Source organism: Bacillus sp. EB106-04-02-XG92, assembly GCF_058791995.1.
Genome location: NZ_JBYTEA010000006.1, coordinates 173,015 through 265,082, shown reverse-complemented (window position 1 = coordinate 265,082; position 92,068 = coordinate 173,015). Strand labels below are relative to the sequence as shown.

Sequence of the window (92,068 nt, the reverse complement as noted above, 5' to 3'; positions counted from 1 at the left end):
TCCTTAGCCTTTGCTACTTCTTGTACTTTCACTTCTTCTTTAGGCTTTACTACTTCTTGTACTTTCACTTCTTCTTTAGGCTTTGTTACTTTTTGTGTTTTAGCTTCTTCCTTAGGCTTTGTTACCTTTTGTGTTTTAGCTTCTTCCTTAGGCTTTGTTACCTTTTGTGTTTTAGCTTCTTCCTTAGGCTTTGTTACCTTTTGTGTTTTAGCTTCTTCCTTAGCTTTAACCATTTTTTGTACTTTCGCTACTTGCTTCGTTTTCTCTTCAGCTTTTTTTTCAACTGGTGCTGTACTTGATAGGAAAGAAACATTTACATAAGCTGTTTTTCCTTTATATTCAAATTGTAACCAACCGTCTTTTACTTGATGCGTTGATTCAATTACATCATTTGTTTTTAATCTGCCAAGTATTTCTGATTCTGTACTTGCATCAGAACGGACATTTAACAAGTTCGCTGTTACATAGTACACATCTTTTGTAAACTCCGCACTTACAAATACTTCTTTACCATTTAAATCAATTTTGGACCATCCTTCTTCCGTATGTATAACCTTTAACTTTTCTCCTTCTTTTACTTTTTTGACAACTTTTGATTCAGTAGTCGGTTTTTCACGTACGTTGAGTACATCCGCTGTTACGATTGTTTCTGCAGTAGCAACTGTGGTAAAAGCCCCCATCCCAAAAACTGTTGCTGTAGCTGCGCCAATTATTTTTTTCATATTAGCCTCCATTACATTTTTTTGACTTCTATTATATCAAATGCTTCCATAAAATCAGGTATTTTCACAGAATATCAAAACTTTTGTAACAATATATTAATATTACTTAATATATTGTTGTTAAAAATATCCTTTTTCTTCAAGAATATCAAATTTATACATTTTCGTTCAATACATAAATAATCACCTCATCATATATAAAATGAGGTGAGCAAAAGGCTATTTGTTTAAGAATTTCTACAGTTATCTTTCTTGATTATCATAATATGTTTTATCTGCATATTTTTTATCATTTCCTTTTAAATACGCTAAGATTATTTTTGGATTTTTAACTAAAGTCCAATCTCCATATGTATCAAATCTTCTGCACGAAGTTATCATTCCATTTTTTATTGTACCGAACTTCTTATTTTGTTGTTTTCCCCATTCTTTTAAACGTTTTGCAAAATCTGCATCTTCTGCCATAAGCATATTTTCATTAAATCCATTAATCGCCATAAAATCTTTTCTATAGCACCAAAAAATCCCGACAGATATAGCACCATACTTAAAAAATAATGGAATTATTATTAACAATGCGGAAACAAATATTCCTAAAGATATTCTTTCAAACTTACCGGTTACCCCACCGCCAATATATTTACCTGAAACTAAATATTTGTCTACGTTAGACAAAAAAGACTCTGTCATTTGCGTATCAGCATCTATAGTAATGATTATTTCTCCAGTAGCTATCGCGGCTCCTGCATTTCGGATTTTTGATAAATTTTTATCGTCATTTTTTAATGTAATACAGTTATACCCCTTTGCTATTTCTTCTGTTTTATCTGTACAACGATTTAAAACCACTATGACTTCAGTTTGATTTTTATATGCTTCCGCTGCCTTTGAAATGGAATCTAAACATTTTCCAATGTACTTTTCTTCATTATGCGCAGGGATTATAATAGAAAATTTTATATCTTTCTTTAAATCGTTTCTTGAAGATTCATTCGTTTCTTTCATAACACACCCCTTTTTATAAAGTGAAACTTTAATCAGTGGGGGTTTTCTTCATCCCCTCACTGATTATTAGTTGAACCAATCGGACTTTTATGGGCAGCCCGCCCCCCACCTAACTTCTTTGCTTTCGCTGAATTTTGAGGTGGGGGTCTTACTGCCCATTAAAGCGGGATAAAATGAAATTTCGCTCTATATAACATATATTAATATTTATGAGGTTGTATTATAAAACTTTAAAATATACTAATACTAGTTTGATTAAAGTTACCTAGAATCCTACTACCAAAACAAAGTGAAACAATACTTTTTATGCTACACGGTTATCGCGATTCCTGCCACAAACAAACTTACAATCGCTAAAAATTTTGTGCCGACTATAGCCCCTCTTAAATGAAACTTATAATCTTTATATTCCTTCATGCCTTCTGTACTAGGAATAACAACAAATCTTGGGGTAATCCAGCAAAAGATTAGCCAATCCAGTATAAACAAATCTACTACATTAAAAATCATTAAAATACCAAAAGTATGTAAATAGGCATCAATATATAATAATTTTTCATGTTTATGTAATATATATGTAGAAACGAAAGGAGTACCGAAAAAAATAGTGTTATATGCCATGTTAAAATAAATTGTTTGCTTTTTTTCATGAATCGATTTTGGAAACACTACCTTTTGAATATCTTTCGGATACTCAGTTAGCGAAAGACGCGGATTATAATATAAAGATCCTAAAATCATTACGGATAATACAATAGACATAATGACACCAACGTACATCATTTGCTCAAATGGATTCATATGATACAATCACCTTTTTCTTTAATTACTTATGTTTCTCCTTTACTTAATTACACATTGTATGCTCATAAATAACCAAAAATTAATACCACCTTCAACACCCAATCAAAATTCTTGCAATGCAAAAACAATTTTTATAAAGTGAAAACCTAATTAGTTAAGTTAGGATTGGTGAAAACTATGAAAATAGAACATATTGCAATATGGGTAAATGATTTAGAATTAATGCGTTCTTTCTATACAAAGTACTTTAATGGTAAATCGAACTCTTTATATCATAATGAAGTGAAACAATTTGAATCTTATTTTATTACGTTCGAATCTGGAGCAAGACTTGAAATTATGCGTAAAAAAGGTATAGAAAAAGAGCCTAACCCCAACATAACTGGCTATGCTCATATGGCTTTCTCTGTCGGTAGTGAAGAACGTGTAAATGAATTAACTACAACATTAAAAAATGATGGTTATCCTTTATTGAATGGACCACGTTTTACTGGAGATGGCTATTACGAAAGTGTGATAAGCGATCCTGAAGGTAATCAAATTGAAATTACGATTTAATTTATCTTTTTTTCCTCCAAACTAATGAAAATTAGTTTGGAGGAATATATTACATTAAGGAATGGCAAATTATTTTCGTAAATGGTGTTCATGATGATTATGAGTGTTGGCAAGCTGGTGTTCAATGTGAGGATTGGCTTGTTGTTACTGCACCTTGTAATGATATCTTCACTTGCATTCCCGATGGATTTAATAAAAAATAGCTAATGGCATATTCCCATTAGCTATTTTTTATTTTGAAGAAATATTAACAAAGCGTCTCTTTCCCAAGATTCCAACTAAACCATCTCCCATGCCCTTCTGTTTCCCCAACCGTTTCACGATATTCGTTTCCGTTAATATAATAATCAATATGAAGGTCCCGGTCCCACATGTTGTTATATAGGTGGAATACATCACGTTTTGCGCCGATTTCTTGTATTTGTTTTTCTAGCTTATATTTTACTTGTTCAGGTATTTGATTTGCGACGTGTGTATGGAAAATACAGATTACAGCATCTTCACTTATTTGCTCAATAATAGATGGCAATAGCTCCACACCGTCTCCTTCTATTAATTGGACAGATTCATTTTTTACTAAAGATGCTGCTTGGTCAAACATTTCAAGTCTTTCTTTATGTTCTGGCCAAATGAGTGAACGTAACCATAAATAATCTTCATCACTATGTAAATCATTCACATGTAAGTCTAGTCCGATTCTTTCTACGACAGATGGACTTTCTTTTAGAAAATGAGGCACATTCTCCCCTCTTATTTCAGAAGTTACATGCACATTTGAATTTATATTTCCGTATGTTTCATCTGTTCCGTACGAATAGCTATATTGGTCCCAGAATAGTTGTAATCCAGAACTTGTCCCAATTTCAATTAACACTAACGGCTTCTTCACTTTACTAAATATGTAACAGAAACTTGGGTATAAGTACGCACATCGCCTTACTTCATTCGTTTGAACAAGTTTCGTTTGTAACAAAGTAATGATTTCTTTTCGGTACGTTTTACAGAATTCTTTAAAATGATAAAAAGCTTTTTCTAAATCCGTATTAGCATTTTCAACTAAGCTACTATAATACGTTTTTACATGATGTTCTTTCCCTGTTAGTAATAAATAATGTACGGCTCCTAATAGTAAGTTTGGGACTGGTTGGCCTGCTTGAGCGTAGGAAGATAGTGTAAGTACTTCCTCATCTTCAGCAATTTGTATTGATAAGTATTCATATAAGTCACTTGACCCTTTACATTCCTTTATTGAAAAATTTCGAAATAAGTTTGCGATTTGTTCTTGTGTACGCATTGGTATCTCTCCTTTTTAATGTCACAGAATAATCTTACTATTCAAAGAACGAAAATTCCATAAAAAGGTATCCATTCTACCCACTTTCGTATACGTAAGCTTTTTCGGGATAATTTCAAACTGTAATTTTTTTCTATTTATCACCTTAAAAGAGCTTGTTAAATAAGATTTTTGGCGAATAAAACGTTAAATAGTTTAAAATTATCAGATAACACTAGATATTTTAGTCTATTAATTATTATAATAGAGTATGAGATGGTTATATAATTGAGACAAAAAAGGTAAATACCTAGGTGGGGCCTAGGCGGTGTTTTCATTTTACGGCTTAGATATAAAAACACCTACTCTTTTTTGCCAATATAGGGGATGGAGAGATTATCATGAGCAACATGCAGCAAAAAACAGACGTTATCTTAATTGGTGCAGGAATTATGAGTGCAACGTTAGGCTCATTACTAAAAGAATTAGCACCTGAATGGGAAATTAAAGTTTTTGAAAAACTCGCAAGTGCCGGGGAAGAAAGCTCTAACGAATGGAATAATGCAGGTACAGGGCATTCTGCGCTATGCGAACTGAACTATACTTCCGAAAAATCTGACGGATCTATAGATATTAGTAAGGCTGTAAAAGTGAATGAGCAATTCCAGCTTTCAAGACAATTTTGGGCATATCTTGTAAAAAGCAAATTAATTCGTAATCCACAAGATTTTATTATGCCTCTACCTCATATGAGTTTAGTACAAGGTGAAAAAAATGTTGAGTTTCTAAAAAACCGTTTTGAAGCGCTTTCAAAAAATCCACTGTTTCAAGGTATGGAATTTTCTGATGCTCCTGAAACATTAAAAAAATGGCTTCCACTCATTATGGAAGGACGTACACCTAACGAACCAATGGCTGCAACGAAGATTGACTCTGGAACAGATGTTAACTTCGGTGCATTAACTCGTATGTTGTTTGATTACTTACAAACGAAAAATGTTGAACTAAACTACAAACATAGTGTCGAAAATATTAAACGTACGAAGAATGGTTTGTGGGAAGTAAAAGTACACGATATGAATAGTGGTAAAATCGAACATCATACTGCAAAATTCGTCTTTATCGGCGGCGGTGGTGGTAGTCTACCTCTACTACAAAAGACTGGCATCCCTGAATCAAAACATATTGGTGGATTCCCGGTAAGTGGACTATTTATGGTATGTAAAAATCAAAAAGTTATCGAGCAACATCATGCGAAAGTATACGGTAAAGCTAAAGTTGGCGCTCCGCCAATGTCTGTACCTCACCTTGATACGAGATATATAGACAATAAAAAAGCTTTACTATTTGGACCGTTCGCAGGGTTCTCTCCTAAGTTCTTAAAAACTGGCTCAAATCTTGACTTAATCGGTTCTGTAAAACCGAATAACGTCTTAACGATGTTAGCTGCTGGTGTAAAAGAAATGGGATTAACAAAATACTTAATTCAGCAAGTTATGTTATCACATGAAAAACGTATGGAAGAATTACGCGAATTCATTCCGAACGCGAAAAGTGAAGATTGGGATATTGTAGTTGCTGGGCAACGTGTGCAAGTAATTAAAGACACTGATGCTGGCGGTAAAGGTACACTTCAATTCGGTACCGAAGTTGTTAGTGCGGCTGACGGATCAATCGCTGCATTACTTGGCGCATCACCAGGTGCTTCTACTGCCGTTCACGTCATGCTTGAAGTATTAGAAAAATGTTTCCCAAGCCGCATGGTAGAGTGGGAAGGAAAAATAAAAGAAATGATCCCTTCTTACGGCATTTCACTAACAGAAAACCCAAGATTATTCCAAGATCTTCACACTTCTACAGGTCGTACGCTTGGATTAAATGAAAAAGAAACAGTTCATAACTAAAGAAAAAACGTCCGATATATTCGGGCGTTTTTTCTTTACTAGAAATTATATTTATCAATATTCTCTTTCGTAAATACAACCCGCTCTGGCAATACGATGATCCCGTTTCCTTCTGCCTCATAATCATAACCTTGGATGGAGTTTGGCTCTACTTTCACTTTTCCGATTCCTTTTACTTCAAAACTATCCCCTACTTTTAACTTCTTCCCTTTTACTACTATTTCATTTGCTACATACGTTGCGAGTGCACCTTGTTGTTTTACATCCCATAATCCAAATTGTTGTACTGTTCCTCGTTTTACGTAATCACGCATAACGTTTGGTGTAGAGAAGCCAGTTACAACAACTTTTTTATCCATTTTCAAGTTTTCAGCTGCTTGTGCCATCGCTGGTAGTGCCGTTGCATCCGGGCAAATGACTGCATTAATATCTGGATACGTTTTTAATATGTTCTCCCCTACTGATAACGATTTTTGCGCATTATTTTCGCCGTATTGCGTCGTTACAATTTCCCAGTTCGGATATTTCTTTTTAATAATTTCTTTCGCTTTCGTTACCCATTGGTTTTGATCCGTTACTGTTGGACTAGAATAAAAGAATGCTACTTTTCCTTTATCTCCAATTTGTTTGGAAGTCGTTTCAATTAATAAATTAGCAAGTTGATCTGGTGTTCCTTGGCTTATATAAAATGAACGGTCTTTCGGATTGACATCAGAGTCCCATGTTAACACCGTCATCCCTTTTTTCTTAGCACGTTGCAATGATTGTGATAGACCATCTACTGACGTAGAAGAGACCATAAGTGCATCATAGTTTTGATTAATAAAGTTGTTTATATATTTCACTTGACCAGATACGCTTGCTTCAGACGGTCCGTCGTATTTCACTTGTACGCCTAGTTTATCTCCCATCTCTTTTGCTCCTTCACCACCCGATGTAAAGAAGCCAACTCCAGTTAATTTCGGAATGAATGCAAATTTCACATCATCTGCCTTCTTCTTATCTGCCGTTTGACTAGAGCAAGCGATTAAACCGATTAAACAAATGCATACAATGAATACAATCCCTAGTTTTCTCTTCATGACATTTCCTCCTTATGCAAGTTCTTTCTTTTCCACGGTGTGAATTGACGTAATTTCAAATGTCTCATAATAACTGAAAGAATAAGAATAATACCAATAACTACGTTAGATTGTTCATTTGTTAAACCCGTCATTTGTAAGCCATACTGCATGACTCCAATAAAAATACTCGCCAGTACAGTACCGATAATACTTCCTTTTCCCCCTGTAATAAGTGTCCCGCCTAATACGACTGCTGTAATGATTGGTAAAATCGTTTCACTTCCCATATCAGCACGTGCGGAACCGAAATATGCAGTTAAGAAAGTGCCCCCTAGTCCACCTCCTAACCCGGAAAGTATGTAAGCGATGATGACTACTTTTTTCGTTTTGATCCCAGTGTATTTTGCTGCATTTTCATTCGCACCTGTTAATTTTACGTGGCGCCCATAAATAGTACGGTGAAACAATACAGTGTATAAAATCGTTAATATAATCAGTAGCCATAATAAATTCGGCATCCCTATAAAACTACCGTTTGCCAGTTGTACAAATGCGTCAGGTAAACCACTTATCCCTTCATATCCAGAAGCACCTGCCCCTCCTGAAATGACAAGTGCAATTCCGCTGTATAAAAACATCATTCCGAGTGTGACGACAAGTGGCTCTACATCTGTCATTTTTATAATGATTCCATTTAAAGCTCCCGCTAAACAACTGATTATAAGAGCTATTATGACCGCTAGCAAAATAGGTATTCCATTCATCCAAAGCACACCGATTAAGATAGAAGTTAGCCCCATTATGGAACCGACCGATACGTCAATTCCTCCTGTTACAATAACGAAAGTCATTGGTATCGCCGCGATTGCGATAAAGAGGAAATCGTTTGTACTAAAAAGGAGATTACTAACATTTAAGAAATCACTATTTATAAAACTAAAGAGAATGAATTCTAAAAGAAGTAATACGATTAGAACACCTTCCCATCTGTATACATACTTCATAGATTCATCCTCCTTTCTGTCTTCCACTTTTTCATAACACTATCTAATATGACGATTAGTAATAATAAGAAACCTGAAATAGCATTATTCCAAAATGCTGGTATTTTTAAAAAGACGAGTGAACTGCTTATCGCCTCTAAAAATATCGCTCCTAATGCAGCTCCAACTATAGAACCCGTTCCTCCTTTTAAATGAACTCCTCCTAGTACAGCAGCTGCGATAACCTGTAGTTCTATCCCGGTGCCTGTTTGATTTGGAACGAATCCGATATTCATAACAAATATGCAACCAGCGAGCGCAGCGCTTATGCCTGAAATCATAAACGCATATATCTTCACTGTATTAACAGGTATACCAATGAGTCTCGCGCCATCTTCATTATCACCTACCGCATAAAAGTATCTTCCGAATGGCACTTTACTTAAAAAAAAGTATAGTAGTAGTAATATAATAAGAACAACCCATACAATTATCGGCAAACCAAGTATGACGATCGATGACAGTTGCTTAAAATCGTTTGGTATATCTTCAATCCACTTTCCGCCTGTGAAAATTAACATCGCACCTCTAATGACCCCTAACATACCTAATGTCATAATAATAGCTGGTACCCGAAACTTCGCAACGCCAATCCCATTTGCGAAACCGATAATAGCTCCAAGTATGACAGCAACAGTAATAGACAAGAATGCACTAACCCCATCCGTTAACAACATTCCGCAAACAGCTGCGCTTAATCCCATAATTGAACCGACTGATACGTCTATATTTTTCGTAAATAAGACAAACGATTGGCCAATTGCTAGCACGACTAAAATAACGCTTGATTTTATCATTAAAGATAACGAGTTAAGCTGAACGAAACTTGGATTTATCATTCCGACAATGGCAATGTAAATGAGTAATAATAGTATGATAGACGTTTCATGCATTTTTAACATGCGTTTCATTCCGTTACACCTCCGTATGCAAGACGTGTAACTTCATCTACAGTCATATTTTGTTTCTCTAAATGAGAAACAAATTGTCCATTTCGCATTACATATACACGGTTTACTAATTGAACGATTTCTTCAACATCAGAAGAGATTAATAATATTGCGAGTCCTTCCCTTTTCATTTTTTCTATCGTCTCATATACTTCAAGCCTTGCTTTCGCATCAATTCCGCGAGTCGGTTCATCAAGAATAATAATTTTAGGATTACATGCGAGATACTTTGCAAGCACGACCTTCTGCTGATTACCTCCCGATAAACATGCCAGTTCTTCATTCATATTCTGCACAACAATTCGGAATTGTTCTATAAACGAATTAACTAAAGCGCTTTCTTTTTCTTGATTTATAAAAAAGCGATTATTTTGCTGTAAACTTGCTGCAGTCATATTTTCTTTAACTGATGCAATTGAGAAAATCCCATTTCTTGCTCTATCCTCTGGCACATAAACTAATCCCTCGCTAAGTCTTTTATGCAAAGAGCATGAATCAATTGATTTTCCTTCTAATAAAATAGAACCTGATTTTATAGACTTCAATCCAAATATGGCTTCTGCTAATTCCGTTCTGCCTGATCCAACAATGCCAGCAATACCTACAATCTCCCCAGCATGTACAGTAAATGATATATTTTCGAATGCGTGACTCGTTATTTCAGTTACTTCTAATATTTTTTTCGTTACCTTTGTCTCGTGCACTACTTCTCTTTTCTCTTCTTGTTTATACCCTTTCGGTAATAACCCCTCCATTAGCATGTCATATGTATAGTTACATACATCTCCTTGGCTTACAATCATTCCATCACGTAATATCGCTACTTTGTTCGCAATTTCAAAGATTTCTGGAAAGCGATGCGTAATATATATCATTCCAATTCCTTTTTCTTGTAAACTTTTCATCAGCACAAAAAGACTCTTTATTTCGTGAGTTGTTAATGTCGATGTTGGCTCATCTAAAATAAGAATCTCGGCTTCCCGTATTGATCCTCTAACGATTTCTACTAATTGTTGCTGCGCAATGGATAGTGATCCTCCTAGTTCTTTAAGGTCAATATCCCATCCTAAACTGTCAATCAAATGCTGAATCTTTACTTTTAATTCCTTTTTCTTTCCTTTTAGTCCGATACATATATTTTCTTCAATGGTCATATGCGGAAAAATGAGTGGTTCTTGTGGTATTAAGTAAATCCCTTCTCCATGTGCTTCTTTCGGATTTGCAAACTGTTTCCTCATTCCTTTTACATACATTTCTCCACTATCATACGAATATAACCCCGTTAATATTTTCATTAGTGTTGATTTTCCAGCACCATTTCCTCCAACTAAAGCGAATATATCACCACGCTCTACTTGTAAGTTCACATCTTTTAGCACAAGTTGATTTGAAAATGCCTTACTCATTTTCTTTACTTGTAATAAAGGTACGTTCTCCACATGATGTCACCTGCCTTCATCCAGAACATTTTTTGAGAAAATGATTATTTGTTCTACTTGTTTTGTAGCATTGTATATTCCTTTTTTCATATCTAGAACACTTTTTTCACCAGACAATTAATCGTTTCAACTGGAATAAACAAAATATACGGCACATATGTTTAAGCAGTGGTCAATTGTTGAAAGGGATGACGAGTATGACACAGCTGAACTTTGAACAGAATTTATTAACTAAAGTAGCTTGGTACTATTATAAAGATCAATTAACACAACAGGAGATCGCTTCACTTCTTCATATTTCAAGAAATAAAGTCGTCCGATTATTAGAAAAGGCGCGCAGTGAAGGTATCGTTACATTTCACGTAAAAGGGACTGGTTTACACTGTTTAAGTATTGAGCGTGACCTAATGAAAAAATTCCACTTAAAAGATGCTTTCATTATCCCTACTCCAATAGACAACTATCACGCTTCTCTCGGAAAAGCTGCTGCACAATATTTAGAAACTCAGCTCCAGCAAGGTGATTTACTCGGCATTGGGTGGGGTGAAACGATTAGCAAAATGCTAGAAAACATTCACTTTGAAAGTTCAATTAATCTTTCAATCGTAACGCTAACAGGCGGAGTAAATCACTATCTCCCGAGAAAGCAAAACTATTTACACTGTATGCAAGGTGATCTTCACATTATCCCTACGCCGTTTCTAGCATCTACAACCGAAATGGCACAAAGTATTCTATCAGAACCGAGTGTAAAAGATATGCTTCATGTCGCTTCACTTGCACATACGGCAGTTGTCGGTATTGGAGGATTATCTCAAGACGCTACAATTGTAAAGGAAGAAAAGTTAACACTACGTGAGATGACATATATTCGTAGTCAAAACGGAGCTGGTGATATTTTAGGGCAGTTTTACAATACGAATGGTGATTTATTAAATCTCCCACATCATAATCGACTAATTGGTACGCCGCTCACGATTCTGCGCAAAATGAAACATGTCGTTGGTGTTGCTGGAGGTATAGAAAAGATAGATGCAATTTATGGTGCCTTAAAAGGAAAGTTCATTCATACATTAATTACTGATGAGGAAACGGCCCTCTCCTTATTACGAAAGGATGGTGATTGTTAATGTCTCATTTATTAGCTTTTGATGCTGGTACAGGAAGCGTTCGAGCTGTTCTTTTTGATTTATTAGGTAATCAAATTGCGGTTAGTCAAAAAGAATGGGTTCATAACACGGATCCTCGTTACCCAGGTTCTATGAATTTTGATGTAATAGAAAACTGGAAGCTAGTACAACAGTGCACGAAAGAAGTTTTACAAAGAAGTAATGTCACGCCCTCTTCTATTCTAGCTATTAGCGCTACTAGTATGCGAGAAGGTTTTGTTTTATATGATAAAGGTGGGCAAGAGATATGGGCTTGCGCGAATGTTGATGGACGTGCATCTGCTGAAGTTAGTGAGCTAAAAGAAATACGGTCACATCTTGAAGAAGATTTATATACTAGATCTGGTCAAACTTTTTCATTAGGTGCTTTACCTCGCCTACTTTGGATTAAAAAACATGAACCAGACGTCTATAGCAATATTCATTCTTTTACGATGTTAAACGATTGGATTTTATATAAACTAAGCGGCGTATTACAAATCGATCCTTCAAACGGATGTACATCCGGTATTTTTGACCTGCAAAATAGAGTATGGGATAACGATGTCGCTATCGAGTGCGGTTTGACGTTGCCATTTTCACCAATAGTAAATGAAGCTGGTACAGTAATTGGTACCGTCACAAAAGAATGTGCAGCATTAACTGGATTATGTGAAGGAATTCCTGTCGTCGCCGGGGGCGGAGATGCTCAAATGGCCTCACTCGGAACAGGAGTAGTTAGGCCTAATCAAACATTAATATGCGGAGGTAGTTTTTGGCAGCAAGAAGTAAATGTTACTGAGCCAATAACAGATCCACAGGCTTCCATTCGAGTAAATTGTCACGTCGTACCTAACCTTTGGCAATATGAAACGATTGCCTTTTTTCCAGGGCTTGTTATGCGCTGGTTTCGAGACGCTTTTTGCCACGAGGAAAAGAAACTTGCTGACAAGCTCGGTGTAGATGCTTATGCCTTATTAGAAGAACAAGCGAAAGACGTACCTGTCGGCTCACATGGTATTATCCCTACTTTTTCAAACGTAATGAACTACATTTCTTGGCGTCATGCCGCACCGTCTTTTTTAAATTTAAGTTTAGATGCAGACAAATGCGGAAAAAAAGAACTGTTCCGTGCTATTGAGGAAAATGCTGCCTTCGTTACACTTGGCAATTTAAAATTAATAGAAAATCTCACAGGAACATTCCCCTCTGAAGTAATTTTTGCTGGCGGTGCTGCTAAAGGAAAACTATGGCCACAAATTTTATCGGACGTACTTGGTATTCCTGTGAAAGTACCTGTTGTAAAAGAAGCCGCTGCTTTAGGAACTGCGATTGCTGCTGGAGTTGGCGCAGGCATATATTCATCTATGGAAGAAACTGCTGAACAGTTTGTACAGTGGGAGCACACATTCGAGCCAATTACTGAAAATCATGAACTATATAAAGAATTCTATGAAACATGGAAAACTGTGTATGACTGTCAACTCTCTTTAGCTGATAAAGGGCTCACCTCACATATGTGGATTGCGCCTGGTGCACTGTAACACATTACATAAAGGAGTGAAAAGTATGTTAAAAGCGAATGAAAATGATTTCTCCTATCGCTTCGGTGATAACGGACCGAAATATTTAATACAAGGTCCGAATATTGATCTTGGCCTTGTTGTCATTCAGCCTGGGCAAGAGTTTCAAAATCACTACCATACGACGTGCGAGGAAGTCTTTTATGCATTAGAAGGTGAAATTGATTTCTATGTGAATAACGAAAGAGTTCCGATTAAACAAGGCGATGTATTGCAAGTCCGCCCTCATGAATCTCACTATCTTATTAACCATTCTGACAAACCTTTTAAAGCAGTTTTTATTAAGTCACCACATTTACCAAATAAAGATACGGTACAAGCGGAAAATCCAACATTAACGAAGGAGTGATTTCTAATGACTTGGGGATTTAAAAATCGATTAAATACAATTTTACCTGATGGAAGAGCGGTTATGTTAGCGATAGATCACGGCTACTTTTTAGGACCAATTCACGGGCTAGAACAGCCACTTGAAACAGTTAAAAACTTACTTCCTTACACAGATTCCCTCTTTTTAACTCGAGGTGTACTTAGCTCCTGTATTCCTGAAAACTGCAGCACACCGATGGTTATGCGTGTATCAGGCGGAGCTACTGTTGTCGGTAAAGATTTAGCGAATGAAACAATTGTTACACCTGTAAAAGAAGCAGTAAAACAAAACGCAATTGGCGTCGGTGTTTCTGTTTTCGTCGGATCAGACTATGAAACACAAACCGTATCAAATCTCGCAAATGTAGTTTCAGAAGCTCACGATTACGGCTTGCCAGTACTCGGTATTACTGCTGTTGCGAAAGAATTGCAAAAACGTGAAGCACGCTTTCTAGCACTCGCTTCCCGCGTATGCGTTGAAATGGGAGCTGACATTATTAAAACGTATTACTGCGAAGGATTCGAAAAAATAACGAGTACTTGCCCTGCCCCAGTCGTAATCGCTGGTGGTCCAAAACTAGATTCAATTGAAGACGCATTAAACATTACGTACAATGCACTGCAAGAAGGTGCAATTGGCGTAGACATGGGCCGAAACATATGGCAATCTGAACATCCTGCTGCGATGATTCAAGCGATTCATGGTATCGTGAAGAATGGGTTGAATGTAAAAGAGGCACTCCAATTATATGAAGATGTAAAAAATTAAAACAAACGAACAAACTATTGCGCCCATATGTTAGATTACTGAGTAATCTAACATATGGGCTTTCTTTTACATTTTTCATTGTTTTGAATTTAATCTATAGATCGCGCACATTCCAAACAATCTCACCGCGTTCACCAAACGTACTGTGATGTCGCTTAAATCCTATCTTTTCTAATACACGGAAAGATGCAGTATTCCAAGCACCTACAGTAGACCAAAGTCTATGACGACCCGTAGCAATCGCTGCCTCAAGCACTGCTGATGCTGCCTCTGTCGCATAACCATTACGATGAACACTTTGGAACAATTCATATGCAATCTCTGGCTCTTCAAGCGTGGAACGACCGATGATTAAACCACAATATCCGACGAAATCCCCTTCTTCTCGCCTACGTATTGTAAGAAGAGAAATACCATTTTCAGTTGCTTTCTTGCGCATTTCGATAAGAGAGCTACGAACAGATTCGATGGTTGGCATGTCCACACCACGTTCACCAATTAATTGTCTCAGCCAGATTGCATCAGATTCCTCCCACATATTCAGATCGAGTCGTTCCGTTTTTAACTGGAACGCCATATCTTTAAAAACAGCTGTCATAGCGGTAACCTCCTATTTATATCACTGTACTACTTATAATAGTTTCGTACTTTACCATATGGGAAACCTGCTTGATTCATACATTATTATTTTATGCATAAGCAATTCCTCCGCTAAATAGCCCTTGTTATCAAACTTCATTTTAAGTCTATAACATTTGATTTACACTTAATATTTAAAAATGTATTGCCCTTTCTTTTTTGCTAAAATAAAGAAAAGGAGGAATGATTATGCAACGAATGAATTTTGAACGACCTACTGATTATTACGATGAAAGATTATATACTATCGATGAAAAAATTTGTGCCCTATTAAAAGAACGGAAAGAACTTTCAGGTGGTGATCCAGGTTTTCCACATGATGAAGCTATTTATAAATGGGCAAAGCAATACGGATTTTATCCAGACTACTTAAATTCACTATTCTCTTCTATGATGGACGAAGGTGAATTTAAACCTCGCGTAGAACCAACTACATTCAAAAAACATATACCTGTTTTTAAATCTTATGAACATAATGGTATCATGTATACCGTAACTTTTATTCGGCAGTATGCAAATGCTAGTGTAGTTTATTTATATAGCGATTGGGATTCTACGAATGACGCTTTTAATGAAAATAAGCCTCATAGTTTCTTCCAATTATCAATAGATGATACATATGACTGCTGGTCAGAAGGTGGTGGCGGCACTGATGGACATTTTAGTCATCATTTCGTTATATCTCCTGCCCTTCTTGATAATTTGTCTGGAATAAGCTTACGATTTAAAGAACTCAATATGCCGTTTAGAAAAGATCAAGCTGTACTTGAGTTTGAAATTCAATTGGATTAAAAAGAGCGTAATCTAGCTGGAAATTAGACTAGATTACGCTCTTTTAGTTGCTAGTTATGCAGTTAACCTTCTACTTACTTATTCAACAATTGTCAGTTCATATACAATTGCGTCTTTACTGCTTTTTGTTTTATCTTGAATCGTAACAATATCTCCAGCTTTTATTTTCGAAGCGTTCACTATTTTTACCATCTCTGGTGGAACAACCCCTCCATCGTTCTCTTTATTTAGCGGTAACCACTTTACTGATTTATTAGTTGCTTCTAAAATTTTATATTTAATTGTACCATCATACTTTATTTCACCAACAAGATCTTTTACTAATGTAGGTGTATATTTACCCTCTTCTTTTTCTAAAGAAATATGATCACCTATATCTGGGATACCGTTTCTTACAGTTGCCTCCCATTTTGTTGGATTTAAATCATTTAAACTTACCTTCACACTGTCTTCTTTATTTGAATTAGCATCTTTTAGAAATATTTCATTATACTTCTTATCAATAATGATATATTCTTTCTGCTCTACTATTTTTGCACTACTTTCACGTTTTACTTCTTCATTGTTAGATACTTCTTCTTTCACACTATTATTACTACATGCTAATAATAATGTCGTCGCTAAAGTTGCCATTAGTAATATTTTTTTCACTTCATTTACCTCCATTTATAACGAAACAATAAAACATATATTACATCCATATTTTACTATACATCAAAAAAAGAGGATATTTGTTTATTACTAAACAAATATCCTCTACCTTTACATATATTACGACTGTTGATAAGCCGCTTTCGATGATTTCACATAATAAACTGCGTGATCCACGTTAATGATATGATCTGGTTTCGGCTTACCACGACTCGCTCTATGACCTGCTAAATGTTCTTCACTTGTTTCCCAGTTTTTCCATGCTTCTTCAGATTCCCAGCGAATCATAACGACAACTTCTTCATCGCCGCGTCTTACTTTTTTCACAAGAACACTTAAGTCAATGAAGCCTTCAAATTTTTCAATAATACCTTCGCCAGTGAAACGTTCTACAACTATATTTGATGTACCTTCTTTTACTGTAAATGTTTTCGTTTCGATAAACATATATCCCACTCCCTCTTTATAATACGAATACTACTATTCTTCTATTATAGTTGATTATGATAATTATTTTCAATTATAAAGTTTTAATTATTTGCATTATGCTGTTTTCTCTTCAACTGCCTCATCTAAAAATTTGAAATACGGAAGTAATAATCCTATTAAAGAAGTAACACATATAATCGCACCGATGATAAAGTAAAGTGATCTTACTCCCCACATTTCACTTAGTATGCCTCCTAAAAACACACCTAACGGCATAGCGGATCGTATGAAAAATAAACGCACTGAAAATACTTGTCCTATCATATTGTTTGGTACTGTTTGTTGGCATATTGTTATGTTATGTATATTGAAAAAGGCAATGCAAATGCCTGCAACAACTTCAATGAACACTGCAATTACTATACTATGATTGAACGCTAGAGAAATGTATGTAAGTCCTCCTATAAACAATCCACCAAGCATAAGTATACGCCGGCTTTTATATGTTACTTTTCCGACTAGTATAGATCCAACTACATATCCAAGCGGGAATCCGGCCATAAAATAACCAAACTCTGCATATCCTGCTGACAGCTCATCTTTTATATAGGGAAGATTTGTAACTAGCGTAACCCCAACTCCAAATTGCACGAAAGTAAGAAAGACACCGAGCCAAACGATAACTGGTTTTGTGAAAAAATATGCAAAACCGTGAAGAAACTGTTCTAGCCACGTTTTCCGAATGGATTGTGTTGTTCTCTTTTCTTTTATATAAAGTAAAAAAGCGCCACTAACAAATAGACAAATACATACGAAAGTTAGTGTAAGTTCTACTCCAATCAAATGAATGACTACTCCGCCTAATACAGGCCCAAGAAACATCATAAGACGAGCCATGCCATCAATATACGCATTTGCGTTTTGAAGCTGTTCTTTACTTACAATGCTCGGTGTAATTGCTTGACTTGCAGGTGTATACAGCGGCGTAATAAGTCCGATTATAATTTGTACGACATACACATGCCAAACTTCTATATTACTTGTAAGTATCATGACGAACGGCAATAAGAAAACGGAAGCTCGCACCCATTGCGAAAATATCATAATCCACTTCCTGCTCCATTTATCAATAAATGGGCCACTTATAAGTTGCAGTATGAGTGATGGGATAAAGTATAGTAACCACATACTACTTAACGCTGTTTTTGACCCTGTTAATTCGTAAACAAGAATTGAATTACATAACGTTCCGAAAGCCCCGCCCAATTCTGAAATCGCGCTACCTATCCACATGAAAAAGAACGAACGATTTTTCAATACATTTTTCAATTTCATACACCAACTTTTCTCTTAAATTCCTCCCTTTATGTAAATTCTAGTTGCATATTATCTATTTAAAAACGCATCTAATTCTTTCGCTAATGACTGTACTGCTTTCTTTCTTAATACATATTTCCCGTCATGTATATCAACTAACTTCGCTGCACGTAACAATTTCAAATGATGGTGTACAGTCGATTTACCGAGTTGCAGTCTTTCTGTAATTTCCTGCAAAGTTCGTTCTTTTTCAAACAACATTTTTACAATGCGTAATCTTGCTTCATCCCCAAGTGCTTTATGTTTTTGAACTAAAAAATAATTCGGTTCATATAGATCTTCAGGGTGGATGCTTTCGTTTGCAACTGGGTAATGAAATACTTTCGTATCTTCAATATCTGCCTCAATATTCCACGGTCTGTACGTCATTTGCGGGATAAGAATTACGTTATGAACACTTGGTTCTGGCATATAGTTCACACCACCAGTCGCCCACTCGACAAACTCTTCCGGTTTCATCTTTTTATTCATTTCATTTTTCGCTTCATAATCTCTTTGTAATATAGAAAGTATTTGCTCTTCCTCTTTCTGAATAACACTCTCATACCAACCTGTCATAACGGCTACTAAATGGTCCTTTAGTTTTTGCACATCGATATTACATATAAAACGAATATACCCGGAGAAAAACTGATGATCTTGTGTCAGCTCCTCTAGTTCATGTATTGCAGTAACGTCTCCACTTGCTGCTAAATGTCTTTTCTTTTCATATTTCTCGCCTAAAAACGGTAGGCATATGTATTTCAAATATTCTTCTGAAAGCGAATCGATTTTAGCATGAAACTGTGATAAGTCATGAAAATCCTCTTTATACAACAACTGAAGTAACGCTTTCCACGTATTATGTTCCTCTACAAACTGTAAGTGCTCTCTCATTTCTTCTGTTAATGATTCCTTAATTTCTTCCCATTCATTTTGACTCTTTTCAAGAGTATCGATTAACCTTTTATGAGTAATTGCTGCAATGCCAAGTGCACATTCGAAAAGTATCGAATATTTTACTTGAACGTTATAAGTTTCCCTCTTTCTACTCGTTATGTGATAGACCTCCATTTTTATCCCTCCTTGTTTGCTATATATTGAATTCTATTTTTATCGAATTTCACCTTCTATATTTTTAGAATAAAGAACATTTTAGTTGAAACACATTCATTCTAACTTAAGAAGAATAGGAGCTTTTTTATATACAAATAATAAGCCTCAAGGAGTTGTTGAGATGCATTTTATACTAAATATGTTAGGGATTTTCGTTGTCATATTAATCGTTTTCCTCTGTTCGCCTAATAAAAAACAAATAAAATGGAGACCCATCGTAATTCTAATCATATTGGAGCTCTTTATTACATGGTTTATGTTAGGCACGAAGCTCGGTAGTATTATCATTAATAAAATTGCGTCATTTTTCAGTTGGCTACTTTCATGTGCAAATGAAGGAATTCGGTTTGCATTTCCTTCCGCTATGGAAAATCAAACAATTGATTTCTTCTTTAGCGCATTACTTCCAATCATTTTCGTTATCACGTTCTTTGATATTCTTTCTTACTTTGGAATCTTAACTTGGATTATTGATAAAGTAGGTGCAGTTATTTCAAAAATTTCTCGTTTACCAAAGTTAGAAAGTTTCTTTTCGATTCAAATGATGTTTTTAGGAAACACTGAAGCACTTGCCGTTGTTCGTGATCAACTATCTGTTTTAAAAGAAAATCGTTTATTAACTTTTGGAATTATGAGTATGAGTAGTGTCAGCGGATCCATTCTTGGCGCTTATTTATCAATGGTACCAGCCACATATATTTTCAGCGCAATCCCTTTAAACTGTATTAATGCATTAATTTTAGCCAATGTATTAAATCCTGTGGAAGTTACGAAAGAAGATGATGTCGTATATACACCTTCAAAACATGAGAAAAAAGATTTCTTTTCTACTATTTCAAACAGTATGTTAGTCGGTATGAATATGGTTATCGTTATTTTAGCTATGGTAATTGGTTATGTAGCATTAACTGCATGTTTAAACGGTATTTTAAGCTTTTTCGTAACAGGTTTAACAATTCAAAAAATCTTCTCCATTATCTTTAGTCCCTTTGCTTTTTTACTCGGTTTATCGGGCAGCGATGCGATGTATGTAGCTGAATTAATGGGGATTAAAATAACAACGAATGAATTTGTTGCAATGATGGATTTAAAATCGAATCTAAAATCGTTACAACCACATACGATTGCGGTTGCAACGACATTTCTAGCTTCTTTTGCTAACTTTAGTACAGTGGGTATGATTTACGGAACTTACAATTCATTATTTGGCGGAGAAAAATCAGCCATAATCGGTAAAAATGTTTGGAAGCTTCTTGTTAGTGGAATGGCAGTTTCCTTATTAAGCGCTATGCTTGTTGGGCTATTTGTATGGTAAACACTCTTTAAAATAAAAGACACTCAATCAAATTGAGTGTCTTTTATTATTATTTTCGAATTTGTCCATTTCCACGAATCACATATTTTGTAGAAGTTAATGCCGGTAGTCCCATTGGTCCCCTTACATGTAACTTTTGTGTACTGATGCCAATTTCAGCGCCGAATCCGAATTCAGATCCATCAGTAAATCGAGTTGATGCATTATGATACAGTGCAGCCGCATCTACAGCTGTGAAGAATGTGCTGACGTTTTCCTCGTTTTCTGAAATAATCGCTTCGGAATGCATAGAACCATACGTATTTATGTGATAAATCGCTTCTTCTATAGAAGAAACTACTTTCACTGCCAGCGTGAGTGATAAAAATTCTGTTTCCCAATCTTCTTCTGAAGCAAGTACAATTGAAGAATCAATTGCCAATGCTCTCTTATCACCACGTAGCTCCACATCTTTTTCCTTCAAAGTAGAAAACAGTTCGCTACCAAATTGCTGCGCCCACTTCTCATGAAGTATAATCGTTTCAATGGCATTACATACAGATGGCCGCTGCGTTTTTGCATTTATAATAATATCAATTGCCATTTGTTTATCCGCTGTTTCATCAATGAAAATATGACAATTTCCCGCACCTGTTTCAAGTACTGGAACAGACGCTTCTCTTACTACAGTATCAATTAATTGTTTACCACCTCTTGGAATTAGAACGTCTAGGTAATCATTCATTGTAAATAACTGCTTTGCGCTATCACGCGTTGTATCTTCTATAAGCTGTACACTTTCTGGAGGCAAGCTTGTTTCTTTGAGCGCCTCGTGAATAACAGCAACGATAGCTTTGTTAGAATGGATAGCAGAAGAACTACCACGTAATATAACTGCGTTTCCTGTTTTCAAACAAATTGTAGCAGCATCTACTGTTACATTTGGTCTTGCCTCATAGATCATCCCAACAACACCAAGTGGTACACGCATCTCCTGAATAGATAGTCCATTTGGCCGTTCCCATTCACTTACACATTCTTGGGCAGGATCACGTAATTCGATTAATTGCTTAATCCCCTCTGTCATATCAACAATTCGTTGTTCAGTTAGCATAAGTCGATCAAGGAGTGAATCAGAAAATCCTTTTGCCTTACCTTCCTCGATATCTCGTTTGTTTTCCTCTAAAATATAAGCTGTTTCTACTATTAGCCTTTCAGCAATTGCAGCAAGTGCTTCGTTTTTTTGACTTGTAGATTTAAGCACAAGATCCATAGCAACTTCTTTCGCCCTTTTCCCCTTTGCCAACACTTCATTCATTTTTATTTCCTCCTTTTTAACATCACTATTCTTAAAGTGAAACCCAATAATCTCTATGAATGACTTCATAATTATGCCTATCGCCTCTTGCTTGAATTTCTCCGCTTTGCATACCTTTTATCTCTCTTAATTCCTCTGCGCTATATGTGCATTGTCCTTTTCCGATTACGCGTCCTTGCTTTGTCATTACTTCTACGACATCGCCAACTTTGAAAAATCCTGACACATTTGTAACGCCAGCAGGAAGAAGACTCTTACCATGCTGAATAATAGCTGAAGCTGCTCCAGCATCTACTTCAATTTGTCCGCTAACGAGTGAATGCAACGCAATCCATTGCTTGTTCATCTTCATTTCTTTTTGAGGAGCATTTCCGACATATGTTCCATCACCTTTGCCCTTCAAAACATCTACAAATTTCTCTTGTCCACGCCCTGTTCCGATAAATACACTCACCCCAAGAGAAAGTGCCGTCTTCGCAGCATCAATTTTTGATTTCATACCGCCAGTCCCAAGTTTGGAACCAGCATCTCCTGCAAGAGAAGCAATCTCTTCTGTAACTTCAGGGAGGAAATAATATTTTTTCGCATCCGCATTTTTCTGAGGATTTTTATCATATAGACCGTTCACATCTGTAAAAATCATAAGCATATCTGCCGAAACAAGTCCGCTTACTAAAGCTGATAGCATATCATTATCACCGAACGTTAGCTCTTCTAAAGAGATGGAATCATTTTCATTAATGATTGGAAGAGCAGAACGGTTTAGTAACTCTCCTAAAGTAGCGTAAGCGTTACTATATTGTTCTTTTCTAGAAAAGTCACTTCTCGTCAGCAATAGTTGCGCAGTAACGATGCCATATTTACGAAACTCCTCCGTATACGCCTGCATTAACAAACTTTGTCCGACAGCCGCAGCAGCCTGTTTTCCTTTAATTGTCACAGGTCTACTAGGATACCCTAAAGCTGAATAACCTGCAGCGACGGCCCCAGATGTAATTAACAAAACTTCATGCCCTTCCTCTTTCAATCGAGCCAATGCGGCAACGTGATCTGAAAGTTGTTCTTTAGAAATGCCTCCGTGACTATCTGCCAAGGAACTGCTACCAATCTTTACAACAATTCGTTGTTTTTTCACTTTTGTATCCCCCAAGTCTAAAATCAAAGTTTTTTATAAATTACACTTTTATTCATTCGGCTTGCAGCGATTTCCATTCTTATCAGTGCTGCACCTAGCCTATTAAAGAGCAAAATAAAAATGACCGCTTCGCCCTTAATAAAATAAAAAGGACGAAACGGTCATTGTTCCGCGGTACCACCTTAATTGATATACATAGATATCCACTTGGCGCCTATAACGCAGGCGAACGCCTAAACTTTCATTTAAGACTCAGGGATAGGTTCGATATATTCTATACGAGGAATCTTTCAGCCGGTGAATTCCACTCTCTTTCGCAAGAAGACATATGTACTATTTCCCTTCAACGATTTTCGGTTTAATTTTTTTATATTATGCGATATAGTTCGATTTGGTGTCAAGAGTTATTTTTAAAAATAAATAGAGCGGAAAGTAACTTGTATGAAATTACCCCCCTACTGAATGAAAATACAAATCGATATAAGGTTAACTCATGTACATAAATATAATCTCTTAAATTATAGTGTATATATTTACAAAATGTCGAATATAATTCATTTTTATCTTTTACTGTTGCAAAAAGGAATATATTCTCTTAGAATGTTTCTTTATATTGCATGGAGATGTTATTGTTATTTTAAGATAACAATTTCGAGATAATATAATTTATTATAAAAGGAGCAAAATTAAATTATTATGGATAAACAAATTGGATTCATCGGATGCGGAAATATGGGAATGGCTATCATTGGCGGAATGCTAAACAAAAAGGTAGTGTCTGCAAATCATGTTATTTGTTCGGATTTAAACACTACGAATTTAAAACATGCTAACGAAAAATATGGGCTAACTACAACTACTGATAATACTGAGGTAGCTAAAAATGCTGATATTTTAATTTTATCAATTAAACCAGACCTATACGCAGCGATCATTAACGAAATAAAAGAAGTCATCAAAAACGAAGTTATCGTCGTAACAATCGCTGCCGGCAAAAGCATTAAAAGTACTGAAGAAGCTTTTGATAAAAAATTAAAAGTTGTAAGAGTAATGCCTAATACACCTGCTCTTGTTGGAGAAGGAATGTCTGCATTATGCCCTAATGAAATGGTGACAGAGAAAGATTTAGAAGATGTGCTAAACATTTTCAATAGCTTTGGTCAAGCAGAGATTGTAAGCGAAAAATTAATGGATGTTGTTACATCTGTAAGCGGTTCTTCACCAGCATACGTATATATGATTATAGAGGCGATGGCAGATGCAGCTGTACTTGATGGTATGCCTAGAAATCAGGCATATAAATTCGCAGCTCAAGCTGTATTAGGCTCTGCCAAAATGGTACTAGAAACAGGAATACATCCAGGTGAATTGAAAGATATGGTTTGTTCTCCTGGCGGAACAACGATAGAGGCTGTAGCAACATTAGAGGAAAAAGGCTTACGCACAGCCATCATTTCAGCTATGCAGCGCTGTACACAAAAGTCTATTGAACTGTCTAGTCAAACAAAAAAATAAAACGAGAAAAGAAATCACGTTAGCTATGAATTTAATTGAAAAATGGTGCATTACATACTCTCCCACTTTCACAAAATAATAAACGGACAAACTCATAAACACTTGAGTTTGTCCGTTCTTTTGGTTATACTGAGATAATTTTATTTATATCTTCTTTTGGAATTCTAGTTTTAACTCTTCTTTATTCCCTACTACGCTTGTGTAATTTTATTAGAAACTAATAATTTTTCAATGCATTTCGGCAACATATCTAATAGCGTTTCAAATGCGTAATTTACATCTAGACGTTCTGTCCATTGATGGGCATCTTTTCCTACCGGCCCCATATTTAATACTGGAACGTCAAACTCTTCTAGTTCCTGAAGAGGGATCGAGTAACCTTTATCCCATAATGGCATATTGTCTACAAGTGAACTCATTGAATGTAGTGGATTCTGTAAGCCCACATAGCTCAAATCTGAAATTCCTCCAAAATAGTTTTGGTTTTCAAATGTAATGTTATGATTGTAATGTGCATACTTTTCCATTTCTGCAACTACTTCTTTAATTAATGGATCGTTGCGTGAACTTACAGCTGGATAATATGGTGGAGCGAAGAAAAGTACAATCATCGGCGCCTTTTCTTTACATAAAATAGCTAGTTTATCTACTAAATCAATTGTTACCGCACGATCATCTTTCTCTTCTCTATTTTTTATTATATTAGATTGAATATCAGCTATTTTCGCTTGACCATGTTGTTCAATTGCATAAGCGATAAGCTCTTCGTACGTTAATACATTCACTTTCATATTAGGCGGTATAAACGGATTATATTTAGAAAAACGATATGCTTGCTTTTCATATTTCTCTTCTATTTTCTCTGCTACTTTCGTTACTTTTTGACGTAACAATGAAACGACATCTGTCATTGATTTTTCTAGTAAAAACAAATTAAATAATGTAACGGCACGATGCGGAATTTGGACAGAATAATCCTCCTTTAAGTCCCGTTGAAGTAAGTTAGTTGGCGGAGGACTCGCTTCCCCTTCTACAATATCACAAAGGTCCGTATTCAACTCTAATTCTGCTGTGATTAATGACGCCATATAACTACCATTTAAGCCCGCAAAAGGTTCACCTACATGTGTTTCTTTACCATAGCAAAGAAATCCAGGTAACACTTTACCAATAGAACCAGTGTAAATATACTTATTTTGGTCACCAGGATGTCTTGCAAACATAGGCTCTGAATTTAGCACTGTTTTATAATTTAAATCATGTTCTCTTGCTAATTCTAGTAATCTTGGAACAGCAGCCCTCATCCCCACCGAATTTACTTCTTCATCTGGAACTGCCAATAAAAGAACATTTCCATCAAATCTTCCTTCACAGGCCTGCTCAATCATTGCCATTTGTAACGTGAGGCCGCATTTCATGTCCATTGTTCCTCTACCAAATAGCCAATCTCCTTGTTCTATATCTTCACGTACATGGCCTGGTAGTTCATCTTTATGAGAATAAAACATAGACGTTAACTTTTTAGGATTGAATGCATCCTCTTTCCATACTCCGTAATCTTGTACATCTACAACATCAAAGTGACTAACTAGAATTACGGTATTTTTTGTACAATCGCTTTTCTTTACGAGCGCTGTAACAAAATATCGTCCGTCCCCCGTCGGATTTTTTTGCAAATGATCTGGGTTTTCTTTGAAGTACTGTAAATCAGATAATTGTTCCTCAACAAAGTCTGGCAATATTACTTCAGCTTCTGTACCTGTAATACTAGGAATTTCAACAAGACTGCTTAATAATTGAATCAATTGTTCTTTTGATTGCCACTTTGACATATAAATCCCCCTATTTTTCCGCATTATGAAAATGAATTCCATTATATGAATAAAAAATGACGACAGTTATCAAAATTATAGTTCTGATGTACTGCCGATTTTTATTGATATTTCATGAGCTGCTTGTTTTACCTTACTAATAAGAAAAGATAGTCGATCATCATTAATACGATGACTAATTAATCCAACACTTAATGCTCCTACTACTTTATGATTAAATCCGATAATTGGTGCAGCTACTGAAGCTGTCCCTTCTGTTTTTTCACCATAACTTACCGCATATCCTTCATTTCTTATATCCTTTATTTGCTCTAAAAGAATGCGCTTTTGTTCTGGTAAAGAAGAAAGCAAATGTTCTACAATATGTTCCATTTCATTCGTTTTCATATTGGCAAGCATTGTTTTATTTGCAGCACCAATTGAAAGTGGAATTTGCTCCCCTAAGTTATCGATAACTCGAATTTTTAAAGGGCTATCAATTCTTTCAATGATAATAGAATGTGTTCCATTTGGAATATTCAAATACACACTTTCTTCCACTTCATAGGCTAATCGCTTCATCACTTCTCTTGCCACAGATCTGTAGTCTACTTTCTCCAATTGACGTAATCCTATTTCCATCCACATAGGCCCAATTTTGTATTGTTTCGTTTCTGAAATTTGTGTAACTAACCCATGCTCGATTAGAGAATTAAGTAATCTATGTACTGTACTAACTGGGAGATGTGTTCTGTCCGCTATATCAGAAATAGCCCAATACTCTTTTTCATTAGTAGAATTTAATAATTTTATAATACTTATCGCTCGATCAATGGACTGTACCATAACTCACCTCAACTTGACTTGTAATATGTTAATACGCTCAATTACCTATCAATTTAACAAATATTCAAAATGAAATCAATCAGTTTATTTAATTTTCTAAAAATAAAAAAACATACCGCGATAATAATTTGAAAGCGTAAACAAAAAAATATTGACTTTTCTTTTTAATTATCTGAAAATTATAACAAGATTTCACATCACGGAATACATTCCACAATACGGAAAAACATCAAACTTTATTCTATCAACTACGAAAGTGAGGAAAACAATGACGCAAGTAAACAATACAAACAATGAATTAAAACGTACGATGAAAAGTAGACACTTATTCATGATTGCACTCGGTGGTGTGATTGGAACGGGGTTATTTAACGGATCTGGCTTTATTATAAGTCAAGCTGGGCCTGGTGGATCCGTACTTGCCTTTATTGCTGGTGGGTTATTAATGTATTTCGTTATGCTATGTCTTGGTGAGCTTGCTGTAGCCATGCCTGTTTCAGGTTCGTTCCAAGAATATGCTACTAAGTTCATCAATCCTGCAACTGGATTTACAATTGGATGGTTATATTGGTTAAGCTGGGCGAATACGACCGGTCTTGAATTTACAACTGCCGGCATTACAATGCAGCGCTGGTTTCCTGATATTCCTGTTTGGGTTTGGTGTTTAATATTTGGCATTACAATCTTCACTATTAACGCATTATCTGCTCGTAGTTATGCAGAAACAGAATTTTGGTTTTCAAGTATAAAAGTATCTGCCATTATAGCTTTTATTATCCTTGGCGGCGCCGCTATGTTCGGTTTTATTGATTTAAAAGGCGATGAACCAGCCCCATTATTATCAAATTTCGTAAATCATGGCGGTTTATTCCCAAATGGACTTGCAGCTATTCTATTAACAATGGTTACAGTCAATTATTCCTTCCAAGGTACAGAACTTGTCGGAATTGCAGCAGGTGAAAGTGAAGATCCAGCAAAAACTTTACCTCGTTCTATTAGAAATATTATATGGCGCACAATGTTTTTCTTCGTCTTAGCAATCTTTGTTCTCGTTGCTTTAATTCCTTGGAAAGAAGCAGGATTAACAAAAAGTCCGTTCGTTGCTGTATTTGATAATATCGGTATTCCATATGCAGCGGATATTATGAACTTTGTTATTCTTACAGCTGTTCTTTCTGTTGCAAACTCTGGACTGTACGCTGCAACTCGCATGCTTTGGTCATTATCAAAAAATGAAATGGCTCCAGCCTTTTTAAAGAAATTGTCATCGCGCGGAATCCCTTTAAACGCTTTAATTATGACGATCGCTATTTCTGCTTTTTCCCTTTTGACAAGCGTTGTAGCTGCTGAAACAGTTTACTTATGGTTAATTTCCATTTCTGGCGTCATAACAATTATTGTTTGGATGTCAATTTGTGTCTCTCAATTCTTTTTCCGTAAACATTATTTAGCAGACGGTGGAAGATTAGAAGACTTAAAATTTAAAACTCCACTTTATCCACTTGTACCAATTCTTGGTTTTGGATTGTATGGCATTATATTAATTAGTCTTATCTTTATCCCTGAACAACGACTTGGAATCTATTGCACTGTACCATTTATTATCTTTTGTTACACATACTATCACTTTAAAGTTAAGAAAAGAATTTCTACTAACAGTCAAAATGAAACTAAAATTAGCGAAACTATGTAATACTATACTTATATATAAAAGACCGTACATAGCTTTTACCTTATGTGCAGTCTTTTATCATTCTAATTCGCTTTAAAATTATATAATGGCTTAATAATGTGCTTTATATCTATTGTTTCTTTCGTATTTTCGATAATTTCATTCATTGGCTTATATACCATTGGTGCCTCATCAATTGTGCTTTCTACTACCGATGTAGTCCACACCTCTGTCATCGTATTTTGGAAGTCCTCTAGACTCAATGATTCTTTAGCCTTCTTACGACTCATAATACGTCCTGCCCCGTGCGGACCAGAAAAGTTCCAGTCTGGATTACCTTTACCAAATGCAATAATTGAACCATCTCTCATGTTAATTGGAATAATGACTCGTTCATCTTTCTGAGCTGAAATAGCACCTTTTCTTAGAATCATATTTTCCATGTCAATATAGTTATGTATTGTAGTAAATTGATCTGTAATTTTCCAGTCCATTTTCGTAACAATTTCATCAATCATTGCTTTACGATTTAACGCAGCGTACTTTTGGGCAATATTCATATCATTCATATAATCTTTGAATCCTTGCCCTTCTAAATAAGCTAGTTCTTTACGAATATTAGGCTTCTGAATTCCACGTAAAGTTTCTTGTATTTCCTTTGCTCTCCCCTCTTCAGTTAATCTCTTAATAATCTCATCTTTCATTGATGTAACATCAATTAGTTGTTCATATGCGAAGTTTTGGTAATACTCTGCTATTTGTTTACCTAAATTACGCGAACCACTATGAATGACAATATATACATTGCCTTTATCATCTTCATTTAATTCAATAAAATGATTTCCACCTCCAAGAGTACCAATACTTTTTTGAGCGCGTTGTAATGTAAATGGAGCTCTCACACCATCAAAATCAATCATTTTTGAGAATCGATGTTCTTTATCTCGTATACGAAAACCACTTGGAACGAATTTACGAATTGTTTCGTCTAAGCAATCAAAATTAATTTCTTCTTTTTTCTTATCAATTACAACAACTTCCATTCCACACCCAATATCTACCCCTACAAGATTAGGAACAATTTTATCTTGTATTGTCATTGTTGTCCCAATCGTACAACCTGCTCCTGCATGTGTATCTGGCATAATACGAATTTGGCTATCCTTTACGAATTCTTGGTTACAAAGATCAATAATCTGCCCTGTCGCAGTCTCATCAACGTTATTCGTAAATACTTTCGCTTCATTGTATTTTCCTTGTAATTTTAACATCTTTCATGTCCCCTTTCTTTTGAAAGAATTATTTTATTACGTTGTTTCTGTTCTTATCATTACTCTCATCTACCTTCTGCTTTCCATTATATATGCACGATATCCTTCACAATAATAAAAAATTATGATAATTCATCTTATTTACATAATATAATTATCGTCTCTTTATGTTTATACCTACACATGAGATATTAGTTATATATAACAAAAACTCCCCTTACATCGAAAATGATTCAGGGGAGTTTTATAGCCGATGAAATTATAGTTCAGATTTCACCCGGACAGAAACATTATTTTTAATTATATTTTTGACATCTTTAAAGCTAACAAAATTGTTACTTTTCTCATCCCAAAGACGGAAACGAAGTGAACGCAAACTTGTAGCAAGTGTAATCGTCGGTACATTTTTTAACGGAAGCGTATTATTGTGTGCCTCTTCTAATTTATAGTTAGGTACTCTTGGACTTAAATGGTGAACATGATGAAATCCAATATTACCAGTTAGGAATTGCAAGATTTTTGGAAGTTTATAAAATGAACTTCCTTCCACAGCCGCTTTCACATATTCCCAATCTTTATCTTCTTCAAAGTAAGAATCCTCAAATGTGTGCTGTACGTAAAACAGCCAAATCCCTACTGAACCTGCAATTAAGAATATCGTACCATGTACTAATAGAAACGATTGCCATCCAATTGCCCAGCAAAGTATAGCTACTACAGCAACGATAATAATATTCGTCAAATACGTATTCATACGTTCTTTCTGTCTAGCACCTTTTCGGTTAAATCTATTTTTAAGCAAGAAAACATAAATCGGGCCTAATCCAAACATAACGAATGGATTGCGATATAAACGATAAGCTAAACGAAGTCTAAATGGAGCAGCTACATATTCATCCACTGTAAGCGTCCAAATATCTCCTGTACCTCGCTTATCCAAATTACCACTTGTAGCGTGATGGATAGCATGCTCATGTCCCCATTGATCAAATGGGAATAACGTTAACACACCCATACATGTCCCTACTATTCTATTGGCAGGTCGACTTTTAAAGAATGAATAATGGGTACAATCATGAAAAATTATGAAAATTCGCGTCATAAAACCAGCAGCTAACAGAGATGGAACTAATGCTAACAAATAAGAAACAGACAAACTTTTATAAGCAAGGTACCATAAAATAATAAATGGCACGACTGTGTTAATAAGTTGCCACACACTTTTTTTAATCGTTGATTTTTCATACGGAGCAACTTGTTTTTTTAAATTTTTAGTATTTTCTAATGTCATTTTTCTAATTCCTTTCCTTTTTGTTGCTAATTCACATTATAGCACACTATTAGTATCAGGTGTTAAAAGTAGATATAATAAATATTATATATTATAAAAATCTCTTTTTTCTTACTCATTACTTACAAATTACTTACGTCTAAGATAGTTTTTATATAGACAAGTTTGATCCAAACAAAAAAATTGTCAACTACTTACCCTAACTAAGGTAAGTGGTTGGCAATTTTTTAACGAGAATGTTTTCTAATTAGATGAATTGCTTTTTCTGGCACATAAAATTTTCCATTACTTTCCACTACAACGCTTCCTAATTCATACTCTTTACCATTGATACGAATAATATTTTTATTAACAAACAATTTAGCTTCTACGTTTTTTCGCTTTACTACAAGCACTGGATTTGCTACATCCGTATTATCTATTGTCACTGTTGCACCTTTTCGTTTAAAAGCTGATTCACTCTCTACAAATAACTTGTTTGTTACTTCTTCTAAGTTAAAACCCATTGCTTTCGCCATCGTCTTCGCAATGTCTGTGTTTTGGAGTAAACCGTATGGCTTTTGAGGACCGTAAGAATATAAAAATACATCCTCACCTGTATGGCCACCTGTTGTGAAGCCTATGTTTGCACGGTTAGCTAGTAATGTAGTAAGTATTGGACCCATATCCGATTTCTTTTGTGCACCTTTTAATTTTTCCTTTTCAACTTCAGATAAGTTATTTAAACCGTAAAGTGCAGCAACTTCTACTATATTTGATAAATCATTATTTATTTTTTGGGTTACCCCTTCAAGCGTCATTTTCGCTTTTTTTAATGGATCAATATATGTAGAAATCGGCGTAGTATTATAACCTTTTGTCGTATTCATATTCCCGATAGAAATACCGCTATTGCCATGGTCAGTTAAAGCTATGAGTAATGTGTTCCCATCATTTTTTGCAAATTGTAATGCTTTTGCTACCGCTTCATCAAATGCTAATACATCGCTAATCATCCCAATTGGATCATTCACATGTGCAGCCCAATCTGGCTTACTTCCTTCCACAAATAAAAAGAATCCATCTTTATCTTTTGATAGTGTTTGAATTGCTTTTTCCGTCATTTGAGAAAGTGTCGGTTGCTCCGGATTTGTTGCTTCACGATCCATATCAAATGCTAAAGCATTATGTGAAAAAGAGCCCCAAATTTTCTTAGATTTAGCGTTCAATAATGCATCTTTCGTTTCAACAAAGTCGTATCCTTTTTCTTGAATCACCTTTACTAAATCTTCACCATCTTTTCTTTTTAAAGGTAGCAGTGCCGCTTTTCCCCCGCCTAATACGACATCTATATGTTGATACACTTGTTGCTCCGCAATTACGTCAAAGCGCTTACGGTTTACATGGTGAGCAGAGAACCCGGCCGGAGTAGCATGCTGAATTTCAGCTGTAGCAACAATTCCAGCGGCGCGACCAGTACGTTTGGCACCTTCTAAAACATTGGCAACTGGCCTTAACTTGTCCTCTTCTTTTATTGGTTTTACGTCGGGCGAACTTACTATAGAAGGTAATACACCTACATATCCTGAATTCGATTTATGCCCCGTCGCTAGTGCTGTAGCTGCTGGGGCTGAGTCTGTTATAGCTGATTCCGCTGAATATGTACGAACTCCTCCTGTTACCATTTCATCTAATGCCAGTGGTTTCCCTTTATACAAGCGAGCCAATGTAGTTGCTGAAGAACTCGTTCCGTCCATAACCATTATGATGACATTTTTCGGTTGCCTTTCTACTTTTTTCACTTTTGCTTCCACTGCATGATCATTCATCACACTTTCAGTACATACCATACTTATTGTGATTGTTCCTAATAACAACAATCTCTTCATCTTTAAAGCTAATTCCGACATTATTGCGCCTCCATTTTTTTCACATTCATTTACATACAAAGATCTGATTTCCCATTACTTTTCACAACCTACATATGTTTTATTTGTTCCCAATTCTTATAAAGCTAACAACGTAACTTTCTCATTCATTACATGTCGTTATAGTTCATCTATCTTAATAAAGAATATTTTTCATTATTAACTTGTTTAACAATAAATCCCCAACTGAAATGAATAAAAATTTATTGTTAAACAATAAATTTCATGGTAAATTAATAAGATATTAAATAAATGAGGTGCTTTTTATGAAACAAGGATCAACACTCTTCCTAAAGACAGCTGTGATTCTAATGGGTATCCCTGTTCTTGCTATATGCATTTTTTTAGTCCCTAAAATAGGAAATTTCGCTGCAGAACTATATCCTGATATTGCATATATTAAATATCTTGTATTTATCAACTTATACGCAACAGCAATACCTTATTATTTTGCGTTGTACCAAACATTTCAGCTTTTAAACTATATTGATAAGAACAACGCATTCTCAGAGTTATCTGTTAAAGCTTTAAAAAATATTAAGTACAGTGCTCTAGCAATTAGTGTATTATATGTATTAGGTTTGCCACTTTTCTATCTTGTGGCAGAGAGAGATGACGCCCCTGGCATTATTATTATTGGAATGATTATGATTTTTGCTTCAATGGTAATCGCGGTCTTTGCTGCCGTTCTCCAAAGACTATTAAAAGATGCGATAGATATAAAATCAGAAAATGATTTAACGGTCTGAGGTGAATAATATGGCAATTATTATTAATATTGATGTAATGTTAGCGAAAAGAAAAATGAGCGTAACAGAGCTTTCGGAGAAGGTTGGAATTACAATGGCTAACCTTTCTATTTTGAAAAACGGAAAAGCAAAAGCAGTTCGTTTTTCAACTTTAGAAGCCATTTGTAAAGCATTAGAATGCCAACCTGGGGATATTTTAGAATATCAACCTGAAGATACTGAATAAAAAGAGTCCTTCATACAAGAAGGACTCTTTTTATTGCATATTACGGCGCAAAACTAATTTGACCAGTAAACAATAGGATAATTGCGATAATCCAAAATATAAAAAATGATAAGGACAATATTAATGAAAGAATAGCAATTCCCTTCTTCTCGTTTTTTTTCGTCATCGTAATGATAGAAAGTATGATTCCTGCAACTGTCAAGGCGACTGTAATATAATCTCCCACTATATTACCTGCATTCGCTATCCTTGTCGGCGTTATAAAAACGAATAGAAAACATAAAGTACCGATGAGTAAAGATATATAACTTATCATACTGTACTTCTTTTTAAGTACTATCTCACTTTTCATACTAACCCACCCCTTCTCTATAGCTATGAGTTCATATTAGCATAAATAACCATAATTTGGTTATAAAAACAGGTGCAACGGAAATTTCCACTGCACCTGTTTTTATTTAATAAATAAACCTGCTATTTCTTCTTTGTCATTATAAGTTATAATATATGTCCGTTGTTCCTTACTATATTTCGCTACAAGTATAACAGTATATAAACCATCTTTTTCTTCAATCGATTTTTTCTCAATTTTTTCGAACGTACCGGCTTTCTCAATTACAGGTGTAAGATCTTTCATTTTTTCTTCTGGTAATCCAGCTTTCATTTTACTATCAAATTTTTCATGCACATCTTTATACTTTGCCTCATTTAATAATGATACAATTTCTTCCGCCTTCGAAATAAATTTTTTAGACGTACTTTCATCTACTTTATTACCGGTACAGGCTGCGAGTGCGAACGCCGCGATAGCACTTACAATAATTAATAACATTCTTCTCATTGTCATACACCCTTTCTTTTTAAAATGAAACTATAACTAAAAACGAGTAAAGCACAAATTGCTAATGAAACTTCTGACATAATGATCCCGCTTTTCCCTTTTACATATAGCGATATAATGCTCGCTAACGCATTTGCAGTCCCGTGGATGAGAATTGCATATATAACATAACGAAATTTCTTTTGGACGACAGCTTGCAATATTATGAAGGAAAGCCCAATATGCAATACCATTGCGAAGATGCGCTCAATACCGGCGAAATAGTAACTGTCACCATTTTGAATGGCTGTTTGTGACAATAATAGAGATATTACCGGAATGCCAACTATTAACACTGCTTCAATACCACCATGCCCTGCTCCAAATAAAAAACCAGACTGCCAATCTCGTTGTTTCATAAAATAACGCATTGCGATAAAACGGGCTACCTCTTCAAAAATTCCAGCTGACAAACTAAGCAAAAGAACAAATAGTACAGGCTGCATAACAGAAAACATTTGAAAATCTGTGCTAGTTCCATTTACATAATTTAGTATTGGTATGCGAATCAATATTTGTGATACAACAAAAGCCAATACACCTAACATATATGGAATATAGCGTTTCTTCCAGACAGCATATAAAAGTGCTACAAGTGGTAAACCAAAGCTAATCATTGTTGTAAAAATAAGACCATTCATCTCGCTTCACCTCTTACTTGAAGTGTATAAAAACGAGTGTAGAAAGTATGTAGTTATTTCTTATTCGGTTTCCTTTTCATCATAGATGGTCATTTCATCTCCTTTAGTATGAATGTTTGCGTGAAATAAGGACTTACATAAGTTGTTTCTAACGTCGCATTATTTGTTTTATTTATAATCCGTTTTAATGAAAATAGCCCGTACCCTCTAGCTCCTTTTTTACTTGTATGGTTTTTCTCATAAATTTTTTGTAAATCAATCACTTCACTCTTTGAACTATTACGTACGATAAAATATTGTCGTGAATCCATTTTAAAAAATGCGATTTGCAATATCTTTTCCTCACTATGCACTGCTTCTTCAATTGCATTGTCTACTAAAACTGAAATGATGCGAATAAATGAAATAATCGGTATCGAAACACTTTCAATGTTTTCAGGTATATCAAGCATTACTTTTATTTGTTGTTGCTGGGCAGTGCCAACTTTCGCCCTTAATACACTTCTCACTTCAGGAATATGTATGCGAGATAATTTCGCAATATCAAGTTCATGATCATTTATTGTTTTTAACGTAGGAGCTATAACATCATAATACACTTGCTCAATTTCTTTCACATTTTTTGTACGTATTCCCTCTTCTAACGATAATAATACATTCATATAATCATGACGGAAACTAGCAAGCTCATCGTGCATATCCTCTAATTTTTCCACATAATCTAATAACTCTTTATCCAAACGTTTTTCATGCTCTTCTCGTAACTTTTCTTTCGATAAGTGTGAGCTTATTAGCACAATGATTAGTAATAATAAAAATATAATAATCGCTGAAATATAACTTGCTTCACTGTATTGTTGATTTAATTGTGCTAATAGCGCAGAAGATGGTTGAGTTAAGATTAGTTCAATAATAAATCCGGCAATTAATAATATATAAGTTACATAGTATAGCGGACTACCTACTATATATTGAGCAATTTTTTGGATTCTTTTACGGACTACAAAAATGCCAATAAAAGTAAGTGTCGATACAGTAAGATGAATCACGCTTCCTGTCCATAAATATAAATTGAATGGCGTTAACATAAAGATTTTCATTCCTAAATCAAAAAGCAACATTTTTACTAACGTTATAATCACCATGCTCACTAGTGCAAAATATACATTATGCTTAAGTTTTAGTTCATTTTGCATTAGTCCTAAACTTATTAAAAATAACACAATCGTACTATTCAATTCTGGATATCTCGTTACTGTTACGACAATCGCAAGTAAAATAATGAATACCGCACTTAAAGCTATTAACATTCTATATGACAACCTGTTGTACCGGATTAATTGAAGATACAAAAACGTATGGCTTATACTAGTAAGCAGTATTGCAAATAAATCATAAATGTACATTATATTTCACCCTTTAATATGTTACGTACTTTACTCACTAAACGACGTGATACTGGAATGCGTTTCCCGCTTTTTAAAACTAGCATTTTTTGATTCGCATCATAAGAAGACATTTGCTTCGTATTCACGATATATGATTGATGACATCGAAATAAACGTTCATCTATTAATTCAATTTCTTTTAAAGTTCCATAAAAATAAACAATTCGATCTAACGTCACTAATGCTAAGCGGTGTGGTTCATCGGTCATAACATATTCAACTTCATGAAAAGGAACCCGTACAGTCGCATTACTATTTTCAACGATAAAATCATCAGATGGAATGATATGCTTATTACGCGCTTCATATTGGAGTAAACATTGTTCAAAAATGTTACGCCTCTCCTCATATGGCAACCCTTTATCAATAAAAGTTAAAGCCGATACCATGTATTGATAAGAAATAGGTGCAAATTCAGAATGCGTCGTTACAAACACAATAATTCCTTGCGTATCATACTTTCGTATTTCTTGCGCAACTTGTAAACCTTTACGCTCTTCCCTTTTAATCTCTATATCTAAAAAATAGATTGGGACATACTTCGCCTTAGGAATGTTAGTAATGATGTTTTCACTTTTACTACTCACCTCTATAAAATCAAAAGGCAACATATATTTCTCACAAATCTCTTCAACTAGCCGCTTCATTTGCTGCGCCTGTATGACATCATCTTCTAAAATGAAAATACTCATGTGATCACTCGCTTTATTGAAATCTTTTCATCTATAAATTTATCTATAACTATATAATTCAAATTGTTACACTAATCTCCTTCCCAAGAATTAAAATAATTAATTTGCTATTACATAGAGAAACCTCAACTATTCAAGCACAAAGTTGAGGTTTTCTTCAAATTATTCTATAACTAAATCCGCCCGCTCCTTCGGTAATTCCTTTTCTAAGTAATAATCCTCTGCTTTCCAATACCTATTCTCAAACTTTGAAAGGTTTTTCTGCGTTTCCTCACTCTCGCGCAGAAACCGTATCTCTCTTGGACAATCCAAGTACACCATATAATGAAAGAAATCTCTCCATTCTTTTCGTTGTAAAAAAACACCTTCAATTACAATAACACCTACTATGGGAATCTGTACTTTTTTCATTTCGCATGAGTCTGTCACATCATGATAGAACGGTAACTTCAGTTTTGTTTCAGTTTGTAACTTTTGAAAAAACTTCTGCCGAAGCCACTCAATATCCCATTGTAAATAATAATACTCATACCATTCTTCATATCCAGTATCATATCGTTTATTACGCTCTACTATATGATCATCAATATGAAAAACATGAAACGGAATACTTTCTTGTTTCATATTTTCCTTTAAGTTTGTTACAAACGTTGTTTTTCCTGATCGACTTAAACCATCTATACCTAGAATGAACCTGTTTCCTTTATGTTTCTTCATTATATTTATAAGCTCATTTGTACTCATTATTTCTTCCACTCTTCTTTTAATAACGAGTATAAAATCGTATCATGAGCAACTCCATTTTGAATCATATGTTTTCTAAGTAATCCTTCTTCTTGAAAACCTGCTTTACTTAATAATTTTTGAGAAGCTTTATTCTCTACGTATACAACAGCAGCAATTCTTATAAGTTGCAACGTTTCAAATCCGTAATCTAAAATCGATTGTAACGCTTCCGTTGCATACCCTTGTCCCCAATATGTATCATCTAATTCATAACCGATTTCAGCTCGCTTATGATGTTTGTTTATTAAATGAAATCCGCACGTTCCGATTAATTGGCCCGTGCCCTTTTTCTCAATTCCCCAGCGAAATACACTTCCCTCTTCATAACGATTTTTAAACGTTTGAATCGTTGTTTTCGCTTGTTCAATATTTTCGAAAGAATCCATTCCAAAATAACGTATAACAGATTCTTTTGAAAAATAACGGAACATCGTTTCTGCATCTAACAGTGTTAGTTCTCTTAATACTAAACGTTCTGTTTCTAGTTTCGGAAACCCCATCGCTTTTTCTCCTTCTATTCTAATGTACTGCAAATTTCAATATAATTCCCATCTGGATCAGCAATGTATGCAATTGTTTGTCCCCACGGCTTTACAATTGGTTCAACTAAAACCGTAATACCTTTTTTTCTAAATTGCTCAATCGTTTCTTGTACATTTTCGACAACGAATCCCAATTCAAAATGGGAAGATTGTAACTCACCTTCTGTAAGTGGTAGTCCCGTTAATTCTTTTACATCTTGCCGCGTATTCATCGCTAATATGGTAGTACCCGTATTAAATTCAATATATGTACCATGCTCTGCTTTTATCGGTAACTGTAATACATCTTTATAGAATCTTAGACATTCCTCAAACTTTTCTACGTATAAAATGATGTACTTCATCTTCAAATCCATTATTAATCCCCCTTTATATCCATCCCTAAAATTTCGACAAAAGTCTCATAAAAACCTTGTTCCTTATAGTAACGAGCACAAAAAAATGAGGCCGATTTCTCGGCCCCCCAGCTTATTGGCATAAAACAGGAGATTTGGTTTGGACATAACCAGTTCGTACCCTTATTATATTTTATTTTTTCTGAATTTTAAATACATTAAATACCTATTTATATTGAGAAAGTTTTTTCGGTTGCATAAAATTCAAGAGTTTAAGAAATGCTACAAATGGAGGTGTATACATATGGAACCAATGCTATGTCCAAGCTGTAAAACGAACCGTACTCGCTTTAATATTCTGGAGCAACAAGTAAAACCAGTCAAGTTAAATCCACAAACTGGTCAAGTAGAAGAAGAATACACAAATGAAAATATGAATGCTTTTCATATGGCCTATCAAGGACCAACATACAGAGTCCAATGCGCTGTATGCGGACTCGTTGAAAACCCGGAACAATTTATTAAACCTGCGCAAAATCAGTCTTTCTAATAAAAAAAGTTGCTTGTGTTTCAAGCAACTTTTTTAATCTCATTCTACATTTACTTTAGACTCTCTGTAATATTACTTTTCCTTTCAATATAAATAAGCGAACAAGTACAAGTAAATCTATAAGCATATGTATAATTATAGACGGATAAATTGATCCAGTTGCAACATATACTCTTCCTAACATGAAACCTAAAATCGTTGTCCCCACTATACCTTTCCAACCTTGATAAAAATGCGCTAAACCAAAAATGATTGACGAGATAACTAGTACCCATATTATCGATAGCGCCGGGAAAATCTGTGATAAGTAATTCATCATGAAAGAACGAAATAATAGCTCTTCTGTTACACCTGCTGTAATGCAAATAAAAATCCATAGTATTGTTTCTCGATAATTATTAGGGAGCATTTCTGAAGCATCACTCATTTGTCTTTCTGTATACCTTTGAAAAAGTTTATTTTTCTTTAAAATAATCAACGGCACTATTAACCCAATACATACACCTATCCACCATGATATGTTCATATCTTCAAAATACTTACTCACCATATAATTAGCAGATGGTAGTTTAAGTCCATACTCCTCAAATGGGATATTGATTGAGTATGATGTTATTAACATAATGAGGGTTAACGCCCACAGTAAACTCATTGTTCTTATATAAAAAGAAACTCTTGCATTTTTATTTGTTTGTATATCCTCTTTCAACTTATTGTACAACCGTTTGCCAAGAACCCCTTCACCTAAGGTCAAATATATAAATAACATAGTCAAAATAATCATGTTAATTCCCCTTTCTATATTTTTACAGGATTTCTTTTTTTAACTTTTTTATCTTCCAAAATAACCTTACAAATATATACACATACATACAACCTAAAAATCCAATTACACCTTTTATCAAAATTGGAATCCTAACTTCCGAAGAACTTAGTAAACTAGGAGTCATACATAGCATTGCAAATGAAAAAACAAATACAAGAAATTTAAATAAGTCTTTAAACTTTTCAATTTTAGTCTCTTTTTCTGAATATATATCTGGCAACTCATTATCATCAGCTACGTCCTTGCAAAAGTAGTGCCATTTGGTGAAACTAGTTACATGTTTCCAACCACACATTTCATATAATTCAATATATTCTTTTTGTTTTTCCTTTGAATCTCTATAATCCATTCTAAAATCAGCTTTATAGATTATATCTTTCGGCTCAGTTTTCTTAAACGTATACATCATATTATAATTTTGTAGCGCCCATCCTTTTTGATGCATTTTCCGTAAAAAAACTTCTTCTTTTTCTAAACTCCATGCCGCGAAAAATTTCAATACCTTCTTTGTCTTCATCTTCTATTCACTCCCCTAATATACTATTTCCATTCCTCACAGATCTCTGCAACCTGTTATACTCTAGCTCTAATACTTCTCTACCAAGTGACGTTAACTCATAGCACTTCTTTCTATCTGTAGAGGCCACTTCAACTATTAACTTCTCTTTTAGTAACTTCGTCGTATTCCCGTATAAAGTACCTGGACCGAGTTTTACTTCCCCATTTGTCATCTCTTCTACCATTTGCATAATTCCATATCCGTGCATTGGTCTCACTAATGACAACAGTATGTAATATGTCGCTTCTGTTAACGGAATGTATTTTTGCGCTTTCACATTCATTATAACTACCTCCGATACATCGTTTAGTGATATATCGAATAGCGATATATCGTATATCGATATTATATATTCACATTCCAAGATATGCAAGTATAATTTAATAATCTGATAGCCACTTCTTTGAACTGAAAATTATATCAATTTTCTGAATAATTTGTTAAAATATAGAAATATCCGTTTACATTTTGAAAGGAATGATACATATGATAAATAAATTGAAAGAAAACATAGGATCAGTTTTTGTCGGTAAAGAAAATGTTATAGATTTATTACTCGTTTCATTGCTTGCTGATGGACATGTACTGCTTGAGGATGTGCCTGGTACGGGGAAAACGTTACTTGCGAAAACACTTTCTAAAAGTATAGGTGGTAATTTTTCTCGCGTCCAATTTACACCGGATGTACTTCCGAGTGATGTAACAGGTATTGAATATTTTAATCCGAAAACGAGCGAATTCGAGTTAAGACTTGGACCAGTCATGACCAACATTTTGCTTGCGGATGAAATTAACCGTGCTATGCCTAGAACACAGTCTAGTTTATTAGAATCGATGGAAGAACGACAAGTAACGCTTGAAAAGCAATCTACTTCTCTTCCGAAACCGTTCTTTGTTATTGCGACGCAAAATCCAATTGAATCACAAGGAACGTTTCCTCTACCAGATGCACAGCTTGATCGTTTTTTAATGACCATTTCAATTGGTTATCCTGATCCCGAAGATGAGTTAAAAATGATGCGTCGTTTCCGCAACGATACGCCGTTAGAAAGCGTCAAATCTGTTATTTCTTTAGAAGACATTTTAGAAGCACAGAAGCGTGTAAAAGAAATTTTCGTATCTGAACCGTTAGAACATTACATTATTAAACTTGCTCATGCTACAAGAAATCATAATTACATCGCTAACGGTGTAAGTCCTCGTGCCACACTTGCCTTAGTGCGCGCAGTACAGGCATTAGCATTTTTACGAGGGAGAGAATATTGTACGCCAGAAGATATACAATTTTTAATTCCCTCTATTTGGAATCACCGTATCGTCTTATCAATGGAAGGTGCATTACGTACGACAAAAAATGAAATTATGCAAAGGATTTTAAAAGAAGTGGATGTTCCAGTGGAGATTGAACAAACATGAATGGACAGCGCGTTGTAACTGTACCTTTATTTTTTCAACTTCATATTATTCAACTATCTGTTCCAGGCGCTATACTATTTACATTTTTCATGCCACAACGAATCATTATGTTTTTCTTTTTCTTCTACTATTTATTTGCGATTTTTATTTATAAATATGTCGCTTATATAGAGAAGAAGTTTCAAGTGATAAACGAGAAACAAACAACTCGGCTTTTTCCTGATGAATCTGGACAGTTTTTCATTCATTTAAAAAACGGAGCAAATATACCACTCGTTAACGGCGTTTGTTATTTTCATTTAAATCCGTCCTTACTACCACAAAAAGATCAAGGGATTGAACAAATATCGAAAACGTTATTTTCTTTCCCGTTTTCACAACCTGCATATTCAGCGCAAAAATGGGATTTAACATTAACCGCAACGAAACGTGGTGTGTTTCAAATTGAACAGTTCGAATGTATCTTGAAAGATCCTTTTCACCTTTTAACTGTACATTTACCCATTTTTGATAAATTACGGACTGAAATTATTGTGTACCCTTCTCCTAAAGAAGTAGCAGGTTTGCAAGAACTTCAGCAACTTTTAAACGGATCTTATCGAACGAATTTTTCTTTTTACAATGATGAAACATCTATTATTGGAGTTAAACGATATGAACGTGAGTCTTTCCGTTCTATCCATTGGAAAGCATCTGCTAAAATGCAGGAATTACAGGCGAAGCAATATGAACCTGTTAAAAATTATAGTTGGACAATTTGTCTTTCATTAGCTGCTGATCGCGGATTTGGTTGGAAAGATAATATAGAAGACCTTATTTCATTTGCTACATACATTTGTCAATACGCAACGAAGCATCAAATACCGTTTGAATTATTTATTAGTGTATTAGCAGAAGGTGGTCCTCTGCATTTACCATTAAACGAAGGGCAAACACATTACGCAAAAGCTTTAGAGGAGTTGGCACGTATATCAGACGATAGCACATTAATTCCGAAACAAGGATTTCTCCATTATACAAATAGAAAAGGAGAACGATCCTCTACAATGATTTACATTGGCTTGCAAAAGAATGACCTCTCTCTTCTATCGCAGCCTACGTTTCTTATCAATAACGAAGGGATGGTGGAAAAGCTTGAAGACTTGGCTCTATCACGTTAATAACTTTATTCTGCTGCTCCTCCTTTCGTTATTAACGGAAAGAGATGAACTTGTTGCTATTACTATATTTTTAGCAACGGGATATATGGGAGTATTGCTTATCTATAAACTAATGAAGAAAAAAACAACAGGTTTTGTCATACTGTTATTTACTCAAATAATCGGTTGTTCTATCTTTCTCCCTTTCTCTCTATTTAGCACAATTATGTTACCGCTTTTCTTCTTTATCGTACATGTAGTCGGGCCTGGATATCCAGTTCAAAAATCGTTAGGCGGCATAGTTTGGTTTGGTATTTCAGCTATATTTTATGGGCCCTTTCCGCCATTGTGGAAACTGTTACTTTTAGTTTTACACATTATGATTACTTTTTGGTTAACTGGGGTAAATCGTAATCAACAGTTATTACGTTTCGCTTCTATTATTACAATTGTTGTAATAAGTACCATACTTGTTCTAGTTTTCCCTTTTATTCGTCTTATTTTTAGTTTTATGACAGAAGTAGTCGCATTAGGGGTCGGTTACGTAATAAATCCATTTCTCATAGCAGCTGAATTGAAAGATACTGAAGGAGTTTGGGCAAGTAAAGGGCATCTCTTAAAACCACAAATTACAGATGGGAAAACACCTCCTGATTTTGATCCAACTCTTATAAATAGCATGACCGTAATAGCTTGTGCTTCTATCGCTATTTACGTCGTTTGGAAAATAATAAAAAGACGAAAACAATTCAGTTTACCAAATATGCCTGTCTTCGAATCTACTATCATCACTGATAAAGAAGGAATGAGCCAAAAACGTTTGAAACGAAATAAACCACCACATAACGAAATTCGAAAAGGGATTTTTAAACTAGAGAGTAAATTAATTCCTCCTTTAAATAGAAACCGAGGAGAAACTGTTCAAGCATGGTTAGAAAGAATAAATCGTGAAGAAGATGTAAATATTGAGAGTCATATTATTATAGATGCTTATAATGCAGTGCGTTATTCAAATGAGGAAAATAGTGTACAGTTACATGAATTTAAGGAAGAAATCCATAAACTCTATGCATATCAGAAGAATTTGAAGAAAAGAAAGAAATAACCCAATAAAAAGACTCCTATTTTTATAGGAGTCTTTTTATACTTCTACGTTAATTTTTAAATTGAAGCGTTTTTCCCTGCTTCAATTTCTAATGACTCTTCATGCCACCAAAGTGTTTCTTCAGGGTCTTCTTTCGCAATTTGATGTGCTTCTTTTTTCGTTTCTACTGTAGGATATGAACCTTTTAGTGCACGTCCTGAAGTTGTAACGAATAAAACACTAAATACGACTAATCCAATAACACTTACACCCGCTAAATAAAATGCTGGTGCCAGCGGGTTACCGGTTGCATGAACTAAGTATGAACATACGAGCGGTGTTGTTCCACCGAATATAGATACAGAAATATTAAATGAGATCGAAAGTGCTCGATAACGTACATCGGTGAAAAATAGTGATGGTAATAATGAAGGTAATGTTCCTTCATACACACTTAAGAAGAAACCTAATACGAAAATACCTGCAAATATAGCTGCAATATGCCCGTTACCTATTAGTAAAAATGCTGGAATTGCAAATACAGTTAAACCGAGTAAACCAATTTGCACGACGCGTTTATTACCAATTTTATCACTTAATTTACCGAAATATAGTGCTAGTGGAATCATAAGTGCCATCGTAATAGAAATAATTAATAAGCCAGTTGTTTCTTTGACTTTAAGTACTTGAGTTAGATAAGAAGGAATATACGAAAGAATCATATAATTCGTAATATTAAAGAAGGCGACAATTACTGTGCTTAATAAGAAGTCTTTTTTGTGATATTTCATAATATCCATAAATGAAAATTGTTCATTGTCTTCAGATTCCTCTTGTGCTTTTTCCATCTCTTCAAAGATAGGAGATTCATCTAAATGACGGCGTAAATATAAACCGACCAAGCCAATTGGTGCAGCTATTAAGAAAGGAATACGCCAGCCCCAGCTGAGCATTTGTTCATCTGTTAACAATAACGTCAAAATGGTAACAATTACCGATGCAGCAATGTAACCTGAGAGTGTTCCAATTTCAAGACCACTACCGAGTATACCACGCTTTTTATCTGGAGAAGATTCTGCGATATAAACCATTGCACCTGAATATTCGCCGCCTGTAGAGAAGCCTTGAATCATTCGGGCAACTAAAAGTAGTATCGGTGCCCATACACCAATTTGTTCATAGGTTGGTAGTAATGCGATGAATAATGTAGAAAGTGCCATTAAAATAATAGTAGTACTTAACACGATTTTTCGGCCGTACTTATCTCCTATTCTACCAAAGAATACACCTCCGATTGGTCGAACGAGAAAGGCTGCCGCAAATGTACCGAATGTGAGTACAAGTTGCAATCCACTATTATCAACACCTGAGAAGAATAATTGACTTAAGATAACCGCTAAATACGCGTATAATCCGAAGTCAAACCACTCCATTGCATTCCCTATACCAGTAGCAACTACTGCTTTCCTGGCTTGTTTAGGATTGACAATATTAACGTCTTGAGGTTCAAAATTTAAATCATTATTTTGTTGCATATAATTAAACAGCTCCTTTTTTAATTTAACTTCTTTAAGCACACCTTCTCTTATTGAATAAAATTAATTCGAAGCACTTAAGGAAAAGCAACGTCTCCTTATCTGTTATTATTATTTCACATAATTAATTATTTGTCCAATTAAATGCTCTTTTTGTATAAATTTACACCCTATTTAACTTTTCACAAAATGAAGTTTAGGCTATATAATATATACCTTTACACTACAAATGAACCTTTCATTTTTTTATATGTATAACGTTTCTATAATTGCTTCCTCTAACCTAGAAATCAGTAACTTTTACTTAAGATTTGCATATATTTAAAAAGTGAACTCATTAGCTCGAATTCTGTTTTATTACATTCAACTATAATATTATTATAGTTTTAAAGGAGGCTCTTTTATGTTGGAAATAATAATTTTACTTACCACTGTTTCTTTTCTCTTAATTATTTCTGTATTTTTCATTACCTTAAAACAATATAAAGAAATTAAAAATATAAAGACTATATTAACTACAAAAAAAGAAAATGAGGAAGCTCCATCCGAAAACTCCATCCCTCTACAATTAGACCTTGGTGTTCTCAATAATTTACTCGCTTCTGGAATAAATAAAAACTCCAATTCAAGTAATGAAAATTGTGAATCTGATAAAAACAAATGATTGTTATGCTTATACCAAAAAGAAAATATATCTCCTATTTTATCTAATCTTATTAACAACTACCTCTGATTAAAAAGGAGACTGCTTATGTGTAAAAATTCAATTTCTATTATTATCCCCATACAACATAAAATAAAAAATTTACCTAGAATTTTGGAAGCATGTGAACAACTACAGCCTTTAGAAATTATCCTTACTATTAACGGATATACCCAGGATTCAATTGGGAGTGCAGATTCCTACAATTGTGAAATTATTACACTAGAAGAACCGATAGAATCTACTAATTGTTATGTAATTGGTGCAAAAAAAGCAAAGGGGCAGTATCTCTTATTTTTAAATGAAATTTACATGGTTCCCCCCTCCTTACTTATACAATTTCTTCAACCATTACTAAATGGATCTGCTGACGTCGTATTAAATGATTTAGACGATTTTTTTTATCAAAAACAACAGCCAAATATAGCAATGATTTGGCAACAAGTTACGAATCATTTTTTTCATCGCCCAGATTTAAATATTAACTCCTTATTATTTCCTCCCTACGCAATGACAAAAGAAGCGCTTGACGTAATTACTCCAGATAGTTTATCAAATCCAATATTGGCCCAAATGAAAATTATTGAACATAAATTTCGGATTTGCGATCAATTAAACATTTCTATCCCTCAAGTTCCCTCTTTTCCTTCAACTCAACTCATTCATTATCATCTTGCAGCCATTGCAAATTGGCTCAATATAGAGCAAAATCCAAGAGGAAACTATACCGATAATAATCGAAAGCGGCATATTATTTTAGGGCTTCAAAACGGGGAACAAAAATCCATTCCAAAAATAATTACAGGTAAAGAGTTTTATTCGAATACTTATGGAGATAAACAATTATCAGTTATCATCCCTGTTCAAAATGAAGAAAAAACGATAGAATCTGTCATTTTTGAGGTGCAGAAATTAAAACCTTTTGAAATTATCGTTATTGTTAATGGATCAACAGATAAAACAGAGGAATTGGCGAAGGATTGCGATGCAACAGTTATTAGTTACGAAGAAGCACTTGGAAATGATACGGGACGTGCTGTTGGTGCCTATTTTGCCAAAGGTGACATATTATTATTTATAGATGGAGATTTCTTAATTTCTAGTTGTGATTTATTACCATTTGTACAATCTATTCAAAATGGCACGGACTTAGCTTTAAATAAACTAGATTACTACTATATGTATCGTCTTCCCTATTCTATCGTCACCGCATGTAAATATGCTATCAACTTAGCATGTAATCGGAAAGATTTAGGTATGGGATCCACAATTGCTGTCCCTCATGCTTTTAGTCGAAAATGCCTTCATACAATTGGGTTTGAATCACTTCTTTCACCAACCTTAAGTCAAGTGAAAACAGTTTTAGCAGGCTTTCATGTACAAAATGTCCATTCTGTCGACGTTGATAAATTGAATCGTGTTCGACCTGAAAAACACTTCTCTGAGGAAGGTTCCCTTTCATTAGCAACACAACAAATCATTGGTGATCATATAGAAGCAATTTCTTACCTAATCGAACAAAAAGAGTACTTTTAATTATACATCCTGCCTACTAAATAATATATTATCTCATTTTTAATATATAGCAGAATAAAAAAGATGGTTTGTAACCATCTTTTTTATTTTTACATCAGCTCAAAAGAAAAGTAGAAGGCAGGCTTTTCATTTCTTAAGAAGTTTGAAAAGAGAGGCTTGTTAATGAAGATTCAACACTTAAATCATCATTTAGTGCAATTGAGAAACATGCAACTAATGGTAAAGTAATAACAATTGATCCACTAGGATTAATTACAATTGTAGGACTTGTCCCACATTCGCCCCCACAATCTACTACTGCATCAATTCCACTACCAGGGGTAATTGTAATTTTAAGACACACATCTAAACAAACATTATTCGTAATACATGCCATAACTCTCCCTCCTTTCCTTTAACAATATATGCAGTTAATTAAATTCGGACACGACTCTCGTACTAAATTTTATAAATTAGATGTTATTTTACTATTCTTGTCCCTAACATTAATTTATATAGAAATAAAAATATCGGTACTTCTTTATTTACTCTTCACCTTATATACTTAAAATAAAGTGAAATAAAAAAAGTAAAAACCTCTTCATGTATTTGAAGAAGTTTTCACTTACACTCTATCCGTTGCTATTTCACCCTTATTAGTAAAGTAGCTTCCAAATTAAAATAAATCTTTAAAATCCCTATTCTTCAGTAAATAAGAAAGCCCTTCTACATGATCGCCGGTAATTCTCAATACAGCTGGTGGATGTCCTACTGTTGCAAAGTGCTCATTTGGACGAATACGATTTGGTTTCATTACATCTACAAAATGGACACATTCGACTTTGTACCCTTCTAATATTGCCTTTACTTGCGCAACACACGCTGTGTGAAGAGTGTCCCACCCGATTCCCTCTACACATTTTCTACTAATAGCATGGGGAACAGCAATTGTAGATCCTACCCCTAAATCTTTACGGTTACAAGCAATATTCAGCATATATTTATATAAATTTACAATATATAGAGGAAATCTAAGATTTAAATTTAAATCGTTTAAAACCATATCAACACCATCCGCAACAGCCTGCGTTAACGGATGAAGATCTTTTGCTGGAATAGCAAAATCAGCATCAATAAAGAGAAGTATATCCCCTGTGGCTTCTTGTGCACCAATTGCCCGTCCTACATCATGCCCTAATGTTTCTTCATAAACAATTACGGTTGCTCCTAATTGCTTAGCGATTACTTCTGTCTGATCTGTTGATCCGTTAATGACAACAATTATTTCTTTCGGTTCAACTTTTCTCGCTTCAAGAATAACTTCTTTAATCGTCCCTTCTTCATTTTGTGCCGGTATAACAATTGATAACTGTTTTCCATTATAAATTGATGAATTCATCCCCCACCCTTTATGGAAATGCAAATAATTCTTTTGTTTTTTTAGTTGCTCTATAATGCCTCTTTTTCTTCCTCCATCTGTATAGTTCCCTCTATCATCTTTTCGTTGTAACCAACTTTCCAAAGCTTTTACATTCTCTTTAATCTCACATACTTCTAATTTAGTTAATTCATTTTTATAGAAAGAGGTTTTGTTTGCGGGTATATTATTCAAGGAGGTGTTAGTGATGGCTGACGAGGATTGTAGTCGCCACCCTTTCTCAATAAGAGTTATTTGAGAAAGAACGGGATTTTGTAAAGTGTCATATCCAATGTCTTCAATTGCTTTTGTAGTAATAGCATATGGCATAGATAACATCGAATCATATTTTAAATCCATACGTCCCAATACATCGTTTACTATTTTTCTATACACCATAGCAATACTTGGCCATTCCACTCTCATCTTTTCAAAACATACAGAGTCTTTGTTATTCAAAATTACATCCTGTTCCTTTTTCAGTATCGGTTCTATAAATCGCTCTAATTCTACCGAAAAAATAACATCTTCCCCATCTAAAAATAAGACTACATCTCTATTGGCGATTTTTGCCCCATGAACTGGTGCTTTCCATTTATTTTTTTCTTCAATCACAACAACGTTACTCTCAACAAATGTAGGTATGGATTGTATCGCACTCATTCTATCATCAGCTACAATGATAATTTCTAATGGTTTTATATGCTGCAATTTGTTTAAAATTTGATTCAATTTCGATTTTTCTTCTCCTAAAACTATAACGACTGACAGCCCCACTTCTTTTTGTTTTTCTTTTACAGTCTGATTAGGCTTTACTTTTTTTATATATTCAATTGTCTCACTCTTACCTACAGCTGCATGCCCTGCTTTTTTATCGAAATATAAATCTATTACAATTTGATTTACTTCCGTATCTTTATCCAGTTGTTCTAATTCAGAAATGAATGGTAGTAAATGATTTTGTACATCAAATTCACATGCGAAATTTTGCAAAAAATAAATATTCGGTACATATTTAATGTGATTAAAAAATTTCACAACATTAATTCTTTCGCCAAATTTCTCCTCAACTTCTTCTCTTGATAAACCTGGATAAGACAAATCGAAAACTAGATTTATTGGTACAGGTATCCATTTTAATAAATTTGTTTGAGGATTATTAATTAAAACTGTGGAGCCCTTAACGAATCCAGCTAAAATTAAAGACATAAACCCTCCCCCGGAACTGCCATAAAACAACACGTTTTTTGAATCAATTTTTAACTTTGCAAATAATATTTCTAGAATATTAGCTATATCTTGCAAGTAAAATCTATCTAACTCCCCCTGTCCCCAACCTAAAGATAATTTCCCAAGATATAATGTAGGATCATTATAATATATAACAGTATCTTCAAATTCATCCATCCATGAATGTCGATGAAAAATAGGCGGACCAATTGGCTGTTCTTGAAATCCACCTGCTCCGGATCCAAAAACAATAGTGTTAGAAGCACCGGGCTTTATACGAATTAAAAATTCATACGTTACTTTACCCCAATCAACCTTGAGTATAAATGGTTCTGTAGTTTGAAAGTCCATTTGCCATAATTCTTCATATGAAATGTTAATTTTTTCGTACTGGTCTAACAGTTTAATCACCCTTTCCATCTATTTCCAGATGTTCTATTAAGTAAGAGAGAGCTTCAACGTGATCACCAATTATTCTTAATACTGCTGGAGGATGTCCATTGTGACTCACATTCTCCATTAAACGAATTCTATTCGGTTTTACAACATCAACGTAATGTACACATTCTACTCTATACCCTTGTAATATAGCTTTTACTTGTGCAAGACTAGGGCATAGTAAACTTTCCCAGCCTATTGCATCTAAACATGATCTACTCATAGCATGTGGAATTGCTACTAATGAGCCATTGCTTAATTCTGGACGATTATATGCTAAATTAAGCATATATTTTACGATGTCTACAACATAAAACGGAGGATGTAACATCGGATTCAAATCATTTAATGCTATGTCAACGCCAGCTGAAACTGCTTTTGTAAAGTGATGCAAATTACTTCCTGAAACACTAAAATCACCATCAATAAATAAGAGAATATCTCCTGTAGCTTCAAACGCTCCAATAGCACGTCCAACATTATGACCAAGCCGTTCGTTATATTTAATAATAGTAGCACCAAGTCTTTTAGCGATATTGGCCGTTTGATCTGTCGAACCATTTACAACGACAATTATTTCTAGCGGTTCTATTTTTCTTGCTTCAAGTATTACTTGTTCTATAGTTTCTTCTTCATTTTGCACTGGTATAATAACAGAAAGTTGCTTTCCGTTATAAATTGATGAATGCATACCCCAACCTCGATGATACGAAGGATACTGCTTACTTTCACCTAATTTTTGAATAATATCTCTTCTTTTTCCTGCATCAGTAAACCCTACTCTTTTTCCCTTTTTCTCTATCCATTTAGAAATACCGATTAAATATTTTTCCACTTTCTCTTTTTCATTTTCTAATAATTCTTTTTTAAATAAATATCCTTCTTCTTCTAACGTTTCATCTTCAGATAACGTTTTTATTGCATATTGATCGTTAATCCGCCAGCCTTGATCAACTATGTTCATATGGGCTAAAACGATATCTTTTATATAATCAAAGCCGATATTTACCACTACTTCTTTCGTAAGTGCATATGGTAATGAAAGTATTGAATTGCTTTTTAAATCTGGTCGAGATAAAATTTCATTTAACATTTTTCTCCAAACAATATCCATATTTGGACATTTACCAACTTCAATAAATTTATCTATTTTGTTTAATACTACATCAGCTTGATTTGTAACGACTGGCTCAATAAAATTCTTCATTTCATTTGAAGATATTGAAAAATTACTATTGACAAATAACAATACCTCTCCTTTTGCTGCCTTTACAGAAGCTTCATACCCTTCATAATACGTACTATATTTATCCATCAAAACAATATGGCATTTATGTTTCTTTGCTATTTCATACAAATTACTTCTATCGTTAGGAACGAAAATTATAATTTCAAGAGGATTTAACTTCCATATAGATTGAATTGACTCTTCTAATATTTGCTCTCTTTCACTATACAAAATAATAACCGTTAACGATTTCATTACACGCCCCCTTTACACATCATGTGACATAAAATATTAAGTATTACCATTTCCTATGAATTTGCTACTTTATTAACATATTCAAAAGTGAATTATACTGTGTAAAAACAACCGTCTATTTTTGAAAATATAAGTTCTGCACTTACCTCCTTCCTCTTATCATTGTTTGTTACAACTCTTACCATTTAAAAACAAAAAAGCCCTAATTTCTTTAGGACTCTTTTAAACTAATTTATCAATATTATTAATTTTATATACTACCTTTTTCCATGTTATACCGCGATCTTTTGTAGTAAATATTTCTTTTTTATTACACGCCCAACCTTTACGCCGATTAAAAAAATGCAAACAAAATACATTTTTTAATACTGGATTACTTGATACTTTTATCCATTTTGCTCCTTTTTTTATTATTTGATATACACCTCCATTTTCGCTATTTATAACCCAGCCATAATAGGAACTAAAAAATGAAACAGCCACTTTACTAGTATTTATTGTTTTATTTGAAATATGCCACGAATTTCCTTTATCAAATGAGTAATTCATTAAAAATATATCATCATTCATTTTAGTTGGTATTACTAATAAGTTATTTTTATAGATTGCTTTATAAGCCATAGTAGTCCCATTATTAATTCCTTTAAGACTTGGAATATCTTTTATAGGATGCCAACTTTCCCCACCATTTATTGTTTTAAATACCACCGATGTTTCATAATGTTTTTGTAATGAAATAAACCCAATTAGATCGTTTATAAATGTTATCCCTGAAATACTATCACTAATACTTATATTCTTTATTACTTTCCAAGCTTTCCCTTTCGTTTTCAAATAGTATAAATTATGTTCAAATTTATTTGATGCAAGCTTTCTAGATAATACAATCCATATACTGTCCATATTCGTAGCATGCAATTGCACTTGAACATCAGTCGATTTCTCCCAATCTTCTTCAACCGGTAAAATAAACTCACTCCATCTTTCTCCTCTATTAACTGTATAAAATATAGCTGGCAATAAATCCTCATTCGTTTTTGTTAAACCATACGCCCAAGAGCTTCGAGCATCTATTGGATATGCAAATAATACAATTGAATTTAGAGGATTAACAACATCCCATTCTACTCCTCCGTTTCGAGTATATAAGATGGCCTGCTTTTTATTTGTATATTGAATACCAGCCCAACCATATTTATCCGTTCTCATTTGTAAAGAAGTAAATTGAATATCATTATTTTCCAATATATCACCTCATTCTTATTATATATATATTCGTATGCTATTATTTTCAAAACGTTCTATCACTCGTTGTTAGTACCACTCGTTTTATCTACTATCTTTATTTACTTACTTTTTCTTTTTTTCACCACTCTATTATCATTCAATATTATAAAATGTCTTCTATTTTCCGTTATCATTTAACAACGATTGTATTTTATAAAATTCTAAAATAAAAAGCGCACCCCCATTGTAAAAATATTACTAACAATTAGGGTGCACTTTATATAAAATATAGCTTAAAATTTTTAAGCACTTACTACAGCAGCAACTTTATCCATACAAGAAATAAATTGATTAATAAATGCATCAATTTCTTCTTTCGTAATTATATATGGAGGAAGTAAACGAATGATGTTCCCTTGTGTAACATCAACTAACATCCCTTTCTCCATTAGCTCCACCTGTAATTTCTTCACATTTTCATTTGTATCATTTAAACTAATTCCAAACATCATGCCAGCATGACGTACTTCCTCAATATAATAACAATTTTCTTTCTGGATTTCTTGCAATTTATCATTTAAATATAGTGACATTTCATACGATTCTTGCATTAAACCATCGTCAATCAATGTGTTTAATACCGTTAACCCTAAAGCCGTTCCCATTGATGAATGAGCAAATGTTGTGCCGTGATCTCCAGGTGCAAATACATCACATAACTTTTCACCTACAATAATTCCGCCAAGCGGAATCCCGCCTCCTGCTCCCTTACCAATTTGAATAATATCTGGTGTAATATTGAAATTTTGATAGGCAAATAGTTTACCAGTTCTCCCCATACCACTTTGTACTTCATCAACGATAAGTAGTACATTATATTTCTCACATAAGTGTTGAACACCATGTAAATATTCACTTGATAATGGGTATATCCCCCCGCTACCTAATACAGGCTCTAACATAATCGCAATTGGATTTTCATGAATAATTGTTTCTTCTAATTGCTCTATATTCTCACGCTCTACTTCATATACTGGAATCGATGTTTTAGGGAATTTTTGATATACACTTTCTTGTCTCGTAAAATGAAGTGCTCCTAACGTACGTCCGTGGAAACTATTTTTCAGCACTACGATTCCTTCACGTTCCTCATGCGTATTAGCTCTATATTTATCAATTAATTTTAACGTTGTTTCTGTCGCTTCCGTACCAGAGTTTGTAAAAAATACTTTTCCGTTTTTTAAAGAGCACTCTACTAATTTCTTTGCATATTCAATCGCAACTGGGTTTAAAAAATGAAACGGCAGATGCAATGATTTTGAAACTTGCTCCATTGTCGTTTGCACGATTTTCGGGTGATTGTATCCTAATACGTTCACTCCGACACCAGAAAATAAATCTACATACTCTTTACCATCCACATCATAAAGTTTGCACCCTTCTCCTCTTTCTATTGCTACCTTCGTACGACAATACGTAGGCATCATGTATTCTTTATCTAATTGAAACCAATCCGACATTTTAAATTCCTCCTAGTTATTTCCCCTATTTATTTATGTTTATTCTCTATAAATTCATTTTTCAGATTAAAATTTTAATAGTAATTTTCTTCACGATATTCATTTTCCCATAATTTCTTCTATTTCAACAGGTCCACTACATGCACGTTTTTTTCATCTAGCGGTCTGCTACTCCTCTGCATGTCATACATAATCAAGGGTATAAAATCATATTTAGTAACAATGGATAAAAAATATTTGGAGGCAATATCGATGAATGAAAACTATGATAAACAGGGGCAATCTTTGCTAGGGAAAGGCTTTAATGCAAATGAAGAACGTAATGAACAAGCTACACTTCACTCTCAAACAGTTGGTTCACGTGGACCTGTTCTAGAGCAAGATAGTGTACTTCACGAGACGTTACAACAATTTATTCACGAAAAAATTTTAGAAAGACCTGTTCATGTAAAAGGATTTGGTGCGTTCGGTTATTTTCAAACGATCTATCCAATGTCTGAACATACAAAACTCAGTTTTTTACAACATTCTAATGAAAAAGTTCCCGTTATGGTGCGATTTTCATTAGCTGTTAGTACGAAAGGAACACCTGATACTTCTAGAAATGTACGCGGTTTTTCTACAAAGTTTTATACAAAGGAAGGTATTTTCGATCTTTTATGTAATCATATTCCTGTCTTTTCCGTTCGTGATCCGATGCGCTTCTCGGAAACGATTCACGCGTTGTCACCTTCACCTAAAAATAACTTACTAGACCCTAATAGGTTTTGGAGCTTCGTCGCTAAAGCACCTGAATCCATTCATTTCGTTCTTCATTTATATTCTGATGCTGGTACGGCCAAAAGCCTTCGCCACATACCAGGACATAGTGTTAATACATATGTTTGGAGAAATGCAGAAGGTAACCGAAAGTATGTAAAGTATCATTGGTACCCATTTGAAGGTGTACAATTCATTACTAGTGAGGAAGCAATTAAACTGGCTGCTGAAAACCCTGATTATAGCGGGAAAGATTTATATGATGCAATCGCAAATGGCAAACCAGTGGAATACGGATTATATGTCCAGCTCATGGACCCGAAAGATGAAGCCCATCTTTCTTATGACCCTTTAGATGATACAAAAGTATGGGATGAAAAGGTGTATCCTCTTATACCAATAGGCAAAATGGTATTAAATAAAAATCCAGAAAATTATATGGAAGAAGTAGAAAAAGTCGCCTTCTCCCCTTCTAATTTACTAGACGGTGCAGAACTATCAGATGATAAAATGTTGCAAGGGCGAGCTAACATTTATAGTGATTCTCAAAGAAGAAGAATTGGACCTGAGTTCCGCAAATTAATGATTAACCAACAGAAAAATTGGACACCTGCTAAGCAAATAACGAGCGGTAACGGAAGATATGTCGAAGGTAAACTTGAAAGAACTTCTATAACGAAACAGGATGACTTTACGCAGCCTAGTGAATTTTATGCGAAGTTAAAACTGATAGAAAAAGAGCATCTTGCTAAAAACTTAGCTGATGATTTGAAAGTTATCTCGGATGATATTAGAAAGGTTGTTTTGGGATATTTTCATAAAGTGTCTGCTGATTTAGCCGCAAAGATTGAGAGTGCGTTGCAAAAGATCTAAGCATATAAAAAACGTCATTTTAATGTTTAAAATGACGTCTTTTATAGAAAAATTACTAATAAAATCTATTGTCTCGTTTATAAATTATTAAAGATAGATTCTCCTGTAAGATTTTCGTTATTTCATTTTACATTATGGTACTCATTTCTCTTTTTTAAATAATCTTTTTCACATTGCAACGGCTTGAATTTCACTTTTTTCCCTTTCTTCTTTTTTGTTTCTATGACGATCCATTCCCCTTTTTCAATATCTAGTTTTAGGCGTTTCATTACATTGATAGTATCTTTTTCTTTATAAAGTAAAAATGCTTCTTGCGCACTCACAAATAAGCTAGGCTGCTCACTAAATCCACCACTATCATAAATTTTAGTTAGCGAATTATAATGAGAATCATTTTCCCTTCCGCCATACATCAAATGGGCAGCCTCCAAATTTCTTTTACTAACTTCCCAAAAACTATTTTCATCAATATTTAAATTAAATGTGGATTTAATATCACTTATTATATTCTTCACATGCTTGTCATCTCGAATTTTCCTTTTTTCAAGACAATCAGAAGATAGCTCTGGTGCATCTGTTTGAGAATGTACAACTTGTTGAATAGATACACATAATATAAATACACTTAAAATATACAATATTTTTTTCATACTTACGTTTCACCTCAAGTAATTTAGATACTATATTATTTGAGGCTCACAATATTCTTATGCTAACAATGTGAAAGGCCCTATAGATTGGACTTTTATAGAGCCTTTCAAATTAACATTTCTTTATCAAATTCACCGGTGAAGCAATTACCTTACTATTTTTTACGTCATATAGTCCTATAGGCGTTACCCGTATAAAAGGTAAGTGCGTCGCAGAAAAGAATAAAATGGTAAAAGCCGGATCGTCATACGCGTAGCCACGCTCTTGGAGTAGTTTCACCATTTGTTTCTCTTCCTGTATTAATTCACTCATTTTTAAATTAGACATAATCCCGAGTAATGGTAATGCGATTTCATGTAATACTTCATTCTTTTCAGCTAGTACCATTCCCCCGCCAAGCTCTTTTACTCTATGAAAAGCTGTAAGCATATCTTCTTTATTCTTCCCAATAAGAATGATATCACCGGTACCTGAATATGAGCTAGCAAGCCCACCAAGTTCTTTCGCAAAACCTTTGACAACTGTATTCACTCGCCACGTACCGTCACGAGCAATCATCATGAGAAAACACTCATCATGATCTAGAGAAAGTTCATCACGGTTTAAATCAGTTTCAGTCGTGTATGGTTTTGTTATAACGTTATTTAATAATTGTATTCCCATTTTATGAGAAAAAATCATATCCTCTTTTTCTATGGACCAGTCTAATAGTAATGGCGTTACTTTGAATTGACTCCAGTCTATTTGTAATGATTCATTTTTATTTACTCCGTTACGCTTCACCCATTTCCCTTTTGCTATTACACTTATTGGAACCGGGTTTTCTTTACTTTCCAAAATATTAATATTAGCAATTCTACCTGTTGCAATTGAACCATGTAGATGTTCCATATTATAATAGCGAGCGATATTATAGCTTGCCATATGATAAGCATCTATTATTGGCACTCCTTGTTTTATCGCGGTAGCTATCATTACATTTGTCATTCCATTTTCATAGAACGAAGGATGTGAGCCGTCTGTCGTAAGAATAAATCTATCAAACTGCTTTACTCCTAGTTCCAGCAATTCTTTCAGTAACACTTCTAAATCTGGACGGATTGAAGAATTTCTTAGGGAAACCGTGTAACCTTGCATAAGACGAGCAAAAGCTTCCTGTCCTGTCATCGCCTCATGATCACAATCTGTACCTAACAGTTTTAACTTCGCTAAAGTCGTTTCAGATGCTCCTGGAAAATGTCCTTCTACTTTTTTATGTAATCGTTTCGTTTCCTGAACCCAATGTAACATTTCATCATCGCCATGTAATAACTTTGGCCACGCTGTTAGCTCGCCACCTTGAAGAACTGCTTTATGCTTTAGCCACTTTATTATTTCTTCACGATTAAATAAAGATTCCCCGTTTTGCAATTCAGTCTGTCCATCAAAACGACACCACCAATACATACTTGCTGGAATCTTTTCAAATTCATCTAATAAACAAAATGCTTCTTCACGTTGTAATGTGAAAAATAAAGTTAAATTATCATTAATAAAAGTAGTCGTCCCAAATTGCATCGCATAATTCGCTAAAGTTTCAGGATTGTATAATTGATACGGATGTGCATGCGGTTCTATGTAACCGGGTACGACATACTTTCCTTCGCAATCAACAACTTCACACTCCGTTAATTGCCCTGGTAGCTGCTCCCCTACGTATACAATTCGATCATTATATATCCAAATGTGCGCTGTCATCCACTCGCGCATATAGGAATTTAAATAAGTTGCATTTTTCAATAAAATGTGTGGACTTCTTGTGCCGCCTATTACTTCAACATGTTCTCTTAATTGCTTGTTACTCCATCTAAACTGATTTTCTCCCAATGAATTTCACTCCACATCTAGTTACTATTATTTATTAAAATAAAAATAATTAACAAACTAAAGTATTATCCATTCATAACTCCCCTGTATAAGCCCTATACCCTCCATTATATGGAATGATTATAAAAATAACAATTTTCAGAATTAAAAATACATCTCTTTGATCAACAATAAAAAGGATGTCGTGTAACCGCCATCCTTTTTTATACTAAACTATACGATTGAAATACACTTGATGTCATTCTAGGAATGCTAATACTGTCCTTTAAAGCAGGAGCCTATTCGCATTCTATTCATCTATTTCTTAAATTCAATTTGCATCATTTTATTAAACTGTGTACCAATATCAATCACACCTAAAGAATTAGTACTGACAGCCAATGTATGTTTGCCACCCATTACTCCACCAGCAAAAGTAGTAAATCCAGGAATTCCTCCTGTATGCCCCCAAACTGATGCACCGTTTGGAAGTTTAGTTTCATAGATCCCAAGACCATATCCATGACCAATGTCTTCTCTTTCTGTAGGAACTGTTGTCAACATTTCTTTTAGCTGGGTTTCCTTTAGTAACTTACCACCAAGTAAAGATGAAAAGAACTTATTTAAATCGTCCGCATCTGAAATCATATCTCCCGCTGAATTAGCTAAACTCGGATTATAATACGTCATGTCTTTCAATTCACTTTTTTCGTCAATTTTCATATACCCTCGAGCATGATTCTTTCCTGGGATGACGGGTGAATTACCTGGTAAAAACGTATTTGATAGATCCAAAGGCTCAATAATGCGCTTTTCGATTTCTTCTGCATAACTATTACCGGTTATTTTTTCAATAAGCATTCCTAGTATTACGTATCCTGTGTTTGAATACGACCAACCTTTACCTGGCGAAAAATCTGGTGGTAGAGCAAGTCCTATCTTTACTATTTCTTCTGCTGCATACGTTTTCTTCGAATTCATTATGTCAGCGTCTTTTGATTTTAAGTATTCAGCTATACCACTCGTATGATTCAAAAGTTGACGTATCGTAATTTGATTGCCATCATACCCATTTCCTTGAATGAGACCTGGTAGCCACTTTTCAATTGGATCGTCAAGTTGCACACGATTTTCTCCTACTAATTGAAGAACAGTCGTAGCAGTAAAAGTTTTCGTCACACTACCAATCCGAAAACGATAATCCGATTTCATCGATTTCTTTGTACTTAAATCCGCCACGCCAGCAGTGTAGCTACTAGTTTTTCCGTTGTTAAAAGCCTTAGCTAATATACCTGGTGTGCCAAGCTGTACCGTTTCCTGCATGACTTGTTTCCAGCCATTCCGATTCTTTTGATCATGTACTTGTGACGAACTAGAAATATTTTGAGTAGATTCTGCTTTCACAGTAAATCCTGGTGTGAATAAAGTAGTACCCGTTAATAAAACTGCCAAACTCGCTAACTTAATGGAATAACATTTTTTCATAAGGCTTTCTCTCCTCTATTCATATCGTATTGATTTAAGCTATACTTTCATCCTATATGATAAAACTCTCTTTTTTCTTATCCATTCCTTACGAAATACTTACTTTCGAGATTTAACAACCAAATGAAAAAAAGTAATGTATGAAAATAAAAGAGAACGTGTTTTCAATTTATGAAAACACGTTCTCTTACATACTTAAAACCCTATATTCACTTTTACCATCCTGCACTAGCGTTCATCCCATTTCCGATAATAGTAAGTATTAATGGCCACAGCACTGGTGCTAACGTAAGAAATAAATTTAGCAGTATAAGTATTCTATATCTTCCAGGAATATTATAATTTTTATGATTAACAAATACTAAAATCACTAATAATATTATGTTCGTTACAAATAAGAGTAACACTAACAGCCAATACCAAACCATTAAACTGAGACTCCATGGCTGTAATAGCTCGTGTACAATACCAAAGGTGATTCCCAATACTGCAAAACTAAAAGTAGTAACTGTTGCTTTGATAAACAATTTACTCGTTTTTTTTATCATATGTATACTTACAATATAAATCTATTAACGTATATAAAGATAAAAATGCCATGAATACACCTACCCAAGACAATAACCAGTCTCCGCCCCCTCTAACTACCATAAACAGAAACCAACACATCCCTGCTGCAGAAAAAATAAAGGAAAGGAGTATGTTTTTCAATACCGGTTTCATTCTATTTTCACACCCTTACAAAAATTTAAAAACAAATAATAACTTATTATTTACATGCTACTCGTAATTGTTTTATCTCTTTTTCATTCTATATTGATGTAGTGAAGATAACTCCACAAAAAATGTAACGAGCAATACTCTATTAAGACAACCCATTTCCATTAGTATTGATATAAAAAAGTAAGTATACATTACCATATATTTAAATATAAGTAAATAAAATTAATTTACAGTTAATTTTATTTACTTATATTAATGTCACCCTTTACCGTCTCGCTCTATCCATCGTACAGTCTTCTCTACATCTAAATCCGTATACGTCTTTTCACCATAACGAACAGACTCATATATTGAAATAATATCTCTCGTTCTACAAATTCTCGTTAACCATTGTTGCATCGTTTCATAAGACCTTCTCTGTTCGTGAAATGGTAATGTTCTTTCCCATTCAACTAACGTTTTCCTTATCGTATCTTTAGGTAACGGCTGTTCAAACTGATGCTTCACTTTCTTGTTCTTTTCGGTTCTATCCGTATTTTCCTTTGTTATCGATTGTTTATCCTGTTCTATTTCTGATTTTGTTACCTTTTTCCTCATTAATTTATAAAAAGCATATAGAATAACTAATGCAATAACTACATAAAAAACGACACTAATCCATGCATTTGAAAGAACAGAAAACACATCAGTCCATGAATTTTTTTCGTACAAAAAGTGGAATTTCCCTATCTATTTTTGTTCTTGTATCTACAACTCCTGTTTCTTCATCTATAATTCTTTCAGGTTCATCAAACTGTGCGTCTACAGTAGTAAAATCATAATTTCTTTCCGATATTGTCTCCGTCTTACTAGAAAAAAGCCCTTTTACTATGCCTTGTACATGCACAACACCTTGTGATAACGTTATCGCACTAACCGTAAAGAAAAGTAGTATGAATACTCTAGCACTCCACAACTTTACTTTCACATGTCTCTCTTTATTAGCCATGACATAAACCCCTTCTTATTCTTTAATTACGACCCATTTATTCGTTCTACTGTATTTCCTTGGGGAAGTACCAAGAATTAAAGGAACTGCATCCAATTCTTTTCGACGAAAGCCTGCTGTGTAAAAATAAGTAGAAGATACAGGAGTATCTTGGTCCGATATTGAGGCAAGTACTTTTAATACATTTTGCAAATGTTTTCGGTTATGACCGTTCTTTATATGTAGCAAACCGTTATCTTTTACGCTATTGATCCATACTTCAAATGAACAGTTTTGCATAAGCAGTTGTTTACAGATGCCTGCCGTTAATTCAATGAGTTCCTCTGTATCATTTCTTAAAGAAATACCGCTTTTATTTTGCAAGTTGAGATATATCGCATATTTATCTGATTGTGTTCGCTCGTACTTTTTCGCGGTTATCGTCCCTGTTTTCGCTGTCGCACTCCAGTGGATAGAACGAAAATCTTCATTTTCATACGACTTCACTCCCATTACTTTCGTTTCGTCATATAAGGGTGATGACATCGCTTTTCGAAATCCTCTTGACCATTCTTGTAATTCAGGAACTTGCATTTTCGGAACAGCTGGTAAGACTAAATATGACGGCGTTTCAACTTGTTTATATGTTATATGGTTCGTTATGAATCCAAAGAGATCCGTAATGACAATTTCTACTTCTTCCCATTTCGCAATTCCTCTTTTTACAGCTACAGCTTGCAAATCAAATGAAACTGACTCCCTTCCTTTTAAATTAAAATTCATATAATAATTTGAACCTGTATTCATATTTTTGTTTATTTCATCATGATTCCAAGTTAGCTTATTTTCACATTTAAATCGAAATACGATATTGAAAATAGGGAATAACGACTTGTTTGAAATTTTCATTTTGCACATATTCGTTTCACCTATAAAAACGTTTGAATTTCCTTGACTGTATTCCCATTCAACACGAGATACTTTACGTATGTACACGTACATAGCACCTATTAAAATTACATACAAAAATACGAGAGATAAAAATAGTAGATTACTTGAAAATACACATAAAATAACGGCTACAACTGACATAACTCCAATTACGAAAGGCTCCGCTAACGGTGTATACACAAGTTGTTAATTCATTGTACATTCTCCACTGGTACATTAATCGTATGAAGAATTTCTTTCATGATTTATTCTTTCGTCGTTTTCATCTCACCTTCAATCGTTAACGTTAAACGATGAGCACAAACGGATGCAGCAAGCGTCTTAATATCATCTGGCGTACAATACTCTCTTTCATTTAATATTGCCCGTGCTTGAATTGCTCTCATAAATGCTAATGTACCCCGCGGACTTACACCAATTTCAATTAACTCATGTTTACGCGTTGCCTCAATAATTTCAAGTAGATAATCTTGCACATCATTTCCTACTAACACTTCTCTTGCACGCTTTTGCACCGTAATAATTTCTTCAGTTGAAATAATTGAATGTAACGTTTCTAACGGATCATTCGTTTGGAAACGATTCATCATCTCTTTTTCTGCTTCTCTCGTAGGATAGCCTTGGCGTATAGTAAGTAAAAATCGATCTAACTGAGCATCAGGTAAAGGAAATGTACCGGCCGATTCAAGAGGATTTTGCGTTGCAATTACTAAAAAAGGTTCTGGTAATGAATGTGTCTGTTTCGCAATCGTAACAGTACGTTCTTCCATCACTTCGAGTAACGAAGATTGCGTTCTCGGTACAGCACGATTAATTTCATCCACTACTACTATATTGGCAAAAATAGGACCTAACCTCGTTTTAAATTCCGATTCCTTCACATTAAAATATTCGAGACCAATAACATCGCCCGGCAAAGTATCCGCTGTGAATTGAATTCTTTGAAATTTAGCGTCTACACTTTTAGCCAAACTTTTCGCTAATGTTGTTTTTCCAGTCCCCGGTACATCCTCTAATAAAATGTGTCCTCTTGCTATTAGAGCAATGGCTGCTAGTTCTATCGATTCGTCTTTTCCTATAATAACTTTCGAAATATTGTTAGTAATTTTCTTTAATGTACTCATATAGTAACCTACCACCTTTTAATTTTCTAAAAATTAAGAATATACACTTTCCAAATTATAACATATGACACAAAGTTGAAACAGAGCAACAAGCAAACTTATATTTTTACTTTACTCCACGTAAAAAAAAGCACCTATTGTCCTCTGTTGACAATAAAGTGCTTAACTCACGTGATTTTCATATTGGGCATTTGACACCTTATATAAATACATTATCTTTCCTCTCTGCACAAATGAATATAATGACCAAAATCAGGAAACACATCCCATTTATTTTCAAGATCATCATGATTCTCTCGTTCCTCAACTAACCCTCTATTCACATCCACCTTTTTCATTCGTAGCATTAAATCCAGCTTCCTTTAAACTTTGATTATTCAATAAATTATCACTTGATTTTATTTCACCATAATTACCTTTTTGCTTATTTGTAGCTGTTTTTGCATCAAAATTATTTACATTTGTATTATTGTTACTGCTAGGTTTGCCGTTAGCCGCACCCTAAGTATCATCCTTAACCCCTTTAAACCAACCAATTTCTTCCTAAAGCTTTGAAATCTTACTTTGAGTATAGGCTTTCGTCTCTTTATGACTTAGGGTGATTGCCTCTTCAAATATTAACTACTATAATTACAAGTAAATTAAAACAAACTTAAAAAGAATGAATTCTTTACTATACAGAATTCATTCCTCACTAGTTGCTTAAAATATTTATCTAACTCTTTAGGTTTAATTCACATTCAATCTCCCCTAAACATACATTAAATTTCCCTCCATATTTTTAAATTCCTAAGAATGATGGAAAGCTAGCATCCCCTGTAAGCTTATGCTGAATACCACTCTTCCGTAGAAAAATTATCAGCATTTGAATTTCCTTCTAACTCCCATTCACTAACAAAATTAATTATTTCTCCTAAAATTAGATTTATATCATGATTTTTTATAATCAAACCTCTATGATTATTCCAAGTAAAATCAATTTCGATATTTATATTCAACCCATCCCCACATTTACTTAAAAAGTCATTCATTACTAAGGTAAAACATGAATTCACAAAATTATCAGAAACCCAAATTACGGATGAATCATCATTAACCTTCTCTATTCTAAATCTTAAATTATTGTATGTAATCCACTTTATATTACCTTGTATTTTTTCTTCTTTCATAATTATTTTCCTCCCATACTATGACATCCATTGCTGGATTTGTTTTTAAACTGCCATATATCACATTTTCCCATGAACCATACTTTTTATAAAGTTGTTCAGGTGTAGGTCCTTCTGCCTTGCCATATTCAAGAATATTTCTTTCATTGCATTCAATCCATGTTTTTTCACAAAATCGGCATTGAGATTTCTTATTAGATATCCTAAGTACACTCATACTCTCATCCGTCTCTTTTTCTTATAGTCAATTTTATACCATCGATGAACACCCTTTACAGGTGTAAAAACATAGAAAAAACCTTGAAAAGCATATATGCCAATCAGGGTCTCATTTTAAATACCACCTATTATTTACATATTTCTCTTTCCCATACTCTTTTTCCGTCAGTTAAAAACACTGCACTTGGCGGATCATCATAGATAGAAATTTCAACCAATGAACTTTTTTCTTGTTTCAACCAATTATATACAGCACCCTCGTTAGTAGTAGGTTGGGATAAAATATGATTTACTCTAAATACAGCTGCATCATATTCTGTATAATTTATATCATCCTCATCTAGTCCGTTGTCTGTTTCAAAAACTGTATCTAGTTCACCAATAATCCTCAATCCACTTTTCCATTCTAGTATCATGTCACAATGTTCATAATTTATTAATGTTCCAATTAAAGAATCATACCCCATATGCATCCTCTTTTCTTATGCTTTTTATGGTCTTGATGGTACTATATGAGCGCCATCTTTTCCATAATGAATCAACCCTTTAGTAGTCTCATGGTATTCACCAGTATTGCGGTCATAGTATTTTCCTATCGGCTCACCAAAGTTTACTCTTTCTCTACCGTTTTTTAATAGTTCACCTTTCCCAGCCAACTTATCAAGCAATTCTTGCGCTATTTTATTATCACCATAGAAAATGCTCTTATTTTTTCCGTTTGCTAATTCTTGTTTATAGTTCGGTAAATCGGGAATATGCTTGCCTTGAGCACCCGGCTATACTTTAACTGAAAATCCATGTACTTCTTTGTAAGTTCCTATAGATACGGACTTCTTTTCATACAAAGGTAAGCCATTACCCGTACCTCGTAATCTTAAAATAAAAAGCACTTGTTTCCCATAGGCGACAAGTGCTTTAAGTTCATCTGTTTTTAAGTAGCATAAATTTGTAAGTTTTATAGTAACAGTATGACACCTTTTTTATGTCGTGCCAACTACTACGTTAAAACTTACGAGTTTGTACTAGTTCGTTAGTTTATTATACATTCCATGTGTTTATATTCATCATTCATGTTGTCCAAAGCATAAATATCCCATAAAAAGCACCTGATGCCCTAAAAGGAAATCAAGTGCTTTTTAGTTAATTACATCATCAATTCATAATTTTAAAATATTCTTGTTCAATTTCGCAAATAACTACTCGGAATAAGGGTTATAATCTATCTCAACCTTACTAAGACCATCTAATACTTTCTCTATCCTATTAGTCAAGTCTGCTATTTCTTCATGTGTCAGTTCGTTTGTAACATCTAAATCTTTAAACATACTTAATCTCTTTGTTATCCCTTCAACATACCCAATAAAGACCTTATTTTTGGATAACAATATTTCCCCTACAGCAGTATCAACAATAAAGTCTTCTACCTTTCCAAGATTTATATATTCATTAACAGTTCTTGCTATTGCATATTCATGTCCCCTATTTAATTTTAAATAATCATTATAGTCTTCGTTAATCGCCTCAAATATTTCATTATATTCCCAGTCTTCCATGATATCACTCCTCTTTTATGGTTTAAGTCTTTCACCGTTATTGTGAATAACTTCCAATTCAATATTCTTATATTTATTAGCAAATTCAGCTATTACTTTGCTACAACTATCACACGTATCTAGTTCTGTGAATAACTTAATTTTACCAGTAGCATTTACATCATCACCCAGTTTTAAAGCAATTTCATTCAAAATTTTATACTCAGTGTCAGAATCTCGCATATAAGGTTTTCCATCTTTACCAGGTGCTAGAGATGCCTCAAAAATTGGCTCATTTGGTTTTAATGAAATTTCAGGAACTTTTTCTTCTAAATTCCCTTTAAATTCATCTATTTTACTTGAAGCATAAAACTCCTTTTTGTTTAAACTATTAACATCCACCTCTGCAAGGGCAAAATTACCAGCTTTTTTATATTTACTTGATAAATTCCCTCTTAGCTCTTTCACTCTATCAATTATATGTGCTTCCGCTACTAAATCTATTTGTCTCGTTGGATACACTTTTCCCGTACCCTTAGCAACCCCCGCACTCCCAGACGTTGCTTTCTTCACATCTCCAACCTTTTTTAAATCATGAAGTTTATCAACTATTTTTACACCTTTCCCATATGGAGTCATCATCCCAACTGCTAGGAGTTTTTCACCATAGGTAGCTTCTGGGTCAAAGAGTGTGAAAAGATTACCAAAGAGAAAATCGAATCCAAACTTCGCCACACCGATTAAAAAAGGATCGAGTACTGGCCTTCTACCACCGACTGGCTGGCCAAAAATGTTATGCTCCATTTCATAATCATCGGTTTCAACTTGGAAATCATTACCTATATTCCCTTTTATTGTACTATTTTTAATTCCTTCAAGGTATTTTTGTGTCGCTTGTATCTCTTCTTTTGTAAATCTATTATTGATAGATTGATTTTCGCTGCTTATTCCTTCAATGTCGTTATACACATTGTGCTCTAAATCTACACTTTTTCCAATACCATTGCCAGATTTCCGTATTTTCTCTTCTATAATTATTTGAATTTTCTTTGCCCATTCCATATTTAACTTTTCACTATGAAACGTCCCACTCACAGGACTAAATCCTTTCCCGCTTTGCACTTCAGCGAGTCCGGCTGTGATGCTAGCTGCTAATTGGAGGGCGGTGCTGTAGTTGTTGCTGGATGAATGATTCAATTCATTAAACACGCTACTTAATTTACAAAACCATTCGCAAACACAAAAATAGTGGCAGTTGGATTCTCCAAACTACCACTATTTTTAAATTCTTCATTCATTAAATTCCGTATAAATTAGTTTTTTAACATTACTCATGATGCGTAATATTTCGATATGTTCGTTATAGAACTTCCTCTACATCAACACTCTCTATCTTCACTTCATACATATTTGGGATATTTACTTCTTTTGGTACCCATGCATAATAATTTTGATCATTCTCTAAAACGAATTGAACTAACTTTGTTTCTGATCCATTCCAGAAATTTTTAAGATTATCAATGTAGTCCTCTAAATCTTCTTTATAGTCCAATTGTAATATATAATCTCTTACCGTCAGGGCAAACACAATTAAACTTCCTAATAGGTTTTTTTGCTCATTTTCTTCTTCATACTCTTGTGGTAAGAACCACGCTTGACCTATTCCTATCGTTTTTTTGTATTTTTCATAAAAACTACTATCATCCATATTCTCATAGTCATGTATTAATTCATTGACCAATGAATGCCATTTTGGCGGAATAATATTTTCCAATGCAGGATTATGTTCAATTCCTTCTACTATTTCTTCATTTTCTTCTGTCTCATCTTCATAGTGATATTCACTTAGGTCTATATGCTTAAATTTCATTTCATTTTTATAATGTGCCAAATCATAAGGATAGTGATTATTATCTTTTAAACATGTATCATCAAGTTCCAAAATTTTCGCAAGCGCCGCTGTTTCAAAACTCCAATATCCTACATATCCAGGTTCCTTATGTGCATTTTTCCATTCATAATCATAATGGCCTCTAAACCATTCTTTCTCCATATACGTTTGCAATCTTTTAGACGCTTCTTTTTTATCTGTTTGTGCAAGTTCTATAATCTCTCTCGTTTTTGCATATGGATTTTCTTTATAATATCTGTTCGTCATGTTTGTGTATCCAATATCACTAGCGCATAAGAGGAAATCAATTACTACGTCATTCATATTTTCCTTCTCAACTAGCTTAGCTAAACTTACAAGATTCTTTTTCTCCGTCTCTAATAAAATTCCTAGAGATATCATCCAAATTAGATTTAAATATCCAACTTCTCTTTCCCCTATTTGCCCCAAATCAATAAGAGCGTTGTCAAAATCTCCTTCTATTGTATGAATAGCTTCTCCTATGGAGTATTTTGCGTTAATATCCTCTAACTCATAATTAAAATTTAATAGATATCTTCCTTCTATAAGACTTTTATTATCATTAGGCTTTCTTTGAATACCATTCCTTTCATCTTCTTCAAAACTTTTAATCTCCTCTCTATTTTCCTCAATAAACTCTTTATTATATTTTATTCCTTCTCTACATTTTTCTTCTATACATAAAGGATCTCTCATACTATTCAATTCCTCCTATTGCCTTAATTTATGGCCATTCTCCAATTATGTCTCCCTTTGCATCTATTCTAAATGTTTTCACATTTCCACTACTATCAACTTTTGATAACACTCTTTCAATTTCCTTATCTTGTAATGCTTTCGTAATCTTTGATGCTAATTTCACATCTCCATCAACAGCCTTCAATATCCTACTTTTTCGCGTCTTCGCACCATTCAACCAATCATTTGACATTTGTCGTCCATCTTTAGTTTTACTTAGTTTAGCACCACCACATAATCAATTTGAACAGACGAAAGGTGAGCCCACATTTCTCGCAAGCCCACCCTGTCTATTTCTGATGCTTCTTCATTCATTTTTGCGCAATTAATTTCTTTATCTCTAAAAATATACATGGAGTACAATCCTTGTTCTTCACAGTATACTTTAATTTCATCTTTTTAATATCTGAAGCTACATCCACCTTTAACTTGCCCTAGTGTTGAAACTCGTTTATCCCTAGAAATTTTTAACTTTCATCTTCCTATTACATAAATTGTAATTTTCGTAACGCTTTTTAACGAATAGCGAGTATTATACGACCTTCTCTTGTAAAAATACAACCCAAAACTTTAAGCCAAGGTAGCACAAGCAAACACTTTCACGTTTTCCATTGTTTATCGCCACGAGCTTTGTCAATCTCGTTAGTTTTTTTACCCACTCCATATAATAACTACCCCTGCCTTGTAAAATGTCATCTCGCCTATTTATCGTACTTATCACTCTATCCGAGTATTAAAACCAAACTCCATGATGGTACTACCATCATGAGCTCTCGATTCTCAAGCAAAACATTTTCTTATTGTCTCACTCAATTATCAACTGTTTTAATATAAATTAAAGTAAAAAACCTTGAGAGGCATTTAGCCAATCAAGGTCCTTATATTGTGCTATATCTCTTAAATACCTATATCTAATAAAAAATTTATAAAATCATGAGCAGGCAATTAAGATTCAATAGTTGTTCGATCAACAAAATTTTGATTTTCTTTAATAATCATTCTTGAAAGTCGTCTTCCTGCTCTCTTAAAGAAGAATTCATCAGCGAACTCTTGTGAATCAATTTGCGATAGTTGGTTGATAACTCCATTTATTTTATCATATTCAATTCGTCCCATTAAATCTTCATTCGGTCCATATTGATAAACCACCCTCTCTTCATCCTCAAATTCCTTCAACATTAAAACAAAAACTGCCATGAATCTTCACTCCTCATAATTTTTCTCCTAATTCCATGGTCTTCCAGATTCTATAGTTTTGTCATGAGCTGTTCTATAATTAGTCTGGAATATACCCTCAAATTTTGACTCGAAAATTTCGTGATGTAATAATTGTATATCAGAATCTACTTGTTTCCCATCTATCAATCTTTGCCATGCTTGAGCTAGTTCGTAGTCCGGATCAAATCTCCCAACTCCATGATCCTTTATATGAGAGTTATTAAAAACATGATCTTTAATCCTTTGTATTCTAGCAACAGAAAAACCTGTATTTTTAGCAACTGCATTCACATCTTCTGTTCCTAGATTTCTAAATTTTTCATACATTTCTTCTGCAATAGCTTCTTCCTTAAAGAACTGCTCTGGGGATATATTTCTTCCACCAGTTTCAGCATATTGTATAGAATCACCCGTACCCTTACCAACTCCCGCACTCCCAGACGTTGCTTTCTTCACATCTCCAACCTTTTTTAAATCATGAAGTTTATCAACTATTTTTACACCTTTCCCATATGGAGTCATCATCCCAACTGCTAGGAGTTTTTCACCATAGGTAGCTTCTGGGTCAAAGAGTGTGAAAAGATCACCAAAGAGAAAATCGAATCCAAACTTCGCCACACCGATTAAAAAAGGATCGAGTACTGGCCTTCTACCACCGACTGGCTGGCCAAAAATGTTATGCTCCATTTCATAATCATCGGTTTCAAATTGGAAATCATTACCTATACTCCCTTTTATTGTACTATTTTTAATTCCTTCAAGGTATTTTTGTGTCGCTTGTATCTCTTCTTTTGTAAATCTATTATTGATAGATTGATTTTCGCTGCTTATTCCTTCAATGTCGTTATACACATTGTGCTCTAAATCTACACTTTTTCCAATCCCATTGCCAGATTTCCGTATTTTCTCTTCTATAATTATTTGAATTTTCTTTGCCCATTCCATATTTAACTTTTCACTATGAAACGTCCCACTCACAGGACTAAATCCTTTCCCGCTTTGTACTTCAGCGAGTCCGGCTGTGATGCTAGCTGCTAATTGGAGGGCGGTGCTGTAGTTGTTGCTGGACGAATGATTGAATTCATATAGACGCTCTAGTTTTTCTTCTAGTTTTTTTCTCATTGCAATTAAGACTGCAATAATTGCGTCTACTCCAGGCATTGGTGTAAGTACTTCTATTGCTTCTATACTTGCAATGGATTGATTGATTTCTTGTATTTGTTGTCTTATTTCATGTTCGATAACATCTGTTGAAGCAACTTTTGCTTGAAAATCATTTGGAAATGCTTCGTTTTGGCGAATTAATTCTTCACATAAGCATATGATTCCTTGCGCTAATGGTCGAAATGTTTGGACAAGGTAGGCTTTTGCACTACTGTATGTTTGTCCTTGTAATACTGTGTCTATCGCAAAGGCATCAATAGATTGAATGGCTTGTTCCATACTTTGAATCGTAGCATTACATATAGCGTTCATACTTTGAGTTTGACTTTGTACTTCTCCCAAATACATGTTTAAACTCATGTATTGACCTCCCTTTGTAGTTGCTACTGTTCATAGGAAAGGTCGTTTTCTTTCTCACTGAGATGCCGTTTTTCTTTAAGCAACGTCTCTTTTTCGTTTTCTAATTCGAATGTAAGTTTTCTTTCATACTGCCCGATCTCTTGCCGCATATTCGTAAAAAGGTGAAATGCTTCTTTGTCACCATACCAAGTTTCTAGTATTCGGTTAAATAAACGATTATTTCTATTTTGCCATTCATGAAAACTAGCCTCAGCTCTTTCTTGATTTTGCAGCGCGATTCGGTTTTCATTTTGTTCTTCAAATATAATTCGTAATTTTTGATTACATTGACTGGTTCTCGTTTCAATTTCTTGACTCATCTTTTCTCCCTACCTTTTCCCCTTTACGTAGGTTGTTACATTATTGAAAAGTCTTTTGAAGTCCGGTATCCATTTTCTCAAATTCATTTGCTACAGAATGGATATTATCAATTGTTTGTTGAAAAGCAACGCAAAATTGTTTCGTGATCTGTAAATTTTGTTGATTTGCTTCTTGTGCTTTGAAGTTCACAGATAGTGTCGTACGCGTTGCCTTATTTATAGAGCGACTAGTAGCACTTTGCATTCGATCTGAAGCATTTCTCATTTTCGTTGCAAGTTGCGTTGCCCTATGCAAATTACTTTGAAATTCTCCCATCACTTACTCCCCTCTACCTTATATTTTCAAGAAAATTATACAATGTAAAAATATTCCAATAAACCGAATGTTCGAATTTAACATACAATTCACCACTATTACTGAAGATAAAAGCAATACTTATCTTTCAACATAACTGTGTCGAAATAATGTTCTACTTATACAAAAAAGATGACCTCAGCTATACGCTAAAGTCATCTTTTCTACCTTATTATTTCACTAACTCTCCATTATAAGCTTTTATATCTAGTGGAGCAGTTAACAACTGTTTTACTTTGCTAACGAAAGATGTGAAGTGTTCACTCGTATTATGACTCGCAACTGCTACTTCATCTTTCCATACTTCTACCATCGTATACACATTTTCTTTTTCTACATCTTTATAAAGATCATAAGATACATTTCCACTTTCTTCTCTTGAACCATGAAGTAATGGTTGAACTTCTTCTAAAAATGTTTGTTGTTTCGTTGGATCTACTTGAAATGTTGCGTGAATAATAATCATGGTGTTTCCCCTCTCATATTTCACTTATTTCTTTTGAAATTACTTCCACTCAGCAACTTTTTCAACTGGAAGACGTACTGATTGGTAACCACTATCAGCAGCTTTTCCGATTGAAATTAACATAACTGGCACATAGCGTTCTTTATCTAATCCGAACGCTTCAGCGATTTGGTCTTTTTCAAAACCACCAATTGGACAAGTATCATAACCGTGAGCACGAGCTGCTAGCATAAATTGCATTGCTACAAGACCACCGTCAATTAGTACTGTATCTTTCATGACTTCTGGTGTAACCATTGAGAAGTAAGCTGAAAGTTTTTTCATCTGGTCTTCTTTTACTTCTGCTGGCATGAAACCGTGCTCTACTGCTGTACCGTAAATTTCTTCTGCGTTATCAAAGTTGTTTAAATCACCAAATAAAGCGATCATTGCTGAAGATGTTTCTACTTGAGATTGATTGAATTTCGCAAGTGGCGCAAGTGTTGCTTTCGCTTCGTCACTTTCAATCACTACGAATCTCCATGGTTGCATATTTACTGAAGATGGTGCAAGTGTTGCTTCTGTAAGAATTTCTGTCATTTCTTCTTTGCTAATTTTCACTGAAGGGTCGTACTTACGAATTGAACGACGTCCTGTTAAAATTTCGTTAAAATCATTTGTTTTTACTGAGTTAGTCATAGTTGTATTCTCCCTTTTTTATAATTCTTTTATATTTTCTTGAATGTGATTTAACATATTTAAAAGATTATCGCGTTCTTCCTCACTTAATCCTTTAAATGCAGATGCTGCAAAACGTTCTTTTTCCTCTTGAAACGCCTGAATTTTATTTCGTCCCTCTTCAGTAAGAGAAACTAACGTAATTCTGTTATCATCTGGATTTTTACGTCTTACAATCATTTCATTGGCCTCAAGCTGCTTTAAATGCCTTGTTATCGCAGCATTATCAATATTCACTTCTTGCTGAAGTGCTTTTTGACTAATTTCACCTACTTCAAATAATTGAAGTATAAGCTCTAATCGAGACTGGCTCATACCCGTACACCCCTCAAATTTCGAACTTACTTCTTTATTTAGAAAGTGTAATTTATATAAAATAATCGCTTCTTTTGAGCATGAACTTGTCAAACTATCCCTCCTTTACATACAAAATAAAAAACATTTGACGTATCAATAGTTGATATGTCAATTAATATAATCTATATCGATTTAGAATGCAAGCATTTTGTTTTCATTTATATTTTTCCAAATTAAGGCGCTTTGTCGCGTTACAAAAAATGTTAATTGCACTATAATAGTACTAATTTAAATGACTGGAGAGTGATTGTAATGCGGCAATACACAAATAGAAATGAGGAATTAAAAATGGAAAATGAAATGAGGATATTCACATATGACAACAATAAATATAGGGATTGTCGCGCATGTAGACGCTGGCAAGACGAGTTTGACTGAGCGTATTCTTTATGAAACGAATGTGATTAAAGAAATTGGCCGAGTAGATAGCGGTAATACACAAACTGACTCAATGGAATTAGAAAGGCAGCGCGGAATTACGATTAAAGCATCTGTCGTCTCTTTCTGTATCAATGACTTAAAAGTAAATGTTATAGATACACCTGGACACTCTGATTTTATCGCTGAAGTGGAGCGATCATTTCGCGTTTTAGACGGTGCAATTTTAGTTATTTCTGCCGTTGAGGGTGTGCAAGCACAAACAAAAATTTTAATGCGCACATTACAGAAATTAAACATACCAACAATAATATTCGTAAATAAAATTGATCGTAGTGGTGCAAATACTGAAAAAGTTGTAAAGCAAATAAAAGATGTTCTTTCAAATGAAGCATTCCCTTTCTACTCTGTAAAAAACGAAGGAACAAAGGAAGCACAAATTTTTGAATACAAATCATATGACGATCGTTTAGAACTGTTAGCACCATATAATGAATCATTACTTGAATCATACGTAAATGACGAAATCGTACCGGACATACTATTAAGAGAAGAACTCATTAAACAAATAGCGCAAGCAAATTTGTTTCCTATCTTTTGTGGTTCAGCTATAACAGGTATGGGAGTAACTGAACTGCTCGAAAATATTTCAGACTTAATTCCTGCTAATAAATCGGCAGAAAACGAAATATTATCCGGTGTTGTTTTTAAAATTGAACGTGAATCTTCTGGGGAAAAGATTGCATATGTAAGAGTGTTTTCTGGTCATTTACACGTTAGAAAATATGTTCATATACAACGTAGTAAATCTCTAGCACATAAAGAAAAGATTAAGAAACTATGTGTATTTCATAACGGAGATGCTATTCAAACTGCTATCGTTCCAAGCGGAGAATTTTGCAAAGTGTGGGGACTAAGTGATATTAAAATTGGTGATATTATTGGTGAACGAACGGATTATATAAAAGATATTCACTTTGCCGAACCGCAAATGGAAGCTGCTATTGAAGCATTACCAAAAGAACGAATTCATGATCTATACGCTGCACTTATGGAACTATGTGAAGAAGATCCGCTCATTAAAGTGTGGAAAGATAATGTTCATAATGAACTATATATTCGCCTTTTCGGTGAGGTCCAAAAAGAAGTAATTGAAACAACACTTTATGATAAATATAATTTACAGGTTACGTTTTCAAATACGCGGGTTGTATGTATCGAGAAACCAATTGGCATAGGTAATAGTGTTGAAGTAATGGGCGAAAAAGCGAATCCGTTTTACGCAACAATTGGTTTTAAAATCGGACGTGGTGAACTGAATTCTGGCATATCATATAAGTTAGGTGTTGAGCTCGGATCACTTCCATTAGCATTTCATAAAGCGATTGAAGATACTGTATTTCAAACGTTAAAACAAGGTTTGTATGGATGGGAAGTTACGGACATTATCGTTACGTTAACCCATACAGGTTATGCTAGTCCTGTTACAACAGCGAGTGACTTTAGAAACTTAGCACCACTCGTACTAATAGATGCTTTAAAGCAAGCCAAAACATGTGTATATGAACCAGTAAACGAGTTTGAATTAACTGTACCGGAACATGCAGTTAGTACTGCGATGTATAAGCTCGCTGCTATTCCAGCAAATTTTAGCGAGCCTATATTAAATAATGACTCCTACCATTTAACAGGCTCATTACCTGTTGCGAAAACGGAGAACTTTAAGCGAATGCTTCATTCATTCACTGAAGGAGAAGGTATTTTTACAACGAAGCCATCTGGTTACAAAGAACTGAAGGCTCCCTTCCCTACTCGAAAACGTGTTGATTATAATCCCCTGAATCGTAAGGATTATTTGCTTCATGTGCTTAGGGCTTATTAAAGTAAAAGAGGTGCAAATTGCACCTCTTTTTTTATGTATTGATAGGTTGGTTTGTCCTAATAACTTCTTTAAGTTTTTTTATTATATTTGCTATCGCCTCAATTGAATTCTCTGTTTCATATTCCCCAACATTTACAGAATGAGTTGCATTTTTGACAACTTGGATCTGTAAATTTGTTTTATATAACGGATCGATTTGATCTGCATTATATTGGTGATCTTTATCTCCAATTACTAATAACCCTTCATGACGACTATGTAAAATCGAATCAAAAATTGAATCAAAAGTAAGCAAAGGTGTAAGTAGTATCATCTTTGACTTTGCAAAATCTTCTCTCTTCATTAAATCATTTGCAATCGGAATTGTTCCGAGTGATTTCCCTAAAAACATAGTATCGTTATATTGCTCACCTTTTAATACTTCCTTCATTATAGGATTAATATCATCCATCATTACTTTCGTTATTTCTTCCATTGGTTTATTCATTACTTGTTCGTCATAAGAATAATGAATATGTACTACATCTATTTTATTTTCGAGCATAAGCATCGTCGCATAATAAAATAACGGTTTATCGTAATTGTATCCCGAGCCTGAAAACATAAAGCATACTGTATTAGAACCTTTTTCAATATGTGTATACGGAATTACTTTTCCTTCTATAAGAATTTCTTTTTTAGTGCCTTTCATCCTTTTCCCCTCCCATACATTTACTTTTGTAAAATGATATGTTCTGTATGAACTAATACATCCTTTACTTTCTCTTTTATAAATGATGGCTGTAAGTTATATGTATCTAACTCTTCTACTGGCACCCACTTAAAGAAATACGTTCTACCTTCTTCTTCCAAAACATATTGCTCCGCTCCATTCGCAGGTAATTGTTTCAGCTCTACTTCATAGTAAAAACTAATTTCATGAAACTTTCGTTCATAAAGTGTAAAGAAATTTTCTACCGACCATATTAATCTCTTCACCTCAATAGGAACCGCTAACTCTTCCGCAAGTTCTCGTGTTAACGCGTCTTCACTATTTTCTAGCATTTTCACTCTTCCGCCTGGTACATACCAAAAATCTTCACCGTCACCTTGCAGAATGAGTATTTTATTATTCTGTTTACAAATTGCTCCGACTCGGTAATTAAAACATGTTTCCTCTACTTTAAATGTTAGATCCACACCATTTCCCCCCATATTTCATTTGAAAATCGCTATAAAACTATTATGTATGTACTGCACAAATAAGATTACTGATTTTTTCCATTTCTTTCAATGATTTTTTAACTTCCAAAAACAATACACATCATTTATCATCACAAGTATAAATACATATGTCACAATCACTGCATACACTAGAGAAGCATTATGGGGGACGAATGGAAACATTGTCAATATACAAAACTGAAAAATCAAATAATTCCTAAGGAATCATTATAAAAGATAAAGTAAAACTTCAATAAATGGAGTTTTATCTTTCCTCTGTTGTTTTTAAATATTGTTAAGACATTATTAAAAAAGATGCAAGGTCAACTTATGTGCTAATTAATTTTTTTCTAGAAAAAGCGTCTTTTATTACACTTGTTAATACATTTAGGAATAGTAAAATAGCCATAACTACCGTTAATACGTTAAATTGCTTTGTTTTGTAAGGAGCGAACCATTCCGTAAAGAACTCTGAATTAACGAAACGCTCCCCAACTCCTCCTTCCTTGAAGTTCGGTATCCACGAATTCATATCAAGGATGATAAAAATTAGTTGCATAACGAAAAATGCTCCAAGAGTTTTCAGCCAATTTCGTATTCGAATAGGACGCCATTTTTTTGATGTCATGTAAATGATCCTCCTTTTAGAACTTGCTATTAAAGGGCCTTGTTCTGATAGATACGAATAGATAATATCCATGAAACCCCATAGCACCCTACTGCTATGACAGCAAATATAAGAAATAATTTCAAATCTGAAATCTCTTTTAAAAAGGTCAGTACGCCATTAGCATATTTATTTAATAAATATGGAGTATTTCGCATTAAATATATAACTCCAATAGATAAAAATATAAAAACTGGTACCAGTGTTTTCACTTTAAATGCAACAAAAAATGGGATGTAAAATGCAGTAATCAGCATGACTGCCAAGAAGCCTAGGATGTAACTTTCTAAGGAAAGTTGAAATTCCATGCTGTCTAAAATGAAATATTTCCCAACCAAACAAAATGGAATGATTACTATTGTAAAAAATAAGGTTCCAACGTATTTTGAACTTATAATTTCCTTCCTAGTATACGGTAATGAGTTTACTAAAATATTAGCATTATCTTTATCATCAGATTGATATGTGTTAATTACAAAAACGGCACTACAAATGATTATGACATATGCAACATCCATGCCGGCCCACAAATAGGTAACTAAAAATAAGAGATAAGCAGGTAAAAAAGTTTTTTGTAAAATCAAATCCTTTTTAATTAAATTAAGCATCTTGACTCCCCCTTTTCATGAAATACATAATATCCTCTAAACTTGGTTTTTCAATCACCACTTCTTTATTAAATAAAGTTTCGATAGAATTTACATTTTCAATCAATCCCTCGAAACCTGTATTTGCCTTACATACAGATATAAATTCACGCTCAGTATCAAAATCTAACATATCTAGTGGTCCTTTGACCAAAATATAATCTTCTGCAATGGCATAAATATCTTTTGTAAAAATATGCTTCCCATTTTGAATAAATGTAATATAATCGGCAATGCGGTCTAAATCCGTTGTAATATGAGATGAGAAAAAGATAGTTTTCTCACCATCCTGCATAATATTTTGTAAAACATCCAATAATTCTCTTCTAAATACCGGATCGAGTCCGGAAGTAGGCTCATCCATAATAATTATTTCAGCATGATGTGAAAGGGCAATTGCAAGAGAGGCTTTCATTTTCATTCCTTTGGAGAATGTTTTCATTTTTTTATTTAATGGTAATTCGAACAGATCTTTATAATATGTAAATTGGTTAAAATCCCATTTTTTATAAGCAGGCGCAATAATTTTAGTAATTTCCTTTAATGTGAGTTCATCATAAAACACATTATCGTCATAAACGAAACCAATTCTTTCTTTAATTCGCTTCGCATCAGTCGAATAGTTCATGCCAAATAAGGAGACATTTCCACTATCCGGGTTCATTAGATTCATAATCATTTTAATCGTTGTAGATTTACCTGATCCATTTCCCCCAATAAAACCCGTAACAAATCCTTTTTTTACTTCCATCGAAAAATTTTTAATTTGAAATCCTTTAAAAGATTTACTGACATTTTGAAGTTCTATTACGTTTTCCAAGAGTTTTCCTCCTCGTATAAAATTGTAAGCATTTCTTTTAGATCATTTAAAGAAACATCCATTTGTTTAGCATTTTGAATCGCTTCACACAACTTTTCTTCAACTGTCTTTAATTTTTTTTCTTTCATAGTTTCAATGTTTTGTTCTGCTACAAAGGACCCCCTTCCGACAATTGAATAAATAAAACCGTCTTTTTCCAGTTCTTCATATGCTCTTTTCGTTGTAATAATACTTACTCTTAAATCTTTTGCTAACTGACGCATTGAAGGAAGAGCATCTCCTTGCTTTAAATCACCTAGTAAAATAAGTTTTTTTATTTGGACGCCAATTTGTTCATAAATAGGTTCCTTTGAAGTGTTCGTAATAACGATTTGCATGCAAATACCTCTTTTTAAAAATATTGTATATATACTTTATATACAATATATACTATCGCATATTGTAAATCAACAGAAAATTTCCAAAATATAGTCACAAACACAATCTAATAATAGTAATTCATACAACTTATTTATACGGGGCTTCCTCATATTTGCTCGATTTTGAGGTGGAAGTCTTACTGCTATCTAATGCGGTATAAAGACTACGTTGTGTTTTAGGCACAGCTGGTAGTGTAAAAGCAATAGAGTTTGAAACAGAAGAACAATCTGAGGGAGTTGATATGAAGTTAGACTGGAATGAAGATGACGAAGAAGGATTAAAAAAGATGTTTCCTAAGTTATAGGACATGTACGGGGAAGAATCGATAGAGTGGTAGATTTTTCAATTGCAAAAAACGCCTTGTTTCTTTCGTAACAAGGCGTTTTTCATGATACTATGTTTAAATTGTTATCTTCCCACTTTCCCACCACTTCATGAAAGTTTCTAACGAAGGAGCAACCCAAGTTCTACTATTATTTTTATGATTCCATCTTATGTGCAATCAAGTATATTCAAAGGGCTCATCTAAATTTATTGATACCACTTTTCTAACAAATCTTTCTCCCTCTCGCCTGAAATACCTGCTTTTAATTCCCATTCGTCCACACTCTTCATCCACTCATACACATCTGTAACTGTATGTTCTAATCTTCTAAAAGTAAGCCCTTCTTTCACAGCACTATCTATACTAATAGAAAAACCACCTTTCCACGGCTTCGTCTCACCTTCTAATGAAAAAGTTTCTGGAAGCCATAGTGGCATCTCTGTCCAAGGCTGTACTTTATGTTCATTCATAAATGATTCATCTACCCAAACGAATGCAGCATCACTACTCGTAACCTTTTTACACGTATTTAATAGCTCTTCCATCGTCAATTCATAACTTGGACCTGTAACATTGAATATACCTGCTTTATTGTTTTCTGCCATGTTTAGTCCCCAGTTTGCGACGTCTTTTATATCAACTACCTGCACTGGGCGGTCTTTTCTTCCTGGAACTAACACTTCTCCTCCCTTTGCTACACGCCCAATCCAGTATGGAAGCCGGTCTGTATAATCATACATACCTGAAAGAAGTCCTGCTCTTACGTGTAGAACACGCCCCGGCCAATACTTCTCTGCTTCTTTTTCACACAATACTTTCAGCGCACCATAATACTCATAAGGAGAAACTTCACCATTCTCCACAGCCTTTAATTGATCACCCGTAGGTTCAGCTTGTAATATATAATCTTCTTTTATTTGATGCGGAATCCAATCTTTATATACAGAAAGACTTGAAATGAATATATAATGCTTTATATTATCCCGTAACACTTCTCCAACATTTCTAATATGATGCGGAGAAAATCCACACGTGTCGACTACCGCATCCCATTTTCGATTTTCTAAACTTGAAACATCATTATTTCTATCACCAATTAACTGCTCTACTTCAGGAAAAATTTCTTTATTTGTTCCGCGATTAAATAATGTAACTTCATGCCCTCTTTTTAATGCCTCTTCTACAAAAGCTCTTCCTAAAAATCGTGTACCACCTAGAATTAAAATTTTCATGGTTCTCCCCCATTCGTATTAATAACCCTTCCTAATGTTTAACGATTTTTTATTGAGGAAAGTTACGGGGAGCATTTAAATTTTTCTACAAGTTCACCATTACTCTTTCAAAAGTATATACTCTTTAATTAATCTCCATCTATCCTTTGCTTCTGGCACAACTTCAGAAGCAATCACCACCACCAAATCCTTCTCCGGAATACAACAAATCATATTCCCACCATCACCCATGGCACAGTATGAAAAGATTCCATCCTCTTCTCGTAACCACCATAAGTAACCATATTGATTTTGGTTCATTTCTGTCGATTCTTTTATCCATGATTTTGATAGTAGTTGTTTTCCATTATGAATACCTTCACTCAAATACAGCTGTCCAAACTTAGCCATATCTTTAACTGTTAACGTTAGTCCCCAGCCGCCTGTCGAAATACCATTTGGATCATGAACCCATCCCTTTACATCTTTTCCAAATAAGTCATCGAATCCAAATGCTTTCATATTATAGTTTGGAATTTCTCTCATGCCGAGTGGCTGAAATAAGTATTCATTCGCAAATTCACGTGCATTTTTTCCTGTTACGCTCATTATGATTGCTGATAATAAATGAGCTCCTCCAGATGAGTATTTAAAAGACCCAATTTCTCCGCCTTGTCCAATCCTATTCAATGTATACTGTACCCAATCTCGTTGCGTACATAGTTCTTCTAACGGTTCCTGCCAGTCTACGAAAGGATGTGGAGCTGTCATCGTAAGAAGATGACCTACTGTTATTTCAGGTGAATGAACGTTATATTCCGAGAAAAATTCTATTACTTTTTGATCAACACTTTTTATATAGCGCTTATCTATACATATCCCAATTAACGCAGAGATTATCGTTTTTGTAACTGACGCTACATGGAACGCATCATCTGGACTGTAGCCATTATAATAATTTTCAAAAACAACATTACCTCTCTGCACTACTAACATACCATTAATATTTTTGTATTCTTCTTTTATAATACAGTCTAGCTTTTCAGCAGTTTGCATTGTTCTTCCCCCTTAATCAACGATTAAAAAGGTTCGATAGGTACATATATATCAACTATATGTTTCTTTTCCGGGTGCTGCCTTGGGTCATTTTTATACATTTCAAAAGGATATGAATCTCTCGGGTTATATCCGCTATTTGGAAGCCACTCACCGTATAAGAAATCCCATGCTCCTTTATATTCATCTTGGAATATTTCAAAATGACCTACCGCATACTTTCCAGAAGGTATTACCATTATTCCAATGTCGCTCGTTTCTACTGCGGATTCATTCGGAATTGTTATACATAAACTAGTTCTTAAATGATTGTCCTCAGTAAATTCATGATGATCGTGATAAATGGTTAATACTTTCGTATGCTCAAATACATGACAGTTTTCCTCCGCTGCGTAATGAAATAATTTCTCTATCATTTTCGGAAAAGCTTTAGTTAACTCTTCATATGTACCGATATGTCTTTTGTATGCGACGTTTATATTATCCGCTGTTACAATTTCAACATTTCCTCGAACCTTCTTACACTCATTGTATTGAGAAGTTTCGCTTACGTCTTTGCAATTCTTGCTATTGTCGTTTCGATATTGAGATGGACTTATTCCGTAATGACTTTTAAATGTGCGGGAGAAAACTGCTGAATCTGTGAATCCGAAGTGGTACGCAATATCTGTAATTGTCATATCAAAACGGTATGTAAGTAAATTTGTTGCTCTTTCTAATTTTAATCGGTTTACATACCGTGATAATGGTTCGTCTACTATCCCTTTAAAAATACGATGAAAATGAAACTTTGAAAATCCTGCTACATCCGCTAACTCTTCAATTGAAAGTGAATCATTTATGTGTGATTCTATATAATCTTGCACTTTATAAATGCGTCGTAAGTACTCATTTCTACTTTGTTTACTCTCCATACTTTTATCTCCTCACAACAAAAAGGCTAACATTAAGCTAGCCTACTTTTATACATTTTTTAAAAATAATACTCTACTCCCGCCATTCCCATCATAATTTCTATGTACCGATACACCCTCTACCTCATCATCCCCGACCTCAATTCGAAAACCGATTTCTTGATGAAACTGTATCGACCTTTTGTTAATCGGTGACGTAATTGCTTTTACAACTTTACGGTTATTTGCACGAGCGACATCAAAGAAATAAGAATACAATGTCGATGCAATTCCTCTTCTTCTATACTTCGGATTTACACCGATAAAATGAACATACGCTTCATCTTTATATGTTTGTGAAAAAAATCCGCATAAGAAACCTAACGTTTCGCCCTCTTCTTCAATAATAAAACTTGTTTCTTGAAAGTGAACGAAAAACAGTTTTGGCAACATAGCAGCCATATCTCTTCCGCCCCACCAATCATTTAAAACAGAATGAATATTTACATAATCTTCCTCTTGGATGTTTCTTACTCGCATATGTTTCTCCCTCTCACTCACTTCATTTTTTCATATATTTTAATGACTGTTTCTACTAATAGGAAGAATACCCATATCCCGCAAAATACAAGAACAGAATGGAATAGAGAACCTAACATAACAATACTTATTAGACCTAATTCTGAGCCTGAAATGGACATTTCATCAAATCCTATATTATGTATAAATGGACCGGTTGAAAAAGCCATTAAAATTGATCCTATTAAATAAATCACACTCATTATTTTTAATATTTTTATAGAATGATACGAAGTTTGTTCTTGCTCCACTTGTGATAATTCGATTTCTCCGCTCTCAATTCCTTTTTGTAAACAGTCTTCACATATAAATTCTTCCTTAAATTTTTTACCACCGTGCATCGTACCTGTTATTTCTTTACATCTTGAACATTTTCGATTTATCATGTTGTTACCACTCCAATCTATTCAGATTATACTTATACCATTCTTCTTTTACCTTAATATTCCTTTTATGTATTTTATAGAGAAAGGTCGTGTTTTATGATTTCAAAACTTACGTTTGGTTTGAAAAAATCTACCGCTCATTATGTATTAAGACCTAGTTGTTATGCGATTATTTTCCATTCATCTTCTTTAATGATTGCTGTTATCCAAAAAGGAGACCGTTACTTTTTACCTGGTGGCGGTATGGAAGGTAATGAAACAAAAGAAGAATGTTTGCACCGCGAACTACTAGAGGAATTAGGATGGGAAATTGAAGTTGGTCAGTATATCGGTAATGCGGCACGATATTTTTATGCAGAAATGGAAGATACATATTATTTAAATGATGGGTTCTTTTACATTGCGAACATGGTACAGAAACAAACTGAAAATTGTGAGGAGGATCATGTTTTGCGATGGATGTCTCCCTTACTTGCTGTAAGACTTCTCGTTCATGATCATCAAAAATGGGCCGTTGAACAAGCGCTTTTATTACGAAAACAAAAAGGATCTCCTTCTATATGAAAGAGATCCTTTTTACTACTAACTTACTTTTTTCAAATTGAGAGCAGGCTTTTTCATTCCGCCTTTTTTTACAACATATAAGCCGATGAAGATAATAAGTCCGCCAACGAGTTGCATCATATTGATTTGTTCCCCAATTGTTACTGCCGCAAAGATAACTGCGAACAATGGTACGAGATACATATAAACCATTACTTTCGTTGAGCCTATTTGACTAATACCGACATACCACATTGCTAGTCCGAAGATGGTCGCAAAGATGATTGAATATGCAAGCGATCCCCAGCTTGGCGTATCTACTGGCCACGTTAATGTATTTACGTTGAATAAACAGTATATAACGAGAGGTACAATTCCAATTAAAGTAGACCATGATGTGACTCTCATTGCGGAGTATTTTGTAATAAGAGGTTGTGCTAATATTGGATACCATCCCCACGCAATTGCTGCGACTAATCCAATTATATTCCCGAGCCACGCATATTCATAAGTAGCTCCTCCTGTATGTCCTGTTAATAACACGAATGCTGCACCAATAAACGCTACTATTGAACCAATTTGTACTTTCATCGAAAAACGTTCTTGTTTGTGCAATACTGCTAATATCCCTGTAAAAATAGGTGACATTGCAATTAATAATGAGGCGTTCGTTGCGGAAGTATATTTTACAGATAGCATAAACATCGTTTGATACATTGTCGTTCCAACGATACCGACTGCTACTAATCGTAACCAATCTTTTCTTTCAATACGTAATGAGCGTTCCATCATAAATGTAATAAGTAATAATACCGGAGATGCTACTAAAAATCGTAAACTATTAAATTGAATGGATGACATATATGCCACTCCATACTTTCCTATTGTATAATTTGCTCCCCATACTAATGCTACTGATACTAGGAGCCATTCCATTTGCCATCGTTTCATCCGAATCTCCCCTTCCATATTTAGCATAGTAAAATTGGCTGGATATAACACCGTCCAATTGGCTGTTTTTTTACCCAGCCAATTTGTTATACTTAATTGTATATAAGAGATGCGGAGGTGTTTGTATGGAATGGAAGCTAGATAACGACAGTAAAATTCCTATTTATCAGCAAGTTGTTGACTTTATTGAGAAGCGTATTACATACGGAGAACTTCCTCCAGGTAGCTTCCTCCCTTCCGAACGGAAATTAGCTACGCAGTTAAACGTAAACCGAAGTACAGTAACGACTGCTTATAATGAGCTACGCGCTATGGGAATTGTAGAAAGTACGACTGGTAAAGGGACACGTGTAAGTACACATATGTGGGGTGTTTCTCCGACATTAACGCCGAACTGGAGAAATTTCGTAGAAGGTGGTACGTTTTTACCAAACTTACCGTTACTTCGCCATATTCGTTCAGAAGTACAACAAAATGAAAATATCATTGACTTCGCAAATGGAGAGCTCGGTTGTAACCTCTATCCTCACGATCAATTACAAACGATTTTACGAGAACAACCGTTAACTCATTCATTAAGTTACGATCATCCGCAAGGCTATCTCCCGCTGAGACAAGCGGTAGTAAAATATATGAAGGAATATTTAAAAGTTGAAGCGACTGAACAGTCTATTATGATTACTTCTGGCGCGCAGCAAGCACTTCACCTTATCGTTCAATGTTTATTAAATCCCGGTGATGCAGTTGCTTTTGAAAGTCCTTCACACTGTTATTCCTTACCGTTATTCCAATCAGCAGGTATTCGTATTTTCCCGTTACCTGTCGATGAACATGGTATTAATCCGGATGATGTGCAAGAATTATATAGAAAGCATCGTATTAAAATGATTTTTTTAAATCCAAACTTCCAAAATCCTACGGGAACTATGCTTCATCCAAACCGTAGAAAAAAACTGTTATCACTTTGTGCAGACTTACGAATTGCGATTGTGGAAGATGATCCGTCCAGTTTACTTACGCTAGAAAAGAAACAGCCTTGCCCTACTTTAAAATCGATTGATGAGAACGGAACTGTCATTTATGTACATTCTTTATCAAAAATGATTGCACCAGGTTTACGAGTCGGCTGGCTTGTCGCCCCGCAGTCTGTAGTAGAAAGATTATCCGACGCAAGACACCAAATGGAATTAGGCATGAGTATTTTCCCGCAGTGGCTTATGCAGCAATTTTTCGAAACCGTACCATTTCAGTCTCATATCGTGCCGTTACGAAAACAACTAGCAGAAAAAAGAGACGTTATCGTTCGCGCCCTAAACGAGCAACTTCACGATAAAATCTCTTTTTCGAACCCGACCGGTGGTATATACATATGGGGAAAATTAAAAGAACCAATAAATGAAAAGCAACTTATTATGCAAAGTTTAAAACAAGAAATCGCCTTTATGCCAGGTAGTATTTTTGGCGCGAAAGATGGTTATATTCGTTTATCTTATGGAAAAGTGAATATTGATCAAATTGAGGAAGGTATTTCTCGTTTGCGAGAAGCTATTTTAGTTTGTGAAAAATAACTTTACATAAAGCTCTATCGTTTGACAAAAGAAAAATCTACTATTATTATCAACACGAACCTAGTTATAGGAGTGATAAAAATGAAAATTTACGTTGATGCAGATGCTTGTCCTGTAAAAGATGTAATTATTTTTGAAGCTACGAGTGCAGAAATTCCTGTAACTCTAGTTACTAGCTTTTCTCATTATTCTAATGCTCAGCAGCCTAAAGGTGTGGAAACAATTTATGTTGATTCTGGAGCAGATGCTGCAGATTACCGAATTATGCAGTTAGCAAAAAAAGAAGATTTAATCGTAACACAAGATTACGGTCTTGCTTCGCTCGCTTTAGCAAAAGGTTGTATCGTTCTACACCATAAAGGCTATAAGTATACGAATGATAACATTGAACAATTGTTACAAACACGATATTTAAGTGCAATGGTTCGAAAAAGTGGTAAGCGTACAAAGGGACCGAAACCATTTACAGCAGAAGATAAAGAGAAATTTAGAGCGCTCTTTAAAAGTATGATCGCACTTTAAAAATGAATTGTCTATTTGCTAGGAAAACTTCGCAACACAAAGAAGAGAATATCCAAATGAACATTCTCTTCTTGAGGTTTACCCTTTTAAAATGAAGGTAAATTATCTAAGTTATTTTCTTTTATTCCATCCGGTTCACTACGTATAATATCTCTACCAAACTTATGAAATACATCCACATGAGCTAACTTCCCTAATTTCGCTTCACTAAGAGCAGTCATATAATCTAACTCTCTCCCGCTACTTGTTTTAAACGCAATTAAATCACCATCATCATTTTTACGAACGGCAACAATTTCTTCTGCTCCTGAATTGACTTCATTGTCTACTTCAAATTGTGCTTGCTCTTCTCCTTGATGTAAGTAATCATTATAAACTTTTTCAAAGTCTTTATTGTCCATAACATTCACCTCCAGCACATTTTTTAGTATGGTTGGGAGGTGTTGGTTTTATGTAATTTGCTCTAAACTTTTGTATTTTCAAACGAAAACATAGTACCCTTACTATTTGATTGTAAAGTGTATTTTATGTCGAACATCTTTGATATATCTTCAATATTTTTCAAACCAAGTCCTGTACCTTTACTATTTATATCAAACCCAATCCCATTATCTCTAAAGGAAACAATATTTTCATCTATATTAATTTTTAGTTTTTTAGCTTTTGAATGTTTAAGGACATTTTGAAAAATATTATCAAATAACCTTTGAATCCATAACTCATTACTATTCCATATCAACTCTTTATCTTGTGGATTATATACTAATTCAATTTTATGAATGCTATACAAATAGCTCCATTTTTTAATCATATTTTCTATTAAATCATGTATATTCACTTCATCATTCACAATATAAGTATTCTCTAAGGTCTCTGTAGATTGAATATTAAATTCGTTAGTTAAATCACTTATATATTGTATCTGCTCATACATCGATTCAAGTACTGGTGCTTGATCCTTGTACTCACCTTCTAAATAATATAATTGTAATCTGACCGCTGTTAAGGGTGTATTAATATCATGCCGTAATTTATTTAATAGTTCCTTTTTTATTTGTTCCTGTTGTTGTAGTTCTAATTCTCGATAAGTTGTTCTTTCTATAAGCAAGTTCACTGATTTAATCAGCTCTCCCATTTCATCATCGCTTTTAACATTTATTATATTAGGGATTTTTTTATCACTAGCTAAATCTCGAATCGTTTGATTTAATACATTAATTTTATTTAATACTGTGTTAATCGATTTTGAAAATACAAAAGCTAATATTAATAGTGATAATAAAAATATGATTAACATCGTAGGGTATGCATAGGATTCGTGAAAAGGAATGTTCTGATTTTTAGTTTTAAAGACAACATTATAAATAACTGATACTAAGATACTAATTGATAACAATAACAGTGGTACGCTAATAATAGCAGAGAATAATAGTAACTGATATTTTTTCTTTAAGTTCA

At 34.2% G+C, this 92,068-nt stretch carries 95 protein-coding genes, 5 pseudogenes and 1 other annotated feature (2 of these 101 cut by a window edge); of the genes and pseudogenes, 23 read left to right on the top strand and 77 right to left on the bottom strand.

What is annotated here, in order from left to right:
* The 3 genes from AC3WVA_RS17450 to AC3WVA_RS17440 form a co-directional block, all read right to left on the bottom strand.
* Positions 1 to 722 (bottom strand): SH3 domain-containing protein (locus AC3WVA_RS17450; protein ID WP_492322064.1); only part of this gene is annotated, 722 nt, incomplete at its 3' end.
* A gap of 243 nt (positions 723 to 965) precedes the next feature.
* Positions 966 to 1,727 (bottom strand): glycosyltransferase family 2 protein, encoded by a 762-nt coding sequence (locus tag AC3WVA_RS17445; RefSeq protein WP_098347417.1) that lies wholly within the window; start codon positions 1,725 to 1,727, stop codon positions 966 to 968.
* 309 nt (positions 1,728 to 2,036) lie between these two features.
* Positions 2,037 to 2,528, bottom strand: a complete 492-nt coding sequence (locus AC3WVA_RS17440) for a nitroreductase (protein WP_142342063.1) — start codon at positions 2,526 to 2,528, stop codon at positions 2,037 to 2,039.
* Positions 2,529 to 2,708: 180 nt separating this feature from the next.
* Here AC3WVA_RS17440 and AC3WVA_RS17435 point away from each other — a divergent pair, with 180 nt between their 5' ends.
* Positions 2,709 to 3,089 carry a VOC family protein gene (locus AC3WVA_RS17435; protein WP_071757181.1) on the top strand — a complete coding sequence of 127 codons (381 nt, stop codon included), beginning with the start codon at positions 2,709 to 2,711 and terminating at the stop codon, positions 3,087 to 3,089.
* A 247-nt stretch (positions 3,090 to 3,336) separates the two neighbouring features.
* Here AC3WVA_RS17435 and AC3WVA_RS17430 read toward each other — a convergent pair whose 3' ends face one another.
* Positions 3,337 to 4,383, bottom strand: coding sequence for a DUF2332 domain-containing protein (locus tag AC3WVA_RS17430; RefSeq protein WP_098347419.1), 1,047 nt, complete (start codon positions 4,381 to 4,383; stop codon positions 3,337 to 3,339).
* A gap of 380 nt (positions 4,384 to 4,763) precedes the next feature.
* Between AC3WVA_RS17430 and AC3WVA_RS17425 the strand changes: the two genes are divergently transcribed.
* Positions 4,764 to 6,266, top strand: coding sequence for a malate:quinone oxidoreductase (locus tag AC3WVA_RS17425; RefSeq protein ID WP_048526078.1), 1,503 nt, complete (start codon positions 4,764 to 4,766; stop codon positions 6,264 to 6,266).
* 38 nt (positions 6,267 to 6,304) lie between these two features.
* Here AC3WVA_RS17425 and lsrB read toward each other — a convergent pair whose 3' ends face one another.
* Genes lsrB through AC3WVA_RS17405 form a run of 4 tightly spaced genes read right to left on the bottom strand, consistent with a single transcriptional unit; the run spans position 6,305 to position 10,762 of the window.
* On the bottom strand, positions 6,305 to 7,348 hold the full coding sequence (gene lsrB, locus AC3WVA_RS17420) for an autoinducer 2 ABC transporter substrate-binding protein LsrB (protein WP_098880690.1): 1,044 nt from the start codon (positions 7,346 to 7,348) through the stop codon (positions 6,305 to 6,307).
* Positions 7,345 to 8,334: an ABC transporter permease gene (locus tag AC3WVA_RS17415; protein ID WP_142341979.1), complete on the bottom strand. Its 990-nt coding sequence runs from the start codon at positions 8,332 to 8,334 to the stop codon at positions 7,345 to 7,347. The genes lsrB and AC3WVA_RS17415 overlap by 4 nt, the downstream gene beginning before the upstream one ends.
* Entirely contained in the window at positions 8,331 to 9,284 is a 954-nt protein-coding gene (locus AC3WVA_RS17410) for an ABC transporter permease subunit (protein ID WP_098880692.1), read from the bottom strand. The genes AC3WVA_RS17415 and AC3WVA_RS17410 overlap by 4 nt, the downstream gene beginning before the upstream one ends.
* Positions 9,281 to 10,762 carry a sugar ABC transporter ATP-binding protein gene (locus AC3WVA_RS17405; protein ID WP_142341980.1) on the bottom strand — a complete coding sequence of 494 codons (1,482 nt, stop codon included), beginning with the start codon at positions 10,760 to 10,762 and terminating at the stop codon, positions 9,281 to 9,283. The genes AC3WVA_RS17410 and AC3WVA_RS17405 overlap by 4 nt, the downstream gene beginning before the upstream one ends.
* Positions 10,763 to 10,959: 197 nt before the next feature.
* Here AC3WVA_RS17405 and AC3WVA_RS17400 point away from each other — a divergent pair, with 197 nt between their 5' ends.
* Genes AC3WVA_RS17400 through lsrF form a run of 4 tightly spaced genes read left to right on the top strand, consistent with a single transcriptional unit; the run spans position 10,960 to position 14,631 of the window.
* Complete coding sequence (locus tag AC3WVA_RS17400; RefSeq protein WP_048526084.1) at positions 10,960 to 11,892, top strand: sugar-binding transcriptional regulator; 933 nt, start codon at positions 10,960 to 10,962, stop codon at positions 11,890 to 11,892.
* The gene (gene lsrK / locus AC3WVA_RS17395; RefSeq protein ID WP_142341981.1) at positions 11,892 to 13,454 is read left to right on the top strand and encodes an autoinducer-2 kinase; all 1,563 of its coding nucleotides are present in this window, start codon (positions 11,892 to 11,894) and stop codon (positions 13,452 to 13,454) included. Before AC3WVA_RS17400 ends, lsrK begins: the two co-directional genes overlap by 1 nt.
* A 25-nt stretch (positions 13,455 to 13,479) precedes the next feature.
* The gene (locus tag AC3WVA_RS17390) at positions 13,480 to 13,842 is read left to right on the top strand and encodes a cupin domain-containing protein (protein ID WP_098347425.1); all 363 of its coding nucleotides are present in this window, start codon (positions 13,480 to 13,482) and stop codon (positions 13,840 to 13,842) included.
* A 6-nt stretch (positions 13,843 to 13,848) separates the two neighbouring features.
* Positions 13,849 to 14,631 (top strand): 3-hydroxy-5-phosphonooxypentane-2,4-dione thiolase, encoded by a 783-nt coding sequence (gene lsrF / locus AC3WVA_RS17385; RefSeq protein ID WP_000219778.1) that lies wholly within the window; start codon positions 13,849 to 13,851, stop codon positions 14,629 to 14,631.
* Positions 14,632 to 14,725: 94 nt separating this feature from the next.
* Here lsrF and AC3WVA_RS17380 read toward each other — a convergent pair whose 3' ends face one another.
* Entirely contained in the window at positions 14,726 to 15,229 is a 504-nt protein-coding gene (locus tag AC3WVA_RS17380) for a GNAT family N-acetyltransferase (RefSeq protein WP_098880695.1), read from the bottom strand.
* 230 nt (positions 15,230 to 15,459) lie between these two features.
* Between AC3WVA_RS17380 and AC3WVA_RS17375 the strand changes: the two genes are divergently transcribed.
* Positions 15,460 to 16,062: a hypothetical protein gene (locus AC3WVA_RS17375; protein ID WP_142341982.1), complete on the top strand. Its 603-nt coding sequence runs from the start codon at positions 15,460 to 15,462 to the stop codon at positions 16,060 to 16,062.
* A 78-nt stretch (positions 16,063 to 16,140) separates the two neighbouring features.
* Here AC3WVA_RS17375 and AC3WVA_RS17370 read toward each other — a convergent pair whose 3' ends face one another.
* The 4 genes from AC3WVA_RS17370 to AC3WVA_RS17355 form a co-directional block, all read right to left on the bottom strand.
* Positions 16,141 to 16,728, bottom strand: a complete 588-nt coding sequence (locus AC3WVA_RS17370; RefSeq protein WP_098880697.1) for a hypothetical protein — start codon at positions 16,726 to 16,728, stop codon at positions 16,141 to 16,143.
* A 105-nt stretch (positions 16,729 to 16,833) separates the two neighbouring features.
* Positions 16,834 to 17,160: a heme-degrading monooxygenase HmoA gene (gene hmoA, locus AC3WVA_RS17365; protein WP_000469503.1), complete on the bottom strand. Its 327-nt coding sequence runs from the start codon at positions 17,158 to 17,160 to the stop codon at positions 16,834 to 16,836.
* Between the two features lie 96 nt (positions 17,161 to 17,256).
* Entirely contained in the window at positions 17,257 to 18,477 is a 1,221-nt protein-coding gene (locus tag AC3WVA_RS17360) for an MFS transporter (protein WP_098880698.1), read from the bottom strand.
* 51 nt (positions 18,478 to 18,528) lie between these two features.
* Positions 18,529 to 19,572 (bottom strand): ArsR/SmtB family transcription factor, encoded by a 1,044-nt coding sequence (locus AC3WVA_RS17355; RefSeq protein WP_098880699.1) that lies wholly within the window; start codon positions 19,570 to 19,572, stop codon positions 18,529 to 18,531.
* A 163-nt stretch (positions 19,573 to 19,735) separates the two neighbouring features.
* On the opposite strand from AC3WVA_RS17355, the gene AC3WVA_RS17350 reads away from it, so the two are divergent.
* The gene (locus AC3WVA_RS17350) at positions 19,736 to 20,929 is read left to right on the top strand and encodes a NupC/NupG family nucleoside CNT transporter (RefSeq protein WP_098880700.1); all 1,194 of its coding nucleotides are present in this window, start codon (positions 19,736 to 19,738) and stop codon (positions 20,927 to 20,929) included.
* A 49-nt stretch (positions 20,930 to 20,978) separates the two neighbouring features.
* On the opposite strand, the gene AC3WVA_RS17345 is transcribed toward AC3WVA_RS17350, so the two are convergent.
* Positions 20,979 to 22,226, bottom strand: a complete 1,248-nt coding sequence (locus AC3WVA_RS17345; RefSeq protein ID WP_098347433.1) for a glutamate-5-semialdehyde dehydrogenase — start codon at positions 22,224 to 22,226, stop codon at positions 20,979 to 20,981.
* A 31-nt stretch (positions 22,227 to 22,257) separates the two neighbouring features.
* Positions 22,258 to 23,361, bottom strand: a complete 1,104-nt coding sequence (proB, locus tag AC3WVA_RS17340) for a glutamate 5-kinase (RefSeq protein WP_071759022.1) — start codon at positions 23,359 to 23,361, stop codon at positions 22,258 to 22,260.
* A gap of 145 nt (positions 23,362 to 23,506) precedes the next feature.
* Positions 23,507 to 23,717, bottom strand: a binding site (T-box leader).
* Positions 23,718 to 24,057: 340 nt separating this feature from the next.
* Here proB and proC point away from each other — a divergent pair.
* Positions 24,058 to 24,876: a pyrroline-5-carboxylate reductase gene (gene proC, locus AC3WVA_RS17335; RefSeq protein ID WP_098347434.1), complete on the top strand. Its 819-nt coding sequence runs from the start codon at positions 24,058 to 24,060 to the stop codon at positions 24,874 to 24,876.
* Between the two features lie 191 nt (positions 24,877 to 25,067).
* Here the strand turns inward: proC and AC3WVA_RS17330 are convergent, their stop codons facing one another.
* Both AC3WVA_RS17330 and AC3WVA_RS17325 read right to left on the bottom strand, forming a co-directional pair.
* Positions 25,068 to 26,708, bottom strand: coding sequence for a M20/M25/M40 family metallo-hydrolase (locus AC3WVA_RS17330; protein ID WP_098347435.1), 1,641 nt, complete (start codon positions 26,706 to 26,708; stop codon positions 25,068 to 25,070).
* Between the two features lie 75 nt (positions 26,709 to 26,783).
* Positions 26,784 to 27,533 carry an IclR family transcriptional regulator gene (locus AC3WVA_RS17325; RefSeq protein WP_098347436.1) on the bottom strand — a complete coding sequence of 250 codons (750 nt, stop codon included), beginning with the start codon at positions 27,531 to 27,533 and terminating at the stop codon, positions 26,784 to 26,786.
* Positions 27,534 to 27,801: 268 nt separating this feature from the next.
* On the opposite strand from AC3WVA_RS17325, the gene AC3WVA_RS17320 reads away from it, so the two are divergent.
* Complete coding sequence (locus AC3WVA_RS17320) at positions 27,802 to 29,226, top strand: amino acid permease (RefSeq protein ID WP_098347437.1); 1,425 nt, start codon at positions 27,802 to 27,804, stop codon at positions 29,224 to 29,226.
* A gap of 62 nt (positions 29,227 to 29,288) precedes the next feature.
* Here the strand turns inward: AC3WVA_RS17320 and AC3WVA_RS17315 are convergent, their stop codons facing one another.
* The 3 genes from AC3WVA_RS17315 to AC3WVA_RS17305 all read right to left on the bottom strand — a co-directional run bounded on the left by AC3WVA_RS17315 (position 29,289) and on the right by AC3WVA_RS17305 (position 33,656).
* Positions 29,289 to 30,476: an RtcB family protein gene (locus AC3WVA_RS17315; protein ID WP_098347438.1), complete on the bottom strand. Its 1,188-nt coding sequence runs from the start codon at positions 30,474 to 30,476 to the stop codon at positions 29,289 to 29,291.
* Positions 30,477 to 30,735: 259 nt separating this feature from the next.
* Positions 30,736 to 31,767, bottom strand: a complete 1,032-nt coding sequence (gene desA, locus AC3WVA_RS17310) for a Delta(5) desaturase DesA (RefSeq protein WP_139365319.1) — start codon at positions 31,765 to 31,767, stop codon at positions 30,736 to 30,738.
* A gap of 227 nt (positions 31,768 to 31,994) precedes the next feature.
* The gene (locus tag AC3WVA_RS17305) at positions 31,995 to 33,656 is read right to left on the bottom strand and encodes an alkaline phosphatase (RefSeq protein WP_492322063.1); all 1,662 of its coding nucleotides are present in this window, start codon (positions 33,654 to 33,656) and stop codon (positions 31,995 to 31,997) included.
* Between the two features lie 284 nt (positions 33,657 to 33,940).
* Between AC3WVA_RS17305 and AC3WVA_RS17300 the strand changes: the two genes are divergently transcribed.
* Both AC3WVA_RS17300 and AC3WVA_RS17295 read left to right on the top strand, forming a co-directional pair.
* The gene (locus AC3WVA_RS17300; protein ID WP_098347440.1) at positions 33,941 to 34,423 is read left to right on the top strand and encodes a DUF2975 domain-containing protein; all 483 of its coding nucleotides are present in this window, start codon (positions 33,941 to 33,943) and stop codon (positions 34,421 to 34,423) included.
* A 10-nt stretch (positions 34,424 to 34,433) separates the two neighbouring features.
* The gene (locus tag AC3WVA_RS17295) at positions 34,434 to 34,649 is read left to right on the top strand and encodes a helix-turn-helix domain-containing protein (RefSeq protein ID WP_000974619.1); all 216 of its coding nucleotides are present in this window, start codon (positions 34,434 to 34,436) and stop codon (positions 34,647 to 34,649) included.
* Between the two features lie 40 nt (positions 34,650 to 34,689).
* On the opposite strand, the gene AC3WVA_RS17290 is transcribed toward AC3WVA_RS17295, so the two are convergent.
* From AC3WVA_RS17290 to AC3WVA_RS17255, 8 genes are all read right to left on the bottom strand, one after another.
* Positions 34,690 to 35,001, bottom strand: coding sequence for a hypothetical protein (locus AC3WVA_RS17290; protein ID WP_048526133.1), 312 nt, complete (start codon positions 34,999 to 35,001; stop codon positions 34,690 to 34,692).
* A 102-nt stretch (positions 35,002 to 35,103) separates the two neighbouring features.
* Positions 35,104 to 35,490, bottom strand: a complete 387-nt coding sequence (locus AC3WVA_RS17285; RefSeq protein ID WP_048526134.1) for a DUF3887 domain-containing protein — start codon at positions 35,488 to 35,490, stop codon at positions 35,104 to 35,106.
* 2 nt (positions 35,491 to 35,492) lie between these two features.
* Positions 35,493 to 36,170, bottom strand: a complete 678-nt coding sequence (locus AC3WVA_RS17280; RefSeq protein WP_098347441.1) for a YhfC family glutamic-type intramembrane protease — start codon at positions 36,168 to 36,170, stop codon at positions 35,493 to 35,495.
* 89 nt (positions 36,171 to 36,259) lie between these two features.
* A complete protein-coding gene (locus AC3WVA_RS17275; protein WP_098347442.1) occupies positions 36,260 to 37,576 on the bottom strand; it encodes a GHKL domain-containing protein in 1,317 nt (438 codons plus the stop codon).
* A complete protein-coding gene (locus AC3WVA_RS17270) occupies positions 37,576 to 38,310 on the bottom strand; it encodes a LytR/AlgR family response regulator transcription factor (protein ID WP_098347443.1) in 735 nt (244 codons plus the stop codon). The genes AC3WVA_RS17275 and AC3WVA_RS17270 overlap by 1 nt, the downstream gene beginning before the upstream one ends.
* Before the next feature lie 162 nt (positions 38,311 to 38,472).
* Complete coding sequence (locus AC3WVA_RS17265; RefSeq protein WP_098347444.1) at positions 38,473 to 39,054, bottom strand: kinase; 582 nt, start codon at positions 39,052 to 39,054, stop codon at positions 38,473 to 38,475.
* Positions 39,054 to 39,596: a GNAT family N-acetyltransferase gene (locus tag AC3WVA_RS17260; RefSeq protein ID WP_098347445.1), complete on the bottom strand. Its 543-nt coding sequence runs from the start codon at positions 39,594 to 39,596 to the stop codon at positions 39,054 to 39,056. The genes AC3WVA_RS17265 and AC3WVA_RS17260 overlap by 1 nt, the downstream gene beginning before the upstream one ends.
* Before the next feature lie 14 nt (positions 39,597 to 39,610).
* The gene (locus AC3WVA_RS17255; protein WP_492322062.1) at positions 39,611 to 39,994 is read right to left on the bottom strand and encodes a VOC family protein; all 384 of its coding nucleotides are present in this window, start codon (positions 39,992 to 39,994) and stop codon (positions 39,611 to 39,613) included.
* A gap of 283 nt (positions 39,995 to 40,277) precedes the next feature.
* On the opposite strand from AC3WVA_RS17255, the gene AC3WVA_RS17250 reads away from it, so the two are divergent.
* Positions 40,278 to 40,523 carry a hypothetical protein gene (locus AC3WVA_RS17250; RefSeq protein ID WP_000433606.1) on the top strand — a complete coding sequence of 82 codons (246 nt, stop codon included), beginning with the start codon at positions 40,278 to 40,280 and terminating at the stop codon, positions 40,521 to 40,523.
* A 55-nt stretch (positions 40,524 to 40,578) separates the two neighbouring features.
* Here the strand turns inward: AC3WVA_RS17250 and AC3WVA_RS17245 are convergent, their stop codons facing one another.
* From AC3WVA_RS17245 to AC3WVA_RS17235, 3 genes are read right to left on the bottom strand one after another with little or no spacing between them, the layout of a single operon-like run.
* Complete coding sequence (locus tag AC3WVA_RS17245) at positions 40,579 to 41,307, bottom strand: CPBP family intramembrane glutamic endopeptidase (protein WP_098347447.1); 729 nt, start codon at positions 41,305 to 41,307, stop codon at positions 40,579 to 40,581.
* Between the two features lie 22 nt (positions 41,308 to 41,329).
* Positions 41,330 to 41,866 (bottom strand): DUF2812 domain-containing protein, encoded by a 537-nt coding sequence (locus tag AC3WVA_RS17240; RefSeq protein WP_098347448.1) that lies wholly within the window; start codon positions 41,864 to 41,866, stop codon positions 41,330 to 41,332.
* Between the two features lie 7 nt (positions 41,867 to 41,873).
* On the bottom strand, positions 41,874 to 42,191 hold the full coding sequence (locus tag AC3WVA_RS17235; RefSeq protein WP_098347449.1) for a PadR family transcriptional regulator: 318 nt from the start codon (positions 42,189 to 42,191) through the stop codon (positions 41,874 to 41,876).
* Between the two features lie 203 nt (positions 42,192 to 42,394).
* Here AC3WVA_RS17235 and AC3WVA_RS17230 point away from each other — a divergent pair, with 203 nt between their 5' ends.
* Genes AC3WVA_RS17230 through AC3WVA_RS17220 form a run of 3 tightly spaced genes read left to right on the top strand, consistent with a single transcriptional unit; the run spans position 42,395 to position 45,568 of the window.
* The gene (locus tag AC3WVA_RS17230) at positions 42,395 to 43,324 is read left to right on the top strand and encodes an AAA family ATPase (protein WP_098347450.1); all 930 of its coding nucleotides are present in this window, start codon (positions 42,395 to 42,397) and stop codon (positions 43,322 to 43,324) included.
* Complete coding sequence (locus AC3WVA_RS17225) at positions 43,321 to 44,484, top strand: DUF58 domain-containing protein (protein WP_098347451.1); 1,164 nt, start codon at positions 43,321 to 43,323, stop codon at positions 44,482 to 44,484. Before AC3WVA_RS17230 ends, AC3WVA_RS17225 begins: the two co-directional genes overlap by 4 nt.
* On the top strand, positions 44,459 to 45,568 hold the full coding sequence (locus AC3WVA_RS17220) for a DUF4018 domain-containing protein (RefSeq protein WP_098347452.1): 1,110 nt from the start codon (positions 44,459 to 44,461) through the stop codon (positions 45,566 to 45,568). The genes AC3WVA_RS17225 and AC3WVA_RS17220 overlap by 26 nt, the downstream gene beginning before the upstream one ends.
* 56 nt (positions 45,569 to 45,624) lie before the next feature.
* Here the strand turns inward: AC3WVA_RS17220 and AC3WVA_RS17215 are convergent, their stop codons facing one another.
* Positions 45,625 to 47,082 carry an MFS transporter gene (locus tag AC3WVA_RS17215; protein ID WP_048526247.1) on the bottom strand — a complete coding sequence of 486 codons (1,458 nt, stop codon included), beginning with the start codon at positions 47,080 to 47,082 and terminating at the stop codon, positions 45,625 to 45,627.
* A 403-nt stretch (positions 47,083 to 47,485) separates the two neighbouring features.
* On the opposite strand from AC3WVA_RS17215, the gene AC3WVA_RS17210 reads away from it, so the two are divergent.
* Both AC3WVA_RS17210 and AC3WVA_RS17205 read left to right on the top strand, forming a co-directional pair.
* Positions 47,486 to 47,746 (top strand): hypothetical protein, encoded by a 261-nt coding sequence (locus tag AC3WVA_RS17210; RefSeq protein WP_098347453.1) that lies wholly within the window; start codon positions 47,486 to 47,488, stop codon positions 47,744 to 47,746.
* 87 nt (positions 47,747 to 47,833) lie between these two features.
* Complete coding sequence (locus AC3WVA_RS17205) at positions 47,834 to 49,321, top strand: glycosyltransferase (protein ID WP_098347454.1); 1,488 nt, start codon at positions 47,834 to 47,836, stop codon at positions 49,319 to 49,321.
* Positions 49,322 to 49,454: 133 nt separating this feature from the next.
* Here AC3WVA_RS17205 and AC3WVA_RS17200 read toward each other — a convergent pair whose 3' ends face one another.
* The 5 genes from AC3WVA_RS17200 to AC3WVA_RS17180 form a co-directional block, all read right to left on the bottom strand.
* Complete coding sequence (locus AC3WVA_RS17200; protein ID WP_098347455.1) at positions 49,455 to 49,697, bottom strand: hypothetical protein; 243 nt, start codon at positions 49,695 to 49,697, stop codon at positions 49,455 to 49,457.
* A gap of 279 nt (positions 49,698 to 49,976) precedes the next feature.
* Positions 49,977 to 52,298 (bottom strand): glycosyltransferase, encoded by a 2,322-nt coding sequence (locus AC3WVA_RS17195; protein ID WP_492322073.1) that lies wholly within the window; start codon positions 52,296 to 52,298, stop codon positions 49,977 to 49,979.
* 52 nt (positions 52,299 to 52,350) lie between these two features.
* The gene (locus tag AC3WVA_RS17190) at positions 52,351 to 53,868 is read right to left on the bottom strand and encodes a glycosyltransferase family 2 protein (protein ID WP_195756102.1); all 1,518 of its coding nucleotides are present in this window, start codon (positions 53,866 to 53,868) and stop codon (positions 52,351 to 52,353) included.
* Positions 53,869 to 54,090: 222 nt separating this feature from the next.
* Positions 54,091 to 55,113, bottom strand: a complete 1,023-nt coding sequence (locus AC3WVA_RS17185; RefSeq protein ID WP_098347458.1) for a hypothetical protein — start codon at positions 55,111 to 55,113, stop codon at positions 54,091 to 54,093.
* Positions 55,114 to 55,397: 284 nt separating this feature from the next.
* Positions 55,398 to 56,615, bottom strand: coding sequence for an aspartate aminotransferase family protein (locus AC3WVA_RS17180; RefSeq protein ID WP_492322061.1), 1,218 nt, complete (start codon positions 56,613 to 56,615; stop codon positions 55,398 to 55,400).
* A 222-nt stretch (positions 56,616 to 56,837) separates the two neighbouring features.
* On the opposite strand from AC3WVA_RS17180, the gene AC3WVA_RS17175 reads away from it, so the two are divergent.
* The gene (locus AC3WVA_RS17175; RefSeq protein WP_349303024.1) at positions 56,838 to 58,247 is read left to right on the top strand and encodes a catalase; all 1,410 of its coding nucleotides are present in this window, start codon (positions 56,838 to 56,840) and stop codon (positions 58,245 to 58,247) included.
* Between the two features lie 122 nt (positions 58,248 to 58,369).
* Here AC3WVA_RS17175 and AC3WVA_RS17170 read toward each other — a convergent pair whose 3' ends face one another.
* The 24 genes and pseudogenes from AC3WVA_RS17170 to AC3WVA_RS17055 all read right to left on the bottom strand — a co-directional run bounded on the left by AC3WVA_RS17170 (position 58,370) and on the right by AC3WVA_RS17055 (position 76,610).
* Positions 58,370 to 58,897: a hypothetical protein gene (locus AC3WVA_RS17170; protein ID WP_157409921.1), complete on the bottom strand. Its 528-nt coding sequence runs from the start codon at positions 58,895 to 58,897 to the stop codon at positions 58,370 to 58,372.
* A gap of 112 nt (positions 58,898 to 59,009) precedes the next feature.
* Entirely contained in the window at positions 59,010 to 60,764 is a 1,755-nt protein-coding gene (locus tag AC3WVA_RS17165; RefSeq protein ID WP_349303023.1) for an adenine deaminase C-terminal domain-containing protein, read from the bottom strand.
* A 297-nt stretch (positions 60,765 to 61,061) separates the two neighbouring features.
* A complete protein-coding gene (locus AC3WVA_RS17160) occupies positions 61,062 to 62,228 on the bottom strand; it encodes a serine hydrolase domain-containing protein (protein ID WP_098347463.1) in 1,167 nt (388 codons plus the stop codon).
* A 215-nt stretch (positions 62,229 to 62,443) separates the two neighbouring features.
* Positions 62,444 to 62,951, bottom strand: a pseudogene (locus tag AC3WVA_RS17155) (DUF3902 family protein).
* A 258-nt stretch (positions 62,952 to 63,209) separates the two neighbouring features.
* A pseudogene (locus tag AC3WVA_RS17150) lies at positions 63,210 to 63,939 on the bottom strand (signal peptidase II).
* Positions 63,940 to 63,954: 15 nt separating this feature from the next.
* The gene (locus AC3WVA_RS17145) at positions 63,955 to 65,010 is read right to left on the bottom strand and encodes a DUF58 domain-containing protein (protein ID WP_429603981.1); all 1,056 of its coding nucleotides are present in this window, start codon (positions 65,008 to 65,010) and stop codon (positions 63,955 to 63,957) included.
* 104 nt (positions 65,011 to 65,114) lie between these two features.
* Positions 65,115 to 65,993, bottom strand: a complete 879-nt coding sequence (locus tag AC3WVA_RS17140) for an AAA family ATPase (protein WP_349303022.1) — start codon at positions 65,991 to 65,993, stop codon at positions 65,115 to 65,117.
* A 212-nt stretch (positions 65,994 to 66,205) separates the two neighbouring features.
* Positions 66,206 to 66,340, bottom strand: a complete 135-nt coding sequence (locus tag AC3WVA_RS17135; RefSeq protein ID WP_001988907.1) for a hypothetical protein — start codon at positions 66,338 to 66,340, stop codon at positions 66,206 to 66,208.
* Positions 66,341 to 66,817: 477 nt separating this feature from the next.
* Positions 66,818 to 67,162 carry a hypothetical protein gene (locus AC3WVA_RS17130; protein WP_492322060.1) on the bottom strand — a complete coding sequence of 115 codons (345 nt, stop codon included), beginning with the start codon at positions 67,160 to 67,162 and terminating at the stop codon, positions 66,818 to 66,820.
* Positions 67,137 to 67,379 (bottom strand): hypothetical protein, encoded by a 243-nt coding sequence (locus AC3WVA_RS17125; RefSeq protein ID WP_210734244.1) that lies wholly within the window; start codon positions 67,377 to 67,379, stop codon positions 67,137 to 67,139. Before AC3WVA_RS17125 ends, AC3WVA_RS17130 begins: the two co-directional genes overlap by 26 nt.
* Positions 67,380 to 67,509: 130 nt before the next feature.
* The gene (locus tag AC3WVA_RS17120; protein WP_098347469.1) at positions 67,510 to 67,848 is read right to left on the bottom strand and encodes a YxxD family cognate immunity protein YxxD; all 339 of its coding nucleotides are present in this window, start codon (positions 67,846 to 67,848) and stop codon (positions 67,510 to 67,512) included.
* A gap of 24 nt (positions 67,849 to 67,872) precedes the next feature.
* Positions 67,873 to 68,145 (bottom strand): annotated as a pseudogene (locus AC3WVA_RS17115) (polymorphic toxin type 50 domain-containing protein); the annotation flags it as partial.
* 432 nt (positions 68,146 to 68,577) lie between these two features.
* Complete coding sequence (locus tag AC3WVA_RS17110) at positions 68,578 to 68,934, bottom strand: Imm3 family immunity protein (protein ID WP_098347470.1); 357 nt, start codon at positions 68,932 to 68,934, stop codon at positions 68,578 to 68,580.
* A gap of 15 nt (positions 68,935 to 68,949) precedes the next feature.
* Positions 68,950 to 70,113 (bottom strand): annotated as a pseudogene (locus AC3WVA_RS17105) (deaminase domain-containing protein); the annotation flags it as partial.
* A gap of 160 nt (positions 70,114 to 70,273) precedes the next feature.
* The gene (locus AC3WVA_RS17100) at positions 70,274 to 71,521 is read right to left on the bottom strand and encodes a PoNi-like cognate immunity protein (RefSeq protein WP_492322059.1); all 1,248 of its coding nucleotides are present in this window, start codon (positions 71,519 to 71,521) and stop codon (positions 70,274 to 70,276) included.
* A gap of 28 nt (positions 71,522 to 71,549) precedes the next feature.
* Complete coding sequence (locus AC3WVA_RS17095) at positions 71,550 to 71,756, bottom strand: hypothetical protein (RefSeq protein WP_078437904.1); 207 nt, start codon at positions 71,754 to 71,756, stop codon at positions 71,550 to 71,552.
* 339 nt (positions 71,757 to 72,095) lie between these two features.
* Entirely contained in the window at positions 72,096 to 72,227 is a 132-nt protein-coding gene (locus AC3WVA_RS17090) for a hypothetical protein (RefSeq protein ID WP_016118155.1), read from the bottom strand.
* A 281-nt stretch (positions 72,228 to 72,508) separates the two neighbouring features.
* The gene (locus AC3WVA_RS17085; RefSeq protein WP_000268085.1) at positions 72,509 to 72,760 is read right to left on the bottom strand and encodes a hypothetical protein; all 252 of its coding nucleotides are present in this window, start codon (positions 72,758 to 72,760) and stop codon (positions 72,509 to 72,511) included.
* Between the two features lie 27 nt (positions 72,761 to 72,787).
* On the bottom strand, positions 72,788 to 74,305 hold the full coding sequence (locus AC3WVA_RS17080) for a T7SS effector LXG polymorphic toxin (RefSeq protein WP_492322058.1): 1,518 nt from the start codon (positions 74,303 to 74,305) through the stop codon (positions 72,788 to 72,790).
* A gap of 23 nt (positions 74,306 to 74,328) precedes the next feature.
* Positions 74,329 to 74,664 (bottom strand): DUF3958 family protein, encoded by a 336-nt coding sequence (locus AC3WVA_RS17075; protein ID WP_098347022.1) that lies wholly within the window; start codon positions 74,662 to 74,664, stop codon positions 74,329 to 74,331.
* Between the two features lie 40 nt (positions 74,665 to 74,704).
* Positions 74,705 to 74,980 (bottom strand): TIGR04197 family type VII secretion effector, encoded by a 276-nt coding sequence (locus AC3WVA_RS17070; protein WP_000503628.1) that lies wholly within the window; start codon positions 74,978 to 74,980, stop codon positions 74,705 to 74,707.
* Between the two features lie 211 nt (positions 74,981 to 75,191).
* Complete coding sequence (locus AC3WVA_RS17065; RefSeq protein WP_071759054.1) at positions 75,192 to 75,485, bottom strand: putative quinol monooxygenase; 294 nt, start codon at positions 75,483 to 75,485, stop codon at positions 75,192 to 75,194.
* Between the two features lie 39 nt (positions 75,486 to 75,524).
* Entirely contained in the window at positions 75,525 to 76,163 is a 639-nt protein-coding gene (locus AC3WVA_RS17060; RefSeq protein WP_071759055.1) for a nitroreductase family protein, read from the bottom strand.
* A gap of 18 nt (positions 76,164 to 76,181) precedes the next feature.
* Positions 76,182 to 76,610, bottom strand: a complete 429-nt coding sequence (locus AC3WVA_RS17055; RefSeq protein WP_000204162.1) for a MarR family winged helix-turn-helix transcriptional regulator — start codon at positions 76,608 to 76,610, stop codon at positions 76,182 to 76,184.
* A gap of 265 nt (positions 76,611 to 76,875) precedes the next feature.
* Here AC3WVA_RS17055 and AC3WVA_RS17050 point away from each other — a divergent pair, with 265 nt between their 5' ends.
* The gene (locus tag AC3WVA_RS17050) at positions 76,876 to 78,819 is read left to right on the top strand and encodes an elongation factor G (protein WP_098347023.1); all 1,944 of its coding nucleotides are present in this window, start codon (positions 76,876 to 76,878) and stop codon (positions 78,817 to 78,819) included.
* A gap of 31 nt (positions 78,820 to 78,850) precedes the next feature.
* On the opposite strand, the gene AC3WVA_RS17045 is transcribed toward AC3WVA_RS17050, so the two are convergent.
* From AC3WVA_RS17045 to AC3WVA_RS16990, 12 genes and pseudogenes are all read right to left on the bottom strand, one after another.
* Positions 78,851 to 79,510, bottom strand: coding sequence for an alpha/beta hydrolase (locus AC3WVA_RS17045; protein ID WP_098347024.1), 660 nt, complete (start codon positions 79,508 to 79,510; stop codon positions 78,851 to 78,853).
* A gap of 20 nt (positions 79,511 to 79,530) precedes the next feature.
* On the bottom strand, positions 79,531 to 79,998 hold the full coding sequence (locus AC3WVA_RS17040) for an NUDIX hydrolase (RefSeq protein ID WP_098347025.1): 468 nt from the start codon (positions 79,996 to 79,998) through the stop codon (positions 79,531 to 79,533).
* 352 nt (positions 79,999 to 80,350) lie between these two features.
* Positions 80,351 to 80,650, bottom strand: coding sequence for a YfzA family protein (locus AC3WVA_RS17035; protein WP_098347026.1), 300 nt, complete (start codon positions 80,648 to 80,650; stop codon positions 80,351 to 80,353).
* A 29-nt stretch (positions 80,651 to 80,679) separates the two neighbouring features.
* Entirely contained in the window at positions 80,680 to 81,297 is a 618-nt protein-coding gene (locus tag AC3WVA_RS17030) for an ABC-2 transporter permease (protein ID WP_000933342.1), read from the bottom strand.
* Positions 81,290 to 82,156 (bottom strand): ABC transporter ATP-binding protein, encoded by an 867-nt coding sequence (locus AC3WVA_RS17025; protein WP_142321068.1) that lies wholly within the window; start codon positions 82,154 to 82,156, stop codon positions 81,290 to 81,292. The genes AC3WVA_RS17030 and AC3WVA_RS17025 overlap by 8 nt, the downstream gene beginning before the upstream one ends.
* Positions 82,144 to 82,533 carry a GntR family transcriptional regulator gene (locus AC3WVA_RS17020; protein ID WP_001167593.1) on the bottom strand — a complete coding sequence of 130 codons (390 nt, stop codon included), beginning with the start codon at positions 82,531 to 82,533 and terminating at the stop codon, positions 82,144 to 82,146. The genes AC3WVA_RS17025 and AC3WVA_RS17020 overlap by 13 nt, the downstream gene beginning before the upstream one ends.
* 443 nt (positions 82,534 to 82,976) lie before the next feature.
* A pseudogene (locus AC3WVA_RS17015) lies at positions 82,977 to 83,066 on the bottom strand (SMI1/KNR4 family protein); the annotation flags it as partial.
* A gap of 41 nt (positions 83,067 to 83,107) precedes the next feature.
* On the bottom strand, positions 83,108 to 84,133 hold the full coding sequence (locus AC3WVA_RS17010) for an SDR family oxidoreductase (RefSeq protein WP_000697706.1): 1,026 nt from the start codon (positions 84,131 to 84,133) through the stop codon (positions 83,108 to 83,110).
* A gap of 99 nt (positions 84,134 to 84,232) precedes the next feature.
* Positions 84,233 to 85,168: a serine hydrolase domain-containing protein gene (locus AC3WVA_RS17005; RefSeq protein ID WP_492322057.1), complete on the bottom strand. Its 936-nt coding sequence runs from the start codon at positions 85,166 to 85,168 to the stop codon at positions 84,233 to 84,235.
* Between the two features lie 23 nt (positions 85,169 to 85,191).
* Complete coding sequence (locus tag AC3WVA_RS17000) at positions 85,192 to 86,082, bottom strand: AraC family transcriptional regulator (protein ID WP_098347027.1); 891 nt, start codon at positions 86,080 to 86,082, stop codon at positions 85,192 to 85,194.
* 48 nt (positions 86,083 to 86,130) lie between these two features.
* Entirely contained in the window at positions 86,131 to 86,601 is a 471-nt protein-coding gene (locus AC3WVA_RS16995) for a GNAT family N-acetyltransferase (RefSeq protein WP_492322056.1), read from the bottom strand.
* A gap of 17 nt (positions 86,602 to 86,618) precedes the next feature.
* Positions 86,619 to 87,026 carry a DUF3980 domain-containing protein gene (locus tag AC3WVA_RS16990; RefSeq protein WP_492322055.1) on the bottom strand — a complete coding sequence of 136 codons (408 nt, stop codon included), beginning with the start codon at positions 87,024 to 87,026 and terminating at the stop codon, positions 86,619 to 86,621.
* 96 nt (positions 87,027 to 87,122) lie between these two features.
* On the opposite strand from AC3WVA_RS16990, the gene AC3WVA_RS16985 reads away from it, so the two are divergent.
* Complete coding sequence (locus tag AC3WVA_RS16985; protein ID WP_098347030.1) at positions 87,123 to 87,590, top strand: NUDIX hydrolase; 468 nt, start codon at positions 87,123 to 87,125, stop codon at positions 87,588 to 87,590.
* A gap of 18 nt (positions 87,591 to 87,608) precedes the next feature.
* Here AC3WVA_RS16985 and AC3WVA_RS16980 read toward each other — a convergent pair whose 3' ends face one another.
* Positions 87,609 to 88,520, bottom strand: a complete 912-nt coding sequence (locus AC3WVA_RS16980; protein ID WP_349303018.1) for a DMT family transporter — start codon at positions 88,518 to 88,520, stop codon at positions 87,609 to 87,611.
* A 125-nt stretch (positions 88,521 to 88,645) separates the two neighbouring features.
* Here AC3WVA_RS16980 and pdxR point away from each other — a divergent pair, with 125 nt between their 5' ends.
* Positions 88,646 to 90,088: a MocR-like pyridoxine biosynthesis transcription factor PdxR gene (pdxR, locus tag AC3WVA_RS16975; protein ID WP_088314836.1), complete on the top strand. Its 1,443-nt coding sequence runs from the start codon at positions 88,646 to 88,648 to the stop codon at positions 90,086 to 90,088.
* An 81-nt stretch (positions 90,089 to 90,169) separates the two neighbouring features.
* Positions 90,170 to 90,610, top strand: coding sequence for a YaiI/YqxD family protein (locus tag AC3WVA_RS16970; protein ID WP_016077523.1), 441 nt, complete (start codon positions 90,170 to 90,172; stop codon positions 90,608 to 90,610).
* Positions 90,611 to 90,696: 86 nt separating this feature from the next.
* On the opposite strand, the gene AC3WVA_RS16965 is transcribed toward AC3WVA_RS16970, so the two are convergent.
* Positions 90,697 to 91,011, bottom strand: a complete 315-nt coding sequence (locus AC3WVA_RS16965; RefSeq protein WP_098347033.1) for a DUF3892 domain-containing protein — start codon at positions 91,009 to 91,011, stop codon at positions 90,697 to 90,699.
* Between the two features lie 62 nt (positions 91,012 to 91,073).
* Positions 91,074 to 92,068 carry the 3' portion of a sensor histidine kinase gene (locus AC3WVA_RS16960; RefSeq protein WP_048526233.1) on the bottom strand. Its footprint extends 1 nt past the window's final position, so the window shows 995 of its 996 coding nt (coding positions 2-996); its start codon straddles the right edge of the window (only 2 of its three bases are visible, at positions 92,067 to 92,068); its stop codon occupies positions 91,074 to 91,076.
* A protein-coding gene (locus AC3WVA_RS16955; RefSeq protein WP_492322054.1) for a response regulator transcription factor crosses the window boundary here: on the bottom strand, positions 92,066 to 92,068 show its final stretch. It continues 669 nt past the right edge of the window; 3 of the gene's 672 nt are visible here — the last part of the coding sequence; the start codon falls outside the window, past its right edge; it ends in the stop codon at positions 92,066 to 92,068. Before AC3WVA_RS16955 ends, AC3WVA_RS16960 begins: the two co-directional genes overlap by 4 nt.

What these genes read in the sequence shown, in the direction of transcription:
- AC3WVA_RS17110 (WP_098347470.1), bottom strand. Translation starts at nt 68,934, where the DNA reads ATGGAAGACTGGGAATATAATGAAATATTTGAGGCGATTAACGAAGAC.
- AC3WVA_RS17435 (WP_071757181.1), top strand. Translation starts at nt 2,709, where the DNA reads ATGAAAATAGAACATATTGCAATATGGGTAAATGATTTAGAATTAATG.
- AC3WVA_RS17190 (WP_195756102.1), bottom strand. Translation starts at nt 53,868, where the DNA reads ATGAAATCGTTAACGGTTATTATTTTGTATAGTGAAAGAGAGCAAATA.
- AC3WVA_RS17235 (WP_098347449.1), bottom strand. Translation starts at nt 42,191, where the DNA reads ATGAATGTGAAAGCGCAAAAATACATTCCGTTAACAGAAGCGACATAT.
- AC3WVA_RS16970 (WP_016077523.1), top strand. Translation starts at nt 90,170, where the DNA reads ATGAAAATTTACGTTGATGCAGATGCTTGTCCTGTAAAAGATGTAATT.
- AC3WVA_RS17080 (WP_492322058.1), bottom strand. Translation starts at nt 74,305, where the DNA reads ATGAGTTTAAACATGTATTTGGGAGAAGTACAAAGTCAAACTCAAAGT.
- AC3WVA_RS17145 (WP_429603981.1), bottom strand. Translation starts at nt 65,010, where the DNA reads ATGTCAGTTGTAGCCGTTATTTTATGTGTATTTTCAAGTAATCTACTA.
- AC3WVA_RS17255 (WP_492322062.1), bottom strand. Translation starts at nt 39,994, where the DNA reads ATGGATTTGAAGATGAAGTACATCATTTTATACGTAGAAAAGTTTGAG.
- AC3WVA_RS17305 (WP_492322063.1), bottom strand. Translation starts at nt 33,656, where the DNA reads ATGTCGGAATTAGCTTTAAAGATGAAGAGATTGTTGTTATTAGGAACA.
- AC3WVA_RS17440 (WP_142342063.1), bottom strand. Translation starts at nt 2,528, where the DNA reads ATGAATCCATTTGAGCAAATGATGTACGTTGGTGTCATTATGTCTATT.
- AC3WVA_RS17295 (WP_000974619.1), top strand. Translation starts at nt 34,434, where the DNA reads ATGGCAATTATTATTAATATTGATGTAATGTTAGCGAAAAGAAAAATG.
- AC3WVA_RS17100 (WP_492322059.1), bottom strand. Translation starts at nt 71,521, where the DNA reads ATGAGAGATCCTTTATGTATAGAAGAAAAATGTAGAGAAGGAATAAAA.
- AC3WVA_RS17260 (WP_098347445.1), bottom strand. Translation starts at nt 39,596, where the DNA reads ATGGGGTTTCCGAAACTAGAAACAGAACGTTTAGTATTAAGAGAACTA.
- AC3WVA_RS17135 (WP_001988907.1), bottom strand. Translation starts at nt 66,340, where the DNA reads ATGCTACGAATGAAAAAGGTGGATGTGAATAGAGGGTTAGTTGAGGAA.
- lsrF (WP_000219778.1), top strand. Translation starts at nt 13,849, where the DNA reads ATGACTTGGGGATTTAAAAATCGATTAAATACAATTTTACCTGATGGA.
- AC3WVA_RS17375 (WP_142341982.1), top strand. Translation starts at nt 15,460, where the DNA reads ATGCAACGAATGAATTTTGAACGACCTACTGATTATTACGATGAAAGA.
- AC3WVA_RS17315 (WP_098347438.1), bottom strand. Translation starts at nt 30,476, where the DNA reads ATGTTAAAATTACAAGGAAAATACAATGAAGCGAAAGTATTTACGAAT.
- AC3WVA_RS17380 (WP_098880695.1), bottom strand. Translation starts at nt 15,229, where the DNA reads ATGACAGCTGTTTTTAAAGATATGGCGTTCCAGTTAAAAACGGAACGA.
- AC3WVA_RS17400 (WP_048526084.1), top strand. Translation starts at nt 10,960, where the DNA reads ATGACACAGCTGAACTTTGAACAGAATTTATTAACTAAAGTAGCTTGG.
- AC3WVA_RS17035 (WP_098347026.1), bottom strand. Translation starts at nt 80,650, where the DNA reads ATGACATCAAAAAAATGGCGTCCTATTCGAATACGAAATTGGCTGAAA.
- AC3WVA_RS17030 (WP_000933342.1), bottom strand. Translation starts at nt 81,297, where the DNA reads ATGCTTAATTTAATTAAAAAGGATTTGATTTTACAAAAAACTTTTTTA.
- AC3WVA_RS17370 (WP_098880697.1), bottom strand. Translation starts at nt 16,728, where the DNA reads ATGGAGGTAAATGAAGTGAAAAAAATATTACTAATGGCAACTTTAGCG.
- AC3WVA_RS17090 (WP_016118155.1), bottom strand. Translation starts at nt 72,227, where the DNA reads ATGGAGTGGGTAAAAAAACTAACGAGATTGACAAAGCTCGTGGCGATA.
- AC3WVA_RS17075 (WP_098347022.1), bottom strand. Translation starts at nt 74,664, where the DNA reads ATGAGTCAAGAAATTGAAACGAGAACCAGTCAATGTAATCAAAAATTA.
- AC3WVA_RS17240 (WP_098347448.1), bottom strand. Translation starts at nt 41,866, where the DNA reads ATGAAGACAAAGAAGGTATTGAAATTTTTCGCGGCATGGAGTTTAGAA.
- AC3WVA_RS17410 (WP_098880692.1), bottom strand. Translation starts at nt 9,284, where the DNA reads ATGAAACGCATGTTAAAAATGCATGAAACGTCTATCATACTATTATTA.
- AC3WVA_RS17330 (WP_098347435.1), bottom strand. Translation starts at nt 26,708, where the DNA reads ATGTCAAAGTGGCAATCAAAAGAACAATTGATTCAATTATTAAGCAGT.
- hmoA (WP_000469503.1), bottom strand. Translation starts at nt 17,160, where the DNA reads ATGTTTATCGAAACGAAAACATTTACAGTAAAAGAAGGTACATCAAAT.
- AC3WVA_RS17175 (WP_349303024.1), top strand. Translation starts at nt 56,838, where the DNA reads ATGGATAAAAAATATTTGGAGGCAATATCGATGAATGAAAACTATGAT.
- AC3WVA_RS17125 (WP_210734244.1), bottom strand. Translation starts at nt 67,379, where the DNA reads ATGAGTGTACTTAGGATATCTAATAAGAAATCTCAATGCCGATTTTGT.
- AC3WVA_RS17050 (WP_098347023.1), top strand. Translation starts at nt 76,876, where the DNA reads ATGACAACAATAAATATAGGGATTGTCGCGCATGTAGACGCTGGCAAG.
- AC3WVA_RS17285 (WP_048526134.1), bottom strand. Translation starts at nt 35,490, where the DNA reads ATGAGAAGAATGTTATTAATTATTGTAAGTGCTATCGCGGCGTTCGCA.
- AC3WVA_RS17355 (WP_098880699.1), bottom strand. Translation starts at nt 19,572, where the DNA reads ATGGAGGTCTATCACATAACGAGTAGAAAGAGGGAAACTTATAACGTT.
- AC3WVA_RS17070 (WP_000503628.1), bottom strand. Translation starts at nt 74,980, where the DNA reads ATGGGAGAATTTCAAAGTAATTTGCATAGGGCAACGCAACTTGCAACG.
- AC3WVA_RS17325 (WP_098347436.1), bottom strand. Translation starts at nt 27,533, where the DNA reads ATGGTACAGTCCATTGATCGAGCGATAAGTATTATAAAATTATTAAAT.
- AC3WVA_RS17390 (WP_098347425.1), top strand. Translation starts at nt 13,480, where the DNA reads ATGTTAAAAGCGAATGAAAATGATTTCTCCTATCGCTTCGGTGATAAC.
- AC3WVA_RS17430 (WP_098347419.1), bottom strand. Translation starts at nt 4,383, where the DNA reads ATGCGTACACAAGAACAAATCGCAAACTTATTTCGAAATTTTTCAATA.
- AC3WVA_RS17300 (WP_098347440.1), top strand. Translation starts at nt 33,941, where the DNA reads ATGAAACAAGGATCAACACTCTTCCTAAAGACAGCTGTGATTCTAATG.
- AC3WVA_RS17245 (WP_098347447.1), bottom strand. Translation starts at nt 41,307, where the DNA reads ATGATTATTTTGACTATGTTATTTATATATTTGACCTTAGGTGAAGGG.
- AC3WVA_RS17010 (WP_000697706.1), bottom strand. Translation starts at nt 84,133, where the DNA reads ATGAAAATTTTAATTCTAGGTGGTACACGATTTTTAGGAAGAGCTTTT.
- pdxR (WP_088314836.1), top strand. Translation starts at nt 88,646, where the DNA reads ATGGAATGGAAGCTAGATAACGACAGTAAAATTCCTATTTATCAGCAA.
- AC3WVA_RS17195 (WP_492322073.1), bottom strand. Translation starts at nt 52,298, where the DNA reads ATGGACTTTCAAACTACAGAACCATTTATACTCAAGGTTGATTGGGGT.
- AC3WVA_RS17290 (WP_048526133.1), bottom strand. Translation starts at nt 35,001, where the DNA reads ATGAAAAGTGAGATAGTACTTAAAAAGAAGTACAGTATGATAAGTTAT.
- AC3WVA_RS17045 (WP_098347024.1), bottom strand. Translation starts at nt 79,510, where the DNA reads ATGAAAGGCACTAAAAAAGAAATTCTTATAGAAGGAAAAGTAATTCCG.
- lsrB (WP_098880690.1), bottom strand. Translation starts at nt 7,348, where the DNA reads ATGAAGAGAAAACTAGGGATTGTATTCATTGTATGCATTTGTTTAATC.
- AC3WVA_RS17270 (WP_098347443.1), bottom strand. Translation starts at nt 38,310, where the DNA reads ATGAGTATTTTCATTTTAGAAGATGATGTCATACAGGCGCAGCAAATG.
- AC3WVA_RS17345 (WP_098347433.1), bottom strand. Translation starts at nt 22,226, where the DNA reads ATGAATGAAGTGTTGGCAAAGGGGAAAAGGGCGAAAGAAGTTGCTATG.
- AC3WVA_RS17085 (WP_000268085.1), bottom strand. Translation starts at nt 72,760, where the DNA reads ATGGCAGTTTTTGTTTTAATGTTGAAGGAATTTGAGGATGAAGAGAGG.
- AC3WVA_RS17180 (WP_492322061.1), bottom strand. Translation starts at nt 56,615, where the DNA reads ATGTCGGATTGGTTTCAATTAGATAAAGAATACATGATGCCTACGTAT.
- AC3WVA_RS17265 (WP_098347444.1), bottom strand. Translation starts at nt 39,054, where the DNA reads ATGAGTACAAATGAGCTTATAAATATAATGAAGAAACATAAAGGAAAC.
- AC3WVA_RS17210 (WP_098347453.1), top strand. Translation starts at nt 47,486, where the DNA reads ATGTTGGAAATAATAATTTTACTTACCACTGTTTCTTTTCTCTTAATT.
- AC3WVA_RS17205 (WP_098347454.1), top strand. Translation starts at nt 47,834, where the DNA reads ATGTGTAAAAATTCAATTTCTATTATTATCCCCATACAACATAAAATA.
- AC3WVA_RS17095 (WP_078437904.1), bottom strand. Translation starts at nt 71,756, where the DNA reads ATGTCAAATGATTGGTTGAATGGTGCGAAGACGCGAAAAAGTAGGATA.
- AC3WVA_RS17230 (WP_098347450.1), top strand. Translation starts at nt 42,395, where the DNA reads ATGATAAATAAATTGAAAGAAAACATAGGATCAGTTTTTGTCGGTAAA.
- AC3WVA_RS17060 (WP_071759055.1), bottom strand. Translation starts at nt 76,163, where the DNA reads ATGACTAACTCAGTAAAAACAAATGATTTTAACGAAATTTTAACAGGA.
- AC3WVA_RS17320 (WP_098347437.1), top strand. Translation starts at nt 27,802, where the DNA reads ATGACGCAAGTAAACAATACAAACAATGAATTAAAACGTACGATGAAA.
- lsrK (WP_142341981.1), top strand. Translation starts at nt 11,892, where the DNA reads ATGTCTCATTTATTAGCTTTTGATGCTGGTACAGGAAGCGTTCGAGCT.
- AC3WVA_RS17005 (WP_492322057.1), bottom strand. Translation starts at nt 85,168, where the DNA reads ATGCAAACTGCTGAAAAGCTAGACTGTATTATAAAAGAAGAATACAAA.
- AC3WVA_RS17250 (WP_000433606.1), top strand. Translation starts at nt 40,278, where the DNA reads ATGGAACCAATGCTATGTCCAAGCTGTAAAACGAACCGTACTCGCTTT.
- AC3WVA_RS17200 (WP_098347455.1), bottom strand. Translation starts at nt 49,697, where the DNA reads ATGGCATGTATTACGAATAATGTTTGTTTAGATGTGTGTCTTAAAATT.
- AC3WVA_RS16980 (WP_349303018.1), bottom strand. Translation starts at nt 88,520, where the DNA reads ATGAAACGATGGCAAATGGAATGGCTCCTAGTATCAGTAGCATTAGTA.
- AC3WVA_RS17225 (WP_098347451.1), top strand. Translation starts at nt 43,321, where the DNA reads ATGAATGGACAGCGCGTTGTAACTGTACCTTTATTTTTTCAACTTCAT.
- AC3WVA_RS17120 (WP_098347469.1), bottom strand. Translation starts at nt 67,848, where the DNA reads ATGGGGTATGATTCTTTAATTGGAACATTAATAAATTATGAACATTGT.
- AC3WVA_RS16985 (WP_098347030.1), top strand. Translation starts at nt 87,123, where the DNA reads ATGATTTCAAAACTTACGTTTGGTTTGAAAAAATCTACCGCTCATTAT.
- AC3WVA_RS16965 (WP_098347033.1), bottom strand. Translation starts at nt 91,011, where the DNA reads ATGGACAATAAAGACTTTGAAAAAGTTTATAATGATTACTTACATCAA.
- AC3WVA_RS17065 (WP_071759054.1), bottom strand. Translation starts at nt 75,485, where the DNA reads ATGATTATTATTCACGCAACATTTCAAGTAGATCCAACGAAACAACAA.
- AC3WVA_RS17140 (WP_349303022.1), bottom strand. Translation starts at nt 65,993, where the DNA reads ATGAGTACATTAAAGAAAATTACTAACAATATTTCGAAAGTTATTATA.
- AC3WVA_RS17130 (WP_492322060.1), bottom strand. Translation starts at nt 67,162, where the DNA reads ATGAAAGAAGAAAAAATACAAGGTAATATAAAGTGGATTACATACAAT.
- AC3WVA_RS17020 (WP_001167593.1), bottom strand. Translation starts at nt 82,533, where the DNA reads ATGCAAATCGTTATTACGAACACTTCAAAGGAACCTATTTATGAACAA.
- AC3WVA_RS17170 (WP_157409921.1), bottom strand. Translation starts at nt 58,897, where the DNA reads ATGAAAAAAATATTGTATATTTTAAGTGTATTTATATTATGTGTATCT.
- AC3WVA_RS17445 (WP_098347417.1), bottom strand. Translation starts at nt 1,727, where the DNA reads ATGAAAGAAACGAATGAATCTTCAAGAAACGATTTAAAGAAAGATATA.
- AC3WVA_RS17160 (WP_098347463.1), bottom strand. Translation starts at nt 62,228, where the DNA reads ATGAAAAAATGTTATTCCATTAAGTTAGCGAGTTTGGCAGTTTTATTA.
- AC3WVA_RS17360 (WP_098880698.1), bottom strand. Translation starts at nt 18,477, where the DNA reads ATGAAATTGAAAAATGTATTGAAAAATCGTTCGTTCTTTTTCATGTGG.
- AC3WVA_RS17350 (WP_098880700.1), top strand. Translation starts at nt 19,736, where the DNA reads ATGCATTTTATACTAAATATGTTAGGGATTTTCGTTGTCATATTAATC.
- AC3WVA_RS16990 (WP_492322055.1), bottom strand. Translation starts at nt 87,026, where the DNA reads ATGATAAATCGAAAATGTTCAAGATGTAAAGAAATAACAGGTACGATG.
- desA (WP_139365319.1), bottom strand. Translation starts at nt 31,767, where the DNA reads ATGACATTAGAAAATACTAAAAATTTAAAAAAACAAGTTGCTCCGTAT.
- AC3WVA_RS17000 (WP_098347027.1), bottom strand. Translation starts at nt 86,082, where the DNA reads ATGGAGAGTAAACAAAGTAGAAATGAGTACTTACGACGCATTTATAAA.
- AC3WVA_RS17415 (WP_142341979.1), bottom strand. Translation starts at nt 8,334, where the DNA reads ATGAAGTATGTATACAGATGGGAAGGTGTTCTAATCGTATTACTTCTT.
- AC3WVA_RS16995 (WP_492322056.1), bottom strand. Translation starts at nt 86,601, where the DNA reads ATGCGAGTAAGAAACATCCAAGAGGAAGATTATGTAAATATTCATTCT.
- AC3WVA_RS17280 (WP_098347441.1), bottom strand. Translation starts at nt 36,170, where the DNA reads ATGAATGGTCTTATTTTTACAACAATGATTAGCTTTGGTTTACCACTT.
- AC3WVA_RS17425 (WP_048526078.1), top strand. Translation starts at nt 4,764, where the DNA reads ATGAGCAACATGCAGCAAAAAACAGACGTTATCTTAATTGGTGCAGGA.
- AC3WVA_RS17215 (WP_048526247.1), bottom strand. Translation starts at nt 47,082, where the DNA reads ATGCAACAAAATAATGATTTAAATTTTGAACCTCAAGACGTTAATATT.
- proC (WP_098347434.1), top strand. Translation starts at nt 24,058, where the DNA reads ATGGATAAACAAATTGGATTCATCGGATGCGGAAATATGGGAATGGCT.
- AC3WVA_RS17275 (WP_098347442.1), bottom strand. Translation starts at nt 37,576, where the DNA reads ATGTACATTTATGATTTATTTGCAATACTGCTTACTAGTATAAGCCAT.